A 114,630-nucleotide genomic window follows, 5' to 3' on the forward strand; every position below is an offset into this window, starting at 1 on the left:
GCCGTCGTCTTCGGAGCGCTCGTCTCGCTGACGGGGTGTGCGGACACCGGCGGCCGGCGTTCCGGGGTGGTCGTCACCACGAACATCCTCGGAGACATCACCCGCAACGTCGTCGGCGGCGAGACCGGCGTGACCGTGCTGATGAAAACGGACTCCGACCCCCACTCCTTCGGAATCTCGGCTCGGCAGGCGGCCCAGATCGAGGATGCCGCGCTCATCGTGTACAACGGCCTCGGCCTTGAGGAGGGGGTTCTGCGCAACGTTCAGGCGGCGCGGGACGCCGGGGTTCCCACCCTCGCCGTGGGAGACGGAGTCGATCCGATCCGCTACACCACCGACGACACGGCAGGGCAGCCCGACCCGCACTTCTGGACGGACCCGCGCCGGGTCTCCAGGGCCGTCGACCTGATCGCCGAACGAGTCATCGAAGAAGTCGACGGTGTCGACGCCGCGGCGATCCGGGCGAACGCAGTCGCGTATCGCGGAAAACTCGAAGAGCTCGACGCCTGGATGGGAAAACGGTTCGAGGTCATTCCGCCTGGCCGGCGCAGTCTGGTGACCAACCACCATGTCTTCGGCTACTTCGCGGAGCGGTATGACTTCGAGGTCATCGGTGCCGTGATTCCGAGTGGTACGACACTCGCCTCCCCGAGTGCCGCGGATCTGAAATCGCTCGCGGACGCGATCCGCAGGGCCAAGGTGACGGCGGTTTTCGCCGACTCCGCACAGCCCGATCGCCTCGCACAGGTCCTGGCCTCGGAAGCCGGTCTGGATGTCCGGGTCATCGAGCTCTTCTCGGAGTCCCTGAGCAAGGAGGGGGGCGCTTCCACATATGTGGAGATGATGCGCTCCAACACCGCGGCGATAGTGGACGGCCTCGGCAAAAGGTGAGGCGGGTCCCTTCAGCACGTCGGCGGCAATGGCCGCGACGTCGCTTTCCGGAGCAACTCCATGTCCAGGAGTTAAGTCCTGTTCGTCGAACAATTTCTGTTCACCAAGATAGGAAGGTAAACAACCTGTGAATTCCTGGTCGCGAACCAAAAGAACGGCGGCACTTCCCGCACTGCTCGCCGCGGGACTCGCCCTGAGCGCCTGCGGATCGCAACAGTCCGCGGCGCCCCAGGAGAAGGCGCCCCGGGAGAAGGCGTCGCCGAGTGCTCCGGCGCCGGTTGCGGCTCCTCTCGTCACGACCTACGACGGCGGTCTCTACGTCCTCGACGGGGAGACCCTCACCATCTCCAAGGACATCCCGCTGGCCGGTTTCAACCGGGTCAACCCGGCCGGTGACGACCGTCATGTGCTGGTCTCCACCCCGACCGGGTTCCGTGTGCTCGACGCGTCCTCCTCCCAGCTGAAGGAGGAGGAGTTCAAAGGGGCGAAACCCGGTCACGTGGTACGGCACGCCGGCAAGACGGTGCTCTTCTCCGACGGAACCGGGGAGGTCACCATCTTCGATCCGAAGGAGCTCGGCAACGGCCTGCCCAGGGGCGAGGTCTACAAGACGGCCGTTCCCCATCATGGTGTCGCGATCGAGCTTGAGAACGGTGAGCTCGTCGTCACGCTCGGCACCGAGGAGAAACGGCTGGGAATCGCGGTTCTCGACAAGGACCGCAAGGAGATCGCTCGTAGCGAGAAGTGCCCCGGTGTGCACGGCGAAGCCACCGCGCGGGGCGAGATCGTCGTGATCGGCTGCGAGGACGGGGTCCTGCTCTACAAGGACAGCAAGATCAGCAAGATCGACAGTCCGGATGAATATGGGCGAATCGGAAATCAGGCGGGCTCTGAGCACTCGACGATCGTTCTCGGCGACTACAAGAAGGATCCCGACGCCGAGCTGGAACGTCCCGAGCAGATCTCGCTCATTGACACAGAATCCGGTGAATTGAAGCTGGTGAACCTCGGCACGAGCTACACGTTCCGTTCTCTTGCCCGCGGACCACACGGTGAGGCACTCGTGCTGGGCACCGACGGGCAGATCCACGTTATCGACCCGGAGAAGGGCGAGGTCACGAAAACCATCAAGGTCATCGACCGGTGGGAGGAGCCGATGGAATGGCAGCGGCCCCGCCCGACGATCTTCGTGCGTGACCGGACGGCCTATGTGACCGATCCGGCCAAGAGGGAACTGCACTCGATCGACATCGAGTCGGGAGAGAGGCTGAGGACGGGAACGCTACCGGAATCTCCGAACGAACTCAGCGGGGTCGTGCACTGATCTGGCCGGTCAACGGTGACCCCGGCACCCCGGATGTGCAGTTGAGGTGGAGTCCGGGTGTCATGGCGGCTACCGGGTCGATGGCACTGCGGCTCGGTGCCCCTGGCTCCAGGCGGGAGCCCGGTCACATCCGTGACAGGGCTCCCGGTGGGGACAGGCAGCGCGTCCACGGCGGCCGCGGGGCCGCGGCCGCGTCATGGCTCAGGCGGTCGGCACCACCATGGGGGTGCCGGTGACCGGGTCGGGTACGACGACGCAGGGCAGGTCGAAGACCTCCGAGATGAGCTCGGCGTCGACGATGTCGGCGGGGGCTCCCTCCGCGACGACGCGGCCGGCCTTCATCGCCACCAGGTGGTCGGCGAACCGGCAGGCCTGGTTGATGTCGTGCAGCACCGCGATGACCGTGCGCCCCTCGTCGCGCAGCCGCGCGAACAGCTTGAGCAGCTGGTACTGGTGGGTGATGTCGAGGAACGTGGTGGGCTCGTCGAGCAGCAGGTAGGGCGTCTCCTGGGCCAGCACCATCGCGACCCAGACGCGCTGGCGCTGGCCTCCGGACAGCTCCTCGACGCCCCGCTCGGCCAGTTCCGCGACGCCGGCCGCGGCCATGGCCTCCTGCACGGCCCGCTCGTCCTCGGCCGACCAGGTGGACAGCATCGACTGGTGCGGGTAGCGACCCCGGGCGACGAGCCGCCGCACCACGATGTTCTCCGGGGCGACCAGGCCCTGGGGCAGGAACCCGATCTGCCTGGCGATGGCCTTGGGCCGGTAGCCGTTCACGTCGCGGCCGTCGAAGCCGACCGTACCGGCCGAGGGCTTGAGCAGCCGGACGAAGGAACGCAGCAGCGTCGACTTCCCACAGGCGTTGGCGCCGACGATGGCGGTGAACGCGCCGTCGGGCACGTCGAGGTTCACGTGCGCCGACACCACCCGCTCGCCGTAGCCGAGGGTGATGTCCTGGGCGGTCAGGCGCGCTGCCACGGTCGCCTCACTTCCTTGAGGAGCAGCCAGATGAGATAGCACCCGCCGATCGCGGTCGTCACGACACCGACCGGCAGCGCGACCGGCGCCAGCAGCAGTTGCGCGATGAGATCGGCGGCCAGTAGCAGCACCGCGCCGGTCAGCGCCGCGGGCACCAGGGGCACCCCGGCCTCGCCGGCGAGGCGGCGGCCGATCTGGGGGGCGGCGAGCGCGATGAACACGATCGGCCCGGCGACCGCCGTCACGGTGGCGGTGCAGCCGACGCCGACCAGCACGATCAGCAGCCGGAGGCGGCCCAGGCCCACGCCCGAGGTGACGGCGAGCTCGTCGCCGAGCGCGGCCTGGTGCATCGCCTGCGACAGCGTGACGAGCAGCAGCGCGAGCACGCCGATGACCAGGAACGGCAGGCGTACCTCGTCCCAGTCGACGCCGTTCAGCGAACCCGCGCTCCACCCGGTCGCGGCGATCGCGACATCGAGCTCGGCACGGAGCACGATCCAGGAGTTGACCGCGGTCAGGATGGCGTTCACCGCGATTCCGATGACGACCAGCCGCAGGCCGCTGAGCCCCGCGTCCAGCGACAGCAGGTAGATGGCCGCCGCGGTCAGCAGGCCGCCCGCCACCGAACTCACGGCGAGCTGCGCGGAGGTCCCGCTCAGCAGCGTGAGCGCGGCCAGCGCGCCGGTGTAGGCGCCCGCGTCCAGGCCGATGACGTCCGGGCTGCCGAGCGGGTTGCGGGTGAGGTTCTGGAAGATCGCCCCGGCCAGCCCCAGGGCGGCGCCGAAGACGAGCGCGGCGGCCACCCGGGGCAGCCGCCACTCCCGGATCACCAGGGCCGAGTCCCCATGACCGGCGAGCGCCGCGAACACCTCCGAGGGCGCGGCCCAGGAGGGGCCGTGGCTGAGGCCGAGGAAGGCCAGGGCCAGCGCGACGCCGGTGAGCACGAGCGACATCAGGATCGTCCGGCGTTCGATCCTGACCGAGCGGGAGCCCGCGCGCAGCACGACGGCGTTCACAGCGACGCCGCCCCGTAGCGCCGGACGACCCAGATGAGCACCGGGCCGCCGAGGAAGGCGGTGACGACGGCCACCGGGACCTCGCCCGTCGGCAGCAGCACGCGCGATCCGATGTCGGAGACCAGCAGCAGGATCGGGCCGAGCACCATCGTGTAGGCCATCAGCCACGGAATCGAGCCGGCGGCCAGCCGGCGGGCCAGGTGCGGAATCATGAGCCCCACGAAGGTGATCGGTCCGGCCACGGCCGTGGCGGCGCCGGCGAGCAGGGTGACGAGTACGAGGACGCCGAGCTTGGTCCGTGCGGTGTGACCGCCGAGCGTGTGGGCGACCTGGTCGCCCAGGACCATGGCGTTCAGCGGCCTGGCCATCGCCATGGCACAGACCAGGGCGATGCCGATCGCCAGCAGCGGGATGGTGTGCGACATCTGCTCGCGGCCGGCCAGCGCCCCGACGGACCAGAAGCGGAACCGGTCGAAGACGTCGGGAAGCATCAGGCGCATGCCGAGCGAGAGGCCCGCGAGCACCGAGCTGAGGGCGACGCCGGCCAGCACGAGCCGGAGCGGGGAGGTCCGGCCGACGGAGTAGACCAGGAGCACCGCGAGCACGGAGCCGGCGAACGCGAGCATCAGCTGCGCGGACTGTGACCCCGCGAGGCCGAGCGCGCCGCCCAGGTTGATGGCGAAACCGGCACCGGCGGTCACCCCGAGGATGCCGGGTTCGGCCAGCGGGTTGCGGGTCAGCGTCTGGATCAGCGTGCCCGAGGCGCCGAGGGCGGCGCCGACGAGGATGCCGAGGATCGTGCGCGGCACCCGGACATCGCGGACGATCAGATGATCGTCACTGCCGGCGTAGTCGGCGAAGGCACGCCAGATCTCGGCCGGTGCGATCGCGCGCGTTCCGACACTCACGCCGGCCACCGCCACCACAACGAGCAGCGCGAGGGCCGCGAGGAGGATCGCGGCCCGCGCCGGTAGATCAGTCCTCAAGCCCGGCAACTCCGCGCTTCCAGTATCCGGTGAACAGCGAGTCGAGCCGTCCCGCGCTCCACGAGCGCAGCGGCTTGATGTCGCCCGCCTCCCCGGCCGCGAACAGGAAGGTCCGCCCCTCGGGCAGGGGCAGGGAGCGCACCGTCTCCGCGAGCGAGGAGCGGCTGCCCTCGCGGACCAGCCAGACGACCTGCACCCCTTCGCGCGCCGCGAGCGGGTAGGCGTGCTCGGCGGCGTCGTCGGTCTCGATCACCACCTGGGCCGAGACGTCGGCCGGGGACTCCTCCAGCCAGCGCGCGACTGCGGGCAGCGCGGTGGCGTCGACCGCGAAGACGTAGTGGCCGTAGTTGTGGGGGAACGCCTTGGCCCCCGGCGGACCGGCGATCGTGAGCTCGTCGCCCACCTCGGCGGCGACCGCCCACGCCGACGCGACCCCGCCCTCGTGGAGCACGAAGTCCAGGTCGAGCTCGCCGGCCTCGGCGTCGTACCGCCGCACCGTGTACTTGCGCGTCGTGGGTATCGGCCTCGGCCAGTCGAGCTCCAGATGGTCGTTGGCGACCGGGGCGCGGCGGGTGCCGTCCGGATCCGGGAAGACGATCTTGACGTGGTCGTCGGCCTGGTAGGTGTGGAACCCTTCGAGCCCGGGGCCGCCGACGGTCAGCCGGAGCAGGCGCGGGGTCAGGTACTCACGCGCGAGCACCGAGACGGTGCGGACCCCGATCGGGTAGCCGATACGCGCGGTGCCGGTCCCGGACCGGTGGTGGGAGGCGACCCGGCCCTGCGGGTCGAGGCGGTCGATGCTCATCGGCTGAGCAGCGGCGCGAGCGCCTCGTCGATGGAGTCCAGCGCCTTGAGCGCCGAGCGGTACGTCGCCGCCTCGGTGTAGCGCAGCGGGAAGACGTTGCCGGCCTTGACCGCGGGCAGGTTCTTCCACAGCTTGGAGTCGAGGACGTACCGCACCGGCTCGCTCACCGAACCGTCGCTCTCCAGCGTGTACGTGACGGCGTCGGCCTCGGCGAGGCTCTCTGGCAGTTCCTCGATGGAGGGGTGCTCGCTGACGTCGAGCGCGTTGCCGCCCTTCTCCTTGACCTCGCCGTAGTAGGTCACGCCGATGTCGGAGGCGATGTTGGTGCCCCACGACCCGGCGAACTCGCGATGGAACGTTCCCTTGGCGATGTCGCCGTAGGCGCCGACGTGGCCGAACTTCACGCCGTCCAGAGCGCCCCGGTACTTCTCGGTGAGCTCGGCGGCCTTCTTCTCGTACGCCGCCTTGGCGGCCTCGAAGTCGCCGAGACGGCCCGCGGCGTCGGACTGGCGTCGCGACAGCTCGCGCCAGGCGGAGGGGACGGTCGGGCCGAGGACGACGACCGGGGCGATGGACTCCAGCCGCTTCATGTCGAGATCGGCGAGGGCCGGCTTCGGGACGCCGATGACGATCAGGTCGGGCTTGGCCTTGGCGACGGCCTCGTAGTTGGTCTCGGCGGCCGTCTCTCCGGCGACCTTTTCGAGGCCGTTGTACGTCGCCAGGTCCTCCTCGGTCATCATCGCCAGACCACGTCTCCAGCCGGAGATGCCGACCAGGGGGGTGTTGGCCTCGATGAGCGCCGGCACCGCGTACCCGGTCGCGACGACGCGCTTGGGGTCGGCGGGGATGGTGATCTCGCCGTTGTCGGCGGCGAAGACGCGGGTCTCGGGCGCCGCGGCGGCGGACTCCCCGCCGGAATCGGTGGAACCGCAGCCGGCGACCAGGGCGAGGGCGAGGGCCAGAGCGCCGGCAAGGCGCCGGGGCTGTCGGGAGGACATGGATGTGTTCCTTCGGGGTGTTTCAGAGCGGGAGAGCGGCCCGACCTCATGGTCAGGCGCTACTTAGGTTAGCCTTACCAAAACTTTTCTGATATCGACGGGAGGCCATCCGATGTCGATGGGAAGTCACTCTGCGACCGGTGCCGGCCACTTCGGGACCGATCCGCTCTGGTGCGAGGAGTACGGCTACGGCCTGGGCACGCTCACCGGCATCCTCGTGCTCAAGTACCGTTCGGCGGCCGTGCTCGAATTCGGCCAGAGCAGGCAGGACTTCCTGCACCAGCTCTACTGGTCGCCCGACGGCGTGCTCTCCACCCGGCACGGTGCCGACGCGCAGTTCGTGGGCGCGCGGGAGGCGTTCTGGGCCCACCGCGCGGTGAGCCACGAGGTGCGGGCGGCGGACCGGCAGACCGTGTACCGGGTCTGCCTGCGCCAGGTGCCCGAGGCGCTCGGCGGGCTGCGCGCCGGCGCGGTGTCCATCGACGACGAGGCGGCCCGGCTCGTCCAGGCGATCGCCCGCCCGGGGTACGACGAGCAGGCGGCACTCGTCGCCCGCGAGCGCATCATGGCCGGACTCGGCGCGTCGACCCGTGACTTCGTCGGCCACCACGCCACCGGTACCGGATTCGCGATGACCGTCGCCCGCGCGCTGTCACACGACCCGGGAGACCCTGTCCTCCTTGAGGAGTGGGCCGAGCGGTTGCACGTCAGCGTCAAGACGCTGCAACGCGACTTCGTGCGCGAGTTCGGCATGCCCTACTCGCAGTGGCGCACCAAACTGCGGCTGCGTGCCTCGCGGGTGCTGCTGGAGAGCCGGCCGGTGGCCGAGGTGGCCCGCCGCGTCGGATACGCGACCCCCTCGGCCTTCATCACGGCCTTCGCCAGGGAGTACGGATGCACGCCCGGCCGCTACGCGTTGCGCGAGGCCGACTCGGCCTGATCGAAAGGACCGCACACCGCCCGGGGGCCGGGCGGTGTGCGGGAGTGTCAGCAGAGCAGCTCGAAGAGGGTCAGCCACCGGTCGGGGTGGACGAACGCCACCACCGTGTCGCGGTCCACTCGCGCCTCCGCGAACGCGGTGTCGACCCGGTGGGCCGCGTACCGCATCCGCAGCGAGGCGTGCAGCGAACCGCCAAGACCGGTGAAGCCGTACTCGACGAACTCGCGCCAGGCCGCGTCCCGCTCCGCGGGCAGCAGCCGGACACCGCGCGGCTCGATCCGCAGGATCGCCGAGTCGACGGCGGGCACCGGCCGGAAGCTCATCCGGCCGACGCGGCCGGCCAGCTCCCAGGAGTGACCCGGCCAGGTCAGCACGGTCAGCCTGCTCCAGCGGCCGAAGTCGCCGGACCGCTTGCGCGCGTACTCCAGCTGGGTGAGCAGGGTCGCCGAGGTGAGCGCGGGAGCGCGCAGGCACCAGTCAACGATCCTGGAGGTGATCGAGTACGGGATGTTCCCGGCGACCGCGAACGGTTCGCGCGGGGCCCGTGCGGTCAGGAAATCACCCCTGATCACCTCGATTCTGTCGTCGCCGCGGGTGCGGGCGGCGAGCCTGCCCGCATGTCGCGGGTCGATCTCGTACGCCACGACCCTCGCGCAGCTCTCGGCGAGGGAGAGGGTGAGAGCACCCTCGCCCGCGCCCGGCTCCAGGACCAGCCCGTGCGATCCGGCCGCGGTGGCCATCTGCCGGACGGCGTGCGGATCGACGAGGAAGTTCTGCGAGAGGGTGCGTCTGGCCCGGTCGCGGTCGTTGCGACCGCCGCCGTTCCTTACCTTTCTCTGGGTGTGCGAATGGTTTCCGTGCGCGAAGGAGTGCGCCACAGCCGTCGCCCTTTCGGGTCCGAGGTGAAAAAGGTCTCGGAAAGGCCCTGGGCGCGCATCGGGGACGCGTGCGGAACGGAGTGGAGGTCGACGCGTCCCTAGCGGGCCAGAGCCCGGCTGCCGCGAGGACGGATCACGTAGCCGACCATAAGGTTGGCGAAGTACATGCACATGGCTCTGGACGCTACGGGCCCCTCTCGCCGGCTCGCAACGGATTTTCCGCTCCGTCGGAGGGGATCTGTTCCGGTGTCCGCCGTGGCGGCGTGCTCAGATAACCGGCGTTTGCTGATAATGCGGGGATCTGTGTTCGTGACGGCCACCAGGCTGTTCGCGACCGCTCAAGGGGAGAACCACTGATGATCACTTTGAACAACGGGGTCTCCATGCCCCGGCTCGGCTTCGGCGTGTACCAGGTGCCGCCGTCGGAGACCGCCCAGGCGGTGAGCGCCGCGCTGGAGGCGGGATACCGGAGCATCGACACCGCGAAGCTGTACGACAACGAGCGGGGTGTGGGCGAGGCGCTGGCCGCCTCCGGTCTGCCGCGTGACGAGGTCTTCGTCACCACCAAGCTGTGGAACAGCGACCACGGCTACGACGCCGCCCTCGCCGCCTTCGACGCGAGCATGGAGCGGCTGGGCCTGGAGCAGCTCGACCTCTATCTCATCCACTGGCCCACCCCGGCCAGGGACCTGTACGTCGAGACCTGGAGGGCGCTGGAGAAGCTGTACACCGAGGACCGGGTCCGCGCCATCGGGGTGTCCAACTTCCAGTCCGCCCACCTGCTCCGCCTCATCGAGGAGTGTGACATCGTCCCGGCGGTCAACCAGGTCGAGCTCCACCCGGCACTGCAGCAGGTCGAGTTGCGCGAGTTCCACGCCAGGCACGGCATCGTCACCGAGGCGTGGAGCCCGCTGGCGCAGGGGGCGGTGCTCGTCGATCCGGTGATCGTCGACATCGCCGAGAAGTACGGCAGGACCCCGGCCCAGGTGGTCCTGCGCTGGCACCTCGACCTGGGCAACGTCGTCATCCCCAAGTCGGTGACGCCGTCGCGGATCAGGGAGAATCTCGACGTCTTCGACTTCGCCCTCGCGGACGAGGACATCGCCGAGATCGCCAAGCTGGACGCCGGCACCCGCATCGGCCCCGACCCGGACGCTTTCAACCGCTGAGTGCGATGTCCGTGCCGTGGCGGTGAGCCTCACCACCACGGCACGGACACCGCGTCGGGGGTGCTGTACGCGGGCGTCCGAGCACGCGGCGCCGGGCGAGAAGGACGTGACGTCAGCTCTGTGAGATCCGCCGGCGCAGCCACGCGTAGGAGGCCTTGGGGGTGCGCCTCCCGGTGGGGAAGTCGACGTGGACGAGTCCGAAGCGCTGGCTGTAGCCCTCGGCCCACTCGAAGTTGTCCAGCAGGGACCAGACGTAGTAGCCGCGCACGTCCACCCCCTCCGCCCGCGCCCGCTCGACGGCCCCGATGTGGCCGTCGAGGAAGTCGATCCTGGCCTGGTCGTCGACCGTCCCGTCAGGGGCCGGCTCGTCGGGCTGGGAGCAGCCGTTCTCGGTGATGTAGACCGGCGGGAGGGCGTCGCCGTACCGGGCCCGGAGGCCGACCAGCAGCTCGCGCAGGCCGTCGGGGACGACGGGCCAGCCGAAGGCGGTGGTGGGGTAGCCGGTGACGCCCGCGTCGGAGAAGGGGAGGCCCTCATCGGTGGGCGCGGCGATCCGGGTGGGGTTGTAGTAGTTGATACCGATGCCGTCGAGGGGCGCGCCGATCAGATCCAGGTCGCCGTCCCGGACACAGTCCAGGCTCACCCCGTACGCCGACAGGTCGGGATAGGAACCGAGCAGCACCGGGTCGTTGAACAGGCGGTTGTGCAGGGTGTCGTAGGCGTCGGCGGCGGCCAGGTCGGCGGGGTCGGTGGAGGCGGGCCAGACCGGGGTGCAGTTGTTGGTGATCAGGACCTGCTCCGCGCCGCGCGCCCGCAGCTCCCGCACGGCCAGGCCGTGCCCGAGCAACTGGTGGTGGGCGGCGGGGAGCGCGTCCAGGACCAGGGTCCTGCCGGGGGCGTGGGCGCCCAGCGCGTAGCCGAAGACCATGTGGACGAAGGGCTCGTTCAGGGTGATCCACATCGGGATCCGGTCGGCGAGCCGGTCGGCCACCGCCGCGGCGTACTCGGCGAAGCGGTAGGCGGTGTCGCGATTCAGCCAGCCGCCCTCGTCCTCCAGGGGCTGGGGCAGGTCCCAGTGGAACAGCGTGGCCGCCGGGACGATGTCCCGCTCGCGGAGCGCGTCGGTCAGCCGGTCGTAGAAGTCCAGGCCGGCCTGGTTGATCGCGCCCTTGCCGGCCGGCTGGACGCGCGGCCAGGCGATGGAGAAGCGGTAGGAGTTCACGCCGAGGCCGGACATCAGCTCGACGTCCTCATCCCAGCGGTGGTAATGGTCGCAGGCCACGTCACCGGTGTCGCCGCCGCGGACGCGGCCGGGCTCGTGGGTGAAGGTATCCCAGATCGAGGCGCCCCGCCCGTCCTCGGCGACGGCGCCCTCGATCTGGTAGGACGCGGTCGCCGTACCCCACAGGAACATTCCGGCCTCCAATGTATGAGTCTGGCTCATGTTAACCCCCGGGCCTGCTCGTGGGGGATGATGGGGGGATGACGAACGTCTCCGGGGGAACGCTTCGCCGCCGCCCTGCCCAGCGCCGCAGCCTGGAACGGGTCGAGCGCATGCTGGACGAGTGCGCGCGGCTACTGGACGAGGTCGGCTACGAGGCGCTGACCACCAAGGAGGTCGCGCGCCGCGCGGAGGTGCCGATCGGTACCTTCTACCAGTTCTTCCCCGACAAACAGGGGCTGGTACGGGCGCTGGCGCTGCGCAACCTGGAGGCGTTCCTCGGCCGGATCACGGCCAGGCTCGCGGAGGTGCGGCTCTCCAACTGGACGGAGATGGTCGACCTCGCGATCGACGAGTTCGTCGCGATGAAGCGGGCCACGCCGGGATTCGCCGTCGTCGACTTCGGGGAGGTGCTCGCCGCACCCGGCGGGCCCGTGGTCAAGGGGACCAACCGGATGCTCGACGCCGCACTGGAGAACAACGTCATCGTGGCCGACCGGCTCCGTACGATCACCGTCGAGCTGCTCGGCGCCCCGATCGGCCCCGAGCTGGATCGGGCGCTCTTCGTCGCGGTCGAGGCCGCCGACGCGGTGCTCAAGCTCGCCTTCCGCTCCCTGCCGGACGGGGACCCCGAGCTGATCGCCGAGTGCAAGCATCTGGTCCGCCGCTACCTGTCGGCGCACCTGCCGCAGGAATGACCCCGGGCGCCCGCCCGCGTTGGCGGGCGTTCCCGCCGGGGGAGGCGCCGTACCCGGCCTGCACGGCAGGGTACGGCATGGTCGTTTGTGACCTGGGGCGGGATCCCGATGGTCCTTCAGCGGGCGGCGTCCAGGCGGGCGCGGTGCTCGCCGTCGAGCTTGAGGTCCAGGGCGCCCAGGACCTCCTCCAGCTGGGCCACCGAGCTCACCCCGACGAGCGGGACCGTCGTGACGTCACCACCGGTCAGCCAGGCCAGCACCACCTGGTTGACCGTCGCGCCCAGCTCGTCCGCGATCTCCCGTAGCGCGGCGAGCCCGCGCGTGGTGCCCGGGTGGTCGTAGGCGTCCTGCATCGGCCGGTCCGCGCGGGTGTAGGAGCCGGCCATGAGCGTGTTGTACGCCCACAGGGTCAGACCGGGCTCCGAGCGCAGGTAGTCGAGCATGTCGTCCTCGACCAGGACGTGACCTGAATCGGGCAGCCGCGTCCCGTACCGGGGGTGCAGGTAGGTGTGGCGGAGCTGCACATGGGTGTAGAGCGGCCGGCCGGTGGCCCGAGAGGTGGCGCGGGCGCGCTCCAGACTCCAGGCCCGCACGTTGCTCGCGCCGATCTCACGGACCTTGCCCGCGCCGACCAGCTCGGCGAAGGCGCCCAGGGTCTCCTCCAGGGGTGTGGAGCGGTCCTCGATGTGGGCCCAGTACACGTCGACGTGGTCGGTGCCCAGCCGCCGCAGGCTGCCCTCGGCGGCGGCGGCGATCGTCGCGGCCGACAGGCCCTCGGCGAAGTCCAGGGTCCGGTCGCCGGGGACGGTCGGCCGGGCGCCGCACTTGGTGCTCAGCACCACCCGGTCGCGGTTGCCCCGGGCGGCCAGCCAGCGGCCGAGGGCCAGCTCGCTCTCGTCGCCGGTGGCACCCTCCTTCCAGAACGCGTAGTTGTTCGAGGTGTCCAGCAGGGCGCCGCCGGCCTCGGTGAACCGGTCGAGGATCGCGAAGGCGGTCTTGTCGTCGAGGAGGGTGCCGAAGTACATGGTGCCCAGGGCGAGGGGGATGTGCGTCATGAGGACGACCTTGAACGCTGGAGTGGACTCCAGGTCAAGGGGACTTACCCAGAAATTTTTGGGGTTGACCTGGAGTGGGCTCCAGGTGGCATGCTGCCCGAGTGAGTGTGTACACACCGGGACAGGTGGTGGAGGAGACCGGCTTCAGCCTCGACACGCTCCGCTACTACGAGCGGATCGGGCTGCTTGAGTCGATCGACCGCAACGCGGCCGGACAGCGCAGGTTCACCGAGAAGGACGTCGGCTGGCTCGGCATGATCCGCTGCCTGCGCGACACCGGGATGCCGATCGCGGAGATGCTCCGCTTCGCCGAGATGACCAGGGCGGGCGACCACACGGTGCGCGAGCGGATCGCGCTGCTCGAAGCCCACGACCGGCGGGTGCAGGAGCAGGTCGACAACCTGCGCGAGCGGCAGGTGGCGATCCGGAACAAGATCGCTTTCTACCACTCGGTGGTCGACTAGGCCCTGTCCTGTGGATCTTGCCGTGGCGAGGATCGGTCAGGTGGTGTCTCGCAAGGCGGAGGAGGGAGCCGCAGCGTGCTGCGGTGACCGACGACAACGCGGCGAGGCGCCGCCTGACCGACCGCAGTAGGCAAAAGATCCGCAGGACAGGGCCTAGCCCCGCTTGCCGCATCGTCGCCGGTCGGCGGCCGTCGCCGATCCGACACCACGGGCGATCGGCCCAGGTGGAGGCCACGGCCGTAGACTCTCGCGGCTTATGGTCGGCTAGAACCCGTACGGCGGCTTTGCCGCTGGTCGAGGTGCCCTTTTCGGTCCGGCTGTTAAACCGGTATCGGGGAGGGGTCATGGTCGCACCGCGCGCACGCCGGATCAACATTCCGCTGCGGCACGTCGCCCTGATGTGCGGCGGGATGCTGTTCGCCCTCCTCGCCAACGTGACCTACCTTCAGGGGCTGGACTCCGAGCGGCTCAACGAGGACCCGCGCAACCAGCGGACGATGATCGCTCGCTTTCACAGCCCCAGGGGGCAGATCCTGCTCCACGACGGCACGGTCATCGCGACCAGCCGGAAGGCCAGGAGCACCACCTACCGGTATCAGCGGTTCTATCCCGACGGCCCGCTCTACGCGGCGATCACCGGGCACTTCTCGCTCCACGGCGGCGCGGGCATCGAGCAGGCGGAGGAGGCCCTGCTCTCGGGAGGCGACCCCCGGGTGAGGGTACGCGGGCTGGTCGGGGGCACCCGCGGCGGCGCCACGCTCCGGCTCACCGTCGATCGCGGCGCCCAGCGGGCCGCCTACGAGGGGCTGCGCGCCACCGGAAAGCCCGGCGCCGTTGTCGCGATCAACCCCCGCACCGGCGCGATCCTGGCCATGGTCTCGCTGCCCTCGTACGATCCCAACCTGTACGCGAGCTTCGACGCGGCCAGGCTGGACAGGGTGGACAAGCGGCTGCGGGGTGACCCCGCGAACCCGCTGCTGAACCGGGCGATCCAGCGGAACTACCCGCCGGGATCCACCTTCAAGGTCGTCACCGGCGCGGCGGCGCTGCACTCCGGGCGGTACGGCCTCGGCACCCACGTCAGCGCCCCGGCGTCCCTGCGCCTCCCCGGCACCGGCACCTACCTGCGCAACTTCGGCGGCGATACCTGCGGCAACGGAAACCCGCCGCTGCTCCAGGCGTTCAAGCTCTCGTGCAACACCCCCTTCGCGAAGATCGGGGTCGACCTCGGCCAGGACGCGCTGCGCGAGCAGGCCGAGGCGTTCGGGTTCGACACGGACGATCTGGAGGTCCCCATGCCGGTGGCCAGGAGCGTCTACCCTCCCGTGCTGGACGACGCGCAGACCGCGATGTCGGCGCTTGGCCAGTTCGACGTCCGGGCCACCCCGCTCATGATCGCGATGATCGCGGCGGCGGTGGCCAACGACGGCTCGCTGATGCGCCCCCACCTCGTGAAGGACGTACGTCTCGCCGACGGCACGATGATCGACGAGACCGAGCCGTCGGCGTACCGCCGGGTGCTCGACACGGAGGAGGCCGAACGGCTCACCGTGATGATGGTCGCCGCCACCGGGAAGGGGGGTACCGGTTCCGCCGCGGCCATCCGGGGGGTGAAGGTGGCCGGCAAGACCGGCACCGCGGAGAACGCCGCCAAGGGCAGGGCCCACGCGCTCTTCACCGGCTTCGCACCGGCCGTCTCCCCCCGGATCGCCGTGGGGGTCCTGGTCGAGGGCGGCGGATCCGGAGGAAAGGTGGCGGCTCCCATAGCCAAAGCCGTCATGGCGGCGTTTCTGGGCGGTCAGGCGGAGTAGGTGGTGGGTTCGGGGGACGGGTGGCGGTCTCTGTTGCCGGAACCGTTATCGCCAAAGCCGTCATGGCGGCGTTTGGGGGCGGTCAGGTGGGAGTGGGTCCGGGTGGCGGCTCCCATCGCCAAGGCCGCCACGGAGACTTTTGCGGGTCAGGCGGAGTAGGCCCTGGCCTGGAGGCCGTAGAGGTCGGCGTACAGGCCGTCGAGGCCCATGAGCTCGTCGTGGGTGCCGTGCTCGACGACCTTGCCGTGGTCCAGGACATAGATCCGGTCGGCGTAGCGGACGCTGGCCAGCCGGTGGGTGATCAGCAGGACGGTGCGTCCGTCGGCGTGCTGCCGGATGCGTTCGAACAGGGCGTGCTCGGCACGGGCGTCCAGGGCCGCGGTGGGCTCGTCGCAGATCAGCAGCGGGGCGTCCCTGTGAAAGCCGCGGGCCACCGCGATCCGCTGCCACTGGCCGCCGGACAGCTCCTGGCCGTCCTTGAAACGCCGGTCGAGCAGCGTGCTGTAACCGTGCGGCAGCTCGGCGACCACCTGGTCGGCGCCCGCGACCTCGGCCGCCGCGACGAGCGCGGGTTCCCCCTTGTCGGTGCCCATGCTGATGTTGTAGCGGGCGGTCAGCGGCCAGCGGGTGTGGTCCTGGGCGATGACCGCGATGCGGTGGCGCAGCTCGTCGGGATCGACCCCGGCCAGATCGGTGTCGTCCCAGCTGACCCGGCCGCCGTCCGGTTCGTACAGCCCGGAGAGGAGTTTGGCCAGCGTGGTCTTGCCCGAGCCGTTCTCCCCGACGAGGGCGATCACCTCGCCCCTGTCGATACGTATCGTGACTCCCTGGAGCGCGGGGACGGTGGAACCCGGATAGGTGAAGACGACGTCCTCGGCGATGATCCGCTCGAAGCTCTCCGGCGCCCGTGCCGGCCGCCCGGCGGGCAGCCTGCGCTCCGCCTCCGCGCAGAAGTCGAGGAAGTCGGTGAAGTACAGCCCCTCCTCGTAGAGCCGGTTCGTGGCGAACATCAGGTTGGCCAGGTAGGTCTGGCCCGAGCGGATCGCCAGCACGGCGGTGCCCGCCACCGCCAGGGGGACCGCGCCCATCGCGAGCAGCACGCCCAGGGCCACGTAGACCACGGCGGTGCCGACCCCGCCCAGTGCCTCGCCGACGACCTTCGCGAGCACCTGCCGCCGGGCCAGGCCGAGCATGACCGTCTGCTCGGCGGTGGCCACCGCGTCGTACATCCGCATCAGGAAGCCGCGCATGGTGAACGAGCGCACCTCGGCGGCCGGTTCGCGCTCCGCGAGCAGCTCCGCGATGATCCATTTTCGGCGGCGGGCGGGGATCAGTGCGTACATGGTGGTGTAGCGCATGCGCGCGGAGCGGACCGCCGCCCAGGCGTCGGGCAGCACCGCCAGCACCAGCAGCGGCAGCAGGACCGGGTGGAGCACCCCCAGCACGCCCGCCGCGGCGGCGATGCCGATGATCGCGGTCAGCGCGTTGATGGCCGTGACCACCACCTCGTCCGCCATGGACACCCCGCGAGCCCTGGCCCGCTGGAGCGTGTCGTGGAAGTCGGGGTCGTCGAAGGCCGCCAGGCCGACCTGGCTGGTCAGCCCGTACAGGCGCTCCTCGGCGATCCGGCCGACCTGGGGCTCTAACCGCGACTGAGCCCAGCCCGCGCCCGCCTGGGTGAGGGTACGCAGGGCCGCGGCCACGCCCACCAGGATGAGGCTCGGCAGGGCGGCCCGCACCCGCTCGGGAGTCGGGCCCGCCTCGAACAGCGCCGACAGCACCCCGGTCGTGGCGAGCAGCCCGAACGCGGTGAACACCCCGCCGAACAGGTTCAGAGTGATCGCGACGGCGGTGTCGCGGGGACTGGCCAGCCACGCCAGCCTGACGGCCTGCGACACCAGCGCGGGAAGCCTGCGGGCGATGGTCAGGAAACCGACCTTCGCCATCTTGTCGGTGTGCGCGTACCAGTCGGAGAGGCTGAGCTCGCCAAGCTCGGGGGTCGGATCGGGGGGAGAGTCTGCCATGCGAGCAGTGTGAGCCGCCGCACCGGCGATGGCCATCGGATGGCCGGTTACGGTCGGCTGCGCATCGCGCGCGGACTGTCACGGTCCGCGACGGATCGCCGCTCCGAGACGGTGCGAGCGGTCGCGGCCGGGTGGCGGGGAGGCGGAACATGCCGGGACGGGATGATCTGTGGGCCGGAAATGGTCTAAGACTGGGCATGGTTCGGTAATTGATGTCACACTTTCTGTGACGGTTCTACCCTCGACCTCTTTAAGAGCCGATGACCCAGGAAACCGCACACGCTTCCCTCACCGGAGGCAACCTGCCGCTCGAACCCAACGGCTTCGTGGGGCGTGAAGCCGACGTGGAAGAACTCGCAGACCTACTGGGCGTCGCCCGGGTGGTGACCCTCTGCGGGGCGGGCGGCATCGGCAAGAGCAGGCTGGCGATCCGGGTCGCGACCCAGCTGGCGGAGGAGTTCCCCGGCGGTGTCTGGCTGGTCGAGCTGGCCGACGCGGTGCCGGGCGACCTGATCGAGCCCCGGGTGGCCGCCGTGCTCGGGGTCAAGGCCGAGCCGTCCCGCGCGCTGGCCGACACCCTGATCGACGCGCTCGGCGAACGGCGGCTGCTGCTGGTCATGGACAACTGCGAGTCGCTCATCGAGGAGTCCGCCAGGTTCTGCCGCGCCGTGCTCACCGTCTGCCCGGACGTACGCGTGCTCACGACCAGCCGCGAGCCCCTGCGGGTGGCAGGGGAGACCGTGTGGCGGGTGCCGCCGCTCAGCCTGCCCAGGAGCGAGGGCCACGACGTCGGCGCCAGCGAGGCGGTGCGACTCTTCGTCGACCGTGCCACCGCCGCCTCGCGGGGCTTCGCCATGACCGAGCAGAACGCGGCGGACATCGCCGGGCTCTGCGAGGCGCTCGACGGGATGCCGCTCGCCATCGAACTCGCCGCCGCCCTGTGCAGGGTGCTGACCGTGGAGCAGATCAACGCCAGGATCCGGGACCGGTTCCGGCTGCTGTCGGCGGGCGACAGAACGGCCCCGGCCAGGCAGCGGACGCTCAGGGCGACGGTCGACTGGAGCTACCAGTTGCTCAACGAGCCCGAGCGGATCCTGCTGCGGCGGCTGGCGGTCTTCACCGGCGGCTGGACGCTCGACATGGCCGAGCAGGTCTGCGCGGGCAACGCCCTGTGGGCCGAGGACGTTCTGGGGGTGCTCTGCGACCTGGTCGACAAGTCGCTGGTCCTGGCCGACGCCGAGGTCGCGGGTGAGACGCGCTACCGCATGCTGGAGACGATCCGCGAGTACGCCGCGGAGCAGCTCGAAGCCTCCGGCGAGGAACCCGAGTTCCGGCGGCTGCACCGCGACCACATGATCGAGCTCGCCGCCCGGATCCACCAGACGATAGTCCGGCGGCCCCGGCCCACCTGGGCCGAGATCTGCCCGATGCTGGTCATGCTGGACGAGCTCCAGGCCAACGTCTGGGCGGCGGTGCGCTGGTCGGTCGAGGCCGCGAGCGATCCGGAGAGCGCGCTCCGCCTCCTGGTGCTGCTCCGCTGGCCGATCATCGCCGGGGGGAGGTTCACCCCGACCGACAAGTGGCTGGACCGCCTGCTCGACACCGCCCCCGAGGAGCTGGCGCCGTACGTGCGCGGCGACGCCCTCGCGCTGCGCGGGCAGGTGGCCTTCGGGCAGGGCGACCCGGACACCGCGCAGAGCGCCTGCACCGCGGCGGTCGAGCTGTGCCGCGAGACGGGCCTGCCCGGGCCGCTCAGCGGCGCGCTGGCCATCCTCGCCTGGGTGGCGATCTACCAGCGCCGCCCGGAGCGGGCCAGGTCCCTGCTGGACGAGGCGCTGGAGGCCGTGCACACCGTCGACGACCCGTGGCACGAGACGGTCATCCGCTCCATGGAGGGCACTTTCGCACTGTCGGAGGGCAGGGCGAAGGAGTCGCAGCGCTCCTTCGAGGCCGCGCTGGCCATCGCCCACGAGCTGGACAATCACTGGGCGGCGCCGGTGGCCCTCATCGGCCTGGCCCAGGTCGCCTGGCTCCGCGGCGACCTGGCGGAGGCCCGCGCCCACTACGAGCGCGCCCTCGACATGCTCCAGGACATCACCGCCCACTGGCAGTCCATCACCTGCCTGTCAGGTCTTGGCCGGATCGCCCTGGCCCAGGGAGACCTCGTCACCGCGCGGGCCAGGCTGATCGAGAGCCTGCGGCTCTGCACCGGGACCGGCCAGCGGCTCGGCGTGGCCCGCCGGATCGAGACGCTCGCCCAGCTCGCCCTCGCCGAGGAGGACGACCGCAGGGCGGTCCGCCTGGCCGGCGCCTCCGCCGCGATCAGGAGCGCGATGAGCGGCGCCGTGCTGCCGCCCGGGTTCGGGGCACGGATGGAGGAGCTGCTCCAGCCCGCCCGGGTACGCCTCGGTGACGCGCTGGTCGCCCAGCTGTGGGCGCACGGCCAGGAGATGTCCCAGGAGCAGGCGGTTCGCTACGCGCTCCAGCTCGACGAGCCGTGCGAGACACCGGTGCTGCTCGGCAGGCCTCCGGTCATCGCCCCGCTGACCACGCTCACCTGCAGGGAGGCGGAGATCGCCGAGCTGATCGCCAGGGGAATGAGCAACAGGGCCATCGCCGACGAGCTGGTGATCAGCCCCGCCACCGCGGCCAGGCACGTCGCCAACATCCTGGCCAAGCTCGGCTTCTCCTCCCGCACGCAGGTCGCCACCTGGGTCGTCGAGCAGAATCGATCCTGACACGCGGGCCGGGAGCGGCTCGCGATCTCCGGTCGTGGGCTCGGCCGCGGGGTGGCCGGCCCGGAGCCGGCGAGAATCCGCGGTCACCGGGTCGGCCGCTCGGGCTCTACACACTCCGGGCTACACATGTGCGGGCGTGAAGATACATCTCGGGATACCTAGTCCGGAGTATGTCCCGGGGTCGCCGCCCGCCGTACGTTTTCCTGGTGTTCGACCGATGACGTCCAGCCTTCCGCACCGTGCCGGCCACAGTTCCGGTCCGGAACGGCGGGTCCACACCATCCCGGGCGTCTCGGTCGAGCACGTCGCGGTCGTCGCGTGTCCCGGTAGACGGCGAGGTCCCCTCGGAGGGGTGGGGGCCGGAGCCAAGGGCCGCACGCGGCAGCGGGCTCGAGTCGCGCAGGGCTCGAGCCCGCCTTCCGTTGTGGGGGACTGCGGCTCGGGGGGATCACTGGACATCTGGGGCGGAGGCCCCGTCCTTCGGGGAGGGGGAGGCACTGCTCGTTTTTCGCTTGGTGTGCGGGTGTGGCTCGGTGGGGTCGGGGGTTCCGCGATGACCAGGTGAGGCATGTTCATCCGAACGCGGCGGGGCGCGCCCGTGTTCGCGCGGGGAGGCCTCCGGATTGCCCGGGCCGGCGAATCGCGAACCGGCGGACCCGGCGGGCAGGCCGGGTGCTGGAATCCCCGGCTTTCAAGGCATGGAAGGACGTCACGGGGCCGAATACACAGTCATCTACATACATCTGTCGATGCCCGGGTGGACAGGCGACCCTACCCTCATCGGAATGAGACCCACCTCGCCGTCCACCAGCTGCACACTCACCGAGGCGGTGTTCGGCTACGCGCACGGGCGAGGTGATCGGCCGGCCCTGATCGACCTCGGCGCCGGAATGGTATACGGCTACCGCAGGCTGGCCGCGGAGGTGACCCGAGGAGCCTCGGGCCTGGTGCGGCGGGGGGCACGGCGGCGTCAGGTGGCCGGAATCCACGTGGACAGCGCGGTGGCCCAGACGTTGGCGGTGCACACGGTCATCGCGGCCGGAGGGGTGGCGGCGCCGATCACCTCGGGGTGTGCGGAGATGGCCGATCTGCTGGCCGAGTGGGAGGCACGGCTGCTCATCACCACTCCGCGCCTGGCGGACGCCTCGTTGCGGGCCGTGGAGGACTCGCGGGTCCGGCAGGTGATCGCGTTCGGCCAGGCCCGCGACACCGTCGACTTCGCCGACCTGCTGCTCCTGGAGCCCGTCCCGCTGCCCTTCCTCGACCCCGCGGTGCAGCCCGCCCTGCTGATCGAGGACGGAGGGGTGCTCACCCACCAGGATCTGATCACGAGGATGAGCCTGCTCGACAGGGGCACCGAGCTGGGGAAGTCCGACGTCCTCCTGGTGACCTGGCCACTGCGGTGCAGCCTGGCCCTGACCACCCTGATCGGGCTGGCGTTGATGCGCGGCTCCCTGGTCGTCGTGGCCCCGGGCCTCTCGTCCGAGGACCTGGCGGCGACCATCCATGACTTCGGCGTCACCGTCGTCGCGCTCTCCGACGGTGCGGTCCAGCGCGTCTGAGCCCGCCCACGGATCCTTACGAGCTCCTCTTCCCGCGGCGGCATCGAGCGCCAAGACCGGGTTGCGTTCACGAACATGGCGTACGAGCAGCCGAATCCGGGGGAGCCGGTCCCCTACCCCGGTGCCCAATATGACCGCTTTGTTTCCTCCTTGGGTGCTATTTCGCATTTCTTCACCTATGCGGTGCGCTGTGGTTTCGCGTGGATGTGTGTCCGACCGGTGCACTGTCACCGGAGGGTGTCATCTGGTGCTCATATCCCGGGATATTGAGCTGTTATCCGCGCGACCTTGACGGCGCTTGGTGCGGAGTGGCTTGATTGCCGTACTGACAACGTTGTCATATTCTCGGGGGTTTTGTGCACCCCAAACCCCGAAGGGACGGAGAGCTGTGCGACGACAGTGGATGGCAGCCGTCGCGGTCACCGTGGCGGGCCTGCTCGCCCTGACCGCCTGTGGTGACGGCGGCGGTGACGGTGCCACGCAGAGCCCGCAGGCCGACGCGAAGAAGAAGGTCGAGGTCTTCTCCTGGTGGACGGGACCCGGCGAGGCCGACGGCCTGAAGGCCATGAAGGAGATCTTCGAGAAGCAGAACGCCGGGCTTGAGTTCTTCGACGCGGCCGTGGCGGGCGGGTCCGGGGACAAGGCGCGGGCCCTGCTGACCACCAAGCTGCAGGCCCAGACTCCGCCGGACACCTTCCAGGGGCACGCGGGCGCCGAACTTCAGGGCTACATCAAGGCCGGGCAGCTCGAACCGCTCAACTTCCTCTACGACGAGCTCAAGCTGAAGGAGGTCTTCCCCCAGCAGCTGATCGACCAGATCAGCGTCGAGGGCCAGGTCTACTCGGTGCCGGTCAACATCCACCGCTCCAACGTGATGTGGTTCAACCCGGCGGTGCTGAAGGAGGCGGGCGTCACCGAGGTGCCGAAGACGATCCCCGACTTCGTCGCGGCGCTGGAGAAGGTCAAGCAGAAGGGCAAGATCCCGCTCTCGATCGGCTCGGAGTGGACCATGGTCCACCTGCTGGAGAGCGTGCTGCTCGGCTCGCTCGGCACCGACGCCTACAACCAGCTCTGGACCGCGGGCTCCGACTGGTCGGGCCCGGCGATGACCAAGGCGCTCGACGACTTCAAGACGATCCTGTCCTACGCCGGTGACCCGGCCGACGACTGGCAGCCCGCGGCCAAGCAGGTGGCCGACGGCGAGGCCGCGTTCAACATCATGGGCGACTGGGCGTACGGCTACTTCCACAACCCGCCGGACGGCGGCCTGGGCAAGACCTCCAAGACCGACTTCGACTGGGCGCCCTCGCCGGGCACCGGCGGCACGTTCATGTGGCTCTCCGACAGCTTCACCCTGCCCAAGGGCGCGCCGAACCGCGACGGGGCGGTGGCCTGGCTGAAGGTGGCCGCGAGCAAGGAGGGCCAGGACGCCTTCAACCCGAAGAAGGGCTCCATCCCGGCCCGCAAGGACGCCGACACCGCCCTCTACACCGACTACCTCGCGGACGCGCTGAAGGACTGGGGCGGCGGCAAGCTCGCCGGTTCCATCCAGCACGGCGTGGTCGTGAACGACGCCTGGCGCGTCGCGATCAACGAGGCGGTCGGCCTGTTCCACGGAGACAAGGACGTGGCCGCGCTGCAGAAGGCGCTGGCCGAGGCCGCGAAGAACTCCGGGCAGTGATTTTCGGTACGGCCCGCGAAGGCGCGGGCCGTACCTCGCGGAAGGGGTGTCCGTGACACGGGTACGCAGGTGGCTGCCGGGGCTGCTGCTGGTCACACCGTCGATCATCGCGATCGCGGTCTTCGTCTACGGCATGCTCGGCTGGAACTTCCAGTTGGCGATGACCGACAAGCACGACGAGGTGTCCGAGGGGAGTTTCGTCGGTCTGGAGAACTTCTTCACCCTCTGGGACCAGAAGCGCTGGGGCATCTCGGTCAACCACGCCATCGTCTTCACCGTGGTCTTCGTGTTCGGGGCGCTGCTGCTCGGCTGGCTGCTGGCGTTCCTGATGGAGAAGGGGATCAGGGGCGAGGGGACCTTCCGGGCGGTCTACCTGTTCCCGATGGCGATCTCCTTCGTGGCGACCGGGGTGGTCTGGCGCTGGCTGATGAACTCCGGTCAGGGCGAGCGGGCGGTCGGGCTGAACCGGCTGTTCGACAGTCTCGGGCTGGAGTTCCTGCAGTGGCAGTGGTTCCGCGATCCCGACTGGGGGATGGCCGCCATGGCCATCCCCGCTATATGGCAAATGTCGGGATATGTCATGGCGTTGTTCCTGGCGGGGTTCCGGGGGGTCCCCGAGGACCTCCGGGAGGCGGCCCGGGTCGACGGGTGCGGCGAGTGGCAGGTCTACCGGCACATCGTGCTGCCGATGCTCCGCCCGGTCACCCTCTCCGCCCTGATCATCCTCGGCCACATCTCGCTCAAGGTCTTCGACCTGATCGTCGCGGTCTCCGGCAAGCAGATCATCACCGACGTGCCCGCCGTCTTCATGTGGGTCGCGGTCTTCGACTCCCACGACCCGGCCAAGGGCGCCACCATCGCGTCGTACATCGTGCTCGCGGTCAGCGTCTTCGTCATCCCCTACCTCGTCTGGACCCTCCGCAGGGAGCGGCGCTCATGACCTCCACCGTGACCGACACCCCCGCCGCCCCCGTACGGGACGGGAACCCCGGTGGACGGGCCAGGCGGCGGGCGCGGTTGTCGCGCGGCGTCCGGCTGACGCTGCTGGTCGCCTTCCTCCTCGTCTTCCTGATCCCGATCTACGTGCTGCTGGTCACCAGCTTCAAGCCGCTGACCGAGGCCGATCCCGGCCGGGCCTGGGCGCTGCCCGAGGTGTGGACGGCCGAGCCGTGGCGGGTGGCCTGGGAGAAGCTCGCGCCCGGCATCTGGAACAGCGTGCTGCTGGCCGTACCCGGCTCGCTGATCTCGGCGGTGCTCGGCTCGATGAACGGCTACGTGCTGTCGAAGTGGCGCTTCCCCGGCTCCGACGTGCTGTTCACGCTGTTCCTGTTCGGCATGTTCATCCCGTACCAGGGCGTCATGATCCCGCTGGTGCAGCTGCTGGTGAAGCTCAACGAGGTCACCCTGGCGGTCACCGGCGTGCCGGGTGTCTTCTACGGAGCGATCCCCGGGCTGCTGCTGGCGCACGTGGTCTACGGCATCCCGATCTGCACCCTGATCTTCCGCAACTACTACGTCACCATCCCCGACGAGCTGATCGAGGCGTCCAGGGTGGACGGCGCGGGGATGCTGCGGACCTACTGGTCGGTGGTGCTGCCCGTCTCGGGTCCCGCCTTCGCGGTTGTGATCATCTGGCAGTTCACCTCAATGTGGAACGACTTCCTGTTCGCGGTCTTCCTGACCGGCCCGCAGAGCTGGCCCACCACGGTCATGCTCAACAACATCGCCGGAGCCCAGACCGTCCCCTACAGCCAGCAGATGGCCGCGGCCCTGCTCGCCTCCATCCCCACAATGATCATCTATGTCCTCCTCGGCCGCTTCTTCATGCGCGGCCTCATGGCCGGAGCATTGAAGGGCTGACATCTTGACGATTTTGTGTTAGATATCGTCTCTTTTTCTGGTGTGGAGGCCGTTCGGTCTCTAACGTGCAGGTCATGCTCTCCGCCTCACGGGCTGGTGCGTCGCCTGATGGCAGAGGGACCGCCGTTATCACCGGACTGGTCTGCTATCCCGTCAAGGGATGCGCCGGCGTCTCGATGACCGAGACGCCGCTGACGGTGGCGGGCCTGGCGCACGACCGCAGTTTCATGGTGGTCGGTGACAACGGCGTGTTCCGCAGCCAGCGGCGCGACCCACGGCTCGCCGCCGTCCACCCCGAGATCAACGCGGACGGGGATCGGCTCACGCTCCGGCTGCCGGGTTTCGACGCGCTGACCGTCGATGTGGATCTGCTCTCCACCAGGCGCGATGTGGAGCTGTTCGGCACGCCGTACCAGGGGATCGACCAGGGACGGGCAGCGGCCGAGTGGCTGTCGGAGGTGTTGGGCGCGCCGAGCAGGCTCGTGCGGGTGCCGCCGGAACACCGTCGGGTGACCGACGGCTGGACACCCGGTACGTCCGGCTACGCGGACAGCAGTCCGGTGCATCTCATCTCCGAGGCCACCCTCGCCCTGCTCAACCGGCGACTCACCGAAGGTGGCGGCGCTCCGCTGCCCATGGCCCGGTTCCGCCCCAACATCGTGATCGGCGGGTGGACAGAGCCGCACCGGGAGGACGGGGCCCGGCGGATGCTCGTCGGCGACACCGAGCTCGGTTACGCCAAGCTCGCCATCCGATGCGCCGTCACGATGATCGACCAGGACAGTGGCACCAGAGCGGGGCCGGAGCCCCTGCGCACGCTGGCCACCTACCGCCGCGCACCCGAGGGCGGGGTCGCGTTCGGCGTGAAACTCTCCGTCGTACGGCCCGGCAAGCTCGCCCTGGGCGACGAGGTGAACGTCCAATCCTGGGGCGAGCCGGAACTTCGGTAGTCGTGGCCGCGGCGGCTCATCCCGGTCGCCCGTCCCGAGCCGCCGCGAGCACCGCTTCCAGACCGGGCAGCACCACGGCACGGAACGCCGCGTCCATCTCGGCGGGCGTGGCGACCAGCTCGCCGTCGGCCCACTTCCGCAGCAGCGCCATGAACGCACCGGTGACGCAGGTGACCATCATGTCGAGCGAGGCCGGCGGGGTGGCTTCCCCGGGAAGCGCGGCCAGCAGCTCGTCACGGACGATGGCGGCCATGATCTGTTCTCCACGTGTGCCTACGGCGGTGCCCCCGCGTCGGCCGAGCAGCGCCCGAGCCAGCCGGCGCTGCTCCTGGAGATGTTCGAAAATCGGCAGGCTGAACGCGAACAGGGTCTCCGAGCGTGACTCGGGTGCGAAATGCAGAAGTTCGGAGAGTTCGTCGAGGCTGCTGAACAGCACCTCCTGTTTGTCCGTGAAATGCGCGTAGAAGGTCGAGCGGCCGACATCGGCGCGATTGATGATGTCGGTGACCGTCACCGCCTCATAGCCCTTGCTCAGAATCAGCTCCACCAGTGCCTGCCGGATGAGCCGGCGGGTCCGTCGCACCCGCCGGTCCGAGCTCTCCCGCTCCCGGGTTCCGAACACCTTTCCCACTCCTGTCCGGTTCGGCACGGCCTGGTGAATCTGATTGTTGACCACCCCGCGCTGGTGAACTGACCATTCATAACTAAACAACCTATGCGGAAAAGGGGAAGCGCCATGGGTATCGGAAAATCCCTGCACGACCATTCGAAGCACGGCGACGGAGGCGGCGTGATCAACTACCCGCGCGCCTATGAGCTCCTGGCCGAGATCGGCTTCGCCGGGCGCCGCCGCAGGGTCTTCTCCCGCCTGGCCGCGCTCACCGGCATCCGGCAGGGGGAGCGGATCCTGGACGTCGGCTGCGGCACGGGCTACCTGACCCGGCTACTCGCGCCTCTCGCGGGCCCCACCGGGCAGGTGACCGGTATCGACCCCTCGGCACCGATGCTCGACCACGCCCGCGAGCGCGCCCCGCACAACTGCTCCTACCAGGTGGGCGAAGGGCAGGATCTCCCCTTTCCCGACGCCTCGTTTGACGTCCTGGTCTCAACCGTCGCGGTCCACCACATGCCCTCCTCCGCTCGGAGCCTTGCCGTACAGGAGATGTTCCGGGTCCTGCGGCCTGGCGGCCGGCTGCTGATCGCCGAGTTCCACCCGCCCGCCAACCCCATCGCCGCCCACCTCGTCGGCGTCCTGGTCGGGCCGGCCATGCGGCCCAGCATGCCGGAGCTGCTCGCCGAACTGGTGCCCGGCGCCGGTTTTCAGATCAGGACCACCGGCAGGGTGAAGCCGTTGCTGTACTACGTCGAAGCCGTCCGCCCATCCTGCTGAAGACGCCACCGAACCGATCTTCGCGAGCGCCGGAAGGGCTGAACCGAATGGGTCCGGTCAACGTCTCACGATCATGAGACTGCCGGTCCTGCTGCTTCTTGGCGCGCTGACCGCCTGCGGCGCCCCCGCGACCACGGCTCGAACCCCGGATATCCCGGCAACGGCGTCCGCACCCCCCGCACGGGAGGCACCGGGGGTCCCCAAAGCCTCGGCGATTCCACCGCCGTCCCCGGCCTCGACGGACCCGACACCCGGATCCGCATGCACTCCGGCGCCCGCCGGAAAGCTGAACCTCAGGCTGCTTCGGCAGACGGCCTTCGACTACGACCCGCTCAACTCCCCGGAGGAACTCGCGGCGAAGACCCCACTGGTCGTCGCGGGCACCGTCGAGGACTTCCTGCCGGGGCAGATCGTTGAGGAGGGGATCCCCGGTGACCGCACGCACTACGTGCTGATGCCGGTGCGGGTGACCGAGCGGTTCAAGGGGCCAGCCGCTCGCCTGGTCCACGTGAAGTTCTATCAGGGGGCGCGAAGAAACGAGAGCCCGGCCCTTTCGGTGGCAGATTTCCGCCGGGCGGTGCCCCGGGGCACCCGGGTCCTGCTGTTCGTCTATCCGGACACCCGCGAGGGAACCGTCATCAAGGACCGCGCCGCGCTCCCGGCCGGAACGCCGATCTACTCGGCCCATCCACAGGGCGTGCTTCTCGGCCGGGGCCTGACGGTCATCGGCGGCATGGAGGAGATCGACCCGGCCTCCCGCTGGGCCGACCCCTGCGGCCTGGACGGCATCGCCACCCGCCTACGCGCCGCCGGCCACCAAGGACAATGACCACCTCCACCACAGGTGGAGGCTCTCAACGCCGCCCGACTTGCGATGAACGCTCTCCACACCCGTCAGCCGGGGGTCTTCGGACTTCACCGGGTCCTGCGCCGAGGCGTAGGCCTTGATTTGCCGGATCCGGCTGTAAGTGGATCATGGTCCCGCAGGTGATCCCCACGTAGGAGCCGGCCCGTAGACGCCGAGCCTCACGGCGGGCCACACCGTCTAGCTGCGCGCCCCCTTACCGCTTCAACTGGACAGCGGCCTGGGAGATCTGAGCCACATTTACTACTCACACTAAAATTTTTTAGTATCGTTGAGGTGTTCAACGTATCGGGTGAAGGTGGTTCGCATGTCGCTACGGATGGCCCTGATCACGCTCATCGCCGGGCAGCCGCGTAGTGGCTATGACATCAGCCAAGAGTTCGACGGCGTGTTGAAGTTCGTCTGGCACGCCAAACCCACGCAGGTCTATCCCGAGTTGAGGCGGCTTGCGGCCGACGGCCTCATCAGGGAGCAGGACGGGGGGGCGCGGGGCCGGCGCCCCTACGAGATCACCGAGGAAGGACTGCGGGCGCTGCGGGAGTGGTTGACGACTACCTCCGCGGACCACTCCCAGCGCAACGAGACGGTGCTGCGGTCATTCGCGCTGTGGCTCATCAAGCCGGAGGAGGCCCGGGCTTTCCTCCGGGAGGAGATGGAGTACCACCGGGCGCGATTGCGGGGTATGCGGGCCCTGAGGAAGGGACTCGATCTCAGCCGACCCGCCGACCGGGCGTCCCTGCTCGGCCTCGAAGCCGGCATCCGGCGCCTGGAAGCGATGATCTCCTGGGCGGAATGGGCGATCGATGTCGTGGCGACCTGGCCGGCGGACGCCGACGCCGCGGCCGACGAGAGGGAATCAGGCTGAGGCGCCGCTCCCGGCGCCATCCCGAACACCCCTGACCCCCTTTTCACCATCCTCACGACCGAGAAAACGAGGAGCACCGCCCATGAACGCGAGCACCACCACAGAGCGGAGCATCACCCTTCAGGACGGCCGGCGAATGGGGTATGCCGTCTTCGGTGACCCTGTCGGACGGCCATGCCTGTTCGTCCATGGCTACTCCTCCTCGCGATGGTCAGCGGGATGGACCTTCTCCAACGCGACTCTGCACCGCCAGGGCGTGCGCCTCATCGCCGTTGACCGGCCGGGTTACGGCCTGTCGACAGCGAATCCGGGAGCCGGTTTCCTGGACTGGGCCCGTGATGCCTCGGCGCTCACCGACCAACTCGGCCTCGACCGCGTTGCCGTCATCGGCGTGTCCATGGGCGCGGGTCCTGCCCTGGCACTCACCGCTACCCACCCCGCCCTTGTCACCAGTACGACGATCCTGGGCGGTATGCCGCCGGTCGCCGTGCGGGAACGGTGGGCCCCCGCCAGTCGTGCGGACGCTTTCTACTGGCGGCTGGCCCGGCGTGCTCCCTGGTTGTTGCGAAGGTTGTGCTCCGCCTCTGCCGCGATGATGTCCACCGCCGCTCGCGGTGACACCGGCAAGCTCATCGGCCGGATCGAGCGAGGGCTTCCCGGCGCGGACCTGCGAATCTTCAGTGAGTTGCTCAACGATGCCGACAACAACGCGAAGGCCGCCTTCATTGCCGATGTCCGTGAAAGCTGCCACCAGGGCGGAGCGGCCATGGCCGACGATCTACGGCAGTACCTGCGGCCCTGGGGGTTCGATCCCGTTGACGTCCGCAGGCCTGTCCACCTGTGGCACGGGCTCGAAGACCCGAAGGTCCCGATCATGCTGGCTCGGCGGCTGGCCGACCGGCTCCCCCAGGGAACGTCAAGGTTCGTGCCTGGCGGCCACTTCGCCTCCTTTGCCCACCGCGACGAGATCATCAGCAGGATCGCGGATGAGTAGGCGGCAGGCCTACGGCCACCGCCCAGTGCCGTTGGACAGACCCGTACGGGAGAAAGGCCTCACCGGGAAGCGTCGAGGGCCGGTGAGCGGCTGACCAGGGCGTCGCCCAGGGGGGTGCGGTGGTAGAGGACGGTGCGGCCGGTGCGGTTGCCGGTGATCAGGCCCGCATTGCGCAGGGCGGCGATGTGGCCGCCCACGGTGCCGAGGCTCAGGCCCAGCAGGGTGACGAGCTGGGTGGTGGTGGCCGGGGTCGCGAGCTCCAGCAGCAGGCGGGTCCTGGTCCTGCCGATCAGGTGGACCAGGCCGTCCGCCGCCTCGGCCGGGATACCGACGCCCCTGGCCGGATAGCTGATCGCGTACGGCCAGTCGTCCTCCAGGTAGGAGCCCATCTTGATGGGGAACACGGTCGGCACGAAGAGCAGCCCGCGCCCGTTGAGCCGGTGGGTCTCGTCCGCGCCCCCGGCCAGCACCTCGATGACACCGTCGGGATGCCACCGGATCCGCGGGGTGAGGTCGTCGAGCGCCGCCGCCCAGCCGTAGGTCGCCAGGCGGCCCGCCCGCTGGATCACGTCCCGCTCCAGGATCGCGTGGAAGCGCGGCCACGCGGGGGAGACGATCTCCTCCCAGATCGCCTGGAGCGCCTCGGCGAAGAGCCGTACGACGTCGGGGGAGAACAGCACCTCCCTGACCGGCGCGGAAGGGCGCGGCATCCCCTCCAGGTTCCTCGTGATCTCGTCGTGCGCCTGCGCCACCGGGGTGGCCCGTACCACCGAGAGCTCCGCCTCGAACGGGGTGTCCACTCCGGTCGGCGGCGGTGCGGGGAAGTCGGCGTTGTAGTGCCGCTCGCGGAAGAGCGCCACCAAAGGGGCCAGTCCCGGCTGCGTGAGCAGCAGTCTCTGGTACGGCTCCCGCATCCGGTCCGCCCACGACCGCCACTGGCCGGCCCCCCTGGCCCTGGACAGGACCCAGAGGGCATGCTTGGTCACGATGAGCGGGGAGATGGCGAACCTGCTGGCCATGATGTCGTGCGGGGTGACCTCGATGCGATAGACCACTGAGCAACCTTTCGGATATATCCGAAAGATTAGCCAGCGGTCTGGGTGCCGTTCAGCATCGTCTCCATGACCACACAAGAACGCGGCGCGACCTACACGGAGGTCTTCGCGAGCGGTGAGTTCCGCGTCCTGTTCGGAAGTTTCACCCTGCTGGTGGCCGGTGACCAGGTCAAGATGCTGGCCCTGTCGGCGCTGGTCTACGCGCGGACCGGCTCGCCGGGGTTGTCGGCGGCGGCGTACATGCTGGGCTTCCTGCCCTACGCCGTCGGCGCGACCTTCCTGCTCTCGCTGGCCGACCGGCTCCGGCCGCGCGCGCTGATGATCGCGGGGGAGCTGCTGCGGGTGGTGACCTGCCTGCTGATCGCCTTCGCCGGGCTGTCCGTCTGGGCGATGCTCGCCCTGGTCCTGGTCACCGGACTGTTCTCACCGGTCTTCGGGGCCGCGCGGATGGCCCTGCTGCCCGACCTGCTGCCGGGGGACGCGTTCGTGCTGGGCAGGTCGGTGCTGACCGTGACGTCGGCGGGAGCGCAGATCGGCGGGCTGGCCGTGGGCGGCGGCATCCTCGCCGCCACCGGCCCCTCGGGGGCGCTGGCCGTCACCGCCGCGCTGTCCGTGCTGGCCGCCGTGGTGCTCCGCTTCGGCCTGCCCGACTTTCCGGCCAGGGGCGCGGAGGCCGGTGGCCGGGCGGAGGCCGACGCCCCCACCGGTGCGGAGGGCGACCGTCCTGCCGGTGATGGCGCTGTGTGGGACGGCGGTTCTCCCGCGTCTCCCACCGGGGAGGCGGAACGCGGGGGCGTGCGCACCGAGCAGGCGAGAGGCAGGGGCGCCGTCCGGGAGACCCTGCGGGTCAACCGGGCGCTGCTGGCGGATACGCGGATACGCGGCCTGCTTCTCGCACAGTGGCTGCCGGTGGCGTTCGTGACGGGTGGCGAGGCGATGCTGGTCCCCTATCTGGGGAGCACCGCCGGGTACGCACTCGCCGCGGCCTCCGCGGGCCTGGCGGTGGGAAGCTTCGTCGTCGGCCGGCTGGTCTCGCCCTCGGGCAGGGAGCGGCTGGCGTTTCCCATGGCGGTGGCGTCGGGCCTTCCGCTGCTGGTGTTCGCCTTCCAGCCGGGGCTCGGGGGAGCAGCGCTGCTCGTATTGCTCGCCACGGTGGCGTCGACCGCCTACGAGCTCGGGTTGCAGCGGTGGTTCGTGGAGGCGGTGCCCGAGCCGGTCAGGGGGCAGGCGTTCGGCCTGGCCTCGGCCGGGATGATGTCCGGACAGGCGCTCGGCGCGGCCCTGGTGGGCGTGGCCGCCGAGCTGACCTCCCCGCACACGGCGATCGTCCTGGCGGGGGCCACGGTCGTCTGCTGCTCACTCGCCCTGCACCGCTCCCTGCGGCCGGAGCCCTCCTGACCGGACCTCCTCGTACGGTCGGGGAGAATGGAGAACATCTCACCTAGCGTTAGGAGATCACCTACGTTGTCCCAGAAGCGCGAAGTCCCCTTGGCAGGCGGAGACCGTCCCGGTCTGCGGGCCGACTGTGCGAACTGCTTCGGGCTGTGCTGTGTCGCGTTGCCCTTCGCCGCCTCGGCCGATTTCGCGATCGACAAGGACGCGGGGAAGCCGTGCGTGAACCTGCGGGCGGACTTCCGCTGCGGCATCCACGCGAACCTCCGCGAGCGGGGTTTTCCCGGCTGCACCGTCTTCGACTGCTTCGGCGCGGGGCAGCAGGTCTCCCAGGTCACCTTCGGCGGGCGGGACTGGCGGCAGGCTCCGGGCACCGCCAGGCAGATGTTCGAGGTGTTTCCCGTCATGCGGCAGCTCCACGAGCTGCTCTGGTACCTGACCGAGGCACTGGCGCTGCCGCAGGCCCGCCCCATCCACGATGATCTCCGTCACGCGCTGGACGACACCGAGCGCCTCACCCGTGGCAGTGCCGAAACGCTCGTGGAAACGGACGTGGCGACGGTCCGTCAGGGCGTCAACGCCCTGCTGCTCCGCACCAGCGAGCTGGTACGGGCCGAGGTGCCCGGCCGCAAGAAGAACCACCGGGGAGCCGATCTGATCGGGGCCAGGCTCAAGGGTGCCAACCTGCGCGGGGCCAACCTGCGCGGGGCCTACCTCATCGCGGCCGACCTGCGAAACGCCGACCTGCGTACGGCCGACCTCATCGGGGTGGACTTCCGTGACGCCGACCTGCGCGGTGCCGACCTCACCGGGAGCATCTTCCTCACCCAGGCCCAGGTCAACGCGGCCAGGGGAGACGCCACGACCACGCTGCCCGCCGCGCTCACCCGCCCCGCGCACTGGTAGCGCTCCGGGTTCAACGACCCTGGTGGGCCTCGCGGGCGTCGAGCAGTGCGGGCAGGTGCGCCTCGGCCCATTCGCAGCAGGCGGCCATGGGTTTGAGGAGCGTGGTTCCAAGCGGAGCCAGTTCGTACTCGACTCGTGGGGGGATCTCGGCGTAGGCGGTGCGTGTGATCAATCCGTCGCGCTCCATCGCCCGCAGTGACTCGGTGAGGACCTTTGGCGTGATGCCGCGCAGGGGCACCTGCAGTTCGGAGAACCGTCGAGGGCCCGCCTCCAGGCACCGGATGATCTTCCCTGTCCATTTGTCGCCGATCCGGACCGGGGAGGTGACGTGTGCGCATCCGCGGAACATGTCGGGATCAAGTGGCTCGCTCACGTCGGCAAGCGTACGTAACTATCGTTGCGGAAACCAAGGGGGCGCCCAATAGTGTCCGTGGCATCGGCCACCGATTCAGGTCGGCCTTGTCGAACGGAGCGTCGTCTCATGAGCAGGATCGTTGTCTTCGGTGCCGGTGGGCGTGCGGGTCGACGTGTGGTCGCCGAGGCCGTTACCCGTGGTCACCAGGTCACGGCGGTAGTGCGGGATCCGGCCAGGCACCAGGACCTGGCAGGTGACGGCGTGGTACTGGCCGCCGGTGATGTCACCAGCGCGGACAGCGTCGCGGCGGTGGCAGCGGGGCACGACGCGGCGATCAGCGCCGCCGCCCGGCTCGACATGTCGTCAGCGGAGTTCTTCACGGGCGCGGCCCATGCCCTGCTCGACGGCCTGGCACGGTCCGGGGTGGTCCGGCTTCTGCTGATCGGGATCGGCACCACGCTGGAGATCGCGCCTGGGGTGCCCGTCCATGACGCGCCCGATTTTCCGGCGGAGGGCCGCGCGTTCTCCCTCGGGCATGCGGCGGAACTCGACGTGCTCCGTGCGGCGGACACGGAGATCGACTGGCTGGTCCTCGCCCCGCCGCCGGTCGTCCTCGACAATGACGCGCCGCGCACCGGCCGGTACCGGATCGGTGGTGGCCAGGTTCTGCCGGCCGATGACGACGCCGCCACGTTCTCCTACGCCGACCTGGCGGTCGCGCTTGTGGACGAGGTCGAGACGGCGAAGCACCACCGCATGCTGGCGGCGGTAGCCCACTGATTGCGGCAACGTCGGGGCATCCTGTCATCGGCGGTGGTTCGACGGTCACGCAAGGCCGTCGACGAGGTGCGGCGAGTTCGCCCCCTTCAGGGCCGAGAAGCCGACAGCCAGGTGAGACGCCGAGCCCACCGGCTCTGGTGGCGCCTCATCCGGGGAGCTCTCCCGAGCCCCGGGGAATGAGCCGGGTCGGCAGCTCGACCCGCTCGGGGGTGCCCTGTTCGCCCGACAGACGGCGGAACAGCAGCTCGGCGGCGGTCCTGCCGAGTCGCACCGGGTCCTGGGCCACCACGGTCACGCCGGGGACCAGCAGGTCGGCCAGCTCGAAGTCGTCGAAGCCCACCAGGGCCGGCCGGTGTCCGGTACGCAGCACGGCCACGGTGATCCGGCCGTTGCCGGTGAACACCGCGGTGGGCGGGGCGTCGCCGGAGAGCATCCGGTTCAACGCGGGACCCGCCTGTTCGGCCGGGCCGGTCGCGACCAGTGACGGGTCGAAGGACAGGCCCGCCTCGCGGAGGGCGCGGCGGTAGCCGTGCAGCCGCTCGCCCGAGGTGAAGATGGACGCGCTGTCGCCGATGAAGGCGATGCGGCGATGACCGTGCCGGATCAGGTGGCTCACCCCCGCGTACGCGCCGCCCGCGTTGTCGCAGAGCACGGTGTCGGCGTCCAGCCCTCCCGGCCGGTCGGCGAAGACGGCGGCGATGCCCGCGTCGAGTTCGGGCCGCAGGTAGTCGTGGTCGGTCCCGGCGGGCACGATGACCAGGCCGTCGACCCTGCGCGAGCAGAAGGCGAGGATCAGTTCCCGCTCGCGCCGGGGGTCCTCCCCCGAGGAGCCGCTGAGCACCAGCGAGCCGTGCCGGAGCGCCACGTCCTCGACCGCGCGGCTGAGCCCCGAGTAGAAGGGGTCGGCCACGTCCTCGATCACCAGGCCGATGGTCGCGGTCCTGCCCCGGCGCAGCACCCGGGCGCTCTCGTTGCGCCGGTAGCCGAGCCGCTCGATGGCGGCCGTTACCCGTCCGGCGGTGGCGGGGTTGACCCCCGGCTCCTCGTTGACGACCCGGGAGACGGTCTTCAGCGCCACCCCGGCCGCCTCCGCGACGTCCTTCATGGTGGGACGGCCTCGCACACTCTCTGTCACGACTCGATCATCGCCCATGCACAGCGTACTGACAACGTTGTCAACGGTGATCGGGTGAACTCGCGTCCGAGCCGTCGTCCGTTGCGGGCGGGCCGTGGGGTCCGGCCACGTCCGGACCTTACGTCCGGACCCCACGCCCGGATCAGGAGGCGGCGGCCCGTACCGCGTCGGCCGGCGGTGTGCCGGGCCGGCCGATCAGGCGGCTGAGGTCGTCGCCGGGGGTGTCGAGGCCGCCACGCGCGATGGCCCCGTCCAGGCCGGCGACGAAGTGGGCGGTGCCCTCGTCGAGACCGGCGGACTGGAGGACGCCGGCCAGCTCGGGGACCGTGACGTCGCGGTACACGACCTTCGTCCCGGTCACCTCGGTGATCGTCGTGGCGAGTTCCGTCAGCGTGAACGGCGTGCCGCCCAGCTCGTAGACGGCGTTGTCGTGGCCCTCGCCGGTCAGCGCGGCGGCAGCGGCGGCGGCGTAGTCGGCCCGGGTGGCGGCGGAGATCCGCCCGTCGCCGGCGGCGCCGAGGATCTCGCCGCGCTCAAGGTACCGGCCGAGCTGGCCGGTGTAGTTCTCGGTGTACCAGCTGTTGCGCAGCAGGGTGAACGGGACGCCGGACTCGCGCAGCACGATCTCGGTGGCCTTGTGCTCCGCGGCGAGGGAGAGTTCGGAGCTGTCCGCGCGCAGGATGCTGGTGTAGGCGATGCGTGCGACTCCGGCGGCCCTGGCGGCCTCGATCACGGCCGTGTGCTGGGGCACCCGCCGGCCGACCTCGTTGCCCGAGATGAGCAGCAGGTTGGTGACGTCCCGCAGCGCGGCGGGCAGCGTCTCGGGCCGGGAGTAGTCGCCCTCGCGCACCACGACGCCCCTGGCGGCGAGGTCGGCGGCCTTGGGCGGGGTGCGGGCGATGGCGACGACGTCGGAGGCGGGGACGCCCTTGGCGAGCAGCGCGTCGATGACGAGACGGCCGAGAGGGCCGGTGGCGCCGGTGATGGCATAGGTGGTCATGATCTCTCCTGGGGTCGCTCGTGATTACCGGTCGGCAGTACTAACTTTTATACAGTACTGGTTGTTTTATGAACTCTGTACCCTTGGGGTATGCCGAACGTGTGTGCCCCCGATCCCGACACCGGTGAACCCACCGACGAGCTCGTCAGCGACGTGTTCGCCCGCGACTGCACCTCCCGGGCGGCGCTGGAGGATGTGGCCGGCAAGTGGGGAATCCTCGCGCTGCTCGCCCTCGGCGAGTCCGGTTACCGGTTCAACGCCCTGCGGCGACGGGTGGCGGGCGTGAGCGAGAAGATGCTGGCGCAGACCCTGCAGACCCTTGAGCGAGACGGCATGGTCACCCGAGAGGTGCTGACGGTGATACCCGCCCGGGTGGAGTACTCCCTGACCCCGCTCGGCGCCCGCGTCGCCGAGCGTCTGCGCGGTCTCGCCGATCTACTCGAAGGCTCCGTGGACGAGATCGGTGCGGCGCGCGAGGCGTACGACAGCCGCCAGGCGTGACTGCGGGCGGGAACGGCTCAGGAGGACTCTCTCCAGGAGGCCCGGGTGGTACCTCCCGCGGTCCCGGCCGCGTGCAGGTCGGCCTCGACGCGGGCCGCCGCCGCGAGCAGCGGCGGCAGCAGGTCGCGGCGGGCGGACTCGGGGGTGGTACGGCTCGCGTGGGAGGAGATGTTCATCGCGGCGGCCACCCGGCCGGAGCGATCGCGGATCGGCACGGCGATCGAGCGCAGCCCCTCCTCCAGCTCCTGGTCGACCATCGCCCAGCCCTGGGAGCGGACCAGCTCCAGCTCGGCTCGGAGCGCCTCGGAGGTCGTGACGGTCTTCGGGGTGAACCTGCGCAGTGCGGCACGTTCCAGGTAGGCGGCCAGCTCGTCCGGGGGCAGCCAGGCGAGCAGCACCCGGCCCATCGAGGTGCAGTGGGCCGGGAAGCGGGTGCCGATGTTGATGGTCACCCGCATGATCCGGGTGGTGGCCACCCGGGCCACGTAGACGACGTCCTCGCCGTCGAGCACGGCCACCGACGCCGACTCGTGCACCTCGGCGACCAGCCGTTCGAGGTGCGGCTCGGCCATCTCGGGCAGGGAGAGGCTGGACAGGTAGGCGTACCCGAGGTCCAGGACGCGGGGGGAGAGCGCGAACAGCCGCCCGTCGGTCCTGACGTAGCCGAGGTCGACGAGGGTCAGCAGGAACCGACGGGCCGCCGCCCTGGTCAGGCCGGTCGCGCGGGCGACCTCGCTGAGCGTCAGCTCGGGGCTCGTCGCGCTGAACGCCTTGATCACCGATAGTCCGCGCGCCAGCGACTGTACGTGGTCGGAGCCGCGGTCAACCGGTTCGATCATCGCCGTCCTCCTCGTTCCGATCGAACTCTAGCGCCGCCCGTGCCACCGCGAACGCCCGGTTCGCGGCGGGTACGCCCGCGTAGATCGCGGTCTGCAGCAGCACCTCCTTGATCTCCTCCTCGGTGAGACCGACGCGGAGCGCGGCCCGCACGTGCATGGCCAGCTCGTGCTCCTGCCCGAGCGTGGCCAGCATGGCGAGGGTGATGCAGCTGCGGGTGCGCCGGTCCAGGCCGGGACGGGTCCAGATCTCCCCCCAGGCGTACCTGGTGATGAACTCCTGGAAGTCGGCGGTGAACGGGGTGGCGCTCGCGGTGGCGCGGTCCACGTGCTCGTCACCGAGTACGGCCCGGCGCGTCGCGTCCCCGGCCTCCCACCCGCTCATGTCCCTGCTCTCCTCCGCGCTCATGTCCCTGGTTCCTCTCCTGCTCGTCCGCCGGTCTTCCCCGCGCTCACGTGCCGGGTTCCGCGAGGTTCCGGTGGGCGGCGAGCGCCCGGTCGACGAAGGTGAAGGCGGAGCCCAGGGCACCCGCCGGGTCGAGGGCCGCGTCGACCTCCTCGGTGGTCAGGGGGACACCGGGATCGGCGAGCAGGACCTCCCGCAGCGCCAGGCCCCCGGCGGCGGCGCGGGCGCAGGCGGCGTCCACCAGCCGCCGGTCCTGCGGGGTGCCGCCGAGCCGGACGACCACCTGCTCGGCCATCAGCAACCCCCGGGTCGCGTCGAGGTTGGCGCGCATCCTGGCGGTGTCCACGGTCAGGCCCTCCAGCACCTCGCGCAGCCAGGAGGCTGCGCTGCCGGTGAGCCGGAGCAGCTCGCCCAGCGTCTCCCACTCGGCCTGCCAGGGCCCGGCCGCGCGCTCGTGCTCGGCGACCATGCCGCCGAGGAGGGAGGCGACCAGCCCGGGTACGCGCTGGACGCAGGCGAGTACCGACATCGAACCCACCGGGTTCCGCTTGTGCGGCATCGCGCTGGAGGTGCCCCGCCCGGGTCCGGTGGGCTCGGCGACCTCCGCCACCTCGGTCTGGGCCAGCAGCTTCACATCGTTCGCGATCTTGCCGAGCGTCCCCGTGGCGGTGCCGAGCGCGCAGGCGAGCCGGACGACCGGGGTCCGGTCGGTGTGCCAGGGAATGACCGGTTCGGCCAGCCCGAGCTCGGCCGCGAGCAGCGGCGGCACCTCGTGGCCCCGCTCGCCGAGGACCGACAGGGTGCCCGCCGCCCCGCCGTACTGGGCCGGCAGCGGCACCCGCGCCAGCTCGGTCCGGGAGCGGTCCAGCGCGCTCAGCCAGCCCGCCGCCTTCAGCCCGAACGTGACCGGTACGGCGTGCTGGCCGACCGTACGCCCGGCCATGACGCTGCCGCGGTGCTCGGACGCCAGCCGCGCGCACGCCCCGGCGCAGGCGGACAGGTCGGCCAGGATCGGGGCCAGGGCGCGGCGGGAGAGCAGCATCGCCGCGGTGTCGTTGATGTCCTGGCTGGTGGCGCCGTAGTGCACGAACCGCCGCAGGCCGGGCTCGATCCGCGCCCGCAGGGCGGCGACCAGGCCGATGACGGGGTTGCCGCTCCGGGCCGCCTCGGCGCCCAGTTCGGCGAGGTCGTAGAGCTCGGGACGGCAGGCCGCGGCCACCGCCGGGGGTACCTCGGCGGGGACCAGCCCGATCCCGGCCTGCGCGGTGGCCAGCGCGGACTCGACGTCCAGCATGGCGGCCAGCCACGCGACGTCCGACACCTGCGCGGCGGCCCCGCCCCTGGCGAACATCCCGGAGAACAGCCCGGCGGTGGCGGGAGCGGTCATGGTCACCTCTGGATGGCTCGAACGTTGGTCACGGCGGATCGGGAGCCGGTTTCCCCGGGGACGGCGCCGCCCCGGAGAGGCGACCTACCCGGCGCCGCACCCTTCACGGCTTTTTGCCGGTGAGCACGCGGAGGGCGGCGAGCTCCTCGGGGGTCGGGGGCGCGGTCTCGCGGAGGCCGGGGGCGGCGGCCAGCGCCCAGCCGGTGGCGGCGCGGGCCTCGTCGAGGGTGACGCCGGGGTGCAGGTGGGTGAGGACCAGCTCGCAGGTGTCCGGGTCGGGCTCCAGGATGCCCAGGTCGGTGATGACCGTGCGGGGGCCGCTGCCACGCAGGCCGAGGCGCTCGCGGTCGCCGGGCCCCGAGCCGAAGCCCACGGAGGTCACGAAGTCCACCCGGTCGACGAACGTGCGGCGGCTCTGCCGCACGACCACCGTCACCTCGCGGCAGGAGGCGGCGATCTCGGGGGCCCCGCCCGCGCCGGGCAGCCGGACCTTCGGGTCGTCGTAGGGGCCGATCACCGTCGTGTTGATGTTGGCGAACCGGTCGATCTGGGCGGCGCCCAGGAATCCGACGTCGATCCGGCCCGGCTGGAGCCAGTAGTTGAAGATCTCCGGCACGCTGACGACGGCGTCGGCGGTGTCGGCCAGCACGCCGTCCCCGATCGACAGGGGCGGCCGGTCGGGCTTGGCGCCGATGGTGCCGGACTCGTAGACGAGGACCAGGCCGGGGGCGTGCGTCCGGCGGGCGAGGTTGGCGGCGACGCTGGGCAGGCCGATGCCGACGAAGCACGAGCCGCCGTCCCGCAGCCGCCGGGCCGCGGCCACGGTCATCATCTCGTCGGAGGTGTAGCCGGCGCTGTGGGAGGGGGCGGTCGTCAAAGTACGTGCTCTCTCATCCAGGCCGCGAAGGTCTCCCGGTCGCGGCTGATCTCGTCCCAGGCGAGGTAGAAGTCGTTGTCGCGGCTGGAGTACCCGGCGCTGTAGGAGGGGTGGGAGCCGCCGGGGGCCTCGGAGACGTAGGTGATCGCCCAGCCGGGCAGCACGATCGCGCCGGGGCGCGGCTCCAGCTCGTCGACGACCTCCTCCACGGTGACCAGCGAGCGGCGGGCGGCCAGGACCGCCTCCTTCTGCACGCCGGTGATGCCCCAGAGCTGCACGTTGCCCCGCCGGTCGGCGCGCTGCGCGTGGATCACGGCGACGTCCGGGTTGATCGCGGGGACCGCGGTCAGCTCCTCGCCGGTGAACGGGCAGGTGATCGGCCTGATGTTGGCGGTCCTGCCGGGCAGGTCGGTGCCCCGGTAACCGCGCAGCACCGCGAAGGGCAGCCCGGAGGCCCCGGCGACGTAGGCGTTCGCGATGCCCGCGTGGCTGTGCTCCTCGATCTCCAGGGGGCCTGGCCAGTGGTTCTGCACCGCGTCGCGGAAGCGGTGCAGCGAGCCCACCCCGGGGTTGCCGCCCCAGGAGAAGACCAGCCTGCCGGCACAGCCCATCCCGATCATCTGGTCGTAGATCAGGTCGGGGGTCATCCTGATCAGGGTGAGATCGCGGCGCCCCTGCCTGATGATCTCGTGCCCGGCCGCGTAGGGGATGAGGTGGGTGAAGCCCTCCATCGCCACGCTGTCGCCGTCGTGCACGAGATCGGCCACCGCCTCGGCGAGCGGAACCACCGTGGCCATCGCACCCCCTTAACGCATGTTCGGTATGCGAACGAATGTTCTTTCAGTGAACATACTGACTCACCGTCCGGATGGTCAAACCGGTGGCCATCGTTATCGGTGAGCCACCGCGTTGCCGTGGCGGCTTCGTCGGTGCGTGCCCGGCACGGGTGCCGGGCACTACCCCTCGAAGCGCTTCACCAAGCGGGCTGTGGGAAGGTTGGCCAATGGTCGAGCGGGGGGTCGGTGTGTCGCGGGTGTCGTGGGTGGTGCTCATCGCGGGCTTCGTGCTCGCCTCGCTCAACCTGCGGCCCGCGCTGGCGAGCGTCTCCCCGGTGCTGGACGAGATCATGGGCGACCTCGGGCTGAGCGCCGCCGGGGGAGGAGCGATCACCACGGCCATGGTGGTCTGCCTGGGCGTGCTGGGCCCGCTCGCCCCGCTGCTCGCCCGCCGCTTCGGCCTGGACCGCACGCTCATGGCCGGGCTGCTGATCCTGGCCGCCGGGGTGATGCTGCGCAGCGCGGGAAGCGTCCCCGCGCTCTACGCGGGAGCGGCCGTCGCCGGCATGGCCATCGCCGTCATGAACGTCGCGATGCCCGGCGTGGTCAAGCAGCACTTCCCCGCGCGGGTCGGCCTGTTCACCGGGATCTACGTCTCCGGACTGGTGCTGGGCGCCGCCGCGGCGTCCGGGCTGATGATCCCGCTGGAGCGTGCCACCGGGTACGGCTGGCGCGAGGTGACCGCGATGACCGCGATCCCGGCGCTGGCCGCCGCGGTGTTCTGGCTGCCCCAGGCGCTGCGCCGCCCCGCCCGCTCCGAGGTCGCGCCCAGACCGTTCGCACAGCTGCTCCGCACCCGGATGACCTGGTACGTCACCGTCTACATGGGCCTGCAGTCGCTGACCTTCTACGTCATGCTGGCCTGGCTACCGACGATCTTCAAGGACGCGGGACTCCCCGCCGACCAGGCCGGATACCTGCTCAGCCTCACCAACCTGGCCCAGGTGGCGGCCACGTTCACGGTCCCGATCCTCGCCGGGCGCGCGCGGTCGCAGGTGCCGTACGTCACCGCCGCGACCCTCCTCACGGTGGCCGGATACCTCGGTGTGCTGTTCGCCCCGGCCACCCTCCCGTGGCTCTGGATGATCGTCCTCGGTGTGGGGCAGGGCGCCTCGATCGCGCTGGCCCTGCTCATCATCGCGCTCCGCGCCCCCGACCCGGTCTCGGTGACCGCGCTCTCGGCCGTCGCCCAGTCCGTCGGGTATGTGCTGGCCGCGCTCGGGCCGCTCCTGGTCGGCGCGCTCCACCAGTTCTCCGGTGGCTGGACGCTGCCGCTGCTGGCCGGGCTCGGTGCGTGCGGCCTGCAACTGGCGGCCGGGTTCCTGGCGGGGCGACCGGTCACGCAGGCCGGTACGGGCGCCCCGCCGGGAACCCGGCCGGCCGAGGATTCCCCCTCCCTGGCCTGACCCATCGCCCCTCGGGGTCGGCGGAGCGGCTCAGGACATCGGCTCTCGGCGCAGAATGATCAGTGCGGCCGGGTCAGAGCCAGCCGCGGGACTCGGCCACGCGAGCGGCCTCGACGCGGTTGCGGGCCCCGGTTTTGCCGATGGCGGAGGACAGGTAGTTGCGGACGGTTCCCTCAGTGAGGAACAGCCTGCGGGCGATGTCCGCCACGGTGCTGCCGTCGGCGGCCGCGCGCAGCACCTCGGCTTCTCGCTGGGTAAGCGGGCTGGTGCCCATGGTCAGAGCGCTCACCGCCAGCCTCGGGTCGATCACCCGTTCGCCGGTGATCACCCGGCGAATGGCAGCCGTCAGTTCGGTGACCGGGGCGTCTTTCACCACGAAACCAGCCACACCGGCCTTCAGGGCCCTGCTGAGGTAGCCGGGCCTGCCGAACGTGGTCACGATGATCACCCGGTGGCCGCGGAGGCGCTCGGCGACGTCCAGGCCCGATAGTCCAGGCATCTCGATGTCGAGCAGGACCACGTCGGGGTCGTGCTCCGCCACCGCGGATTCCACCAGGTCTCCGCGCCCGACCTCGGCCACCACCTCGATGCCGTCCTCGAGAGCGAGGAGCGCCGCCAGGCCACCCCTGACCAGGTCCTGGTCGTCGGCGATCAGCACGCGGATCATGACTCCTCCAGCGGGACGCGCACGCACAGCCGGTATCCCCTGCCGGGCAACGACCCTGTCTCCAGCCGTCCACCGGCCTCCGCGACCCGCTCGGCCAGCCCGGTGAGCCCGTGCCCCGCCCGCCCCGCGCCGGACCCGTCGCCCGGCGGAGTGCCGTCGTCACGGACCTCCAGGCTCGCGGCCGTGTCGTCCACGCTCAGGTCGATCCGGCAATGCCCGGCCCGGCTGTGGCGTAGCACGTTGGTCACCGCCTCTCGTACGGCCCAGGCCAGCAGGATCTCGGCGGAGGCGGGAATGGGCCCCTCGGCGGGGGAGACCTCCAGCTCGATCCCGGCGGCCCGCAGACCGCGGGCGGCCTTGTCGAGCTCCTCCGACAAGGCGGGGGTACGGTAGCCGGTGACCGCCTGCCGTACCTCGTCGAGGGCCTGGCGGGTGGCGTGCTCCACGTCGGCCATCTCGCGGGCGGCGCGGTCCGGGTCGGTACGGGCCAGCCGCGCCGCAAGCTGGCTCTTGATGATGATCGACGCGAGTGTGTGGCCGAGAATGTCATGCAGGTCCCGGGCGAACCGCAGCCGCTCGTTCTCGATGGCCATCTGCGCGACTTCGGCGCGGGCCGCCTCCAGCCGCGCCACCAGCACCCCCATCTGTTTCAGGCTCTGCACCACCGCCGCCTGCACCGCGATGACGAGCGGCACCCACCAGATCCCGGCGAACGGCGCTCCCAGGACCCACAGGGCGATCACGTCCACGACCGCTGTCACCACCACCGCCGCAGCGAACACGACCGGCCGCAACGAGGCCGCGAGAGCGGAGACGACCAACACGAAGCAGACGTACGCCCACGGTCGCCCCAAGACGGGGAGCAGGGCCAGTGTCGCGCCGAGCAACCCGGCCAGAGCCCACGGCCGCGGGGTGTCTCCCCGGCTGCTGAACATCCGCCACGTGATCATCAGCCAGCAGCCGGCCAACAGCGCCGCGCCCCCGAACGCCCATGCCACTCTTGGGATCCCCGGTTCCGCGTCGAGTAGCGACCAGAGCGGCCAGCACAGGATCAGCAGCCACGCGGCGGACCAGGCCCGGGCCGTGGTGCGGGCCCGGCCGTGCTCAAGCTCCGGCAGCGTCGTCCTCACCGTCACAAAGCCCGACGGTAACGCCACATGCCCAGCGCGGCGAACAACAGGGTCCAGGCCACCAACACACCCACCCCGGTCCCGGTCGGCCACCGCCCGTCCAGCATCCGCCAGCCGAGTGATCCGGCCTGATAAGCGGGACTGTACTCGGCCAGCGCACGCAGGCCCGCGGGCATGGCTTGCACCGGCAGCCAGAGGCCGCCCAGGACGGACAGCCCGAAGTAGACGCCCATCATGGCCAGGTTCGCCGCCTGCCCTCGGAGTGTGTAGCCGAACGCGATGCCCAGCGCGGCGAAGGGCATGACGCCCAGCCAGATCAACACCACCAGCGTCGGCCAGGTCCACAGGGACAGGCGCACCCCGCCCAGCACCGCGCCGGCGGCCAGCACGACGAAGATGCTCGGCAGCACTCCCGTCATCCCGCTGACCAACTTGGCCACCACGTAGCCGTGCGGCGGCAGCGGCGTCACCGCGAGCTGCCGCGACCAGCCCTTGCCCCGCTCCAGCGCGATGGCGCCCCCGATGAACAACGCGCCCCCCATCGCACCGTACGTGGCCATGGAGACCATGGAGAACGCGGCGAAGTCCGCGCGCTGTTCCTGCGGCACCACGGTGAGCACCTTGGTCCACAGCAGGTATAGCGCCAGCGGGAAGCCGGTCAGCAGGATCATCCCGGCCGGGTTGCGGAAAGCGCGCCGTATCTCGAGTCTCAGATACGACCTCATCGTCCCGCTCCTCCCGTCAGGCTGACGACGGCGTTCTCCAAATCGGTGCTCATGGTGCGTACATTCCTGAAGTCGTCGAACGTCGCGAACAGGGCGCGAAGCGTGGCGTCGGAGTCATCCGTGTGCAGTGTGACGGCACGCCCCTCGATCCGCACCTGGCGCACGCCCGGCAGCGTTTCGAGCCCGCTCGCATCGGCGCCGTCGAAGACGAAACGCACCTCCATGCCGCCGACCAGGGATTTGATGGTGCTCACCGGCCCATCGGCGACGATCTTTCCGCCGGCGAGCAGGACGACCCGGTCGGCGTAGTCGTCGGCCTCGGCGAGGTAGTGGGTGGCGAAGACCACCGTGCGGCCCTCGGCCGTGCGAGCGCGTACCTCCTGCCACAGGGCGCGGCGGCTCTCGATGTCCAGCCCCACGGTGGGCTCGTCGAGCACGAGCAGCTTCGGGTCTCCGACCAGCGCCAGAGCGAACCGCACGCGCTGCTGCTGGCCGCCGGACAGCCGGCCGATGCGCCGGGTGGCGAGTTCGGCCACGTCCACGGCTCGCATCGCCGCCTTGACGGGATGCGGGTGAGGGTACATTCCCGCGACTGCCGCGACCAGCTCCTCCACCCGCACGTCCTCCAGCAGCCCGGAGTCCTGCAGGAGCACGCCGACCTCGCCGGCGTGCAGCGCTTCCACGGGTGTTCGGCCGAAGACCCTGGCAGCTCCGGAACTGGGACCGAGGAGCCCGAGGGCGATCGACAACAACGTGGTCTTGCCTGCGCCGTTCGGCCCGAGAACGGCGACCGTCTCCCCTTCCCCGACACGCAGATCTACGTCGTCGAGCGCGACGGTGTCGCTGTAATGCTTGCTCACGGCCTTGAGTTCCACTGCTGTTCGCATGGCCACCACCCTGACCGACGACACGGAACCGGCTGAAGTGCCATAGGTCAGCGCGAACGATGTGACACATGTCAGCCCACGGCAGGGACCAGGCCGTTGTCTTTGTGACTCGCTGCCCTTGTGGCTGACTTCCTTTGCGAATCGTTGTTCCGGTGGTCATCCGGGCCTCCTACGGTCCTGAACATGATCCGTAGGCTCCAGGTCGCGGTGTCGGCGGCCCTCGTGACCGGTACCGTCGCCTTCGTGTTGCCACAATCCGAACCCGCGATCGCCGAACCCCGTGTCCGCGAACCCATCGTCATCGGCCACCGGGGCGCCAGTGCGCACCGGCCCGAGCACACCCTGCTCTCCTACGAGGCCGCCATCGCGCTCGGCGCCGACTACATCGAGCCCGACCTGGTCGCGACCAAGGACCACGTGCTGGTCGCCAGGCACGAGAACGAGATCGGCGCCACCACGGACGTCGAGAACCATCCCGAGTTCGCGGACCGCCGGACCACCAAGACCGTCAACGGCAGGTCCATCACCGGCTGGTTCACCGAGGACTTCACGCTCGCCGAGCTGAAGACCCTCAGGGCCGAGGAGCGCATCCCCGACCTGCGCCCGGGGAACACCGTCTTCAACGGCCTCGCGGAGATCCCCACCTTCGACGAGGTGGTCGAGCTGGCACGGCGGCACGGGGTCGGGGTCTACCCGGAGACCAAGAGCCCGAGCTACTTCGACTCCATCGGTCTCTCCCTGGAGGAGCCGCTGCTGGAGGTGCTCGGCAGGCACGGCTGGAGCGGGAGCGGCGCCCCGGTCTTCATCCAGTCCTTCGAGACCGCCAACCTGCGCGAACTGAGCAAGATGACGGAGCTGCCGCTGATCCAGCTGATCACCGCCGGCGGCGCCCCGCAGGACTGGATCGCGGCCGGAGACCCGCGCACCTACGACGCCATGGTCACCCCCGCGGGGCTGCGTGAGGTGGCCGGTTACGCGGACGGCGTCGGCGTCGACACCCGGCGGATCGTGCCGGCGGGACCCGACGGCCGCCTGCTGCCGCCCACCACGTTCATCCGGGACGCCCACGAGGCGGGACTGATGGTCCACGCCTGGACCATCAGGAACGAGAACTCACACCTTCCGCTGGACTTCCGGCTGGGCGACCCGGCCAGCCCGGCCTTCCCCCGGGCCACCGGCGACGTGATGGGCTGGCTGGAGAGGCTCTACCGGCTCGGCCTGGACGGCGTCTTCGCCGACGACCCGGGCATGGCCAGGGCGGTGCGGGCGCGGGTGTTCTGACCTGCTGGGTTCGGTGGCCGTCCGGGCTCCGAGAGCCGTCGGACCGCCGCCGTCACACGGGGGTTTCGCGACGGCGAGGCCCCTGTGCTTTTTGCAGTGGGTTGCGTTCACGGAGGTGGTGTACGAGTTTCTCCAGTTAGTGGGCGTGGCGCCAGCAGGATGACATAGAACCAGAGAAGACCTATGCGACCTGCTGCTGGTCGCCCCGCGCCCACACGAAGGAAGCTCCGGCATTCGCGCTACGTGACAATAAGGACGACGGGCTCCTGCCGCGTTCCGACACCGCCGACACGATTCGCCGCCTGTTCGCTCACAGCTCCGACTTGGGCATCGTCAGTTTCCGCATTGCGGATGAGACCGGCTATACGCAGCGCCGCCACGTTCCCCGGCTCCGTACCGGTCAACCGCTGCGCGCCTCGGAGGTCACCACGTTCCTCGGCGGCGGCAACGCCATCCGCATGGCGGTGGTGGACGATATCGGTACCTGGCCGGAGTCGTTCTTCTACGCGCACGAGGAAACCGACGTGGCGTGGCGGGCGCTGGACGCGGGCTGGCGCATCGAATACCGCCCCGAGTTGGTGTTGCAGCACCATCGGACCTCTCCGACACGCCATGCCGTGTACTTCCGTATGGTCGCCCGCAACCGCGTCTGGCTGGCCAGACGCCACCTGCCCGCAGCTCTGATACCGATCTACCTTGCCACTTGGACCGTGATTACCGTCGTCCGCAGACCTCCTTTGGCCGGGCTCCGAGCGTGGGGCAACGGGTTCATCGAAGGGTGCACCACATCGTGTGGAAATCGCCGCCCAATGCGGTGGAGCACGGTCTGGCGCATGGCACGCTTGGGACGTCCGCCACTGATTTGAGGAGTTCCGACCGAGGCGGCAAAGACGGTCGGCCGATACCGGTGTCAACGGCGTATCCGGCAAGCTCTGCGAACGGACCCGTAAGGCCCGCTTATGCCGCTCACGGAGCGTCTCTTCTTTGTCCCCTGTACGAACCGTGAGCTATTGATCCACTCTTATGCGGCTCCCGTACCGAGGTAGCCTCGGGGACCATCTGGGCCGGGATCCTGTGCTCGGGTTCAGGCAAGAGCCAGGACGGCAGGAGGAACGGGTGACTGGTCAGTCGAGCACTCACGGCATCGAAATGCATCCTGACCGGGTGATCAAAACCTTCGAGTCGTGGAGCCGCGGTGAGCACAAGCAGGAGTGGCGTGCGCTGACCTTGCTCGCGGAGTATGCGCCTGACCTGGCTCCACTGCCGCTGGAGGCCCGTCTGGAGGCAGAGCCTCCCGTGGTGGTGATGTCGCGCCTGGACGGTGTCTCGCTCCGCGGACTGGTTGTCACGTCCGAGCAGATCGAAGCGATGGCCGAGGCGATCACGACTCTGCACCGAGCGGTTCCCATGCGGGTGCTGGCTGACTTGGCGCCTTCCGCATGGAATCCGTCCGTGGCCGTCGCCAAGGCCCAGAGACTCCAAGCAGCAGCCCCCGATCTCGGTGATGATCCGGTGGTAGTCGAGGCGTTCGCCGCCGGCTCGAAGTGGCTCGCCGGTTCCCAACTGGATCAGCTGGCAGTGGAGGTGACCCCTGTGTTCGGGCTCTCCGACAGTAATCTGACCAACTACCTGTGGGACGACAAACGTGTCCGGCTGATCGACTGGGAGGACTCCGGACGCAGCGACCGTGCCTTCGAACTGGCGGAGGTCATCGAGCACATCTCGCAGGTTGACGGTACGTTCGACGGTCCCGCGCTGCTGGCACACCTCGATCTGACCGCCGCCGAGGCGGCTCGGGTGCTGGCCTTTCGACGCCTGTTCGCTTTCTCATGGATGTGCATGCTGGGTCCCGGCAGTCTTTTCTCCGCGCGTAACCCGTGCGGCACCCTGGAGCGTCAGGCAAAACGGCTTCTCGGCTTGCTGAGCTGACAGGTCCCCGCAGGTTATTGAGCAGGCCTGACCTCCGAGATCCCTCCGAGGTGTGGACACCCCTGGCAATGGATCTTGTTCCATAGAGGGAGCCTTCGGGGGCACGACCGTCGAAGTTCGGCGAGGAGTTCAAGCAGGACGCGGTGAGGGTCCGTACGACGGGCTGCGCTGATGTGGCACGGGAACTCGGGATGAACCGCGAGACGTTGCGCACCTGGGTGCGCGAGGCCGAGACCCAGGGCAGTGACATGGGCGACGGCCTGGCCAAGGCCGAGCGCGACGAGCTCGCCCGGCTGCGCAAGCGGGTCGCCGAGCTGGAGGTCGAGAAAGAGATCCTCCGCAAGGCAGCGGCCTATTTTGCGAAGGAGATGGATCGTTGACCAGCCGCTTCAGGTTCATCTCCGCACACGTCGGCTACGGCATCGCGCGGCTGTGCAGGATCCTTAATGTCCGCCGAGGCTCCTTCTCCGCCTCGCTCTTGCGTGTCTTCGGCCCGGACGGTTTGGCGGCCAGGGCTTTCAGCGCCCCCGCATCACAAGCCTTGCGCCACTCGATGATGTGCGAGTGGTACAGCCCTTCGCTGCGCAGCAGCGCACCTTTAGCCCCCGGTTCGGTCGCCGCGTCGTAGGCCTCGACCATCGCCAGCTTGTACTCCGGCGTGAACGAGCGCCGCTTCGGCCGATCCGATCGAGGCCTGTCACCCTTGCCCACCTCACCATCATCGGCGAGATCCCCACGAAGGTCGGCCACAGTCAAGGTCACTGTCTGAAAAATCCTGTTCTCGCCCTGCTTGAGTCACAGAAGACTACTTCGTCCCCAGGTCTCACGAGAGTCTGACAGAGAGGGCCCGGCTGCGCGAAGCCGACGCCGACCACGCACAGATCCAAGCCCTGCTCGGACACGCCTCCATCGAAACCACCGCCCGCTACTTCCGCGCCTCGGCCACCGAGGTCGCCGACCTCATCGACCGCGCCCTCGACTACTGACCCACAACCGACGCGAGCGGCTAGGGTGGTCCGCTGATCACGCTGTCGGCCACCAGGGGTAGTGTGCGACGGCGTTCAGTTATGGCTCGCGTCGCCTGCTGGCTGGATCACGTCCTTCTTTCCAGTTGATCAGCGCCTCGGGGGAGACGCGAGCATAGCGGGCGAGGAAGGCCACGGAGGTGTGGCCAGAGTAGGCGAGCAGAGTTGAGGTGTTGACGCCGTCTTCGGCGGCGTGGGTGAGGGCGGCGCGGCGTAGCTGGTAACGCCATGGTCGAGGATGCGCGGTCCGGCACCCCCGTGAAGGTTGAGGGCACTGCGTCGACTCCCATGGCCAGTCCGAAATCGGGTTTGGCATGACCAGGCTGCTGGGCTTTGACCTGCTGCCCCCGCGTCATGCAGCTACCCCCTAGAAAATGAAATTCCTACCTCACATACATTATTTGCGATATCGCAGTATGGCGGAAAGCGCGACCGCCAAGGTGTAGGCCGCCGCATAAGCCAGGGTGATGTGCAGAAAATCCTTCCACTCGAGTCGCACATTCGCAACGATCATAATTATTGCATAAACGACATTCGCCACGAATAGCTGGAAAACTCCCAGCCAAAACATTCGTCTCAAATAACTGGGTATGGACTCGCTGGCCACAACACCTCCGACCGATGTGCAGGAAGAGTTAAATTCCCGCCGTCGGCGTCATGGCTTGCCGACGGCGGGAATGATTTAATCCATCAGGATCGTCGCTTCTTTAGGAGGTTATTTAGTTTTGAACCGCCGCCGACTCTAACCAGTCGAGAGCCGACTGTCACGCCATCTAGGTGTCCGATGTAGACAGCTTTAGGATGAGTCACCTTCCCCCCCTTGGGAGGATCTTGCCACCAGCTGGTCCATGTACCCCCCGCTAGATTTGGAGTCCACCGGACAACTAGTACTTTTCCTTCTTTGTAAGATGCGTTGATGATCCCTGCTATAGCTACCCCTATGCCAGCTGCCACTGCCCCACAGGCGACTTGAACTCTTTTATCCTTGGCCCAACCGCACATGGAGCCAGCAGCGCCCGCTCCCGCGCCGATGGCACCCAACCATCCAACTTCTTTTACATACTTCGCCTCCGCAGGGGAGAAGACGAAAGTGAATGTGCCCGTTTTCCAGTCGTAGTAGACGCCGAACATGCCGTTGATGTCGGAGCAGTTGATTGGATCTGCGTAACAATATTCGTACGCGTTGGCCGACCCTCGCACGACAGGATCGACTTGCAGGAAGCGTGCCGTGATCGGGTTGTACAGCCGAACCCCCATCAGAATCACCCCGGCGAGAGCATCGGCTGATCTCTGATGACTGCCAAGCCAGCCGTACCGCACAGGGTTGACAGTGTTTTCGGTGCGAGGGAGACCATATTCGGTCTGCTCGAAATAGGCACCTATTCCGCTGGTGAGCGTGCCGGCATCAGCGGTGGCAACGACATCGCCATCCAGGTTGGCCAGTTGCAGAGTGACCTGACCGGTGGAGTACTGGATAGCGCCCAGTCCTCCGGCAATGCCTTCGAGGTTGCGGCTCCATGACCCGTCAGCCTCGGCGATCCAGACGGGTTCGTCACTACTGCTGTCGTAGTGGTTGACCAGGGTGCCCGGACGAGTACCGCCGGTCTGTACCGTGCTGCGGATGCGACCTTCAGGATCGAGGGTGAAAGTACGGTTGATACCGGCCTGCTGCATGGAGGCGACCATGTCATTGGCGTGGTAGCCGACACTTAGATCGCCACCGCCGGAAGCGTGCGCCGCGGGCACGGTGGTGGTGCGGCCAAACGCATCATAGGCATAACCGGGGCTGGTGAGCCGATCGGCCTCGTCATAGGTGTAGGACACGGTGGCCGGGGTGCCCGTGGTGGCGCATTCACCGCTCGCGCCGGGGGCGTAGGTGTCGAGACGGCTGCGGTTGGTGTTCGGGGTGAAGGCGTAGGCGCGGGTGGTGCATCGCTGGTTGTAGGTGTCGGCGACCTTGGTCAGGCGCCCAACGGTGTCGTAGGTGTAATCCTGCCGGCTGAGCGGGCTGGTGGCCTGGGCGATGGTATTGCTGGTACCCGGGGTGTTAGTGAACTCCAGCCAGCGCGTCTGATCCTTGGCATAGGTCAGGGCGACGTTCCGCCCGGCGTTGTCATAGCGATACTCGGCGACCAGCGAGTTCGGGTAAGCCTGCTGGACGAGTTGCCCGTCTTCGCCGTAGACACCCTGAAAGGCGCCGACGCCGGGGGTATCAACCTTGGTGAGCAGGCCCCGGCGCTCCTGGCGGCCCCGGTAGTCCGTACCGTCGTAGGTGTAGGTGGTGGTGCCCTTACCGTCGGTGGCGGTGGCGACCTTGTCGTCGAGGGTGTAGGTGGCGGTGGAGGTGTTACCGTCGGCGTCGGTGTAGGACACCGCACGACCGAAAGCGTCGTAGGCGGTAGTGGTCGATACCGCGCCTGTGGTGACGCCGGTGACCAGGCCGGTGGCCGGATCATAGGTGGTGGTGGTCTCCGGCACCGGGGTGCCGCCTTCGGCCTCCGGGGTCACCGTGGTCTTGAGCCCGATGGATCGTCCGGCGGCGTCGTAGCGGGTGGTCACCGTACGGGTGATTGTTCCGGCGGTTTCGGTGCCGATGGTCGGCAGGCCGAAGTGGTTGTAGGCGACGGCATGTGAGATAGGTAGTGGTTTGCCGGAGGAGGGCTGGGCCTTCGGCCCGCTCTGGCAGACCAGGCCTGCCCACTCGGGTTTGCGGCATTCCGCAGGGCCGGAGCCGTCGGCGGTGTAGTAGGTGGTGACCGTGGTGCCCGCGTCCGCGCCGTTGCTCTGTGGCGTGCGCTCTTCGATCACCTGGCCTTTGGCGTTGTAGCGGGTCTTGCGGACCAGATCGGCCTGCCCATTAACGATGGCAGTGGAGCTGGTCGCACCCCGCAAGTCCCAGCCGGATTTGTCGCCGCTGGAAATCGGGTCGTAGCCGACCTTGGCCGTGCGGGTGTCGGCCGCACCCGGGGTGGCGGTGCCGTCCAGGACGACCGGCCCGTTTTGGGCGGTGGTCACCAGGTGGTAGCCGATGTTCGATTGGGGCTTGCCTTCGTCGTAGGTGAGAGTGGTGTGTTCTCGGACGGTCGCGTACGCACCGGAGGCGAGTTTCACCTGATGGGCCGGACCTTCCTTGGTGAGAAGGTCGCTGTCGGTGTTGTAGGTGTTCACCAACGCCAGCAGGTTGGCCCGCTCGGCCGAGTCGCTGCGGCCGCTCACGTACGGGTCGGTGTCGGCTGTCGGCGTCAGTGCCTGAGCACGGTTGCTGGCCGACAGTTCCCAGACGGTATTGCCCTTGTCGTCATAGCGGTTAGATCCGACCTGCCAGGCTCCGGCCCCATAGTTGGCGACGTTGACCGGACGGCCGTTGACATCCATGTAGCTGATCTCGCTGTGCTCCCAGTCGCTCGCTGTCGGCTGATAAGCGCCACTGCTACCTTGTACAGGTAAATGCGAGGCAGGGAACACAGCCGTGCCTATGGTGGGTAGGTCCACAGCCTGACCCCACTTCGCCGTCTGCGTCATGGTCAGGTCGATGGGTGCGCCGGTGCCGCCGATCGGCACATCGTAGGCAACCGCCCATGTGGGGTCGACAGCGCCGCCTTCGCGCTGGACATGGGCCAGGCGACCACTGGTGTCGTACTCCATCCGCCAGGGCGCCAGTCCCGGCGGGGTGATCTGGGAGATACGGCCCTCGGCGTTGTAGTAGTAGGTCGCCGTCAGAGCAGTGCGTGGGTCGGTGACCTGGCGCAGGTGACCGGTGGAGTCGTAGAGGTAAGAGGTGAGTACGGTGGTCTTCATCGCGTTCGACTCGGGATCGAAGGCGGTGAAGGAGACGTTCTTGGCCAGGTCCTTGTAGTCACCCCAGCCGGAACCGGTGCCGGTCGCGGTAGTTGTCGCCGCGTAGGTAATTTCTAGTGCACGGCAGCCGGCCACGAGTGTCGCACCACACGTCACCCCGGTAGGGGCTGGAGCCAGAACGCGAGTCACTCGGCCCTGACCATCACGGTAGTAGGTGACTGCGGACTCCGTAGCGGGTCCCTCAGCGCGGGCGATGACCCATTTGCCGTTCGACTTGGTGTAGGTGGTCTTCGCCCCGCTGGCGTCGTTGACGATTAGTTCCTCGGCGCCTGCTGTGATCTTTGAACCGTCGGCCGCGTCACCGATCCCGGAGAAGATTTCCCCGTTACGGACGTAGGTCAGGGTTTCTCCACTGGATCCCACAAGCTGCATGGAGTCGGCTGTGCTGGTGGGCGCGAATTCCGCGATGCCGGATGGAGCCGCTGGGAATCCAGCACGCCACCCTGGGCCGAAGATCTTGTTCTCCGCCAGTTGCTCGTCCTGCCGGTTGGCCGCGGGATTAAGAGTGGTCAGAGTGCGGCTGACCTCGACACCGAACAGGCTTGCATCAGAGGCCTTCAGGGAGAAGTCGCCGGTCTGCAACGCGACTTCACCGGGACCGATCTTGGCGGTGGCGTAGGAGCCACCGAACGCTGAGCGGTCCAAGGTGACAGTGACCGGCTTTGAACATGCTTCCGCGGCGGACCCACCGGACAGGCATGCCCGTAGCTCTACCGCACCATCGGCGATATTGGCATCACCAAGGGTCTTGGCCAGGTCCCATGACAGTTCGGAGAAGTCCTTGGAGGTGTCGGTACGGGTCTGAGGCCATGAGGCGATCGGCTGCCCCGAGCCGGGGATGGTCACGTCGGCCGGCGGCACAGCCGAGTATGTGGTGGCTCCTGAACCGGCTTTGCGGTACTCATACCGAATCGAGGTGCGAGTGGAAGGTCCGGCACCGATCAGGGAGACCGATCGCTGCGTGCGGGACTTGTCCTTAGGGCTGGTCATCCCGCCCGGGCCGATGCCGAAGCTGGCAACGAATGCCGTTGAGGTGTTGTGCGCCTTGTCTCGTGCTTTGGCGTAGAAGGCGTGTCGGCCGTCTGGGAGGTCAGCGATGTCGACATAGACGGTGGCGAACTTTTTAGAGGTCATATCACTGGCGGTTTGCGCGTTAGGTGTGGACGGGTCGTCCATTCCCCACAGGAACTCGATCGTGTCCATGCTCGGAGTGGAGAGATCGCATCCCACAAGCTGCTCACCTGTGGTGCGGGTGAGCCAGTAGCCACCGTCGAAAGAGCAAATATCGGAGTTTGCGGGGGCTTGCGGTGGTGTGGCGTCCACTTCGAGTACCTGCCATGGTGACCAGGCCGAGTAGTCGGTGCCGTTGTAGGAACGTACCCGCCAGCGGATCTTCGTCCCGTCAGGGATCTTGCTGGCTGGGACGGCGACCTTGGCTTCCGCGCCGGCCTGGATCCCTGAGACGCTGCCCGACCACAGTTGCCCGGTGGTGCCGGACTCCGGGTCGCGCTCGACGACGTAATCAGCCCGAAGCAAGCCGCCTTGCGGGTTGTTCACCCAGGCGCGCAGAGTCGGCGTGGTGGTGTTGGTGTAGATCTTCTGATTCACCACGGCGACCGGAGTGGTCCGCGCCCCTTGGGTGGACGGCGTGGCCCCGTAGGTGACGACCAGCTTGGGGGCGTACTGCGCCCCGTCGGAAGAGCTGTAGAACATGCGGGAGTAGGAGTTGCGCTCGTAGACGGGGTCTTCGGTGACCAGCCGAAGCATCACTCCATGCCTGGGTGCTCCGGAGGCCCACGCTTGAACGATTTCCGTCATCGGCCATGTCCATGTTCCAACGGGTACGCCTTGGGCGCAGGAGGCGGGCTCCTGCCCTAGTTGCTCGCCGCTGGTCGTTGTCGTCGGGCCAGGCCAGTTCGCTCCAGAACCAGTGGAACTGGTGGCACGCTGGACCTTGACGGTCTGCCCGGTGAAACAGCCCCAGCTTTCGTAGCCGCTCTGCAACTCCATCCGCGCATCGGTGATTACCTGACCGACGAGGGACGTGGTGTTGAAGTTCAATACAGCGCGCTCGAACAGGCGCGTGTTGGCCTGGTACCAGTCATTGGTGCCCACCACGAGTCCGCCGTGTCCGCTGTTTGGTGACCGGACGGTCCACTCACCATAGGCCGAGAGCGTCACCGTAGGGTCAACCGTGACCGGGTACTGCGTATCTGGATCGGCCAGGAACTTCGCGTCGGGCTTCAACAGCAGCGTCTGCTGTCCGTCCTGGACTTCGATGCTGGTGTCGATCTCGGCTTGCTCGCGTTCCGTTCCCGCAGGTTGTGCGGTGTTGGCGGCAGGCGAGTCGTACATGAACGGTTCGGGCGCGGAAGCGACGATCTTGCCCTTGGTGTTGGTGAACTTCAGGCCACCCTGCTCGGTCATGGCGAGCTTCAGGCCGTCGGTCTTCACCGGGATCTTGAACTCCACCGGGCCAGGCGGGCGTTCGCGAAGGATCACATCGTGGCGGAATCCCGTAGGTAGTGCGGTGACGACAAGGTCGGCGTTGGGGCCTGCGGCATTGGGGTAGGTGGCGACGTTGCCCTTGATCGTCGGCTTGGGCAGCTCGGTGGGCCATCCCAGGGTGAACGACTGTTTGTCGTCGTAGGTCATCTTCGCCATCGGCCGGTCTTGCCCGCCGGCGGAGAATTCCAGCTCCGCTTTGGCCGCGCGTGGCCGGAGCACGCCGTTGTCCTCGATCAGGGTGGTGTCAACCGGCACCCATTTATCCCCCTGCTGGACCCGGGCGATACCGCTCACGGTTTCAGCGGTGAAGGTGGAGTTCGGGTTGGCGTAGGTGAGAGTCGATTCCGTCGTCTCGTCGGTGATCAGGACACGACTGTTTTGCAATCGCGCTGTCAGCGCCGCTGACACTCGATCCGGGCGCTCGCTTACCTGTTTGGTTGGGGGCGACTTCGGCTGCGGGGTTGGCGAGGTCGCTGATGCTTCGGCCACCTGTGCTGATGAGGTCAGGAGAGCGGTTGTGAGCCCCATGATGAGGACTCGTTCGAGTGATGTACGCCGGCGTACCGGTGTGGAAGAGCGGACCGATAGGGGGGAGTCCACCCAACCTCCATTCAGAAATGAGGAGCAAAACGATCAAACTGTATAAGCAAGATCAGAAGTCAACTAGGGTGATTAACATCACAAAAAGTGCATATCGGGTAGAGGTTTAGCGCGAGAAGAAAACGGTCATCCCGAACTGGGCTGTAATCGAAAATGCCTGACGCAGTGCACCGTGATCAAAAGGTGCTTTCATCGGCAAGAAAGCGGGCAACGCGATTTACGCACGCTCATAAGCCATGCTGCCAAGCGATACGAGAGTGTCAGTGGATGCGTCATGGGAGCGTCAGTGATGCTCAGTTATGCGTGATGTGCTGACCGGGCGGGTCTGCTGGCCGCTAGATGGAGGGCTTGGCCTAGCTCGCGAAGCCGTCCAAGGCGGTGGAAATCGCCTTGGCCATGGTGGTGCTGCCGGTGTGCCCGGAGTCGTCCACCACGACGAGCCGCGCGTTAGGCCAGACCTGAGCCAGTTGCCAGGAGTTCTCCAGCGGCGCGCCCAGGTCGAAGCGGTCGTGGATGAGCACGCCGGGGATGCCGGCCAGCTTGTGCGCGTCGCGCAGCAGGACGCCTTCCTCCAGCCAGGCGGCGTTGGAGAAGTAGTGGGCGCAGATACGGGCGAAGGCGAGCAGAGCGGCGGGCGGGCGGTCGCTGTAGGCGTTCGGCTTGCCGTTGACCTTCAAAGAGATCACCGCGTCATCCCATGCCGTCCAGTCGTGAGCGGCCTTGGCCCGCACGGCCGTGTCGGGGTCGGACATGAGCCGCGCGTAGGCGGCCAGCAGGTCGCCGTCACGCTCGGGTGCGGGGACGCACTCGCGGAAGCGCTGCCACTGCTTGGGGAAGAAGCGGCCGACGCCGCGGTAGAGCCAGTCGATCTCGGAGCGGCGGGTCATGGTGACGGCCACGATGACCATCCCTGACACCCGCGCTGGGTGGGCTTCAGTGTAGGCGAGCATCAGCGTGGAGCCCCAAGACCTGCCGTAGAGCAGCCACCGGCCGACACCGAGATGCTCGCGCAGCCGTTCCATGTCGGCGCAGGTGGTGGGTGGCGTTGGCGGTCAGATCAGCAGCCGGGGCACTGGCGTGGGGCAGGCTTCGGCCGCAGTTGCACTGGTCGAACAAGATGATGCGATGGCGCTCGGGGTCGAAGCTGCAGCGTCGGCTCGGAGTGCAGCCCGCGCCGGGGCTGCCATGGACGACGAGGGCGGGCTTGCCCTCGGGGTTGCCGCACATCTCCCAGTAGACGAGGTGGCCGTTACCGGTGTCGAGGTGACCGTGCTCGTAGGGCTCGATCAGAGGATGCATCGCTCGAAAATATCCGTGTCGCGACCACTGGCGCTCTCGTGACGCCGTCACTGACGTCCGATGTCGCAGCCCGCTGACACTCTCATGCCGCTTGGCACCCGGGACTCCTAGGGCTCCCCGCGGGGCCGCGTGAAATGAGGTGCTCTGCGGTACTCGTCGGGCGTCGATCTCCCTGGCCCTGCCTAGCCGAGAGTTGAGCACCACGACCCGGTCGGCGAGCAGCACCGCCTCCTCGATTTTCGGTGCCGAACTTGATCAAATCTTTTTGATCAAGTTCGGCACCTGTCCAAGGCCGTTCTCCCTGCCGAATCTTCGCCCGAGCCATCCGTTCTCAGGCGACCTCGACCATCTGCTCGACGTCGTCCAGCGGGCGCAGCTCGTCGGCGTAGCTGACCGAGACGCGGCGCATCACGCCGCTGTCGCTGATCGAGTACTGGCCCAGGCGCCAGAGCGGCGGCGAGTAGGCGTGGATCGAGACGCTGCCGTGCACCGCGCCGTTCAGCCGGTGGATGTGGTCGGGGCCGAAGGAGAAGGACTCGCCCTGGGAGATCGCGGTCTCCAGGTGCTCGCCGCCGATCCGGGGGTTGCACTCCAGAAGCGTCCCGGCCACCACCCGGACCGCGCCGGAGGAGGTGTCGTGGTCGTGCCAGCCGGTGTCGTCCTCGGGCCGCCAGCACAGCAGCCAGATGTCGACGTGGGAGTCACGGTAGAGGGAGGCGTAGTGGCGGCCCCCCTCCTCGGGGAACTCGACCTGGTCCTCCCACCGGGAGGGGTCGGCGGCCAGCTCGTTGACCAGGTCGAGCAGCTCGCGCCGGTCGAGGACGCGGGCGGGCAGGGCTTCGTAGCTCATCAGGACTCACCGCCGGACGGCTTGGAGCCGCGGCTGTCCACTCGCCTGGCGATCTCGCCGTACGGGGCCGTCGTCGCCGGGAGCGCACAGCTCTCACGGCCCTGGGACTGGTTCACTAACGCGACTCCTTTCGATCCAGTAGACGGTTGGGATTGGTGACCGCGATGGCGTGCCAGGCGGCGTCGCCGAGTCCCGGGTCCGGGGCGGCGGCATAGGGCTGGTCGGAACCGCTGACCACGACGTCGACGCCGAGCTCGCGGATGATCGCGTCGATGGCGCGCGGGCCGTAGGAGGAGGTCTCCAAGAAGATGCCGGGGTCGACCTGCCCCCGGCCCTCCCCGCCGCGGTTGGCCAGGCGCTCGGAGTGGAGCGGGGCCAGCCCGGCGAGCAGTGAGAAGCAGACCCGCAGGCGGGGGTGGCGGGCCCGGCCGAAGGCGGCGAAGGCGTACCAGGCGGCGTGCATCTGCTGCACGTACGGCACGACGGCGGGCCACCAGCCGGGCACCCCGGCCCCCTCGGGTTCCTCGGCCTCGGGGGCGGGGCCGGGGTGCACGAAGAGCGGCAGGTCGCGCTCGGTGAGCGCGTCGAGCAGCGGGGCGACCCTGGCCAGGCCCGCGGCGTCGCGCACGGCGGTCGCGGGCAGCTGGAGCCCGGCGAACCTCCGCCCCGCATGCCGGGTGTCGAGGCTTCTGGCGAGCCTGTCCGGATCGATCTCGCTGAGGCAGGTCGCCGCCCAGGCGCCGAACGGCGCGGGCAGGGCGAGGGCGTCCTCGTGGTAGGCGTCGATGATCGGCCAGGCGTCCTCGGGCGGTAGCGATTCGATGCCGAGCGGGCTGGACAGTGACACCAGGGCGAGGGCGAGGTCCGAGTTCAACGCGAGGCGCGCGGCGAGGTCGTGGTCCGCGGGGTTGACCTCGTAGGGGGGCTCGCCGTCCGTGTGGAGGGTCCAGCCGTCGAGGCGGGGGGCGGCCGTGCGGCGCCTGAGCGCGTCGACGAAGGCGGGCGTCCACAGATGCTGGTGAACGTCGACGGTCACAGCCGTCCTCCTCCCGGCCTATCGAGGTATTCCCTACCTACAATATAGGTAACCGCTCTCACCATGGTACATCCAACAGTGACACGGTTCAGTGAACCGTTTCAGTGAACCGTTTCACCTACTATTATGTCAATACCTCCGGAAAGATGTGATCCGCCCTGGAGCGCGCTCCCAGAGGCCCTGAGGAATAGGCTGGTCCGATGCCCCAGCCTCGGAAACGAGCGACCATACGTGAGGTGGCGAAGGCCACCGGCCTGTCACCCGCCGCCGTCTCGTACGCGCTGCGCGGCATGCAGGTCTCGGAGGAGACCATCGAACGGGTGCGCCAGGCCGCGGCCGAGCTCGGCTACGAGGCCGATCCCATCGCCCGCGCGCTGGCCAGCGGCAGAACCGGCATGATCGGCCTGCTCTGCGGCTCGCTGGAGGATCTCTGGCAGCAGGCGCTGGCCGTCGGTATCGGCCGCGCGCTCAAGGACAACGACCGCTACGCCCTGATCCTGGACGCCGCGGGCGATCCCGCCAGGGAGCACACGCTCGCCAGGCAGCTCCGCGACCAGCGGGTGGACGCGCTGATCGTGCAGCCGGTCGACCCCGCGGCACCGCTCTGGGCCGAGCTGTGCGAGGGGCTGCCGGTGGTGTCGATCGGTGACGCGCTGGCCGGCGCGCGCGCCGCGGGCGAGGTCGTCTTCGACAACAGGGCCGGGGTGACCCTGGCCCTGGAACACCTGCGCGAGCGGGGGCACCGGCGCCTGGCCGTCCTCACCTCGACCAGGGCCAGCACCCCCGACAGGCCCGCCGACGTGCACGTCATGGCCGAGGCCGGGCGGCTGGATCTGGACATCGAGCTGGTCACCGCCCCGCAGTCGCCGGCATCCGCTACCAGGGTCGCCGGCGAGATGCTCGACGCCGGGCACCGGGCGTTCTTCTGCTTCGCCGACTCGATCGCCTACGGCGTCTACGCGGCCTCGGCCGAACGGGGGCTGGTCATCCCGTCGGAGGTGTCGGTGATGGGCTACGACGACCACCCCATGTCGGGTCTGCTCACCCCCGGCCTGACCACCGTCGACTGGGACATCGACGGCATCGTCCGCGCCGCCGTCCGGATGGTGGTGGCCGCCGCCGACGGCAACCCGCGCCGCCGCCGCATCGTCCAGGCCCCCCAGCTCCACGAGCGCGGCTCGGTCGGCTGACCGGCGGGGAGTCAGCGAACGGCGAGGCCGGGCAGGAGCCCGCGTGCCACGTCGAGGTCGGCGTCCAGCGGGCGGTCGTCCAGCGCGGGATCGAGGGGCAGGTCGCAGGGGATGCCACGCAGGCGCAGGGTCCGTACGGAGGCCACCAGCTCGCAGGCCAGGACGATCTCCAGCGGCTCGACGGCGGCGAGCGCGGAGCGGGCCGCCTGCGGGGTGAAGCTCGCGTGGTCCTCGGTCCCCAGGGAGAGCACGGCGCCGCCCAGGGTGACGGGGGCGGCCAGATGGCGCAGCTCGGCCAGGGCGGAGTGCGCGACGTATTCGAGGATCATCACCCCGGAGCCGCCGGGGCGCTCGGCGAGGAAGGGGAGCAGCCCCGTGTGGGCCGGGTCGTTCAGGGTGGCGAGCCTGGCGGCGCTCACCGTCGCGGTCTGCACGAGCGCGGCCCGCAGGGCGTCGAGGGCGAGCGCGACCCGTGCCGAGTGGAAGTTGCCGTTGTGCCAGGCCCGGCCGTCGGCGATCAACGGGTTCTCCGGGGCCGCGTTCATCTCCTCGGCGACGGTCCGCTCCGCGTGGTGAAGAGCGTCGAGTGCGGCCCCGTGGACCTGTGGGAAGGCGCGGTAGCCGTACGGGTCCTGCACGCGGCGCGGGCTGGTGGCGCCGACCAGGTCGCGCAGCTCGGCCGCGACCGAGGTCTGCTCGGGGCCGCGCTGCACGACGGGGGAGAGCGGTTCCAGCGAGGCCTCGACGGCCAGGAAGGAGCGGGCCGCGACCGCGGTGGCGGCGGACAGCAGGACTTCCAGGCGATGGCAGGCCAGTGCCGCGTCCGCCAGGGTCGCCGCACCCGAGCTGATGAACGGCAGCGCGTCACCGGCGGCGAGCGCGAACCGGGGTACGGGCTCGTCGGCCCGCGTTCCGGCGGGGGGCCCGGTCTGTGTGCCCTCGGTCTGTGCGCTCCTGGAGGGAGGTCTCCAGGCAAGCTCGCCCACCAGGCAGAGCGCGGTGGTGGCCAGGGCGGTGAGGTCGCCGGTGCCGATGGCGCCGTAGGTGCGGATCGGCGGGGTCAGGCCCCGGTTGACGGCGGCGGCGAGTACCGGCAGGAGTGCGGGGTCGACCCCCGAGCCGCCGGCGAGCAGCTGGTTGAGGCGGACGACGAGGGTGGCGCGGGCACGGAACTCCTCGATCCGCGGTCCCGCGCCGCCCGCGTGGCTGCGGAGCAGGTCGAGACCGGCGGCCTCGGTCTCCACGTCCTTGTTGGCGCCCACACCGGTGGTCCGGCCGTACACCGGCCCTTCGAGCAGGGCGGCCGTCCGCCATGCCGCCCGCGCGCGGGCCGTGGAGCCCAGCGCGACCCCGGAGCCGTGAGCCGCCCGATCGACCTGCTCGCAGGTCAGGTGGGCGCCGTCAAGGAGGACGACCATCGGCTCAGTCGCCGACGATCGCGTCGAGGATCAGGTCGAGGATCCAGCTGACCAGGCCGATGACGATCGCGCCCCAGAACGCGGGCCAGAAGCCCTCCACGTGGAAGGGCAGGCTGAGCTCCTTGGCGATCCAGCTGGTCAGCAGGAGCAGTCCGGCGTTGACGACCAGGGCGAACAGGCCCAGCGTGAGGATGTAGAAGGCGCAGCCGAGCGTCTTGATGATGGGCTTGAGAACGGTGTTGACGACCCCGAACACCAGGGCGACGGCGAGGAGCGTGCCGATCTCCTTGACGGGGGTCTGCGCGGACACCGTGATGCCGTCCACGAGCCGGGTCGCCGCCCACAGGGCGGCGGCCACCACCAGTATTTTGATGATTATCTTCACGTTTGGGCATCCTCGCATGGATGGTCGGGCGGGCGGCAGATCTGCAGCCCGAGGTGGATATATAAGGACACTAGACACTTTGCTGGTCGGCTGAGCGCCTGCTGATCCGATCGATACCGAGCGCCACGGGCACGGCGATCATGGCGGCCGGGGTGGCGGACCGCGTCCCGGCATCCGTGCAAAGTTTCGCATCCATGACCAGATGCGGTCACGAAAGTGGCGAGATCTTGTCAGGTGCGTCGCCGCCTCGCGAGGAGGACCGCTACCGGATGGGAAAGTCCCAGATGAGAAGCGCGAATCGCCGAGGGGGGCCTCATCATGTCGGACGACCGACCATCCAGCGGCCGATCAGGAGATCAGTCCACCGGAGGCGGGACGGAACCCGGAAGCCGGCCCGTCCCCAAGCCGGGCCCGAGGCCCGGTCCCGCCCCTAAACCCGGCCCGGCTCCCAAACCCGGCCCCGTCCCCAAGCCGGGCCCCGGGGCCGGCCCAGGTTCGGCTCCCAAGCCTGGCCCTGGCCCCAAGCCGGGCCCCAAGCCCGGTCCCGGATCCGGCCCCGGCCCGGCTCCCAAACCTGGCCCCGTCCCCAAGCCGGGCCCCAAGCCTGGCCCCGGGGCCGGCCCAGGTTCGGCTCCCAAGCCCGGCCCCGTCCCCAAGCCGGGCCCCAGACCCGGCCCCGGAACCGTGCCGGAGACGGGAGCCGGGGGTGGCACCGGCGCCGGGAGGACCGCCGCAGCCGGGACCGCCGCCGTGAACGGGACGTCGGCGCGTGCCGCCGGCCGTACGGTGTCGCGGGAGATCCGGCTGGCGTCGCGGCCCTCGGGCTGGCCGGTCCCGGAGAACTTCGAGCTGGCCGAGGTCGAGTCGCCCCCTCCAGGGGAGGGGGAGATCGGCGTCCGCAACCTCTTCATGAGCGTCGACCCGTACATGCGGGGACGTATGAACGACGCCGAGTCCTACACCCCGCCCTTCCGGATCGGCGCCCCCCTCGACGGCGGGGCCGTCGGCGAGGTCGTCGTGTCGCGCTCGCCGGACCTCGCCCCCGGCGACATCGTCACCCACGGGTACGGCTGGCGCGAGTACGCCGTGCTCGACGCGGGGCAGGCCCGCAAGGTCGAGGAGGTCCCGGGCGTCCCGCTCTCCGCCTACCTCGGAGCACTGGGCATGACCGGCCTCACCGCGTACGTGGGCCTGCTCGACATCGCGCGATTCAAGGAGGGCGAGGCGGTGTTCGTGTCCGGCGCGGCGGGGTCCGTGGGCAGCCTGGCCGGGCAGATCGCCCGGCTGAAGGGCGCCTCGCGCGTGGTGGGCAGCGCCGGGTCGCCGGAGAAGATCGCGTACCTGATCCGCGATCTCGGCTTCGACGCCGCCTTCAACTACCGCGACGGCCGGATCGGTGAGCAGCTCGCCGAGGCGGCCCCCGGCGGGATCGACGTCTACTTCGACAACGTCGGCGGTGACCAACTGCAGGCGGCCATCGACGAGCTGAGGACGTACGGCAGGGTCGCGATGTGCGGCGCGATCTCGGTCTACAACGCCACCGAGCCGGTACCGGGCCCGAACAACCTCTTCCTGGCCGTGGGGAAGCGGCTCACCCTGCGGGGATTCATCGTCTCCGACCACCAGGCGCGGCTGCCCGACATGGTCGCCGAGGTGGGCGCCTGGCTCCGCGAGGGCAGGCTCGTCTCGATGGAGACCGTCGTCGACGGCCTGGAGAACGCCCCGCGGGCGTTCATCGACATGCTCCGCGGCGCCAGCACCGGAAAAATGGTGGTCAGGCTGGTGCGCTGACTGCGCGTACCGTCGATTGCGCATGATGGTCACAATCTCGGGGCAGAAGGGGCGTGAGGGGGTGGGTCTGTTGGAAACGGATGAGCTTGAGTCGCTATCGGCCCAGGAACTGCATGATCGCGCGGTCCACTACGCCGTGCATCACGGAGATCTCGGCTTTCTGTGGGAGTTGCTCTCCTTGATCCCGGCGGCGGAGGCGTCATCGGGGCACGGGGAGGAGACGACCAACGACCTCAGCCGGATCTCGGCCCTGCTCAGTGACGCCATGGTCTCGGGTCACGGGGAGCTGGGTGACGCGCTGCGCCCGTTCTACATCGAATACCTGTCCAAACATCCCGATGCCTGAGGCGGCCGTCCTCCCTCTGTAGGGTGATCCGCAGATCGAGGAAGGCCGAAAAGGAGCGTCATGGCGCAGGTGAGGGTGGAGCGGACCGAGGACGGGTTCGTGGCACGCAACGACCGCGGAGCCGAGGTCGCCATGGGCAGTGGCGACGAGCAGGGGACTTTCACCCCCGTCGAACTGCTGCTCGCGGCGCTCGGCGGCTGCAACATCGTCACGGTGGAGCCGCTGACGGCCCAGCGTGGCCACCGCATGGTCCGCCTGGCGATGACCGTTCAGGCGGAGAAGATCGAGGCGAGCAGGCTGGGGCCGATCACCATCAGCTACGACGTGGAGCTGCCCGAGGGCGACGAGAAGGCCGCCGAGGTGCTCCGCGCGGTGGCCCACCGCGTCGAGGAGAAGTACTGCACGGTGAGCCGGGCACTGCGGGAGGAGACCGAGGTCGGCCTCGAACTCCCCTGACCCAGGCCCGAGGTGGCCGATCGGCTCCCGGTCCGAGTCCGAAGCAGGCCGATCTACCTCCGGGAAGCCGGATTTTCGGGTATCCGGCGGGGGTTGACGGAGGCTTCGGTGATACCGGGTCAAGGTTGGGTGTAGGCGCAAAATCAACCTTTGGATGACGCGCCCGTTACATTTAGCCAGGTAGTGTTGTTGCAGGTCAAGGGGTCTGCGAAGCCCGGGGGGAGCGTTGCAGAGACTTTTCACCGGAAAAAGGACGCGAGGGGGATCGCGTTCCTGAGCGGAGCCGCCGGAGTCTTGGGGGAGACGATGGCAAAGCCCGCGAGGAGATCGGGGTCGGACAGTTGGGGGACTGTCCGGCCCCGAGTCTATTCCGGAGCAGGACGGCCGCCGGAGTCCTGAGGGAGACGATGGCAAAGCCCGCGAGAAGATCGGGGCCGGACGGTTGAGGGACTGTCCGGCCCCGAGTCTGTGTACGGGACCGGACAGCCGAGAACGGCCCGGCCCCGATCTTCTCGCGGGGAGCCGGGCGGCGGTCAACCGAGGTGCGGTCGCGCCGGAGCTGCTGCTAGAGTTACCCCCGTCGCAAGCGCCGCTAGCTCAGTTGGTTAGAGCAGCTGACTCTTAATCAGCGGGTCCGGGGTTCGAGTCCCTGGCGGCGCACTTGCAAGAAGCCCAGGTCGGCATCGTCGGCCTGGGCTTCTTCGTTTGCCGGCCAATCTGACGACGAGCCCTCCGGCCACCTGGAATGTTCGTTGGAGGGCCTCGCTGACCGGGCTCGAACCGGCGTCCACCCGGTCCCGAGCCGGGCGCTCTACCTCTGAGCTACAGCGAGGCCATGTCCATCGTGTACGGCACCGCCGGCCGGGCTCGAACCGGCGCCCACCTGGATGAAGAGCCAGGCGTTCTACCTCTGAACTACAGCGGGCCGCACCCCAGTGTGCTCGATACCGCGTGGCGGACGCCACCGAATAACGGCGGCGTCGCCGACGGGCTCGCACCGGCGTTCATCCGATCCGAAGCCCGGCGGCGCCACCGCTTACCTACGGCAGGGCCGCCGGCCTATTTTCCCGGAAGGTCCGTGGCGGGCAGATCGCCGACCACCACCCCGGAGGCCAGCCCGTGGCGGACGTCGGCGGCCAGTTCGGGCTTCACACTCCTGCCGCTGAACATCCCGGCACGCCGCAGCAGGGCCGCCCACACCGGATCGGCGATGCTCACTCCGTGCACCAGTTCGGGCGTCGGCCGGAACACCGCCACCCCACGTCGAGCCGCGGGCGCGGTCCAGCCCGTCCGCGCCGGGTCCAGCCCGGCCGTACGGCAGGCCGCCTCCACGACGGCACGCGTGCAGGCCGCGGTGCCGTCCAGCACCTCCCAGGGCGGCGGCAGCGCCGCCCACACCGCGGTGTTGGGGTCGACGTCGCCGCCGGTGCCGCGATGCCAGGCGGCCAGGTCGGCGGCCATCAGGCGCATCACCTTGCCCGGACAGGCCACCTCCAGCAACTCCAGCGCGTCCAGCGATGCCAGGCAGGCCAACCAGCCGGCCCGAGCCGCGTTGTAGGCGACCGCCAGGTTGTTCCACGTGGTGGAGTCGTCGCCGGGCCGTACGATCATCGTGGTGCGGTCGGTGCCGGGGTTCCAGCGGGCGCGTAGTACGTCGGCGCTGTGCCGCATGGCGGCCGACCACTGGCCAAGCAGCCGTCCACGCTCCTCGTCGGTCAGGCGTTCCAGGACGTCAGGGGCCGTCCGTGCCTGGGCGATCATCCACCAGTCGCTCCGGTCCGTGCATCGGTCGAGCAGGACCTGGGCGATCTCGTCGAACGGGTTCTCCCGCCCGGACAGGCTGAACTCCCGGCGCACCTTGCGCCGCGCGGTGTAGTACGCCACGAAGCACGCGGCGTCGACGTCGGTGATGAACCGCTCCACTGGGATGTCCGCGCCGAAGCCGGTGACACCCACCATGAGCAGGCGCCGCTTGTCCTGCTCGGTGCTCAGCGTGCCCGCCTTGGCGGCGACCCGGCCCAGCAACCTGAACCGGCGGTTGTACTGCCGCTTGGACAGATCCATGCCCGCCGCCTCCCGGGCGTCCCGGTTGAGCCGGTCGGCCAGGAAGTCACTGCGGTCCGGCGTCCACCGGATCTCGCGCCCCATGTTCGCCGCGAACTCCAGCAGCGATTCGGGATCGTCGGGGTCGACCTCCGCCGACCGTTCGAACAGGCGGCTCACCGCCGCGACCTGCCGGGCACCACCTACCGGCCTCGCGTAATCGGTGGACATCGAGGAGAACCAGCCCTCGCGGCGGGAGGAGTGCTTGGCCGCACGCTCCAGCACCACACGCTCGCGCCGCGACAGCTGCCCGTCCAGTGTTCGCAGCACCAGGTCGGCGACGTCCTCGGGCCGATACCGCCGATCCAGCGAGCCGTGCAACTCGGTGAGGATCTCTCGGCGGGACCGGTCTCTGTCCTTGTCCTTGCGGAACGTCATGGGAGTCATGATCCCGGCTGGTTCGATTCGACTTCGACTGGTTTATCCGGTCGCAGCTATCGGAGGGTCTGAACCGGAAGGCGGGGAGACACATGATCCCTGTGAAGGCCGTGAGTTCCCGGTCTGGTTCTCAGGGGCGGATCGTCGGCTGCGATCACGCCACTCCACCTTGGTTTTCCTGCCATACCCTGGCTCCGGTGGGCCCAGAACGGGGGATCAGCGCGGATGAGTCACGGCTGGACGGACAGGTCCACCACGGCGGAACTCCTGGTCGCGGCCCAGGCCGGTGACGGCGACGCCTTCGGACGTCTGGTCGGACCGCTGCGGGATCAGCTGCACGCGCACTGCTACCTGATGCTGGGATCCGTCCATGACGCCGAGGACGCCGTACAGGAGACCCTGGTCCGGGCTTGGAACAGCCTGGAGCGGTTCGAGGACCGGGGGTCGATCCGGCCGTGGCTGTACCGGATCGCGACCAACAGATGCCTGACCCTGATCGAGCGCAGGGGGCGCCGCGAGCTTCCCGCCGATCTGAGCCCGGAAGGCGCGCCGCCGGTCGAGGCGATGTGGCTCGAACCCTACCCCGACCACCGGCTGAGCCCGGAGACTCGAGTGGTGGCCCTGGAGAGCGTGGAGCTCGCGTTCGTCGCCTCGCTGCAGCACCTGTCGGCCCTGCAGCGAGCTGTCCTGCTGCTGCGCGACGTCCTCGGGTTCGCGGCCCGCGAGGTCGCCGACCTGCTGGACACCACGGTCGCGGCGGTCAACAGCGCGCTGCAACGGGCCAGAAAGGTCCTCGACGGCCTGCTTCCGGCGACCACCCAGCGGGCAACCCTGGACGCGATGGGCGAGACGACGCGGCGGGAAGTGGCCCGGCGGTACGCGGCCGCGTGGGAGGCCGGGGACATCGAGGCCGTCGTGGCGATGCTGACAGACGACGCGAGGTACTCGATGCCACCGTTGACGGCCTGGTACGAGGGCCACGACGGCATCCGGACGTTCCTGGCCGAGGCGATGTCGGGCCGGCGGTGGCGCTTCCTGCCGACGCGGGCGAACGGGCAGCTCGCGTTCGGCACCTACCTGTGGGACGAGGACAGGGGCGTTCACGTCGCGGCGGGCCTGGACCTGCTCGTCCTGAACGGTACGAAGGTCGCCGAGGTGGTCTCCTTCCTGGACGCGGAGCTCCCGGCGTTCGGCCTCCCGGCGGAGCTGCCCGGCTGACCGGTTTCGGCTGACCGGCTGGGACCGATCCGGCGGCGCGCGATGATTTTCCGGTCCGGCGCGGGTTGTAGTCCTGACAGGATCGTCAACCGGGAAAGGACCGGGCCGAAGAATGCCTGCTGACGAGGAACAGATCCGGATTCTGGTCGAGAACTGGGCCGAGGCGGTCCACAGGGGCGACATGAGCGGCGTCCTCGCGGACCACTCGGAGGACATCGTGATGTTCGACGTGCCGCCACCGTACGAGGGTGTACGCGGTATCGACGCCTACCGCGAGTCGTGGCCGCCCTTCTTCGCCTGGCAGAGACAGGGAGCCCTGTTCCAGATCGACTCGCTGGACGTCACCGCCGGTGACGACATCGCCTACGCGCACGCCCTGCTGCGCTGCGGAACGCGGGAGGATCTCGCCGACCGGCCTGAGAACCGCCTGAGGCTCACGCTCGGCCTGCGCAAGGAGCACGGCCGCTGGATCGTCGCCCACGAACATCACTCGTTCCCCGACGTCGGTACGGACACCGGCGAGGCGAGGGCCGACCCGCGCCCGTGACGGGGCCGTCGGCGGCGGCCTGTCGCGGGCGAGGCCACGGCGGCTCTCGCCCGCGACAGGCCGGATTCGAGGCCGCATCAGGTCAGGAGGCGGGCGGCTCCGGGCCATGCGGGCTGCGACGGTCCATCCGGTACGAGTGACCTGTGGGAGTCAGGCGCCGGTTCCGGGGCGAGAGCGGTAGACCCCGCCAAACCATGATCTACGACTGCGGGGAGGAAGATTCTCCGTTTACCGCTTACCGGCCGGCGCTTCTTACCATGCTGGGGTGGAAGTGCTGAGCGAGCGGGAGTGGCGGGGCCGGGCCTCGGCGCATCGGGAACGGGTCGGGGCCTGGGTCGAGCCGCATCTGCGCCGCGGTCGGGAGCGGGTCGCCCACCCGGTCGAGGACTTTCTGTTCACCTACTACAGCTTCCGGCCGGGACGCCTGCTCCAGTGGCATCCGGGCGCCGGTACGGTCCTGGCGGGGGCGAGTTCCTACGGGGCGAACTACCGCGACTGCGAGCAGGGCGCGGTGCTGGACCTTGAGCTGGTGCTGCCGCAGCGCGTGGCCGCGATCAGTTGGACGAGGGAGCTGCTGGCCGCCACCGCGAGCCGTCCGCCCTATCTGGGCTGCTTCGGGATGCACGAGTGGGCGATGGTCTACCGGACGCCGGAGGTGGAGATCCGGCACTCCTCCTTCCCGCTCCGGCTCTCCCCCGAGCGGATCGAGGAGATCGTCGACCAGCGCGGAGTGCGGTGCGGCCACTTCGACGCGTTCCGTTTCTTCACGCCCCCCGCCCGCCCGCTCAACGTGATCCAGCCGACCCGCGAACGCCAGCGGGAGCTGGAGCAGCCGGGCTGCCTGCACGCCAACATGGACCTCTACAAGTGGGCCTACAAGCTGTCGCCAATGATCGGCAGCGAGCTGGTCGCCGACTGCTTCGCGCTCGCCCGCGACATCAGGACCGTGGACATGCGGGCCAGCCCGTACGATCTGAGCGCCCTGGGCTACCGGCCGATCCAGGTGGAGACCGCCGAAGGACGCGCGGAGTACGTGGCCGCCCAGCGCGCCTTCACCGAACGCGCCGCCCCGCTCCGCCAACGCCTGCTACAGGAGTGCGACCGCCTACTGGCCCTGGCCTGAGGGGCCTCCGTGTCGCCGCCGCCCGGCATGGCCGGAGCGGCGGGGTTCTTCTCGGGCCTCTCGGCGATGACGACGACGCCCCGGACCTCCGGGCACGCAACAGGCAGGCCACCCGGGAGGCGATCAGCGCCGGAGACCCAGGCGTCAACGATGCCCGGCGGTTTCAGATCCTGGCGCCTCGTCGGTGTCTTCTCGGCCTGTGGGCGCGGCGGTGGGAGGTTGTGCCGCCTGGGAGTAGCCGGGGCGGCACGCTGTCGCGGGTACCAGGGCCCGGCCGCTGGAGGTCCATTCCGTGATCGAGCCGTCGTACACCCGTACCCCGGTGATGCCGGCTGCGCGCAGCGCGAGCCACACGGCCGGGGCGGAGATCGCCGCGCCGCAGTACGCGATGGCCGGCGTGTCGGCGGCGATCCCGGCCACGGTGGCCACCGCTCTGATCCGGGATGGGGGAAGGTGCAGCCCCAAGGAGTCGACGAGCATACGCATCGGCAGCCTCGTCGCGCCCGGGATGAGCTGAGGCTCCTCCGCCCAACTGGAGTCGCGGCGGCAGTCGAGGATGGGCAGGCCGGCCGCCTGGTGGGCGAGTACATCCTCCAGGCCGGCGATGGCGGAGCCGGTCCGGCTCAGGAGCGGCGGGCGGGTCACGCCGGGCCGCGAGGAGATCGGCCCGGTCTCCACGGGCCCGCGCGACCGCAGCCAGGCGGGCCACCCGCCGTCGAGGCGGAAGGCCCGCTTGAAGCCGTGGGCGCGCATCAGCCATACCAGTCGCGCCGCGGTGAACTGGTGGTTGTCGTCGTAGGCGACCACCATGCTGTCGGCGCCGACGCCGAGATCGGTGAGCGCAGCGGCGAGCGTCGCGGGGTCGGCGGCCCGGCCCGGTGGCTGCGGGCCGGGTGCCTGGGTGGCGTCGAACCCGAGATGGACGGCGCCGGGTACGCGAGAGCGGCGGTACAGGTTCCGTCCAGCCGGACCGTCGCCCACGGGCCAGCGCGTGTCGAGGATCCGGACCGACGGCGCGCCGAGCAGTCCGGCCAGCTCATCGCAGGAGACGAGCAACTTCTCCACACTCCCCCTCCCGGCGGCCCCGGCCTTGGTCGCGCCCCCGTCGTGACCCGGACTGATCCTCAAGGCCAGGACACGCCCTCAAAGTGATCCAGTACTCCGGTGACACATCGCGATTTTCGCGGTTGAGGCCACATGGAGGCGGCCACCGCGCGATCATTCGGAGTTTGTGAAGGCAACTAAAGATCATGTGGTGGCCACAGGGCACAGCGTAGACCTTGACGTCTGGCGCGTCATGTTCGAAGCCGACGACCACGGCATCCCGCTGACCGTGCCGGAGGTCCGCCGGCTGCCGGCCGTACTCGTCTTTGGGCCGGTCCGGGGTATCCAGGAGGTGCTGCGCCGGTCACAGTGGCGACGACGCCATCAAGCCCACCTTCGGCGATGCCACTACCAGCGCAGAGCCCAGCCCTGATCTTTGAATGTCACTGCAGTCCCAGGAGGGCGGTCGCGGCTACCGGGGGTGCCGGGGGAACGCCCCGCAGAGGCGTTCGATGCCGAGGCCGCTGATGAGCAGGCGTTCCTTGGTGTTGCTGAGGAGATCGGCGGTCCAGGTGGTGAATCCGCCGTCGCCGAGGCTGTGCTCTTCCCCGCCGGGGGTGGTGGCGCGGATCTCGAAGCAGGCGCCGTCGTAGTAGCCGCGGCCGTTCACGCGGTCGTCGTCGAAGGCGAACGCGGTGCCGGGGTGCGCCCCTGCCAGCCGGTTCAGGACGTGTTCGCGCAGGGCCTGGCGATGCCGCCCCCCGGTCAGGTCGGTGAGGAGCACGCGAACCGAGGAGATCCGGTGGCCGAGTTCGCCGGCCCCGCGCAGGACGTCGAGATGGACACCGATCTGCTCGGCCAGGGTCGCCGCCTCGAAGCTGAACGAAGCCTCGGCGCGACCGGCGGTGCACAGCGCCAGCAGCGCGAAGTGCGCCGGCATGCCTGACCCGCCGAAGACCTGGGCGCGCACCACCCGGTGGACGGCGGCGAGCCTGACCCGATGGCGCGAACGAGGCTTGGCCCGCAGCGACTCCCGGCGGCGGACCGCGCACTCCAGGGCCAGGACGTTGGTGGCGTCCGCGACGGCCTCGGTGTTACGGACGGTGGTGACCACCTTGTGCTGGTCCACGGTCGCCACCGCGGAGTTGGTACCCAGCGGGCAGAGCGGCGACAGCGCCAACCCGGTGAAACCATGCCGGGCCAGCCGTCCGTGGACAAGGGACTCCAGGCGTGCCAGCTCACCCGCGTCCAGCGCCGACGGCGCGGTGAAACGGTTGCGCTCGTAGGCCCGCAGCAGACCACCCGGCGTCACGGCGGCGGCGCGGCGGCGGTAGACCTCCAGCAGCAGCGTCTGCAGGTCGGTCGGCGAGAGCCGTTCGACCAGGGCGCTCAGCAATCCAGGTGTGGCACCCTCGCGCAGGATCCGGTCGAGCCAGGGGTCGGACACCTCAGGCTGCTCCACCCTCTGTCCGGACAGATCATTCATCACCTCATCGTGCTGGACGGCAGGGCACGGCCGCACCAGGTTTATCCGTCACGTCCACACCGCCAAGTGGCAAGTGCCTCACTGTCGCCGCGGACCTCCTCGGCGGAGTCTCCTGATAGGTCCCTGATCGGCCGGGGCTGTTCCGCTCGCCGGGCTCGGCCGGGCGCCGATCGGGGGCCGGCGGAAGAAGTGCCAGGCGTAGGTGGGCGTGGCTCCCCTCCGCCCCGCGCATCGGAAGGGTGCCGGCACGACGAGCGCACCCTCTGACGTGCGAGTTCCGGGGCCGGTCTGTCTGTCGTGATCGGCCGAACATTCGCCCTGAGCCAGAGTGGTGCCAATCTGAGCCAATATGGCTTGTTGATGGCACCATGGTGTGCCATAGTGATGCCATGAACCTGACCCCGTATGTGGCCTCCCTCGGTCGCGAGCTGCTGACCGCCGTCGAGACCGGTGATGGCGACGCCAGTGCGCTGATCGAGCGGTTGACCGTGTCGATGGAGTCGGCGATCCGGCTCACCCTGCTCGAGGCGTTGTCGGCGGCCGCCGACGAGATCACCCGAGACCTGGCCCCCGGTTCGGTCCAGGTGCACCTGCGTGGACGTGACCCGGACTTCGTCGTGACGGTTCGGCAGGTGGAGCAGCCACTCGCCGACACCCCGGATCCGGGCGCGGTGTCGGCCGATGACGCCGCGGCGAGTTTCGAGGACGGCCCGGTGGCACGGATCAACGTCCGCCTCCCGGAACAGCTCAAGGCCGCGATCGAGGAGGCGGCGGGCAAGGAAGGTCGCTCGCTCAACGCCTGGCTGGTGCGGGCCGCCTCGACCGCGCTGCGTGCCTCGGAGAGCGACCACGGCTCCGACCGGCGCGGCAAGCGCAACGCGCAGCGTTACACCGGCTGGGCCCGCTAGCCCACGCCGGCACCCGGAACCACTTTCTTCGTACATCTCCGACCAGCGGGGATGTTCTTCTGACTCATTCTGAGGGGATAGCCATGCCGGTTTTCGACACGCCTGAACCGATTTCCGCCACGATCGAGCTCTCCGTCGGCGACGTGCAGATCATCGCGAGCGACCGGAGCGACACCGTCGTCGAGGTGCGGCCGAGCGACGAGTCCGACGAGTCCGATGTGGACACCGCGCAGAAGACGCGCGTCGAGTACGCCAACGGCACGTTGACGGTCCGTGGGCCGAAGGCCCGCATGCTCGACTTCTCCAAGAAGACCAGGTCGGTCGACGTACTGATCGAACTTCCCACCGGCTCGCACGTGCACTCGGACCTGTCGGTGGGGGACCTGCGCGGCGTCGGCACGCTGGGGGAGTGCCGGCTCAAGGCGTCGGTCGGGCATTTCCGTCTCGACCGGACCGGACCGCTTCGACTGGACACCACCGGTGGTGACATCACCGTCGAAACAGTCGCGGGTAACGCCGATGTCTCCACCAGCACCGGGCGCGTGCACATCGGCGAGATCGGCGGCACCGCCGTCATCAAGAACTCCAACGGCAACACCGACATCGGCACCGTCACCGGCGAACTGCGGGTGCGCTCGGCCAACGGCGACATCTCCGTCGACCGGGCCGACGCCATGGTGGACGCCAAGACCTCCAACGGAACCATTCGCATCGGCCAGGTCACGCGCGACACCGTCACGCTGCACACCTCGACCGGCCACCTCGAAATCGGTGTCGCCGCCGGCACCGCCGCATGGCTCGACCTGAACACCTCCTACGGGCGGGTGGAGAACTCGCTGGAGGACCTCGGCCAAGCACCGGAGAAGTCCGAGCAGACCGTCGAAGTCCGTGCGCACACGTCGTTCGGCGACATCACCGTCCGCCGTTCCTGACCAGATCTCGAAGGGGTTCTCATGACCATGCCATCCCAATCTGCGATCACGGCGACCGGACTGCGCCGGTCGTACGGCGACCACGTCGTGCTCGACGGCGTCGACCTGAACGTCCCGCGTGGCACCGTTTTCTCGTTGCTCGGCGCCAACGGCGCCGGCAAGACCACCACAGTCAAGATCTTGTCCACCCTGATCCGCGCCGACGGGGGCAGCGCGCGGATCGCGGGTCACGACCTGTCCGCCGAGCCGGACGCGGTGCGTGCCGCGATCGGCGTCACCGGCCAGTTCTCGGCGGTCGACAACCTGCTGACCGGTCAGGAGAACCTGACCCTGATGGCGGATCTGCACCACCTGGGCCGGAAGGCGGGCAGGCGCAGGACCGCCCGGCTGCTCGAACAGTTCGACCTCGTCGATGCGGCCAAGAAGACGGCGGCGACCTACTCCGGCGGGATGCGGCGGCGGCTCGACCTCGCGATGACGCTGGTCGGCTCACCGCAGGTGATCTTCCTCGACGAGCCGACCACCGGGCTGGACCCGCGCAGCCGCCGCGCCATGTGGCAGATCGTGCGGGAGCTCGTGGCGGGTGGCGTCACCATCTTCCTCACCACCCAGTACCTGGAGGAGGCCGACGAGCTCGCCGACCGGATCGCGGTGCTCGACCACGGGAAGATCGTCGCCGAGGGCACCGCGGACGAGCTCAAGCGGCGCATTCCCGGCGGCCACGTCCTGCTGCGGTTCGCCGACGAGCGCGACCTCGAATCCGCCGCGCGCGTTGTGGACCAGGTGTCTCGCGACAGCGACACGCTCGCCCTGCGCGTACCGCACGACGGCAGCCTCAGGTCGCTGAAGGCGCTGCTCGACCGGCTTGACCAGAACGCGGTCGAGGTGGACTCGCTGAGCGTGCACACCCCCGACCTCGACGATGTCTTCCTCGCTCTCACCGGCAACAAGGAGAAGGTGACCGCACGATGAGCACCGTGTCGCACGCCCTGACCGACTCGGCGACGATGCTTCGCCGCAACCTCAAGCGCATGGTGCGCTACCCGTCCATGACACTGCAGCTCATCGGCATGCCGATCGTCTTCCTGCTGCTGTTCGTCTACGTCTTCGGCGGCACGCTCGGCGCCGGGCTCGGCGGCGTCTCCGGCGGACGTGCGGAGTACGTCAACTACGTCACCCCCGCGATCATCCTGATGACGATCACCGCCGCGGTCCAGGGCACCACCATCTCGATCGCCATGGACATGACCGAGGGCATCGTCGACCGGTTCCGCACCATGGCCATCGCCCGGGTGTCCGTCCTGACCGGGCACGTCATCGGCAGCCTCATCCAGACGATGCTCAGCATCGCGGCGGTCGTCGGCGTCGCGCTGCTCATCGGCTTCCGGCCGTCGGCGGGGCCCGGCGACTGGCTCGCCCTCATCGGTGTCCTGGTGATGATGGCCTTCGCCTTCATCTGGCTGTCGGTCGCGTTCGGCCTGGCCAGCAAGACCGTCGAGTCGTCGAGCAACGTCGGTATGCCGCTGCTGCTGCTGCCGTTCCTGGGCAGTGGGTTCGTCCCGACCGACTCGATGCCCACCGTGCTGCGCTGGTTCGCCGAGTACCAGCCGTTCACGCCGCTCATCGAGACCCTGCGCGGCCTGCTGATGGGCACGCCGATCGGGAACAACGCCGTCATCGCGGTCGGCTGGTGCGTCGTCATCGCGCTCGGCGGCTACCTCTGGTCGAAGAAGCTGTTCAACCGCGAGTCCACCCGCTAAGCCGCACTTGAGCCAAGGGGAAACGATGCAGCACCAACAGATTTCGCCGGTCGACTCGCTGCCCATCACCCGCCCCGAGGGGTGTCCGTTCGATCCACCACAGGAACTGGGCCGGATCCGTGAGGCGACCCCGATCACCAGGATGACCTATCCCGACGGGCACGTCGGCCGGCTGGTCACCGGCCATGCCTTGACTCGCGCGGTCCTGGCCGACACCCGGTTCAGTTCCCGGTACGAGCTCATGCACTTCCCACTGCCGATTCCGGGCGTCACCGAGTTTCCGCCCGCGCCGGTCGGCGATCTCACCGGGATCGACGCGCCCGAGCACACCCGCTACCGCAAGCTGCTCACCGGCAGGTTCACCGTTCGCCGGATGCGGGTGCTCACCGAACGCGTCGAGCAGATCACCGCCGAGCACTTGGACGCCATGGAGGACCACGGCCCGTCCGTGGATCTGGTCGAGGCGTTCGCCCACCCTGTCCCGGCGATGATGATCTGCGAACTGCTCGGCGTGCCGTACGAGGACCGCGCGACCTTCAACCGTCACGCGAAGGCGCTGACCTCCGCGTACATCTCCCAGGAGGAGATGTACGCGGCCTGGAACGCGCTGCAGGAGTACGTGCGTGGACTGGTGCAGGCCAAACGCGCGAACCCCACCGACGACGTGCTCAGCGAGCTGACCGCGAGCGACCTGAGCGACGAGGAGGTCGCCGGCCTCGGCGCGTTCCTGCTCGGTGCCGGGCTCGACACCACCGCCAACATGATCGCGCTCGGCACCTTCGCCCTGCTGAACCACCCGGACCAGCTCGCCGCACTGCGCGCCGACCCGAGCGGCGTCGACCGGGCGGTGGAGGAACTGCTGCGCTACCTGACCATCACGCACACCAACGTCCGGGCGGCGTTGGAGGACGTCGAGCTGGACGGACACCTGATCAGGGCGGGCGAGACGGTCACCCTCGCGGTCCAGACCGCCAACCGCGACCCGGAGAAGTTCCCCGACCCGGACACCCTCGACCTGAGCAGGCAGGCCACCGGGCACCTGGCCTTCGGCCACGGCATCCACCAGTGCCTCGGCCAGCAGCTGGCCCGAGTCGAGATGCGGGTCGCGCTGCCCGCGCTGTTCGGCCGGTTCCCGACCCTCCGCCTGGCCGTCCCGGCCGAGGACGTTCCGTTGCGCCACAACATGAACATCTATGGCGTGCACCGGCTCGAGGTCACCTGGGACCAGGAATAGCCGCCCGGAATCGTGCGATGCCGGGGGAGACGATCTAATCCGGAGTCCTGGCGGACGGCGATCTCCCCCACGTGCCGGAGGTGGTCGCGCAGGAACCCTGGCAGCACGGATTACCAGGCGTTTCGTCACTGCCGCCGGCCGAAGATCGCCACTCGGGGCCTGACCTGGTCGTCAGAGTTTGCTGACAGGTCGGCACAGGCCCCAGAATCCCCTACTGGAGGGATCCATGGGGCGGAAAGCGGACTACGCGGTGCGGGTCGTGGCTCTGTCCCTGGGCACGCTCGGCCTCGCGGCGCTGGCCGCGCACGTGGTCATCGAGCTCGCGATCAACCCCCGGCCGCCCGGCGTCGGCGACACCGCCCGCGTCCAGGCACTGCTCAGCACCCCGCTGGGCATGCTGATCGTGCTGCGCCGTCCCGGGCTGATCGTCGGTTGGCTGCTCCTGCTGGTCGGGGCGGCCAACGGCTGGGTGACGCTCGCCATCTCCCTGTACGAGGTGTACGGGCAGGGGGCGGTGCCGCTCCCGCCGCCGCTCTACTGGCTCCTCTGTTTCCGTAGCGCCGTCACCACCTGCACGGCGCTCATGCTGCCGCTCGCGCATCCGGACGCCGGCCTGTTGCGGCCCCGATGGCGCTGGGTCTACCTGGCGCTGATCTCGTGGCAGCTGCTCCTGCTGGTGATCGCCATCCCGCGGCTGCACGAGTCCGCCGGGCCGCTCGCGAGCCTGTACCAGGTGTCCGCCGCGATCTGCGGGCCGCTGCTCTGGGTGAGCCTGCTCGTGCTGCTCATCCGGTTCTGGCGCGCCGACCCGGACGTGCGGCGGCAGATCGCCTGGCTGGCGCCCGTCGTGGCGTTCGACAACCTCGCCTTCAACGAGATCCTCGGCTGGGACTACCTCTGGCTGGACACCATCGGCGAGGCGGCCGTGCCGATCGCGGTGGCCATCGCCGTACTCCGCTACCGGCTCTACTCGATCGACACGCTTGTCAGCCGGGCCCTGGTCGGCGGCGCCCTGGTGGTCTTCGTCGCCACGGCGTACCTGGCCGTCGGCGCGCTCACCGGACTCTTCCTGGCCGACTACGGCGAGCTCTTCGGTGTGGTCGCGGCGATCTTCGCGGGTCTGTCGTTCCTGCCCGTCCAGCGGCGCCTGCAGCGCCTGCTCGACCGGCTCCTGTACGGCAGGAGCGGCGACCCGCAGGTGCACGCCGAAGCCCTGCGGCGGCAGATCCAGCACGCCGGTCCCGCCCAGGCGCTGGACGCGGCGGTGCGGGCGGTGGCCGACGGCCTGGCGGTGACCGGGGCGGCGGTCGAGACCGAGAGGAGCCACGTCGTCGGCGAGCTCGGGGACGACCCTCGCAAGGTCCCCCTGGTGTGGCACGGTGAACCCGCCGGGACGCTGCTCCTCGGCCCGCCCGGGGCGCGGCGCTTCCCCCGGGCGTACGAGCGGCGGATGCTGGCCGTCCTGGTGCCGATCGTCGCCGACGTCGCGCATGCCGTACAGATGGCTCATGACCTGCGGCGCTCATGGGAACGGGCGGCCGGGGCACGGGAGGAGGAACGGCGGCGGCTGCACCGGGACCTGCACGACGGGCTGGGGGGCCGGTTGACCGGGATAACGATCGGGCTGGAGGCGGCGCGGCGATCCCTGAGGCACTCCCCCGACCTGGCCTATCAGCTGCTGGCCGATCTCCGGGTGGGGATGGACGCGGTGAACGGGGAGATGCGGGAGCTGGTGCAGGGCCTCCGGCCCCGCACGCTGGACGAGGTCGGGCTGGAGCAGTCGATCCGGCGGCTGGCGGTGGAGGTGCCGGTCACCGTCGGGGGGAGCCTGGAGGGGCTGCCGGCCGCGGTGGAGGTCGCGGCGTACCGGATCGTGCAGGAGGCGCTGACCAATGCCCGGCGTCATTCCGGTGCGGGGGTCATCACCGTGGCGCTGGAGCGGGCGGGTGACCTGCGGGTGCGGATCACCGACGACGGGGTGGGCGTCGGCGCGCCGGCTCGGGGCTCGGGCTCCGGCCTGTCGACGATGCGCGAACGGGCCGCCGAGGTGGGCGGCACCTGCTCGATCCGTGACGGCGAGCACGGCGGCACCGTGGTCGAGGCTGTTCTCCCCGTCCCGGCATGACCGGTGGGTACAGGTGGCCGGGAACCACACGAGAGGAGTGCGAGCGAATCCTGTGGGGCAGAAGTTCGACGGTGAAAAACGTGGCCCCCTGTCGTCAGTGGACCAGCTGCCTGACAAGCGACTTGGCGGTGACTTCGTGCCGCTCGGGGTGGTCGATGCCGCGAGGCCCCTCCTCGACGAGCATGATCAGATACAGGTAGGCGCGGTAGAGGGCGAGGCGGGCGCGGGTGTCGGGGGTGAGGTCCAGGTGGCCGCCGGCCTCGCGGTAGCCGTCCAGCAGGTCCGTGTCCTGTTCGGCCGTGCCGAACACGTCGACCGAGACGAGGTCGGCCACCGGATCTCCCCAGAACGCCCGTTCGTGGTCGATCAGCGCCGCGATGCGCGGTGGTCTGCGGTCCGGCTCCAGCAGGATGTTTCCCGGCCAGAGGTCGAAGTGGACCAGCGAGGGGGTGACGACATCGTCCAGTAGGTGCGCGCGAGCCCGTACGACGCTCGCGATCTCGTTCACCGGCCACGGCAGGACCGCCCGGAACCGGACCGCGTCGGCGAGGACACCGTCGACCATGGAGAGAAACGCCTCCCGCCAGGTCGGGGCCGTCATCTCGGCCAGTTGCGGGTAGCCGAAAGCAGTTCCCTTGATCCGGTGCAGCGTGGCCAGGTGCCGGCCGAGCTCGAAACGGAGGCTTCTCGTGTCCGCCTCGGCCAGCGGTTCCGCCGGCTCCGACCAGGCCACGCCGTCGATCGCACTCATGATCAGGTACGGCAGCGGCCCGTCGAGGTTCGCCTGCCACAGCCGGGGGATCGGCACCCCGGTGGCGGCGGCGAGCTCGTAGAAGAGGGCCTCGGTCCGGATGATGTCCCGCTCGTAGGTGAGCAGCTCGACGTCGGCGGGAGGGCCGAGCTTGAGGACCAGCTCGCCGCCGTCTTCGAGCCGCGCGCGCCACAGTGCCGCGAACGAGCCCGCGTCAAGCTCCCGCAGGGAGACGGGCCACTTTCCCAGAGCCTGGAAGATCAGGTTCGCGGTCTCCGTGGTGGACAGTTGCCGCTTGGTCTTTATCTCCATGAACGATCATCCATCATCATCTTCGGCGCGGGAAGTGCCGGTTCCACCCGGCGGGGGAATCGCTTTCCCGCCATGGTTCCGGTGTTCGAAACGGTCAGGGCCGGGCCTGCCGGGTCATCTCCAGGCGCGGCGTCGCAGCAGGAGCCCGGTGGTGGCGGTGAGGATGAGCAGGGAGCCGGTCAGCAGGAACATCCGCCCGTCGGGCCCGCGCTCACCGCCGCCCCCGGTCGCGGCGGGCCCCGACGGGGTCTGTTGCACCTTGCCGTTCCCGCCGGTCTCCGGCTCCGTCTCCGTCTCTGTCTCTGTCTCCGTACCCGTATCGGTATCGGTTTCGGTCCCCGTATCGGTTCCGGTCTCGGTCTCCGTCCCCGTCTGGTCGGCCGCGGCGACCGTGAGGGGGTAGGTGGTCAGGGCGTCCTGGTTCTGGACCGCACACTTGATCGACGGTGCGTTGGCGGCGGTCCCGAAGTTCAGGGCGGCCGGCCGCACCGTCGCCGTACCCGCGTTGGACGAGGTCGTACTCAGGCTGACCGGGGTCGTCGGCAGCGGGATGACCTGGTTCGCGCCGACCGTGCCGGGCGTACCCACCCCGGTGGCGGAGGTCAGTCCGGTGAGCCCGCTGATGGACGCGTACGCGTACAGGCTGGTGTCGGCGGTCAGTCCCGTCGCGGGTGCCTTCAGCCCGGTGCCGTCGGCGTAGGTCCCCTGCCAGCCGATGCTCATCTGCTCACCCGTCGTGGCGGTGGCCGGCATCGTCATCTCGACCTTGACCTTGATGTTCTGTTTCTCGGTCGCGCCGGTGGTGGTGCACTGGTACTCCACGACGTCGGTGATGACAGCCGAGCTCTGCCGCACCTCGCTGACGGCGGCGCCGGTCGGCTGGAGGAAGAGAACCAGGCCGCCGGCCAGGACGGTGACGGAGAGAACAGATCGGACGCGCAAGGCGACTCCCATTGCGACAAATGTGGCATCTGGGAAGACGTACTACGAAGTTATCCGGTTGTCACCATGTCCGCATCCGGACAGAAATGTGCCCCCGCTCTTGGGTGAGGCCGGTTGCCCACCTTCCTGGGCGGCCGGCGCGGCCCCTCCGCTCGGCGTCGACCACGGGTGGTACCACCGCGTCGAGCTGTGCCAAAGGTCCCAGCTCACCGGCCACTGGCACGTTGCAAAACCGGCCTCAGGGAGCGTTCTCTCAAATACGCGGGCGGTTACCTGGAAGTGTGAGAGCCGTTTCAACCAGGTTAATCAGCCTCTTGACAAGTTTTGGTAAGCAAGAGCAATCTCGTGGTGGGAGAGCGCTCCCTCACATCCGTCAGCGCCCAGCAGTACAGACCCCGAGACCCTGACCACCGGTCCACCCCCCTCCACAGAGACCTGGAGTCTTCGCCATGGCCTCGCTCCGCCGATGGTTACCGCCCCTGACCGCGCTCCTGACCCTGACCGCGCTCCTGCACCCCCTCCCGGCCACCGCCACCGCCCGGGTCGCGGCCCAGGCCGCCCCGCCCGTCGATCCCGCCAGGTTCCAGCAGGTCACGCTGGCCAAGGGGGTCGCCACGATGGGCGAGCCGATGTCGATGGCCGTGCTGCCGGACCGCTCGGTCCTGCACACCGCCCGCGACGGCACGATCCGGCTCACCGACGCCGCGGGGAACACCAAGGTGTCGGGCAAGATCCCCGTCTACTTCAACGACGAGGAGGGTATGCAGGGCGTCGGCATCGACCCCGGCTTCTCCTCGAACCGGTTCATCTACCTCTACTACGCGCCGCCGCTCTCCACACCCCCGGGGGGCGCCCCGATCACCGGCACCGCGGCCGACTTCGCGCGCTTCGACGGCGTCAACCGGCTCTCGCGCTTCAGGCTGAACACCGACGGCACGCTCGACCTCGCCAGCGAGAAGAACGTCCTGGAGGTGAAGACGAGCCGGGGTTTATGCTGCCACGTCGGCGGTGACATCGACTTCGACGCCGCGGGCAACCTCTACCTCACCACCGGCGACGACACCGAGCCCGGCTACAACGACGGCTACGCGCCGCTCGACGACCGGGCGGGCCGCAACCCCGCGCTCGACGCGCAGCGGGGCGCCGCCAACACCAACGACCTGCGCGGCAAGGTGCTCCGCATCAAGGTCAACGCCGACGGGTCCTACGCGATCCCGGCCGGGAACATGTTCCCGCCGGGAACGGCGAACACCCGGCCGGAGATCTACGCGATGGGCTTCCGCAACCCGTTCCGGATGAGCGTCGACAAGGCCACCGGTGTGGTCTACCTCGGCGACTACGGCCCCGACGCGGGCACCGCCGGCGCCAGGGGGCCGGGCGGCCAGGTCGAGTTCGACCGGATCACCGGGCCGGGCTTCTACGGCTGGCCGTACTGCACGGGTAACAACACCCCCGCCGAGACCTACGCCCGTTACAACTACGCCACCGCGACGGTCGGTGCGAAGTACGACTGCGCGGCCGGTGTCGAGAACACCTCGCGCAACAACACCGGCCAGGTCAAGCTGCCCCCGGCCAAGCCCGCCTGGATCACCTACGACGGCTGTTCGCTGCCGGAGTTCGGCTGCGGTGCCGAGTCGCCGATGGGCGGCGTCGTCTACCGCTACTCCGCCGCGCTGAACTCGCCGATCAAGTTCCCGCAGTCGCTCGACGGGCACTTCCTCGCCGGTGAGTTCCAGCGGCAGTGGATCAAGGACATCGAGGTCAACGCGGACGGCAGCCGAGGCACCATCCAGCCCTTCCCCTGGTCGGGCAAGCAGGTGATGGACATGGCCTTCGGCCCGGACGGCGCCCTCTACGTGCTCGACTACGGGACCGGCTGGTTCAACGGCAACGAGCACTCGGCCCTGTACCGCATCGAGCACATCGGGACCGGCGGGCGGGCGCCCATCGCCAAGGCGTCGGCGGACCGCGTCTCGGGGAAGGCGCCGCTGACCGTGGCGTTCTCCTCGGCGGGCAGCTCCGACCCGGACGGCGACGCGCTCACCTACTCCTGGGCGTTCGGTGACGGCGGCACCTCCACCGCCGCCAACCCCACCCACACCTACATGACCGACGGCACCCGTACGGCCACGCTGACCGTGCGGGACAGCACCGGCCTGACCGCGACGGCCAACGTCGAGATCACCGTCGGCAACACCGCGCCCACGGTGCGGATCGACCTCCCGCTCAACGGGCAGGTGTTCGGCTTCGGCGACGCGGTGCCGTACCGGGTCACCGTCACCGACCCCGAGGACACGACGATCGACTGTGCGAAGGTGAAGATCACCTACATCCTCGGTCACGACACCCACGGCCACCCGCTCGCCACGGGCAACGGCTGCTCGGGCACCGTCCAGACGCCCGGCAACGGCGAGCACGACGGGGCGGCCAACCTGTTCGGAGTCTGGGACGCCGAGTACACCGACTCGGGCGGGCTCACCACCCACACCCAGCACGTCACCCAGCCGAAGAACCGGCAGGCCGAGCACTACACCACCTCCCAGGGCGTCGCCCTGTTCGACAAGGCGACCGCGCACGGCGCGAAGACCGTCGGCAACATCGAGAACGGGGACTGGATCGCCTTCGAGCCCTACGTCCTGGCCGGCGTCTCCACGTTCACCGCCCGGGTCTCCTCGGCCGGAGCCGGCGGGACCATCCAGGTCAGGGCCGGCTCGGCGACCGGGACGCTGCTGGGCACCGCCACCGTGGCGCCGACGGGCGGCTGGGACACGTTCGTCGACGTCTCCGCCAACCTGACGGGCGCTCCGGCCGGCACGACCAAGCTCTTCCTGGTCTTCGTCGGGGGCGCGGGGGCGCTGTTCGACGTGGACGACTTCACCCTGACCACCGGGACGCAGCCGCCCACCGGGACGCTGCTGTCGTCGGGGCGTCCGGTCACCGCCTCCTCGACGGAGGGCGCCGGATTCGCGGCGGGCAACGTGGTGGACGGAAATCTGGGGACGCGGTGGTCGTCGGCGTTCTCCGACCCGCAGTGGATCTCGGTGGACCTGGGTTCTGCCCGGCAGGTCAGCCGGGTGAAGTTGCAGTGGGAGGCCGCGTACGGCAGGGCCTATCGGATCGAGACGTCGACCAACGGTACGACGTGGTCGCAGGTTTACTCCACGACCGCCGGTGACGGTGGGGTGGACGATGTCACCTTCGCGGCGGCGAGCGCCCGGTACGTGCGTGTCTACGGCACGCAGCGGGCCACCGCCTGGGGCTACTCCCTGTGGGAAATGGAGGTCTACGGTGCGTAATATCATCGCGATCATCACAACGCTGCTCGTCGTCACGATCGGGTTGGGGGCACCGGCCATGGCAGCGGACCCGGCCTACAAGGTGCTGGTCTTCTCCAAGACCGCGGGGTTCCGGCACGACGCCATCCCCGCGGGCATCACCGCGCTGCGCGGGCTGGCGGCCGAGAACGGCTTCACCGTCGACGCCACCGAGGACGCCGCCGCCTTCACCACGGCCAACCTGGCCGGATACCGGGCGGTGGTCTTCCTGCTGACCACAGGCGACGTGCTGAACGCCGCGCAGCAGACGGCGTTCGAGTCCTACATCGCCGGCGGCGGCGGGTACGTGGGCGTCCACGCGGCCGCCGACACCGAGTACGACTGGGCCTTCTACGGCGGCCTGGTCGGCGCCTACTTCTCCTCCCATCCGGCCATCCAGCAGGCGACCGTGCGGGTGGAGGACCGCACGCACCCCTCGACGGCCCACCTGCCGGCGACCTGGGTGCGCACCGACGAGCTGTACAACTACCGCACCAACCCCCGCTCCACCGCCCACGTGCTGGCCACGCTGGACGAGTCGACCTACTCCGGCGGGTCGATGGGAGCCGACCATCCGATCGCCTGGTGCAAGCAGTACCAGGGCGGCCGGGCCTGGTACACCGGACTCGGGCACACCATCGCGTCCTACACCGAGCCGAACTTCCGGGCGCACCTGTACGGCGGGCTCCGCTACGCGGCCGGGGTCGCCCCCGCCAACTGCGGCACCGCCCCGAACCCGACTCCCACCCCCACCGTGGATCCGGGCGTCACGCTGCTGTCGGCCGGGCGTCCGGTCACGACCTCCTCGACGGAGAACGGGTCGTTCGCCGGGAGCAACGCGGTGGACGGAAATCTCGGGACGCGGTGGTCGTCGGCGTTCTCCGACCCGCAGTGGATCTCGGTGGACCTGGGTTCTGTCCGGCAGGTCAGCCGGGTGAAGTTGCAGTGGGAGGCGGCGTACGGGAAGTCCTACCGGATCGAGACCTCGACCAATGGCACGACGTGGTCGCAGGTCCACTCCACGACCGCGAGTGACGGCGGTGTGGACGACATCACCTTCACGGCGGCGGGCGCCAGGTACGTGCGGGTCTACGGCACGCAGCGGGCCACCGTCTGGGGCTACTCCCTGTGGGAGATGGAGGTCTACGGCAGCTAGGAGCCGGGATTCCCGCGGATCTCACCGGTTTCACAGGTTCGACAGGTGGGAATCCGTTGACGGCCGGTTGCCCGGCGTTGGACGGCTCATCAGCGTGCCGCTGGGAACCGCAGCGGCAGCCACACGTACCGGGTGACCGCCGGCCCTCGGGCCGGCGGTCACCCGGGTGAGAGACAGGAGGTGGTTCAGGTGTCCTGGATCGGCAGGACGGCGGTGCGGCCGGTGCCCGGCAGGGGCGCGGGAGGCCCGGCGGCACCCGGCACCCACATCGTGGTCCGCGACTCGGTCCGGCCGGTCACCGTCCGATGACCACCGCCGCGGCGTTCGCCATGCAGCCCCGGCTAGTGCCCGAGCTCTTCCCCCCCGACCTGCGGCACCGGCTGTCGCTGGTGACGCGGGTGGACGAGCGAGTGATCGAATCCTTCGACGGGCCGCTCGACGTGGAGATCCTGATCACCGGCTGGGGGTGTCCGAGGATCGACGCGGACGTGCTGGCCGCGGCTCCACGGCTGCGGGCGGTCGTGCACGCCGCCGGCAGCGTCAAGGGGCACCTCACCGCCGAGGTGTTCGACAGGGGCCTCGCGGTCTCCTCGGCGGCCGAGGCCAACGCGCTGCCGGTGGCCGAGTTCACCCTGGCGATGCTCGTACTGGCCGCCAAGCAGGTGATCGTCAAGGCACGCGCGTACTCCACGCGGGGCTGGTCGGGCGACCCGCTGCCCGGAGTGGCGACGCCGAGCGAGGGCGGCGGCCTGATCGGAGCGGTGGTCGGCGTCATCGGCGCCTCCCGGGTCGGGCGGCTGGTGATGGAGCGGCTCCGCGACCACGGCGCGCACATCCTGCTCAGCGACCCGTACATCAGCCCCGCCCAGGCGGCGGCCCTCGGGGCCAGGCCGGTGCCGCTCGACGATCTCTGCCGCGAGGCCGAGCTGGTCACCGTGCACGCTCCCGCGCTGCCGGAGACCCGCGGACTGCTCGACGAGCGCCGCCTCGCGCTGCTGCGCGACGGGGCGGTGCTGGTGAACACCGCCCGGGGCTCCCTGATCGACACCGACGCCCTGGTACGGCACTGCGCCACCGGTCGCATCGGCGCCGTCCTCGACGTGACCGACCCCGAGCCGCTGCCCCTCGGGCATCCGCTGCTCGCCCTGCCGAACGTCCTGGTCACCCCGCACCTCAGCGGAGCCAGGGGCAGGGAGCTGCGCCGCCTGGGCGAGTTCGCGGTCGCCGAGGTCGAGCGGCTGGCGCGGGGCCTTCCGCTCCGCGGCACCGTCCGGCCGGCGGATCTGGATCGAATCGCCTGACGTCCCGGCCGGCCGGGGAGATCTGTTCTGACCAGCGCCTACGACGATGCGGCCGCTCGAACCCCGACCATCACCGTGGCGCCCGGCCTCACGCGCCCCGCTGACGTCGTCCACACAGCCGCGTTCAGCTCCGCGGGTCGTCCCAGTAGTCCTTGAGCATCTCGCCGGGCCGGCCGGGCGCGGTCTTCCGTTCCGACCGCGGTTCCAACTACACCTCGGAGGAGTTCGGCCGTTTCCTGACCGACGAGATGCCCATCTTGTGAGGGAGCTCAGAGCCTTTCGATCAGAGCTGAAAAGGCTTTACAGTCTGGAGTTAGGCAATGTAGTTTCGCCATCAGGTCCAGGTAAGAGCCATATTCATGTCAATACGTTAGGAGCTCACCTGATGGCTTTGGCTCGTGGGAGCACGACCTGCGCGTCGTCCTTATCTCGACCGTACCGGCATGCCCTGGAGCTACCTTCCTGGGCCAAGGTATGTGCCTGCCTCGCCCGATAGCAGTGGTGGCTCAGCGGCCTGCCACACCGATTAGTCCGCACCGCCGAAAGGCGCGAGCTCGAACCGAGTTTTCGCGTGATTGACGCTCAAGCGTCAAGTCCTCGGCCAACGTGCCCGCCACCATCCGGGGCATCGACGCCGCCAAGGAGAATCGCCGGCCGAGAATGCGGCATCGTCACCGGTGCCCTCGGACGCTGTGGGCGGTGCCGGTCACCGCCGCCGGATCGCAAGCGGCTGAGCCGACAGCACTCACCGCACCCCTCACCGAGGCACTGTCGCCGAACACGGCATTGACATCAACGTCGTCCCCCGCGCCTGTGCTGCCAGAGGATTCACCGCTCTGCTTTGGCACTGGATTGCCGAACGGAGCTTCGGAGGACTGATTTTCCACCGTCTCCTGCCCCGCAGCTACGAGACCGTGCCAGTCCGCCGCGAAGCCATGAGCCTGATCGACCTCATGATTCGCCGACTCAGCATGAACTCACCTCGCCCTCGCGAGGAATCCGAAAGAGGCATTCGAGTGTTACGAAGAATTGTCACGATGACGGTCTTGGTCCTCTTTACCGTGGTGCCGATGGCGGTCATATCGCCGGTCGCACCGGCTGCGGCACAATCCCAGGACAGGGTCATCATTTCAGGAGACTGGGATGGTGACGGTGTGGACACGTACGGCATCGTGGACACCTCCACGGACCCGATGACGTGGTATCTGACGAACCGATACGACAACTACTGGATCGACAACCTCGCACCCGACACCGTCTTCACCTACGGCGCCCGTGGCGCGCAACCGATCGTGGGCGACTGGAACAACGACGGCTCCGACACTCCGGGGGTCTTCGTACGCACCGGCGGAACGCCATCGTGGCAACTACGCAACAGCAATTCATCGGGATCCGCCAACGTGACCTTCGGTTATGGCGCGGCCTCGGACACCCAGCCCCTGGTCGGCGACTGGGACGGCAACGGCTCCGACACCATAGGGTTCATCAACACCACCAGCAACCCCTTCACCTGGTACCTGCGCAACAGCAACACCACCGGAACGGCCAATGTGACGTTCACCTACGGCAGCGGCAGCGCGTCATCGGTGTACTTCGCCACGGGCGACTGGGACGGCAACGGCTCCGACACCCCCGCGGTCGCGCTGCCTATTACCAACGGACCCTTCCAGTGGCATCTGCGTAACAGCAACACCAGCGGCGTCGCCACCAGCGGCGTGCGCTTCAACCCCGTCACGCCGCTGAAGCTGATGCAGTTCAACCTGTCTGGGGGCATCCTGAACAACGGCACCTACCCGATCATCGGGCGGATCGTCAGGGAGGTGCAGGCGCGCCGACCCGACGTGATCTCCCTCAACGAGATCTGCGACCGCCAGTACGCGCACCTGGTGGACCAGTTGGCGGCGGCCGGATATGCGATGCAGGGATACTTCCAGGAGTCCCGCACGTTCGTTCCCGACTGCATCGTCTTCCCCGACACCCGCAATGAGGCCGGCAACGCCATCCTGGTACGCGCCGACGTGACCCAGCGGAAGGGGTACATGTTCACCACCGGCCACAAACTGGAGGAGCGCGAGCAGCCCGTGGTCACGGAGGAACGCAGTGTCGCCTGTGTCGTGGCCAATTTCCCGCCGGCCAATCAGCCGGTGAAGGCCTGTTCGACGCACCTGGCCGACGGCGACGCGTCCGGAGCGCAGGCCGAGACCCGGGAGCTGACCCGCGTGTTCGGCCCTGAGGCGAACTCCATGCCGTTCATCTTGATGGGCGACCTCAACCTGACCCCGGACGATGCCGCGGTCGGCACGCTCTACTACCCGGACGGGAGCGGAAACTTCTGGGAGACCGACACCTACTGGAGCAGTTGCGTCGGCGAGGACGGGATGTGCGAACCCGTCCGGGGCGGCCGGGCCACGCGGGTCGGCGGCACCCGCAAGATTGACTACACCTTCGTCAGTCGTGACCACTTCAGCGTGCCGATCGCCGGCGTCGACATCATCGACGCCGGTAACTGTGACACCCATCCCTGCTCCGACCATCTGATCATTCACAGTTCCGTCAACCTGTACCTCCCGAGAAAGGCGCCCTGACCGACAGCCGGGCCGTCCCACCGGTAACCGGATCGTGAGGCCGGGCGTCACCCCCATGGCGCCCGGCCTCCGCAGGTCCCGCTGACGTCGTTCACCCAGCCGTGTTCGGCTCCGCGGGTCGTCCCGGTTGTACGAGGAGACCTACGGCGACTTCCCGCACGATCGCGTTCACCCCACGATGCGCGTCCATCTCGACAACGAGCGCCTGGAGCGTCAGGCGCCGATCAACCGGCCTGGCCGGACACCCGTGTCCAAGTGGACGGACACCTGCTACGACTGTTTCGCGCCCACGGTCGGCTGCTACGTACTGCCCGCCGGCGCCCTGCGGTCGCGCACCGGCGCCGCCGGTGGTCGCCGTGGCCGACGAGCTCGCACTGTGGCAGGCGGTGGCGTCCGCGGTCGCCACCACCGCCGGACGTGCGCCACGCGACCGCGTCGATCCGGCTCTGGACCTGTGGAATGCCCTGGGCCTCGATAGCCTCTCGCTGCTGGAGCCGATTCGAGACCTCGAAAAGCGGTTCCAGGTGACCATCCCGGATGAGGACACCGGCCAGGCCCACACGGTCGGCGACCTCATCAGGATCATTCAGCGTCTCGCAGGCTCCGACCCGCCCGCGGGCCCGACCAGATAGGCACACGATGACGGAACGACTTATCGAACCCCGCGGGCGCGGGTTCCTGCTGTTCGACTCCCACCCCGCCGGATGCGAGAAGATCGTCGGAGACATGTGGGACCGTGTCACCCCCGCGATCCCCGACAAGAAGGCCGAGCGCCGTCCGGTCGCCCTGATCATCGGCTCCAGCGCCGGCTACGGGATGGCGGCCACGATCGCGGGAATCCGTCGTTACGGCCTCGACGGCGTCGGCTTGTGCTTCGAGCGCCCGCCCACCGAGCGTCGCACGGCCACCGCGGGCTGGTACCGCACCATCGCGACCGCCGAACTCGCGGCCAAGGCCGGCCGCGACTGGTCGTTCGTCAACGGCGACGCCTTCGCCGACACCACCAAGGAGCAGGTACTCGACCTGCTCGCCGAACGGTTCGGCGGCATCGACTACCTGATCTACAGCGTCGCCGCACCTCGGCGCACCGACCCCGGCACCGGGCAGACACACCAGTCGGTGATCCAGTCACTCGGGGCGGGGTACGGCACCAAGACCCTGGACGTCAGCGGAGACGAACCGGCGCTGAAGGAGATCTGGGTCGAACCGGGTAGCGACACCGAGCGGGCCGACACCATCAAGGTCATGGGCGGCGAGGACTGGGCCCTGTGGGTCGACGCCCTGACCGGCCGTGGCCTGCTGCGCCCGGGGTTCACCACCGTGGCCCTGTCCTACATCGGCTCGCACCTGACCGCGCCGATCTACCGGGACGGGACCATCGGTGCGGCCAAGGCACACCTGGAGGAGACCGCGCTCACGCTGAACGGCGGCCTGGCCGAGGTCGGCGGGCGGGCCGTGACATCGGTCAACGGCGCCGCCGTCACCCAGGCGTCCACCGCGATCCCCGGCATCGCCCTGTACGTCAGCCTCCTGCGGGGCGTCCTCGGCGAGGCCATGCAGTCCCCGCTTCAGCAGTCCGTCGAGCTGTGGGACCGGCTCACCGGTGCCCAGGCGCTCGACCTCGATGACCAGGGGCGCATCCGCCTGGACCGGTGGGAGTTGCACCCGCTCATCCAGGAGCAGGTGACCGAGCGGTGGGAGGCCGTTGCCCCCGACAGCATCGGCGACCTGGCCGATGTCGACTGGTTCACCTCCGAGGTGCGCCGCCTGTACGGCTTCGACGTGCCCGGTGTGAACTACGGCGCGCCGAGCGAGCCTGACCTGCTCTGGCCCACCCCCACCGAGTAGCGACCGGCCGAAGGAGACGTGACGACCGCAGGCGACCGCATCCGGCAGTGCGAGGAGTACATCCACCGGCCGCGCGGTCGCCGTACGACGGACGGTGGCCCCCTGCGCGCCGGGATCCGGAGCGCATGAGTTGACCTCAATCATGCTTGAGGTTGCAGGCTGGGCGGCGGCGTACACGAGTGGAGGGGAACCCTGTGAAGGCAGCTGCTTTTTTCGAGTTCGGCGGTCCCGAGGTATTGCGGGTGACGGAGCTTCCCACGCCGGAGGCGGGCGAGGGGCAGGTACGGGTGCGGGTCAGGGCCGCGGGCGTGCAGCCGTTCGACCTGGCCATCAGGGAGGGGTGGACTCCGCCGGGAGTGGACGGGGAGCTGCCCCGGGTGCCCGGCAACGAGTTCTCCGGGGTCGTCGACCAGGTGGGAGCGGGGGTGGAGGGGGTCTCGGCCGGGGCCGAGGTGCTGGGCTTCACCCTGCTCAACGCCTATGCCGAGTACGTGGTCGTGCCCGCGGGGAACATCACGCCCAAGCCTGTGAACATGCCCTGGGAGGTGGCGGGCGGTTTCACCGCCGGGACCCAGACGGCCCACATGGCGCTGCGGCAGCTCGGGGTGGGGGAGGGGGACACGCTCCTGGTGCACGCCGCCGCGGGCGCGGTCGGCACCGCCGCGGTCCAGCTCGGCAGGCTCTGGGGGGCCACGGTGATCGGCACCGCGCGCGCGGAGAACCACGACTACCTGCGCGAACTCGGCGCGATCCCGGTCGCGTACGGCGAGGGCCTGCTGGAGCGGATCCGCGACCTGGCGCCCGGCGGGGTGGACATGGTGCTGGACGGCGCGGGCGGTGAGGCGTTCGACATCTCCCTGGAACTGGTGAAGGGGGAGCACCTCCTCACCCTCGTCGAGCACGGCAGGGCCGCCGAGCTGGGGGCGCAGCGGACCAGGGGGGAGCGGCTGGCGTCCCGCCTCGCCGAACTCGCCGCCCTGTACGCCGAGGGCAGGTTCGTCTTCCCGGTGCGCGGTACCTACCCGCTGGAGCGGGCCGCGGACGCGCACCGCGAGCTTGGGACCAGGCACGGCAGGGGCAAGGTCGTGCTGGTCATGGACTGAGGCCGGGGCTTCCGGGGGAGCGGGGGCGCCTCCGGGAGCCGGACCGGGCACGGCAGGGGCGAGGTCGTGCCGGACCGAGGCTCAGGCCTCCGGGGGAGCAGCGGTGCGATCGGGCGGGGGCGCGCCGGTCGCGGACCGAGGCTCACCCGGGGCGGGCTCGTCCTCCCGGTGCGCGGGACCCACCGCAGGGGGCTTGGGATCGTGCTGGTCAGGGATCTGTATCCTCGTTCGACTGGCATTATGGGACGGACTTTTAGTAAGGTTTCTTGTTAATAACGTGCTATCCGTCGGCTCGTTGGACATGTCCTGCCTCCATTCCCCAACCCAGGAGGAGTCCACGTGCATCTACGACACAAGGTGGCCACCGGTGCCGCCGCGGCGCTCAGCGTAGGGTCCCTGCTCGCGCTGCTGCCGTCCACCGCGGCGGTCGCCCACGGTTCCATGTCGAACCCGCCCAGCCGGGCCTACGTCTGCAAGACGGAGGGCCCGGAGACCCCCAAGTCCGACGCGTGCAAGGCGGCCGTCGCGGCCGGAGGCACCCAGGCCTTCTACGACTGGCACGAGGTGTCCCGGCTCGAAGCCGGCGGCAACCATCGCCAGATCATTCCCGACGGCCAGCTCTGCGGCGCCGGGCGCGACAAGTACCGGGGGCTCAACCTCACCAGGGCCGACTGGCCCGCCACCCAGGTCTCCCCGGGGCCGCTGACGGTCACCTACCACGCGACCGCGCCGCATGCGAACAGCAACTTCGAGTTCTACATCACCAAGCAGAGCTGGGACCCGACCCAGCCGCTGCGCTGGTCGGATCTGGAGCACATCAGGACCTTCACCAACCAGAACCCCAGCACGTTCACCAACTGGACGATCAACCTCCCGCAGCGGAGCGGCCGCCAGCTCATCTTCTCGATCTGGCAGCGCATCGTGGGCAGCACCGAGGCCTTCTACACCTGCTCGGACGTGAACTTCGGCGGGGGAGGCAATCCCAGCCCCACGCCGACCCCGACGGTGACCCCCACGCAGACCCCGACCCCGACCCCGACCGTCACCCCGACGAGCCAGCCGGGCGGTACCTGGCAGGCGGGCACCGCCTACGCGGCGGGCGCCACGGTGACCTACGGGGGCGTGACCTACCGGTGCCTGCAGGCGCACACCGCGCTGGCGGGCTGGGAGCCGCCGAACGTGCCGGCTCTCTGGCAGCGCGTCTGACCCGTTGACGTCCGGCCGGGACGAGCCGTCCCGGCCGGGCGTCCTCCCCTGAGGTCCCGCACCGGTCCGCCGGCCCGGCGGCGAGGGCGCCGCGCGTACGGGCCCGGTCCTGGCCGCCACCGAACAGCACACCGAGCACCACGCCGAACCACGCGGCACCGTGCCGCGCTTCCTCCCCCGGGGCCAGAGTCCGGGGTCTCCAGCCTGGAGGTATTCGATGAGACGTGCGGTCCCGGTGGTCGTACTGGGCGTCCTGCTGCTCGCGGGCTGCGGTGCCCACAGCATCCAGGAGCTTCGGGGCGGCACATCCGGTCACGCGGGGCACGGCGCCGCCGCCCAGAGTGCCGACCAGAGTTCTGATCATGACGCGCACGATGGGCACGGCGCGGGTCAGGGGGTGCCCAGCCCGTCGCCCGCCCCGCCGACGGGTACCGCCGAGGGGGTCGCCTTCAACGCCCCCGACGTGATGTTCCTGCAGATGATGGTGCCGCACAACGCGCAGGTGGTGCGGCTGGTGCGGCTGGCACGGGAGCGGCAGGTCAGCCCCGAGGTCTCCGAGCTCGCCGAGGCGATCGGGGTGACCCAGGAGCGCGAGTCCAGCACCATGTCCGGCCTGCTGGCCGCCTGGGGGCAGCCCGCGACGGCGCCGGACGACGAGCACGCCGCGCACGGCGGGATGCCCGGGGTGAGCGATGAGGAGGTGGCGGCGCTCGTCGCGGCGCCCCCGGCCGAGTTCGAGAGAAGGTTCCTCGACATGCTCATCGCCCAGCAGGACGACGCCTCCCAGATGGCCAAGGTGGAGGTCGCGACCGGGCTGCACGCCAAGGTCACCGAGATGGCGAAACGCGTCGATGTCTCGCGTACAGCGCAGATCGCCCAGATGTTGGCTTTGCGTGACAAGTAAGGATTTGTCCCTTTCCCCGTTCCTGTGAGATATTTCCTACCAGCTGTAAGGGGAATTAGGGGAGAATCATGCGCAAGATATTTGGGATCGTGGCCGGACTGATCCTGGCCGGGACCCTGGCCGGATGCGGGGGGGCGTCCACCGACACGGCCCAACCTGCCGACGGCACGCCGAAGGCCGATGCCCCGCTCAAGGTCGGGGTCAACCCCGTACCCCACGGCGAGGTGCTCAAGTACGTCAAGGACAACCTCGCCGCCGGCGCCGGGCTGAACCTGGAGATCGTCGAGTTCACCGACTACGTCCAGCCCAACACCCAGCTCGACGAGGGCAACCTGGACGCGAACTACTTCCAGCACATCCCGTATCTGGAGGAGTTCTCCAAGGGCAAGAACATCCAGCTCAGCTGGGTCGCCCCGGTCCACATCGAGCCGCTCGGCCTGTACTCCAAGAAGATCAAGAACGTCTCCGAACTCGCCGAGGGCGCCCAGGTGGCCGTGCCCAACGACGCGAGCAACCTCGGCCGTTCGCTCAAGCTGCTGGCCGACAACGGCCTGATCACCCTCAAGGAGGGGGTCGGCGTCAAGGCCACCGAGCGCGACGTCGCCGACAACCCCAAGAAGCTGGAGTTCAAGCCCCTTGAGGCCGCCCAGCTGCCCCGCTCCCTGGAGGACGTGGACGCCGCGATCGTCAACGGCAACTACGCCCTGGAGGCCGGGCTGCAGCCCGCGACCGACTCCCTGCTCCTGGAGAAGGGCGAGGGCAACCCGTACGCCAACGGCCTGGTCACCGTCCCGGCCAAGGTGGACGACCCCCGGATCAAGAAGCTCGCCGAGATCCTGGCCGGCGCCGAGGTCAAGAAGTTCATCGAGGACAAGTACAAGGGTGCGGTCCTGCCCGCCGGGTGACCGATTCTTCGCCGAGAACTCACGGGCCCGACGACTTTCCGAAGTCGTCGGGCCCGTGACGTCCATCGGGATGCCATGGTCGGCAGCTGTCTCCGCCGGGTGACGTTTGGGAGCCGTGTGGGGGATAGGGGGGATGCGTTGGCTCGAAGGAGGAGATCCCATGACCATCGCAGGCGGCATCATTCTCATCATGCTCGGCGCCATTCTCACCTGGGCGGTCGAATTCGACATCGCCGGGTTCGACATCAACGTCGTCGGTGTCATCCTGATGATCGGCGGTCTCGCATGGCTCCTGTTCGCCGTGTACCGGCTCAGCATCGCCCGCCGGGCGGTGGCGGACTCGACGGCCACCACCGTGGTCGAGGACCCGGTCGCGCACCGTCGCGTCTACGAGGAGCGGCACTACAACGACCCCCCGGTCGTGTGAGTGTCGGGTGAGTCAGGTACCGGTCCGGAAGGGCAGGCGTGCCTTCCGGCCAATCGAACGGAGGGCGAGACGTTGAGCAGGGTCGTATCCCGCAGTGTGAGCGCCGCGAGTGGAATGCTCGGTGGCGCGATCGCCGGAGCCGTCTTCAAGCAGGTCTGGAAGTTCGCGTCGGGCAAGGACGACGCGCCCCAGGCGACATCGGATGAGTACGGCTGGCGAGAGGTTCTCGTGGCGGCTGCCATCCAGGGAGCGATCTTCGGTGTGGTCAAGGCCGCGATCGACCGTTCCACGGCACGCAGCATCCACAGAGCCACCGGCAAGTGATCACCTGCCGGCCCTCCGGGGCCCGGCACCCGATCCCCGGCCGAAGGTCCCCGGTCCCGTCGACGGGACCGGGGACCTTTCTGGCTTTCCGTCCTGATTCCGGGACCGGAGAGCCGTCAGGCGACGCCCGGGTACGAGCGGGCGCCGTCCTTCCGCCATGCCGGGACGCGGGAGGAGATCACCTCCGCGTACACGGCGGCGGTCCGGTCGGCGATCTTGTTCCAGTCGTAGTCGGCGCGTGCCCGGACGGCGGCGGCGGTGCCGTACGCCGCCGGCAGGCCCGGCGTGGCGAGCAGCCGGCGCAGCGCGTCCCCCAGCGTGCGCGGCTCGCGAGGCGGGACCAGCAGGCCGGTGACCCCGGGGACGACGGTGTCCAGGTGCCCGCCCACCGCGGACACCACCACCGGCACCCCGCAGGCCATGGCCTCCACCGGCACGATGCCGAACGGCTCGTACCAGGGCATGCTGACCACGGCGTCCGCCGAGCGCATCAGGACCGGGACGCGCTCGCGGGCCACCTTGCCGAGAAACCTGACGCGGTCCGCCACGCCGTGCCTGACGGCCACCCGCGAGAGCCTGCCCACCTCGGGGTCGTCCGGGTGGCCGCCGGCGACGAGCAGCCTGGCGCCGGGGACGTGGGCGAGGGCCTGGACCGTGGTGTCCACGCCCTTGCGGGGTACGGGACGGCCGATGGCGAGCAGGACGGGGCCCGGACCGAGATCGGCGCGCGGGCCCACCGGGGTGAAGGAGCGCACGTCGACACCGCAGGGCACGACGCTCGTACGGCGGTACGGCACGCCCATCCGGCGCAGTTCCGCCACCTCGTCGGCGCAGGTCGCGACGACCGCGTCCGCCTGGTGGGCGATCATCGCCTCGATCCCGAGACGCTCGCGCGGGCTGGTGTCCGCCGCGCCCTGGTAGCGGAGCTTGACCGTACCGAGGGCGTGGAAGGTGTGCGCGATGGGGACGTCGACCTCCCTGGCGGCGACCAGGGCCGCCAGGCCGCTCATCCAGAAGTGGCTGTGCACCATGTCGGGCGGTGCGGCGTTCCAGCGCCTGGCCAGCCACAGGCCGAAGTCCGGCATCCAGGGGAGCAGGTCGTCCTTGGACAGGATCATGGCCGGGCCGGCCGGGACGTGGACCACCGTGACCCCGGGGGCCAGGGCGACCCTCTCCCGCTGGAAGGCGCACTCCCTGCGGGTGTAGACCGTCACCTCGTGCCCGCGCGCGGCGAGCGCGACGGAGAGGGCGGCGACGTGGACGTTCTGGCCTCCGGCGTCGGCTCCGCCGACGGTCGCGAGGGGGCTGGCGTGTTCCGAAACCATGGCGATCTTCATGGGCACGTCTCCACCGAGTTATGCGGGGCAGGCGTGCCCGCGTCCTGGGCACAGCGGCCTCCTCTGCCCTCAGTGGGGGTTTTAAACGTGTTTGACCTTGAGTTCCACGGGAAGGCGAGCTTTTTTGGACGGAAAGGAGTTCGACGATGGAGGCTCCGCAGTACGTCGCCGCGCGTGTGCAGCGCGCGCTCGCCGAGGACGAGAGAACCACGGAACTCGGTGTCCGGGTGGATGTCCGAGGTGATCAGCTCTACCTGCGCGGCCAGATCACCAGCGCCGACCGCCGCGAGCTGATCGCCAAGGTGGCCGGGGAGGCGGCTCCCGGGCTGGTCGTCCACAACGAGATCGATGTCGTGAGCGTGGTGGAGCCGGTGAGGGAGGAACAGCTGTGAGCGCGCTGCGGATCGCGGCGGTCGGAGACGTGCACCTGGACGAGAGTCTCAGGGGGGATTACCGCAGGCGGCTCGACGGCATCGAGGATCGAGCCGACGTGCTGCTGCTCGCCGGCGACCTGACCCGGCACGGCACCATGGAGGAGGGGGAGATGGTGGCGGACGAGTTCCGCGACCTGCCGATCCCGGCGGTGGCGGTGCTCGGCAACCACGACTACCACTCCGACCGGCCCGCTGAGATCGCCGCGCTGTTGCGCGGGGGCGGTATCGAGGTCCTGCACGACGACGCGACGGTGATCGACATCGACGGGATACGGCTCGGCGTGGCCGGTGGCAAGGGTTTCGGCGGAGGGTACGCGGGCAAGTGCGCCAGCGACTTCGGTGAGCCGGAGATCAAGGCGTTCGTCGGCCACACCAAGCGGATCGCCGATCGCTGGCGGGTGGCGCTGAAGGAACTGGAGGCCGACTACCGGGTCGTGCTGTCCCACTACTCGCCGGTCAAGGACACCCTCGACGGGGAACCGCTGGAGATCTATCCCTTCCTCGGCAGCTACCTGCTGGCCGAGGCGGTCGACGCCGAGGGCGCCGACCTGATCATCCACGGGCACGCGCACGCCGGTACGGAGAAGGGCGTCACCCCGGGCGGCATCCGGGTGCGCAACGTGGCGCTGCCGGTGCTAGGCCGGGCGTACGGGGTGTACCTCCTGTAGATGGGCGCCGCCCCTCCCCCGCACCGCCGGGCGCACCGCCGTGGGGGCCGTCGGCGGCGGGGGAGGGGCGGACAAGAAGAAGCGGGCCGGGGAGACCCGGCCCGCGAGGCTTCTTGGGAGTTCGGGGCGACTCGTGTTCCTACGAGCGCGAAGCTCGCGTCGAATGGCCTGCCGGCTCAGAACCGACAGTGGGCTGACACTGGACAGGTGCTTTCGCGAGCGCGGAGCTCGCGTCAGACATTGAAGATGCTCACACCCCCGGGGCCGATGAGGAAACCGAGGACGATGAGGACGATCCCCCAGAGGAGGTCGCGACGGGCCAGGATCACATAGATCCCGGAGATGACGAGGATAACTGCGATGATCCAAAGTAAAGTAGCCATAATCGGCCTCTGCCCTCACAATTCATGACTTAACATCCTCTGTTCGGTATAGATCGATTATTGGCTGAACGAACCACAGCCAGGCGCTGGACAGGGCCACGGTCCCGCCGAACACCGCCGCCGGCCAGGCGTTGATGACCGTCTCCGCGACCAGCGCGACCGAGCTCGTCATCGCGATCGCGAGCCCGGCGGCCCCCGCTATGCCGACTCCGTTGGCGCGGTGCAGCATCTTCTCCTTCAGCCCGGTCCGGAACAGCAGGCGATGCTGCGCGGCCGGGGTGATGAAGCAGACGGACGCGATGGCGGCGCTCAGCAGGGCGATGAAGAACAGCCAGTGCCCCAGGACATCGACTTTGTTAAAGCCCGCGGCGAACGGCAGCGTCAGCAGAAAGGCGAAAAGCACCTGCACGCCGGTGACCGCGACGCGCAGGCCCTGTAAGAGCTCACCGAGCTCGCGGTCGACGCGTTCCTTGCGGGTTTCTCCAGGATGGGGATTTTCTCTTTGCGTATGTTCGACCTGAACCATACGCCCCGTTTACCCGAGTCAAAGTCCGGCATGCCTACCGTGGATGTTATGGGGTACGCGTGAGCCATGGGCAGCCACAGTCATGAGGTCACGGACGCAATCCTGGAAACGCTGAAGCGGGCGAGCAGCGGGCTGAAGGAGGCGGATATCAGGTTCGCGCTCGCCGGAGGCTGTGCGGCGTACGCGCGCGGGGCCGCACCCTCGCTGCACGACGTCGACTTCGTCCTCCCCGTCGAGGACGTGCCGCTCGCGCTCGAAGCGCTGGGCAAGCTGGGCTTCGAGACGGTCAAACCGCCGGAGGACTGGCTGGTCAAGGCGTTCGACGAGGGCAGGCTGGTGGATCTGATCTTCTCGATCTGCGATCACCCGATCACCCCGGAGCTGCTGAAGCGGGCCGAGCCGATGAAGACCTCGGCGGTGATCCTGCCCGTCCTGGAGGCCACCGACCTGGTCATCTCGTGGCTGCTGCCGTTCTCCGAGCACACCTGCGACTACGGCTCGCTGCTGCCCCAGGTCCGCGCCCTGCGCGAGCAGGTCGACTGGAACCGTGTCGCCGCCGTCGTGCAGGACTCCCCGTACGCCTCCACCTTCCTCACCCTTCTCGGGCGCCTCGATGTCATCCCCGACTCCCTCGACTCCTCGGGCGACCCGGCCTGGCCCTGAGGTGCCGTCGGGGCGGCACCGGAAACGAGCGGGGCCCCGCCGGGTGGCGGGGCCCCGCTCGTCGTTCGGCGTGCCGGATCAGACGGTGCCCGGTCCGCTCCCGAACGGGAAACGGCCGTAGTACTCGCCGAGGCGGTCCCGGTAGGCGGGCTCCTTGAAGTTGGCCTCGTCGAACTCGGGCGCGCCCTTGATCTCGTGCTTGGTGCGCGCGACGTAGACCTTCTTCTCCTGCGGGTCGATCTGGGTCACGGTGCTCGCGGGCAGGAGGACCTTCTTGCCGAAGATCCACGGGCCCGTGTCGATGACGAGGTAGCTCTCGCCGACCTCGTACGTCGCCTCGTCGACGGAGCCGATCTTCCCGTCGGTGGCCTCCACGTGGTACCCGGCGACATCGAGCGTCCTGTCCTGGCCGTACACGTCGGCGCGGTAGTTCCAGAGCTCGGGCTGCATGGTTGAACATCTCCCTTGAGTTGGGTTCTCCGGGCTCCGGTCAAGTACCCGAGCGAGGGGCCCTAAACGGGGGCCGTCCAGGTCAGCCGGTACGGAACACCGCCCTGTCCTCCTCGAACCGCAGGTCGCCATGTGATTCCGCGCTCCCGCCCCGTCCGGCGAAATCGCAGCCGGCCCATGTTCGTTGATGCTCATATGTCGGCGTATGTACGGACTACAGCGCCGAGTCCGGTACCCTTGTGGAGGTCGGGCGCCGCTAGCTCAGTTGGTTAGAGCAGCTGACTCTTAATCAGCGGGTCCGGGGTTCGAGTCCCTGGCGGCGCACATCGCATGTGATCGGCGCGTTTCCCTTCCATCGGGAGACGCGCCGGTCGCGTTTACGCCCTGATGCGCGGTCTGTGTTCGCTCCAGCGCCATCCACCCGGCAGAACGACCCCTCGACGGTCCGGACGCCCGTGGCACACCCGGCGAGACCGGAGAGGATGCCGCGGGAGGTGCTTCTCCGAGGCCGGGATGCCGTAGACCGGCAGGTCAGAGGCCGCAAGGTTAACATGGTGAGGGCTTCGGAAACATTTCGGAAACATATTGACCCCACTGTGTGGTACAGCCAACATGATGGCCATGGTGAACCGGTTTCCTGAAGCTCGACGCACGACGATCAACGATGTCGCGTCGCTCGCCGGAGTTTCCAAGGCGACCGTGTCGAAGTTCCTGAGCGCGACCGACTACTACATGTCGCAGGAGACCCGGGCCAAGATCGAGCGCGCCATCGAGGAGCTCAACTACCATCCGAACGCGCTGGCCCAGGGGCTTTCGAGCAGACGTTCCTACGCGATCGGCGTCGTCGTGGCGAGCATCACCAATCCCTTCTACCCGGAACTGGTGGCCGGTGTGGAAGAGGTCATCGACCCGGCCGGTTACACCCTGTTGCTGGGGGCGATCGCGGAGAGCAAGGCGAAGGAGGCCGCGGTCGTCCGCACGATGATCCAGCGACGGGTCGACGGAGCGATCATCGCCTCGGCCACCATGCGGGACGGCGGGGTGCAGCAACTGGTCAAGGCCGGGATCAACGTGGTGGTCGCCAGCCGGGAGCTCGCCAAGCCGGTGGCCGACACCGTTGTGATCGACAACCGGATGGGTGGGCGGCTGGCCGCCGAGCACCTCCGGCAACACGGCTTTGAGCAGGCTGTCTACCTGACCGGGCCGCTCGACGTCCTGGCCTTCCGGCACCGGCTAGAAGGGTTCCGCAGCGTCTACGGCGAAGCCGATGGACCGCTGCACACCGCGCGCAGCAGCGAGCTCTCGGACGCCACCGAGGCGGCGGCGAGCCTGCTCGCCGGGCTGCGCCGGCCGGCGGCGGTCTTCGCCGCCAGCGACACCCTGGCCGTCGGGCTGATGACGGCGGCGCACTCACTCGGAGTGAGAGTCCCCGAGGACATCGCACTGATCGGATTCGACAACGTCTGGGTCGGCCAGGTGCCGGGCGTCTCGCTCACCACCGTGGACAGCAAGGCGCGGCAGGTCGGCGCGGTGGCGGCGGGCATCCTCGCCGAGCGCATCGGCAGGCACCCGAGCGGCAGTCCCGGTGGGCGTACCCCGCCGGAGCGGCGCGTCCTGGCGCCGGAACTCGTCGTCCGCGGATCCTGCGGATGCCGGCGGACGGCGACAACGTGAGAGTCCAGCACGGTCCCCGATCAGCACGGGCTTTTGGGAAACCGGTTTCTATCCATCCATCCCCCTCAGAAGGAAAGCAGCAATGAGGAAGACAGCAGCTATCGCGTTGGCGTCGGTCCTGGCGCTCGGTGTCTCGGCATGCAGCTCGGCGACGTCCGCCGAGGAGTCCGGTGCCGGAGGGTCGTACACCTACACCAGCGACCAGGCAGGCGTGAAGTCGCTCGACGGCGTCGCCCTGGCCTCGACCATCGGTGAGCTCAAGCCCGCCAAGAAGTATCGGGTCGCAGTGATCCTCAAGGCCCTCACGAACCAGTACTGGCAGGGCATCCAGAAGGGCGCGAAGGCCGCCGCCGACAAGTACGGGGTCGAGGTGACCATTCAGGCCGCGAGCAGCGAGAAGGCCCAGACCGAGCAGCTCACGATCGCCCAGACGCTCGTCGGGCAGAAGTTCGACGCCTACGTGGTGGCTCCCGAGAGCACCTCCAACCTGAACCCGGCGCTCAACCAGATGCGCTCGCAGCAGGCGCCCGTCGTCAACGTCGACGACGCCCGTGTCCCCGCGACCGTCTTCATCGGCCCGAACCACGAGGAGAACGGCATCCAGGCGGCGGACGAGCTGGCGAAGCTGTTCCCCGACGGCGGCGAGGTCGCGCAGGTCGAGGGGCAGTCGGGCTCCAGCGCCGCGATCCTGCGGATCAAGGGTTTCAAGGAGGGCATCGCCAAGCACCCGAACCTCAAGCTGGTCGCCAGCGTCCCCGGCAACTGGGACGCGAACGCCTCCTATGCCGCGGCACAGCAGATCATCCGGCAGAACCCGAACCTCAAGGGCATCTACGCCAACAACGACACGATGGCGATCGGCGTCGCCAAGGCCGTCCAGGAGTCGGGCAAGAAGGTCGCGGTGATCGGCACGGACGGTGTTCCGGAGGCGATCTCCGGCGTCCGGAACGAATCGATGGCCGCGACCGTCAGCCCGCTGCCCTACTACGAGGGCTTCTGGGCGGTCGAGTCGGCCATCGGCCTGCTGGAGGGCAAGGAGATCGCCCCCTGGGTCGTCGCGCCCGCCCAGCTGATCACCAAGGAGAACGTGGACCAGTTCTACGACACCGAGGGTCAGGTCATCACGGACCTCTACAAGTGACCGTCGGGTGAGCCCCTCCCTTCGAACCACGTACCGATCGAGATGATGAGATGACGACCGACCGGCCCATGCTGGAGATCAAGAAACTCAGCAAATCCTTCCCCGGCGTCAGAGCCCTGCACGAGGTCGACCTGACCGCCTACCCCGGTGAGATCCACGCCCTGCTGGGCGAGAACGGCGCAGGAAAGTCGACGTTGCTGAAGACGCTGTTCGGCGTCCAGCAGCCCGACAGCGGCGAGGTCTGGTTCGAGGGGGAGCGGCGCTCGTTCTCCCAGCCCAGTGACGCCCTGCACGCCGGACTCGCCATGGTTCACCAGGAACTGAGCCTGGTGCCGCAGTTCACGGCGGTCCAGAACGTCGTGCTGGGACGGGAGAAGGCCCGTGCCGGGTTCATCGACTGGCGTGAGGCCCGCGAACGGGCGGAGAAGTCCCTCGGACGGCTCGGTTTCGACGCCCGGATGGACATCCCCGTGCGGCGGCTCAGCGTCGCCCAGCAGCAACTCGTCGAGATCGCCCGGGCGCTGGCCGTCGGCGCGCGCCTGATCATTCTGGACGAGCCGACCGCCTCGCTGACCACGCAGGAGAGCGAGCAGCTCTTCGCCCTGCTCGAACGGCTCCGCGCCGAGGGCCGCGGCATCATCTACGTCTCGCATCGGCTCGCCGAGGTCATGGCGCTGTCGGACCGGGTCACCGTGCTGCGCGACGGCACGCTTGTCGGCACCCGCACCCGGGCGGAGATCAAGGACGAGACCGACCTGGTCAAGCTGATGGTCGGCCGGAACGTCGACGCGATCAGCAGGATGGAACGTTCCGAAGGCCCCGGCGAGGAGATTCTGCGGATCGAGGGCCTGTCCAGCGCCGAGGGCGTCGCCGACTGCTCGCTGTCGGTCCGGCGCGGTGAGATCGTCGGCCTGGCGGGAATGGTCGGTGCGGGACGGACCGAGCTGGTCCGCGCGCTGATCGGCGCGGACCGGGTGACGGGCGGCGCGGTGTGGATCAGAGGGGAACGCGTCCACATCGGCTCCCCTGCGGACGCCGTCAAGGCGGGTATCGCGTTCCTGCCCGAGGACCGCAAGCACCAGGGCCTCGTGCTCCACATGAGCGCGGCGTCCAACGCGACACTGATCAAGCCGCCGCGCCGGCGCGGCCTGCTGGACCGGCGCGCGCAGCGCGAGCAGACCCGCGCGCTGCTGGCGCAGCTCAACGCCGACATCGACCCCGGGTATCCGGTCGGCAAGCTGAGCGGTGGCACCCAGCAGAAGGTGGTCCTCGCCCGCTGGCTGAAGACCGCCAGCGACATCTTCATCTTCGACGAGCCCACCCGCGGCGTCGACGTGGGTGCCAAGGGGGAGATCCACGCACTCATGCGAGAGCTCGCCGAGGAGGGCAAGGCCATCGTGATGGTCTCGTCGGACCTTCCCGAAGTACTCGGGATGAGCGACCGGGTGGCGGTGATGCGCCGCGGACGCATCGTCGCCGAACTCAGCCGGTCGCAGATCTCGGAAGAAGCCATCGTCCACCACGCCGCGGCGAGCTGACGGTCCAAGGAGAACCATGAGCAACCACACCACCCTCGAGCGGAAATCGGCGACCGAGACGCCGCTGTCCGCCGTGCGGGGACGCCTCGACGTCGCCGCGACCGCACGTCAGGCCGGGCTGGTCGGCGTCATCCTCGTCCTCGTCCTCGGTTTCGGGCTCGCCAGGCCGCTGTTCCTCGACGGCGGCAACCTGATGAACATCCTGCTGCAGGCATCGGTGGTCGGTGTCCTGGCGCTGGGGCAGACGTTCGTCCTGATCACCGGCGGCATCGACCTGTCCATCGGCTCGACCGTCGCGATGTGCGCGGTGGTCAGCGGGTTGCTGTCGCACTCGCTGCCGGTGCCGCTCGCCATCATCGGCGGCATCGCGGTCGGCGCCCTGGCCGGTCTGGTCAACGGGCTCCTCATCACGATGACGAACATCACGCCGTTCATCGTGACGCTCGGCAGCATGAGCATCTACGCCGGGATCGCCCTGATCATCGCGGGCGGCCAGGCCGTGTACGACATCCCGACCGGCTTCCAGGACGCCCTGGCCGGCCGGATCGCCGGGGTCCCGATCCCGGTGCTGCTGTTCGTCCTGCTCACGATCGTCGCGGCCGTGTGCCTGAAGCGGACCGTGTTCGGCGAGCACCTGACCGCCGTCGGCGGGAACGCCGAGGTCGCGCGGCTGGCCGGCATCAACGTCAAGCGCTACACCGCGGCGGCCTACGTCCTCTCCGGCGCGGCGGCCGGGCTGGCCGGGACCATCCTGGTCGCCCGTCTCGGCGCGGCCGACCCGACGCTCGGCGCGGACCTGCTGCTGACGGCCATCGCCGCCACCGTCATGGGCGGTACGAAGCTCGCCGGCGGCGAGGGCAGCATGTACGGTGCGGCGTTCGGCGCGATCATCATCGCGACGCTGACCGCCGGTCTGACCACGTTGAACGTCCAGGCGTTCTACCAGCAGGTCGCCGTCGGCTCCGCGATCATCATCGCCCTGCTGATCGACCAGGTAGCCCGGGGGCGGCGCTGATGCCAGTACTTCTCGACGTCGACGAGCGGGGTCTGGCGACCCTGACCCTGGACCGCTACGCCAAGCGCAACTCGCTCGATGAGGCCATGCTCGAATCGTTCGGCGAGGCACTCGGCGCGATCGAGGCCGACCCGCGGATCCGGGTGGTGGTACTGCGCGGGAGCAACGGCTTCTTCTGCGCGGGCGCCGACATCGCCGACTGGGCGGACCCGGGCCCGGTCACCGCCGATCGGCTGTCACGCCTCGGCACGGCCACCTTCGCGCGGCTCGCCGCGTTGAGCGTGCCCACCGTCGCGCTGATCGAGCGCAGCGCGCTCGGCGGCGGCCTGGAGCTGGCGCTCGCCTGCGACCTGCGCGTCACCACCGAGGACGCCGGCCTCGGCTACCCGGAGACGAGGCTGGGGAACCTGACGGCGTGGGGCGGCATCGCCCGGCTGGTGGACACGGTCGGGCCGGCCCAGGCGCGCCGGCTGTTCCTCACCGCGACAACGATCTCCGGGGCCGAGGCGGCGCGTATCGGCCTCGTCACGCACGCCGTACCGGCCGACCGGCTCGAAGAGACCGTCGAGGAACTCGTCACGGCCGTCATCGCCTGCGAACCGCTCGCGCTGCGGGTCGTCAAGGACATTCTGGCCGGATACGAGACCCGGGTGACGGCCGAGCCGACTCTCGCCGCGTTCTTCAGCTTCTCGGACGCCTCGCGCCGGCGGAAAGAGGCGTTCGTCAAGCGCAGGCCCACGACAACGAAGTGAGAGCATCGTGAACACCACTGGATTCCCCCTCGACGTCGCCGGACGCGACCTCGGTGACCTGTTGGACCGTGCCAAAGTGCCCGCCGGGGACGGCCCGCCGCTCCTCGGCTCGCTGGTCGGCGGCAGCGCCGTCGCCCCGCAGGGCGAGGGCACGGTCCGGATCAGCCCGGCCACCGGACAGCCCCTGTTCCGGGCGGGCGACGAGTCGACCTCCGTGGTCGAGGCCGCGGTCGCCCGCGCCCGGAGCAGTTTCGACACCGGGCGGTGGGGACGGGCCTCCGGCCGCGACCGCGCCCGTGTCCTGGCCCGGACGGCGCAGCTGATCGAGGCCCGCGCGGACGACCTGGCCGAACTGGTCGTGCTGGAGACGGGCAAACCGATCCGCGAGGCCCGCGGCGAGGTCGCCGCGGCCGTCAACGCGTTCGAGTACTTCTCCGGGCTGGCCAGGGACGTCAACGGACGGACGGTCCGTGACATCGACGCGTCGGTGTTCGCGTTCACCGTGCGGGAGCCCGCCGGGGTCGCGGGACTGATCGTCCCGTGGAACTTCCCGCTCGGCATCCTCGGGCAGAAGCTGCCGCCCGCACTGGCCGCCGGCTGCACCGTCGTGGTCAAGCCGAGCCCGCTGACCCCGCTCACCGCACTCGCCGTCGTCTCGCTGCTGTACGAGGCCGGCCTGGAGCCCGACGCGGTCTCGGTGGTCCTCGGTGAGGGCCCCGCGGGCGCGGCGCTCGTCGCCCACCGCGAGGTGGACGTCGTCAGCTTCACCGGCTCGACCGCGACCGGCCGGCACATCGCCGCGCACGCGGGCTCGCAGCGGCTCAAGCGCGTCGCCCTGGAAGCGGGCGGCAAGACCCCGGTCCTGGTGACGGCGAACGCCGACCTGGACGAGGTCGTCGCGGGGCTGACGTTCGCCGCGTTCTTCAACCAGGGACAGGTGTGCGTCGCCGGGTCGCGGATCCTCGCCGACGCGTCCGTCGCGGACGAGCTGGGCGAGCGTCTCGCCGCGCGGGCGGCGGGTCTCGTCCTCGGCGACCCGTGGTCGGAGGCCACCCAGATGGGCCCGCTGATCTCCCAGCAGCACTTCGACGGGGTGAGCGCGGCGATCGAGACGTCCAGGCGGGAAGGTGCGCGGGTGCTGGCCGGCGGGGACCCCTCCGCGCCGGAGGCCACCGGAGCGCGCCCGTTCCTCGCGCCGACGGTGCTGGCGACCGACGACGACGGCTCGACCGCGGCCCGCGAGGAACTGTTCGGGCCGGTCACCGTCGTGCAGTCCTTCACCTCGCTCGACGAGGCGGTCACGCGCGCCAACGCCTCGGCGTACGGCCTGGCCGCCTCGGTGTGGAGCAATGATCTGCGCGAGGCGCTGGACCTGACGCTCCGGCTGCGCACCGGCACCGTGTGGATCAACGGCTCCACCGACGCCTTCCCCGAGCTCCCGCTCGGCGGTCGCCGTGACAGCGGCTACCAGGCCGAGTTCGGCCGCGAGGGCATGGAGTTCTTCACCGAGAACAAGACCGTCCAGGTCGGCCGTACGCGCAGAAAGGACTGGTACACCGCGTGAACGCGCAGGCAACCACGACCACCGCCTACCCGTCGCTGCGCGGCAGGACCGTGCTGGTGACCGGGGCGCTCGGCGGTCTCGGCACCGCGATCGTGGACGCGTTCGCGGCGTCCGGGGCGCGGGTCGCCGTTCACCATCTCGGCCAGGCCGGCAAGGCCGCCGAGCGGGTGCGCCGGCTCACCGAGGCGGGGACGGCCGCGATGGCCGTCGAGGCCGACATCACCGACTGGGACGCCGTCGAGGGGATGGTCGCCCGGGTGAGCTCCGAGCTGGGGCCGATCGACGTCCTGGTGAACAACGCCGGGTACATGGCTCCCGGACGGCTCGCCGAGATCTCCCTCGAAGAGTGGCGGAAGACGTTGACCGTCGACCTCGACGGTGTCTTCCTGTGCAGCCGTCACGTGCTCGGATCGATGCTCGAACGGGGGGCGGGCGTCATCGTCAACGTCTCGTCGCAGCTGGCCTTCAAGGGCGCCCGCGACTACGTCAGCTACTGCGCCGCCAAGGCCGGCGTCGCCGGGCTCACCCGGGCGCTGGCCCGCGAGGTCGGGCCGGCGGTCCGCGTCAACGCGATCGCTCCGGGGCCGGTGGACACTCCGTTCATCACCCCCTGGGCGACCGAGGAGTGGAAGCGGGAACGCACCGGTGACCTCGTCATCGGCAGGCTCGCGACGCCCGAGGAGATCGCGCCCACCGTGGCGTTCCTCGCCTCCGACGACGCCGCGCTCTACCACGGCCAGGTGCTGCACCTCAACGGCGGAGGGGTGATGGCCTGATGTCGTCGTCGGACAGGAGCCGCCGCGGGCGGCCGGAATTCCGCACCGCGGCGGAGGCGGTCGCGATGATCGATGCCGGGGCCACCGTCGCGATCGGCGGCTCCGGCGGAGGACTGCTCGAACCGGACACGCTGCTCCGGGCATTGGGAAACCGGTTTCGTGAGACCGGCTCCCCGGCCGGCCTCACGCTCGTGCACACCACGGGCATCGGGGACCGCGAAGGCGGCGGCATGGACCATCTCGCGCTGCCCGGCCTCGCCCGCCGGATCATCGCCGGCAACTGGGGCATGGCCCCGAAGATGAGCGCGATGGCCGCGGCAGGGGAGTTCGAGGCGTACAACTTCCCGCAGGGCGTCATGAGCCAGCTCTTCCGCGACATCGCGGCGGGCCGTCCCGGGGTGCTCACGCACGTCGGCATCGGCACGTTCTGCGACCCGCGCCTGGAGGGTGGCAGGCTCAACGACCGCACCACCGAGGAACTCGTCGAGGTGGTGAGCCTGCGCGGGCAGGAGTGGCTGCTCTACCCGTCGCTGCCGATCGACGTCTGCTTCATCCGCGGCACCACCGCGGACGAGGACGGAAACATCACCTCCGAGCAGGAGGCCGCCCGGCTGGAGATGCTCGCCATCGCCCAGGCCACGCGGAACAGCGGCGGCCTCGTCATCGCCCAGGTGAAGTACGTCGCCGAAGGGGGCTCGCTCGATCCGCGCGACGTCGTCGTGCCGGGCATGTGCGTCGACGTCGTCGTCGTCAACCCCGAGCAGCGGCAGGTGGTGACGCACGAGTACAACCCCGCGTTCGCCGGGGCCACCAAGGCCGCGCTCTCGTCGCTGCCGCCGTTCCCGCTCGACCAGCGCAAGGTCGTCGCGCGGCGGGCGCTGCGCGAGATCGCCGACGGGGACGTCGTCAACCTCGGCGTCGGGATCGCCGACGGGGTCGCGGCCGTCGCCGCCGAGGAGGGCTGGGTCGAGGACTTCACACTCACGATCGAGCAGGGGCTCGTCGGCGGTGTGCCGGCCCGGGGGGTCATCTTCGGCGTCGCCACGAATCCGGTCGCGATCCTGGACCAGCCCGCGCAGTTCGACTTCTACGACGGCGGCGGCCTGGACATCTGCTTCCTGGGCTTCGCCCAGATCGACCGGGCGGGCAACGTCAACGTGTCCAAGTTCGGCGGCAGGATCGTTGGCACCGGCGGGTTCGTCAACATCTCGCAGAACGCCTCGACCGTGGTCTTCTGCGGCACGTTCAACGCGGGCGGGCTCCAGGCCGTGCCCGCCGCCGGAAGCCTGGACATCCGCGTCGAGGGCAGGCACCGGAAGTTCGTCGACACGGTCGACCAGGTGACGTTCAGCGCGGCCGAGGCGCGCCGACGCGGCCAGCGGGTCCTGTACGTCACCGAACGGGCGGTCTTCGAGCTCGGCCCGGACGGGCTGGTGCTCATCGAGGTCGCACCCGGCGTCGACCCCCAGACCCAGGTCCTCGACCCGCTCGGCAACGGGGTGAAGGTCGCGGACCCTCTCACCGTGATGGACAAGGAGATCTTCGTGGACCGGCCTCTCGGGAGCGCCTGGCGGACGACGGGGAGGGCGGGTTCGTGATGAGCGATGTCAGGATCATGCTGCCGGCACCGGACGGCGGGAAGCGCACCCACGTCCTGGCCGACCGGTCCCCGGTACACGACTTCACCGGCGGCCCGCCGACCTCCCGCACGGTGTACGCCGCCGCGCACGTCGTGGCCGATCCGCTGCACGACCCGCCGGGGCTGGACTGGGAGTCCACGCTGGCGTTCCGCCGGCACCTGTGGTCCCTGGGCCTGGGCGTCGCCGACGCCATGGACACCGCGCAGCGCGGTGGTGGCCTGGACTGGGCGGACGCCCGCGAGCTGATCGCCCGGTCGGGGGCCGAGGCGCGCGCCGTCGGCGGGGCGCTGGTCTGCGGAGCGATGACCGACCAGCTCGCCCCGACGGGCCGCTGGAGTCTCGGCGACATCGCCGAGGCGTACCTGGAGCAGGCCGGCTGGATCAGCCGGTCCGGCGGCACTCCGGTGATCATGGCGAGCCGTCACCTCGCCGCCGTCGCGCGGGGGGCCGACGACTATCACGAGGTGTACGGCAAGGTCCTCGACCAGGTCGACGGACCGGTCATGCTGCACTGGCTGGGCGAGGCGTTCGACCCCGCCATGGCCGGGTACTGGGGTGATGCCGACCTCGACCGGGCCACCGAGACGGTCCTGGCGATCCTCACCGAGCACCCCGGACGCGTCCGGGGGATCAAGATCTCCCTGCTCGACGCGGGACGCGAGGTCGATCTGCGGCGGCGGTTGCCCGAAGGCGTCGCCATGTTCACCGGGGATGACTTCAACTACGCCGAACTGATCCGGGGCGACGAGCACGGTCACAGCGAGGCGCTCCTCGGCGTGTTCGACGCGATCGCCGCGCCCGCGCGGGCCGCGCTCGCCCGGCTCGACGCCGGCGACCTCGACGGGTACGCCGCGCTGCTCGAACCGACGGTTCCCCTGGCCCGGCACCTGTTCGCGAGCCCGACCTCGGCCTACAAGACGGGCGTGGTCTTCCTGGCCTGGCTGAACGGCCACCAGGATCACTTCCACCTCGTCGGCGGCGCGCAGGCCCTCCGCTCGGTACCCCATCTGGTGAGGCTGTTCGTCCTCGCCGACCGGGCGGGCGCGTTCGCCGACCCCGCGTCGGCGGCGCGGCGGATGCGCTCGTTCCTCGCGGTCGCCGGGTTCGAGGCGTAGTCATGGACCCGCGACGACCCGGCCTCGACCAGGCGGGAACCCGGACGAGGACGCAGCGGGGAAGGGCCGAAAGGTGCCTGCCATGACCGGGCCCGCACGGGTGCTGCTCGCACCCGACTCGTTCAAGGGCACGATGGACGCCGCCACCGTGGCCGACGCGCTCGCGGCGGGGGTCGCGGACGCCGGCGGCAGGGCGCTGCCCTGCCCGCTGGCCGACGGCGGCGAGGGCACCCGCGACGTGCTGCGCCGCGCCCTGGGCGGCGAGCTCGTCCGAGCCGCGGCACGCGGTCCCCTCGGTGACCGGATCGAGGGCGAGTTCCTGCTGACGAACGGGGGACGCACCGCCGTCGTCGAGACGGCGACGGCGAGCGGGCTCACCCTG

103 protein-coding genes, 4 tRNA genes and 2 pseudogenes (2 of these 109 only partly in view) are annotated in these 114,630 nt (G+C 69.6%); 68 read left to right on the forward strand and 41 right to left on the reverse strand.

Features of this window, described 5'->3' with window-relative positions; translation table 11 throughout:
* Positions 1–891, forward strand: the 3' portion of a protein-coding gene (aztC, locus tag ABT061_RS03125; RefSeq protein ID WP_502991333.1) for a zinc ABC transporter substrate-binding protein AztC. Its footprint begins 60 nt before the window's first position; 891 of the gene's 951 nt are visible here — the last part of the coding sequence; its start codon lies off the left edge, out of view; its stop codon occupies positions 889–891.
* A gap of 127 nt (positions 892–1,018) precedes the next feature.
* On the forward strand, positions 1,019–2,215 hold the full coding sequence (gene aztD / locus ABT061_RS03130; protein WP_350912072.1) for a zinc metallochaperone AztD: 1,197 nt from the start codon (positions 1,019–1,021) through the stop codon (positions 2,213–2,215).
* Between the two features lie 201 nt (positions 2,216–2,416).
* Here aztD and ABT061_RS03135 read toward each other — a convergent pair whose 3' ends face one another.
* From ABT061_RS03135 to ABT061_RS03155, 5 genes are read right to left on the reverse strand one after another with little or no spacing between them, the layout of a single operon-like run.
* The gene (locus ABT061_RS03135) at positions 2,417–3,193 is read right to left on the reverse strand and encodes an ABC transporter ATP-binding protein (RefSeq protein WP_350912074.1); all 777 of its coding nucleotides are present in this window, start codon (positions 3,191–3,193) and stop codon (positions 2,417–2,419) included.
* Positions 3,178–4,209 (reverse strand): FecCD family ABC transporter permease, encoded by a 1,032-nt coding sequence (locus ABT061_RS03140; RefSeq protein WP_350912076.1) that lies wholly within the window; start codon positions 4,207–4,209, stop codon positions 3,178–3,180. Before ABT061_RS03140 ends, ABT061_RS03135 begins: the two co-directional genes overlap by 16 nt.
* Positions 4,206–5,195: a FecCD family ABC transporter permease gene (locus ABT061_RS03145; protein ID WP_350912078.1), complete on the reverse strand. Its 990-nt coding sequence runs from the start codon at positions 5,193–5,195 to the stop codon at positions 4,206–4,208. The genes ABT061_RS03140 and ABT061_RS03145 overlap by 4 nt, the downstream gene beginning before the upstream one ends.
* A complete protein-coding gene (locus ABT061_RS03150) occupies positions 5,185–6,000 on the reverse strand; it encodes a siderophore-interacting protein (protein ID WP_350912080.1) in 816 nt (271 codons plus the stop codon). Before ABT061_RS03150 ends, ABT061_RS03145 begins: the two co-directional genes overlap by 11 nt.
* Entirely contained in the window at positions 5,997–6,998 is a 1,002-nt protein-coding gene (locus tag ABT061_RS03155; RefSeq protein ID WP_350912082.1) for an ABC transporter substrate-binding protein, read from the reverse strand. Before ABT061_RS03155 ends, ABT061_RS03150 begins: the two co-directional genes overlap by 4 nt.
* Positions 6,999–7,116: 118 nt before the next feature.
* Between ABT061_RS03155 and ABT061_RS03160 the strand changes: the two genes are divergently transcribed.
* On the forward strand, positions 7,117–7,938 hold the full coding sequence (locus ABT061_RS03160; RefSeq protein WP_350912084.1) for a helix-turn-helix transcriptional regulator: 822 nt from the start codon (positions 7,117–7,119) through the stop codon (positions 7,936–7,938).
* Between the two features lie 47 nt (positions 7,939–7,985).
* Here ABT061_RS03160 and erm read toward each other — a convergent pair whose 3' ends face one another.
* Complete coding sequence (gene erm / locus ABT061_RS03165) at positions 7,986–8,816, reverse strand: ErmE/ErmH/ErmO/ErmR family 23S rRNA (adenine(2058)-N(6))-methyltransferase (protein WP_350912086.1); 831 nt, start codon at positions 8,814–8,816, stop codon at positions 7,986–7,988.
* 356 nt (positions 8,817–9,172) lie between these two features.
* Here erm and ABT061_RS03170 point away from each other — a divergent pair, with 356 nt between their 5' ends.
* Complete coding sequence (locus ABT061_RS03170; RefSeq protein ID WP_350912088.1) at positions 9,173–9,985, forward strand: aldo/keto reductase; 813 nt, start codon at positions 9,173–9,175, stop codon at positions 9,983–9,985.
* A gap of 112 nt (positions 9,986–10,097) precedes the next feature.
* On the opposite strand, the gene ABT061_RS03175 is transcribed toward ABT061_RS03170, so the two are convergent.
* Positions 10,098–11,399 (reverse strand): GH1 family beta-glucosidase, encoded by a 1,302-nt coding sequence (locus ABT061_RS03175; RefSeq protein ID WP_350912717.1) that lies wholly within the window; start codon positions 11,397–11,399, stop codon positions 10,098–10,100.
* 68 nt (positions 11,400–11,467) lie between these two features.
* Between ABT061_RS03175 and ABT061_RS03180 the strand changes: the two genes are divergently transcribed.
* Positions 11,468–12,124 (forward strand): TetR/AcrR family transcriptional regulator, encoded by a 657-nt coding sequence (locus tag ABT061_RS03180; RefSeq protein WP_350912090.1) that lies wholly within the window; start codon positions 11,468–11,470, stop codon positions 12,122–12,124.
* A 116-nt stretch (positions 12,125–12,240) separates the two neighbouring features.
* On the opposite strand, the gene ABT061_RS03185 is transcribed toward ABT061_RS03180, so the two are convergent.
* Positions 12,241–13,179 (reverse strand): aldo/keto reductase, encoded by a 939-nt coding sequence (locus ABT061_RS03185; RefSeq protein WP_350912092.1) that lies wholly within the window; start codon positions 13,177–13,179, stop codon positions 12,241–12,243.
* Between the two features lie 101 nt (positions 13,180–13,280).
* On the opposite strand from ABT061_RS03185, the gene ABT061_RS03190 reads away from it, so the two are divergent.
* Positions 13,281–13,643 (forward strand): MerR family transcriptional regulator, encoded by a 363-nt coding sequence (locus ABT061_RS03190; RefSeq protein WP_350912094.1) that lies wholly within the window; start codon positions 13,281–13,283, stop codon positions 13,641–13,643.
* A gap of 344 nt (positions 13,644–13,987) precedes the next feature.
* Positions 13,988–15,454, forward strand: coding sequence for a peptidoglycan D,D-transpeptidase FtsI family protein (locus ABT061_RS03195; RefSeq protein WP_350912096.1), 1,467 nt, complete (start codon positions 13,988–13,990; stop codon positions 15,452–15,454).
* A gap of 146 nt (positions 15,455–15,600) precedes the next feature.
* Here the strand turns inward: ABT061_RS03195 and ABT061_RS03200 are convergent, their stop codons facing one another.
* Positions 15,601–17,478, reverse strand: coding sequence for an ABC transporter ATP-binding protein (locus tag ABT061_RS03200; RefSeq protein WP_350912098.1), 1,878 nt, complete (start codon positions 17,476–17,478; stop codon positions 15,601–15,603).
* Between the two features lie 260 nt (positions 17,479–17,738).
* Here ABT061_RS03200 and ABT061_RS03205 point away from each other — a divergent pair, with 260 nt between their 5' ends.
* The 6 genes from ABT061_RS03205 (at position 17,739) to ABT061_RS03230 (ending at position 26,269) form a co-directional block, all read left to right on the forward strand.
* The gene (locus ABT061_RS03205; protein WP_350912100.1) at positions 17,739–20,216 is read left to right on the forward strand and encodes an ATP-binding protein; all 2,478 of its coding nucleotides are present in this window, start codon (positions 17,739–17,741) and stop codon (positions 20,214–20,216) included.
* Between the two features lie 785 nt (positions 20,217–21,001).
* Positions 21,002–21,778, forward strand: a complete 777-nt coding sequence (locus tag ABT061_RS03210) for an AMP-binding protein (RefSeq protein WP_350912102.1) — start codon at positions 21,002–21,004, stop codon at positions 21,776–21,778.
* A 388-nt stretch (positions 21,779–22,166) separates the two neighbouring features.
* On the forward strand, positions 22,167–23,459 hold the full coding sequence (locus ABT061_RS03215; RefSeq protein WP_350912104.1) for an ABC transporter substrate-binding protein: 1,293 nt from the start codon (positions 22,167–22,169) through the stop codon (positions 23,457–23,459).
* A gap of 52 nt (positions 23,460–23,511) precedes the next feature.
* Entirely contained in the window at positions 23,512–24,399 is an 888-nt protein-coding gene (locus ABT061_RS03220; protein ID WP_350912106.1) for a carbohydrate ABC transporter permease, read from the forward strand.
* A complete protein-coding gene (locus ABT061_RS03225; protein WP_350912108.1) occupies positions 24,396–25,319 on the forward strand; it encodes a carbohydrate ABC transporter permease in 924 nt (307 codons plus the stop codon). The genes ABT061_RS03220 and ABT061_RS03225 overlap by 4 nt, the downstream gene beginning before the upstream one ends.
* A gap of 74 nt (positions 25,320–25,393) precedes the next feature.
* Positions 25,394–26,269, forward strand: coding sequence for an MOSC domain-containing protein (locus tag ABT061_RS03230; RefSeq protein WP_350912110.1), 876 nt, complete (start codon positions 25,394–25,396; stop codon positions 26,267–26,269).
* 16 nt (positions 26,270–26,285) lie between these two features.
* On the opposite strand, the gene ABT061_RS03235 is transcribed toward ABT061_RS03230, so the two are convergent.
* Positions 26,286–26,816, reverse strand: coding sequence for a TetR/AcrR family transcriptional regulator (locus ABT061_RS03235; RefSeq protein ID WP_350912112.1), 531 nt, complete (start codon positions 26,814–26,816; stop codon positions 26,286–26,288).
* Positions 26,817–27,005: 189 nt separating this feature from the next.
* On the opposite strand from ABT061_RS03235, the gene ABT061_RS03240 reads away from it, so the two are divergent.
* From ABT061_RS03240 to ABT061_RS03255, 4 genes are all read left to right on the forward strand, one after another.
* Positions 27,006–27,659: a class I SAM-dependent methyltransferase gene (locus ABT061_RS03240; protein ID WP_350912114.1), complete on the forward strand. Its 654-nt coding sequence runs from the start codon at positions 27,006–27,008 to the stop codon at positions 27,657–27,659.
* A 73-nt stretch (positions 27,660–27,732) separates the two neighbouring features.
* A complete protein-coding gene (locus tag ABT061_RS03245; protein ID WP_350912116.1) occupies positions 27,733–28,488 on the forward strand; it encodes a hypothetical protein in 756 nt (251 codons plus the stop codon).
* A gap of 343 nt (positions 28,489–28,831) precedes the next feature.
* Positions 28,832–29,389, forward strand: coding sequence for a PadR family transcriptional regulator (locus ABT061_RS03250; RefSeq protein ID WP_350912118.1), 558 nt, complete (start codon positions 28,832–28,834; stop codon positions 29,387–29,389).
* Positions 29,390–29,471: 82 nt separating this feature from the next.
* On the forward strand, positions 29,472–30,383 hold the full coding sequence (locus tag ABT061_RS03255; RefSeq protein ID WP_350912120.1) for an alpha/beta fold hydrolase: 912 nt from the start codon (positions 29,472–29,474) through the stop codon (positions 30,381–30,383).
* Positions 30,384–30,442: 59 nt separating this feature from the next.
* On the opposite strand, the gene ABT061_RS03260 is transcribed toward ABT061_RS03255, so the two are convergent.
* Positions 30,443–31,438 (reverse strand): ArsR/SmtB family transcription factor, encoded by a 996-nt coding sequence (locus tag ABT061_RS03260; protein WP_350912122.1) that lies wholly within the window; start codon positions 31,436–31,438, stop codon positions 30,443–30,445.
* 66 nt (positions 31,439–31,504) lie between these two features.
* On the opposite strand from ABT061_RS03260, the gene ABT061_RS03265 reads away from it, so the two are divergent.
* Positions 31,505–32,836 (forward strand): MFS transporter, encoded by a 1,332-nt coding sequence (locus tag ABT061_RS03265; RefSeq protein WP_350912124.1) that lies wholly within the window; start codon positions 31,505–31,507, stop codon positions 32,834–32,836.
* Positions 32,837–32,902: 66 nt separating this feature from the next.
* Positions 32,903–33,736, forward strand: coding sequence for a pentapeptide repeat-containing protein (locus ABT061_RS03270; protein WP_350912126.1), 834 nt, complete (start codon positions 32,903–32,905; stop codon positions 33,734–33,736).
* A 10-nt stretch (positions 33,737–33,746) separates the two neighbouring features.
* On the opposite strand, the gene ABT061_RS03275 is transcribed toward ABT061_RS03270, so the two are convergent.
* Positions 33,747–34,109, reverse strand: coding sequence for a winged helix-turn-helix transcriptional regulator (locus ABT061_RS03275; protein ID WP_350912128.1), 363 nt, complete (start codon positions 34,107–34,109; stop codon positions 33,747–33,749).
* 108 nt (positions 34,110–34,217) lie between these two features.
* Between ABT061_RS03275 and ABT061_RS03280 the strand changes: the two genes are divergently transcribed.
* Entirely contained in the window at positions 34,218–34,871 is a 654-nt protein-coding gene (locus tag ABT061_RS03280) for an NAD(P)-dependent oxidoreductase (RefSeq protein ID WP_350912130.1), read from the forward strand.
* A 145-nt stretch (positions 34,872–35,016) separates the two neighbouring features.
* Here the strand turns inward: ABT061_RS03280 and ABT061_RS03285 are convergent, their stop codons facing one another.
* Together ABT061_RS03285 and ABT061_RS03290 are read right to left on the reverse strand one after the other, a co-directional pair.
* Complete coding sequence (locus ABT061_RS03285) at positions 35,017–36,006, reverse strand: LacI family DNA-binding transcriptional regulator (protein ID WP_502991335.1); 990 nt, start codon at positions 36,004–36,006, stop codon at positions 35,017–35,019.
* A 142-nt stretch (positions 36,007–36,148) separates the two neighbouring features.
* A complete protein-coding gene (locus ABT061_RS03290) occupies positions 36,149–37,006 on the reverse strand; it encodes an SDR family oxidoreductase (protein ID WP_350912134.1) in 858 nt (285 codons plus the stop codon).
* 90 nt (positions 37,007–37,096) lie between these two features.
* Between ABT061_RS03290 and ABT061_RS03295 the strand changes: the two genes are divergently transcribed.
* On the forward strand, positions 37,097–37,507 hold the full coding sequence (locus ABT061_RS03295) for a winged helix-turn-helix transcriptional regulator (RefSeq protein ID WP_350912136.1): 411 nt from the start codon (positions 37,097–37,099) through the stop codon (positions 37,505–37,507).
* Positions 37,508–37,524: 17 nt separating this feature from the next.
* Here ABT061_RS03295 and ABT061_RS03300 read toward each other — a convergent pair whose 3' ends face one another.
* From ABT061_RS03300 to ABT061_RS03320, 5 genes are all read right to left on the reverse strand, one after another.
* Positions 37,525–38,346 (reverse strand): IclR family transcriptional regulator domain-containing protein, encoded by an 822-nt coding sequence (locus ABT061_RS03300; protein ID WP_350912138.1) that lies wholly within the window; start codon positions 38,344–38,346, stop codon positions 37,525–37,527.
* On the reverse strand, positions 38,330–38,752 hold the full coding sequence (pcaC, locus tag ABT061_RS03305) for a 4-carboxymuconolactone decarboxylase (protein WP_350912140.1): 423 nt from the start codon (positions 38,750–38,752) through the stop codon (positions 38,330–38,332). Before pcaC ends, ABT061_RS03300 begins: the two co-directional genes overlap by 17 nt.
* A gap of 43 nt (positions 38,753–38,795) precedes the next feature.
* Positions 38,796–40,136 (reverse strand): 3-carboxy-cis,cis-muconate cycloisomerase, encoded by a 1,341-nt coding sequence (pcaB, locus tag ABT061_RS03310; protein WP_350912142.1) that lies wholly within the window; start codon positions 40,134–40,136, stop codon positions 38,796–38,798.
* Between the two features lie 103 nt (positions 40,137–40,239).
* A complete protein-coding gene (locus ABT061_RS03315) occupies positions 40,240–40,968 on the reverse strand; it encodes a CoA-transferase subunit beta (RefSeq protein WP_350912719.1) in 729 nt (242 codons plus the stop codon).
* A gap of 41 nt (positions 40,969–41,009) precedes the next feature.
* On the reverse strand, positions 41,010–41,810 hold the full coding sequence (locus tag ABT061_RS03320) for a CoA transferase subunit A (protein ID WP_350912144.1): 801 nt from the start codon (positions 41,808–41,810) through the stop codon (positions 41,010–41,012).
* A gap of 206 nt (positions 41,811–42,016) precedes the next feature.
* On the opposite strand from ABT061_RS03320, the gene ABT061_RS03325 reads away from it, so the two are divergent.
* On the forward strand, positions 42,017–43,255 hold the full coding sequence (locus ABT061_RS03325; protein WP_350912146.1) for a CynX/NimT family MFS transporter: 1,239 nt from the start codon (positions 42,017–42,019) through the stop codon (positions 43,253–43,255).
* Positions 43,256–43,328: 73 nt separating this feature from the next.
* Here ABT061_RS03325 and ABT061_RS03330 read toward each other — a convergent pair whose 3' ends face one another.
* Genes ABT061_RS03330 through ABT061_RS03345 form a run of 4 tightly spaced genes read right to left on the reverse strand, consistent with a single transcriptional unit; the run spans position 43,329 to position 46,664 of the window.
* Positions 43,329–43,922: a response regulator gene (locus tag ABT061_RS03330; RefSeq protein WP_350912148.1), complete on the reverse strand. Its 594-nt coding sequence runs from the start codon at positions 43,920–43,922 to the stop codon at positions 43,329–43,331.
* Complete coding sequence (locus ABT061_RS03335) at positions 43,919–45,058, reverse strand: sensor histidine kinase (protein WP_350912150.1); 1,140 nt, start codon at positions 45,056–45,058, stop codon at positions 43,919–43,921. The genes ABT061_RS03330 and ABT061_RS03335 overlap by 4 nt, the downstream gene beginning before the upstream one ends.
* Positions 45,055–45,777: an ABC transporter permease gene (locus tag ABT061_RS03340; protein WP_350912152.1), complete on the reverse strand. Its 723-nt coding sequence runs from the start codon at positions 45,775–45,777 to the stop codon at positions 45,055–45,057. Before ABT061_RS03340 ends, ABT061_RS03335 begins: the two co-directional genes overlap by 4 nt.
* Positions 45,774–46,664, reverse strand: a complete 891-nt coding sequence (locus ABT061_RS03345) for an ABC transporter ATP-binding protein (RefSeq protein WP_350912154.1) — start codon at positions 46,662–46,664, stop codon at positions 45,774–45,776. The genes ABT061_RS03340 and ABT061_RS03345 overlap by 4 nt, the downstream gene beginning before the upstream one ends.
* Positions 46,665–46,847: 183 nt before the next feature.
* On the opposite strand from ABT061_RS03345, the gene ABT061_RS03350 reads away from it, so the two are divergent.
* The 4 genes and pseudogenes from ABT061_RS03350 to ABT061_RS03365 all read left to right on the forward strand — a co-directional run.
* Complete coding sequence (locus ABT061_RS03350; RefSeq protein ID WP_350912156.1) at positions 46,848–47,945, forward strand: glycerophosphodiester phosphodiesterase; 1,098 nt, start codon at positions 46,848–46,850, stop codon at positions 47,943–47,945.
* Positions 47,946–48,268: 323 nt separating this feature from the next.
* Positions 48,269–48,811: a glycosyltransferase family 2 protein gene (locus tag ABT061_RS03355; protein ID WP_350912158.1), complete on the forward strand. Its 543-nt coding sequence runs from the start codon at positions 48,269–48,271 to the stop codon at positions 48,809–48,811.
* A 250-nt stretch (positions 48,812–49,061) separates the two neighbouring features.
* Positions 49,062–49,874, forward strand: coding sequence for a phosphotransferase family protein (locus tag ABT061_RS03360; RefSeq protein WP_350912160.1), 813 nt, complete (start codon positions 49,062–49,064; stop codon positions 49,872–49,874).
* A 116-nt stretch (positions 49,875–49,990) separates the two neighbouring features.
* A pseudogene (locus ABT061_RS03365) lies at positions 49,991–50,254 on the forward strand (transposase); the annotation flags it as partial.
* A gap of 34 nt (positions 50,255–50,288) precedes the next feature.
* Here the strand turns inward: ABT061_RS03365 and ABT061_RS03370 are convergent.
* A complete protein-coding gene (locus ABT061_RS03370) occupies positions 50,289–50,636 on the reverse strand; it encodes a hypothetical protein (RefSeq protein ID WP_350912162.1) in 348 nt (115 codons plus the stop codon).
* Positions 50,637–51,121: 485 nt separating this feature from the next.
* Between ABT061_RS03370 and ABT061_RS48330 the strand changes: the two are divergent.
* Positions 51,122–51,246 (forward strand): annotated as a pseudogene (locus tag ABT061_RS48330) (Tn3 family transposase); the annotation flags it as partial.
* Between the two features lie 343 nt (positions 51,247–51,589).
* On the opposite strand, the gene ABT061_RS03380 reads toward ABT061_RS48330, so the two are convergent.
* The 4 genes from ABT061_RS03380 to ABT061_RS03395 all read right to left on the reverse strand — a co-directional run bounded on the left by ABT061_RS03380 (position 51,590) and on the right by ABT061_RS03395 (position 61,050).
* Positions 51,590–57,793: an RHS repeat-associated core domain-containing protein gene (locus ABT061_RS03380; protein WP_350912164.1), complete on the reverse strand. Its 6,204-nt coding sequence runs from the start codon at positions 57,791–57,793 to the stop codon at positions 51,590–51,592.
* A 425-nt stretch (positions 57,794–58,218) separates the two neighbouring features.
* A complete protein-coding gene (locus ABT061_RS03385; RefSeq protein WP_350912166.1) occupies positions 58,219–58,887 on the reverse strand; it encodes an alpha/beta fold hydrolase in 669 nt (222 codons plus the stop codon).
* Between the two features lie 608 nt (positions 58,888–59,495).
* Complete coding sequence (locus ABT061_RS03390) at positions 59,496–60,014, reverse strand: cysteine dioxygenase (RefSeq protein WP_350912168.1); 519 nt, start codon at positions 60,012–60,014, stop codon at positions 59,496–59,498.
* Between the two features lie 115 nt (positions 60,015–60,129).
* On the reverse strand, positions 60,130–61,050 hold the full coding sequence (locus tag ABT061_RS03395; protein WP_350912170.1) for an amidohydrolase family protein: 921 nt from the start codon (positions 61,048–61,050) through the stop codon (positions 60,130–60,132).
* A 236-nt stretch (positions 61,051–61,286) separates the two neighbouring features.
* Between ABT061_RS03395 and ABT061_RS03400 the strand changes: the two genes are divergently transcribed.
* Positions 61,287–62,240 carry a LacI family DNA-binding transcriptional regulator gene (locus tag ABT061_RS03400; protein ID WP_350912172.1) on the forward strand — a complete coding sequence of 318 codons (954 nt, stop codon included), beginning with the start codon at positions 61,287–61,289 and terminating at the stop codon, positions 62,238–62,240.
* A gap of 11 nt (positions 62,241–62,251) precedes the next feature.
* On the opposite strand, the gene ABT061_RS03405 is transcribed toward ABT061_RS03400, so the two are convergent.
* Positions 62,252–63,658: an aromatic amino acid lyase gene (locus ABT061_RS03405; RefSeq protein WP_350912174.1), complete on the reverse strand. Its 1,407-nt coding sequence runs from the start codon at positions 63,656–63,658 to the stop codon at positions 62,252–62,254.
* Between the two features lie 4 nt (positions 63,659–63,662).
* Entirely contained in the window at positions 63,663–64,043 is a 381-nt protein-coding gene (locus ABT061_RS03410; RefSeq protein WP_350912176.1) for a phage holin family protein, read from the reverse strand.
* Between the two features lie 750 nt (positions 64,044–64,793).
* Between ABT061_RS03410 and ABT061_RS03415 the strand changes: the two genes are divergently transcribed.
* The 4 genes from ABT061_RS03415 to ABT061_RS03430 all read left to right on the forward strand — a co-directional run bounded on the left by ABT061_RS03415 (position 64,794) and on the right by ABT061_RS03430 (position 67,296).
* Positions 64,794–65,834: an NADP-dependent oxidoreductase gene (locus ABT061_RS03415; protein WP_350912178.1), complete on the forward strand. Its 1,041-nt coding sequence runs from the start codon at positions 64,794–64,796 to the stop codon at positions 65,832–65,834.
* Positions 65,835–65,895: 61 nt separating this feature from the next.
* The gene (locus ABT061_RS03420) at positions 65,896–66,180 is read left to right on the forward strand and encodes a hypothetical protein (RefSeq protein ID WP_350912180.1); all 285 of its coding nucleotides are present in this window, start codon (positions 65,896–65,898) and stop codon (positions 66,178–66,180) included.
* A gap of 60 nt (positions 66,181–66,240) precedes the next feature.
* On the forward strand, positions 66,241–66,636 hold the full coding sequence (locus tag ABT061_RS03425; RefSeq protein ID WP_350912182.1) for an OsmC family protein: 396 nt from the start codon (positions 66,241–66,243) through the stop codon (positions 66,634–66,636).
* A 586-nt stretch (positions 66,637–67,222) separates the two neighbouring features.
* A tRNA-Lys gene (locus tag ABT061_RS03430) sits at positions 67,223–67,296 on the forward strand.
* 100 nt (positions 67,297–67,396) lie between these two features.
* On the opposite strand, the gene ABT061_RS03435 is transcribed toward ABT061_RS03430, so the two are convergent.
* The 3 genes from ABT061_RS03435 to ABT061_RS03445 form a co-directional block, all read right to left on the reverse strand.
* Positions 67,397–67,468, reverse strand: a tRNA-Pro gene (locus tag ABT061_RS03435).
* A gap of 20 nt (positions 67,469–67,488) precedes the next feature.
* Positions 67,489–67,561 (reverse strand) — tRNA-Lys (locus ABT061_RS03440).
* A gap of 134 nt (positions 67,562–67,695) precedes the next feature.
* Complete coding sequence (locus ABT061_RS03445) at positions 67,696–69,117, reverse strand: hypothetical protein (protein ID WP_350912184.1); 1,422 nt, start codon at positions 69,115–69,117, stop codon at positions 67,696–67,698.
* A gap of 225 nt (positions 69,118–69,342) precedes the next feature.
* On the opposite strand from ABT061_RS03445, the gene ABT061_RS03450 reads away from it, so the two are divergent.
* The 3 genes from ABT061_RS03450 (at position 69,343) to ABT061_RS03460 (ending at position 72,005) form a co-directional block, all read left to right on the forward strand.
* Entirely contained in the window at positions 69,343–70,335 is a 993-nt protein-coding gene (locus tag ABT061_RS03450; RefSeq protein ID WP_350912186.1) for a sigma-70 family RNA polymerase sigma factor, read from the forward strand.
* A gap of 112 nt (positions 70,336–70,447) precedes the next feature.
* On the forward strand, positions 70,448–70,882 hold the full coding sequence (locus ABT061_RS03455; protein WP_350912188.1) for a YybH family protein: 435 nt from the start codon (positions 70,448–70,450) through the stop codon (positions 70,880–70,882).
* Between the two features lie 265 nt (positions 70,883–71,147).
* Positions 71,148–72,005, forward strand: coding sequence for a 3-methyladenine DNA glycosylase (locus ABT061_RS03460; protein WP_350912190.1), 858 nt, complete (start codon positions 71,148–71,150; stop codon positions 72,003–72,005).
* Between the two features lie 144 nt (positions 72,006–72,149).
* Here the strand turns inward: ABT061_RS03460 and ABT061_RS03465 are convergent, their stop codons facing one another.
* A complete protein-coding gene (locus ABT061_RS03465; RefSeq protein WP_350912192.1) occupies positions 72,150–73,070 on the reverse strand; it encodes a sulfurtransferase in 921 nt (306 codons plus the stop codon).
* Positions 73,071–73,260: 190 nt separating this feature from the next.
* Between ABT061_RS03465 and ABT061_RS03470 the strand changes: the two genes are divergently transcribed.
* Positions 73,261–73,482 carry a hypothetical protein gene (locus ABT061_RS03470; RefSeq protein ID WP_350912194.1) on the forward strand — a complete coding sequence of 74 codons (222 nt, stop codon included), beginning with the start codon at positions 73,261–73,263 and terminating at the stop codon, positions 73,480–73,482.
* 39 nt (positions 73,483–73,521) lie between these two features.
* On the opposite strand, the gene ABT061_RS03475 is transcribed toward ABT061_RS03470, so the two are convergent.
* Positions 73,522–74,535, reverse strand: coding sequence for a hypothetical protein (locus tag ABT061_RS03475; protein WP_350912196.1), 1,014 nt, complete (start codon positions 74,533–74,535; stop codon positions 73,522–73,524).
* A gap of 389 nt (positions 74,536–74,924) precedes the next feature.
* Between ABT061_RS03475 and ABT061_RS03480 the strand changes: the two genes are divergently transcribed.
* The 6 genes from ABT061_RS03480 (at position 74,925) to ABT061_RS03505 (ending at position 81,494) form a co-directional block, all read left to right on the forward strand.
* Entirely contained in the window at positions 74,925–75,443 is a 519-nt protein-coding gene (locus ABT061_RS03480) for a toxin-antitoxin system HicB family antitoxin (RefSeq protein WP_350912198.1), read from the forward strand.
* Positions 75,444–75,526: 83 nt separating this feature from the next.
* Entirely contained in the window at positions 75,527–76,375 is an 849-nt protein-coding gene (locus ABT061_RS03485; protein WP_350912200.1) for a DUF4097 family beta strand repeat-containing protein, read from the forward strand.
* A 21-nt stretch (positions 76,376–76,396) separates the two neighbouring features.
* Positions 76,397–77,347, forward strand: coding sequence for an ATP-binding cassette domain-containing protein (locus ABT061_RS03490; RefSeq protein WP_350912202.1), 951 nt, complete (start codon positions 76,397–76,399; stop codon positions 77,345–77,347).
* Positions 77,344–78,135 carry an ABC transporter permease gene (locus tag ABT061_RS03495; RefSeq protein ID WP_350912204.1) on the forward strand — a complete coding sequence of 264 codons (792 nt, stop codon included), beginning with the start codon at positions 77,344–77,346 and terminating at the stop codon, positions 78,133–78,135. Before ABT061_RS03490 ends, ABT061_RS03495 begins: the two co-directional genes overlap by 4 nt.
* A 25-nt stretch (positions 78,136–78,160) precedes the next feature.
* Positions 78,161–79,369 carry a cytochrome P450 gene (locus ABT061_RS03500; protein ID WP_350912206.1) on the forward strand — a complete coding sequence of 403 codons (1,209 nt, stop codon included), beginning with the start codon at positions 78,161–78,163 and terminating at the stop codon, positions 79,367–79,369.
* A 226-nt stretch (positions 79,370–79,595) separates the two neighbouring features.
* On the forward strand, positions 79,596–81,494 hold the full coding sequence (locus tag ABT061_RS03505) for a sensor histidine kinase (RefSeq protein ID WP_350912207.1): 1,899 nt from the start codon (positions 79,596–79,598) through the stop codon (positions 81,492–81,494).
* 94 nt (positions 81,495–81,588) lie between these two features.
* Here the strand turns inward: ABT061_RS03505 and ABT061_RS03510 are convergent, their stop codons facing one another.
* The gene (locus tag ABT061_RS03510) at positions 81,589–82,557 is read right to left on the reverse strand and encodes a phosphotransferase family protein (protein WP_350912209.1); all 969 of its coding nucleotides are present in this window, start codon (positions 82,555–82,557) and stop codon (positions 81,589–81,591) included.
* A gap of 114 nt (positions 82,558–82,671) precedes the next feature.
* Complete coding sequence (locus tag ABT061_RS03515) at positions 82,672–83,499, reverse strand: hypothetical protein (protein ID WP_350912211.1); 828 nt, start codon at positions 83,497–83,499, stop codon at positions 82,672–82,674.
* A gap of 449 nt (positions 83,500–83,948) precedes the next feature.
* Here ABT061_RS03515 and ABT061_RS03520 point away from each other — a divergent pair, with 449 nt between their 5' ends.
* The 12 genes from ABT061_RS03520 (at position 83,949) to ABT061_RS03575 (ending at position 98,572) form a co-directional block, all read left to right on the forward strand.
* Complete coding sequence (locus ABT061_RS03520; protein WP_350912213.1) at positions 83,949–86,795, forward strand: PQQ-dependent sugar dehydrogenase; 2,847 nt, start codon at positions 83,949–83,951, stop codon at positions 86,793–86,795.
* Positions 86,788–87,969, forward strand: coding sequence for a ThuA domain-containing protein (locus ABT061_RS03525; protein WP_350912215.1), 1,182 nt, complete (start codon positions 86,788–86,790; stop codon positions 87,967–87,969). The genes ABT061_RS03520 and ABT061_RS03525 overlap by 8 nt, the downstream gene beginning before the upstream one ends.
* 305 nt (positions 87,970–88,274) lie before the next feature.
* Positions 88,275–89,270, forward strand: coding sequence for a hydroxyacid dehydrogenase (locus ABT061_RS03530; RefSeq protein ID WP_350912217.1), 996 nt, complete (start codon positions 88,275–88,277; stop codon positions 89,268–89,270).
* A gap of 935 nt (positions 89,271–90,205) precedes the next feature.
* The gene (locus ABT061_RS03535; RefSeq protein ID WP_350912219.1) at positions 90,206–91,855 is read left to right on the forward strand and encodes an endonuclease/exonuclease/phosphatase family protein; all 1,650 of its coding nucleotides are present in this window, start codon (positions 90,206–90,208) and stop codon (positions 91,853–91,855) included.
* A gap of 356 nt (positions 91,856–92,211) precedes the next feature.
* The gene (locus ABT061_RS03540; protein ID WP_350912221.1) at positions 92,212–92,487 is read left to right on the forward strand and encodes an acyl carrier protein; all 276 of its coding nucleotides are present in this window, start codon (positions 92,212–92,214) and stop codon (positions 92,485–92,487) included.
* Positions 92,488–92,494: 7 nt separating this feature from the next.
* Positions 92,495–93,703 carry an enoyl-[acyl-carrier-protein] reductase FabV gene (gene fabV / locus ABT061_RS03545; RefSeq protein ID WP_350912223.1) on the forward strand — a complete coding sequence of 403 codons (1,209 nt, stop codon included), beginning with the start codon at positions 92,495–92,497 and terminating at the stop codon, positions 93,701–93,703.
* Between the two features lie 242 nt (positions 93,704–93,945).
* On the forward strand, positions 93,946–94,806 hold the full coding sequence (locus ABT061_RS03550; RefSeq protein WP_350912225.1) for an NADP-dependent oxidoreductase: 861 nt from the start codon (positions 93,946–93,948) through the stop codon (positions 94,804–94,806).
* Positions 94,807–95,145: 339 nt separating this feature from the next.
* Entirely contained in the window at positions 95,146–96,012 is an 867-nt protein-coding gene (locus tag ABT061_RS03555) for a lytic polysaccharide monooxygenase (protein ID WP_350912227.1), read from the forward strand.
* A 217-nt stretch (positions 96,013–96,229) separates the two neighbouring features.
* Complete coding sequence (locus ABT061_RS03560; RefSeq protein ID WP_350912229.1) at positions 96,230–96,916, forward strand: DUF305 domain-containing protein; 687 nt, start codon at positions 96,230–96,232, stop codon at positions 96,914–96,916.
* 68 nt (positions 96,917–96,984) lie between these two features.
* A complete protein-coding gene (locus ABT061_RS03565) occupies positions 96,985–97,821 on the forward strand; it encodes a MetQ/NlpA family ABC transporter substrate-binding protein (protein ID WP_350912231.1) in 837 nt (278 codons plus the stop codon).
* A 160-nt stretch (positions 97,822–97,981) separates the two neighbouring features.
* Entirely contained in the window at positions 97,982–98,248 is a 267-nt protein-coding gene (locus tag ABT061_RS03570) for a DUF6458 family protein (protein ID WP_030913064.1), read from the forward strand.
* Positions 98,249–98,320: 72 nt separating this feature from the next.
* Positions 98,321–98,572, forward strand: coding sequence for a DUF4235 domain-containing protein (locus tag ABT061_RS03575; RefSeq protein WP_350912234.1), 252 nt, complete (start codon positions 98,321–98,323; stop codon positions 98,570–98,572).
* Between the two features lie 116 nt (positions 98,573–98,688).
* Here ABT061_RS03575 and ABT061_RS03580 read toward each other — a convergent pair whose 3' ends face one another.
* Positions 98,689–99,909 carry a glycosyltransferase gene (locus ABT061_RS03580; RefSeq protein WP_350912236.1) on the reverse strand — a complete coding sequence of 407 codons (1,221 nt, stop codon included), beginning with the start codon at positions 99,907–99,909 and terminating at the stop codon, positions 98,689–98,691.
* A 146-nt stretch (positions 99,910–100,055) separates the two neighbouring features.
* On the opposite strand from ABT061_RS03580, the gene ABT061_RS03585 reads away from it, so the two are divergent.
* Complete coding sequence (locus tag ABT061_RS03585) at positions 100,056–100,301, forward strand: BON domain-containing protein (RefSeq protein WP_350912238.1); 246 nt, start codon at positions 100,056–100,058, stop codon at positions 100,299–100,301.
* Positions 100,298–101,011, forward strand: coding sequence for a metallophosphoesterase family protein (locus ABT061_RS03590; protein WP_350912240.1), 714 nt, complete (start codon positions 100,298–100,300; stop codon positions 101,009–101,011). Before ABT061_RS03585 ends, ABT061_RS03590 begins: the two co-directional genes overlap by 4 nt.
* A 233-nt stretch (positions 101,012–101,244) precedes the next feature.
* Here ABT061_RS03590 and ABT061_RS03595 read toward each other — a convergent pair whose 3' ends face one another.
* Together ABT061_RS03595 and ABT061_RS03600 are read right to left on the reverse strand one after the other, a co-directional pair.
* Complete coding sequence (locus tag ABT061_RS03595) at positions 101,245–101,394, reverse strand: GPGG-motif small membrane protein (protein WP_350912242.1); 150 nt, start codon at positions 101,392–101,394, stop codon at positions 101,245–101,247.
* A 22-nt stretch (positions 101,395–101,416) separates the two neighbouring features.
* Positions 101,417–101,920 (reverse strand): DUF6328 family protein, encoded by a 504-nt coding sequence (locus ABT061_RS03600; protein ID WP_350912244.1) that lies wholly within the window; start codon positions 101,918–101,920, stop codon positions 101,417–101,419.
* 66 nt (positions 101,921–101,986) lie between these two features.
* On the opposite strand from ABT061_RS03600, the gene ABT061_RS03605 reads away from it, so the two are divergent.
* Positions 101,987–102,583, forward strand: a complete 597-nt coding sequence (locus ABT061_RS03605) for a nucleotidyltransferase family protein (RefSeq protein ID WP_350912246.1) — start codon at positions 101,987–101,989, stop codon at positions 102,581–102,583.
* 78 nt (positions 102,584–102,661) lie between these two features.
* Here the strand turns inward: ABT061_RS03605 and ABT061_RS03610 are convergent, their stop codons facing one another.
* A complete protein-coding gene (locus ABT061_RS03610; protein WP_350912248.1) occupies positions 102,662–103,033 on the reverse strand; it encodes a PRC-barrel domain containing protein in 372 nt (123 codons plus the stop codon).
* Between the two features lie 250 nt (positions 103,034–103,283).
* On the opposite strand from ABT061_RS03610, the gene ABT061_RS03615 reads away from it, so the two are divergent.
* The 11 genes from ABT061_RS03615 to ABT061_RS03665 all read left to right on the forward strand — a co-directional run.
* Positions 103,284–103,357: transfer RNA gene (locus ABT061_RS03615), tRNA-Lys, on the forward strand.
* Positions 103,358–103,654: 297 nt separating this feature from the next.
* Positions 103,655–104,707 (forward strand): LacI family DNA-binding transcriptional regulator, encoded by a 1,053-nt coding sequence (locus ABT061_RS03620; RefSeq protein WP_350912249.1) that lies wholly within the window; start codon positions 103,655–103,657, stop codon positions 104,705–104,707.
* A gap of 82 nt (positions 104,708–104,789) precedes the next feature.
* A complete protein-coding gene (locus ABT061_RS03625) occupies positions 104,790–105,848 on the forward strand; it encodes a sugar ABC transporter substrate-binding protein (RefSeq protein WP_350912251.1) in 1,059 nt (352 codons plus the stop codon).
* Positions 105,849–105,898: 50 nt separating this feature from the next.
* Positions 105,899–107,386: a sugar ABC transporter ATP-binding protein gene (locus tag ABT061_RS03630; RefSeq protein WP_350912253.1), complete on the forward strand. Its 1,488-nt coding sequence runs from the start codon at positions 105,899–105,901 to the stop codon at positions 107,384–107,386.
* Positions 107,387–107,402: 16 nt separating this feature from the next.
* Positions 107,403–108,401 carry an ABC transporter permease gene (locus tag ABT061_RS03635; RefSeq protein ID WP_051752308.1) on the forward strand — a complete coding sequence of 333 codons (999 nt, stop codon included), beginning with the start codon at positions 107,403–107,405 and terminating at the stop codon, positions 108,399–108,401.
* Entirely contained in the window at positions 108,401–109,153 is a 753-nt protein-coding gene (locus ABT061_RS03640; protein WP_350912255.1) for an enoyl-CoA hydratase/isomerase family protein, read from the forward strand. Before ABT061_RS03635 ends, ABT061_RS03640 begins: the two co-directional genes overlap by 1 nt.
* Positions 109,154–109,160: 7 nt before the next feature.
* Positions 109,161–110,717, forward strand: a complete 1,557-nt coding sequence (locus tag ABT061_RS03645) for an aldehyde dehydrogenase family protein (protein WP_350912257.1) — start codon at positions 109,161–109,163, stop codon at positions 110,715–110,717.
* Positions 110,714–111,493 carry an SDR family NAD(P)-dependent oxidoreductase gene (locus ABT061_RS03650; protein ID WP_350912259.1) on the forward strand — a complete coding sequence of 260 codons (780 nt, stop codon included), beginning with the start codon at positions 110,714–110,716 and terminating at the stop codon, positions 111,491–111,493. The genes ABT061_RS03645 and ABT061_RS03650 overlap by 4 nt, the downstream gene beginning before the upstream one ends.
* Positions 111,493–113,091, forward strand: coding sequence for an acyl CoA:acetate/3-ketoacid CoA transferase (locus ABT061_RS03655; RefSeq protein WP_350912260.1), 1,599 nt, complete (start codon positions 111,493–111,495; stop codon positions 113,089–113,091). The genes ABT061_RS03650 and ABT061_RS03655 overlap by 1 nt, the downstream gene beginning before the upstream one ends.
* Entirely contained in the window at positions 113,091–114,248 is a 1,158-nt protein-coding gene (locus ABT061_RS03660; protein ID WP_350912262.1) for a dihydrodipicolinate synthase family protein, read from the forward strand. Before ABT061_RS03655 ends, ABT061_RS03660 begins: the two co-directional genes overlap by 1 nt.
* 82 nt (positions 114,249–114,330) lie before the next feature.
* On the forward strand, positions 114,331–114,630 hold the start of the coding sequence (locus ABT061_RS03665; protein WP_350912263.1) for a glycerate kinase. 711 nt of this gene lie beyond the right edge of the window; the window shows 300 of its 1,011 coding nt (coding positions 1–300); it begins with the start codon at positions 114,331–114,333; its stop codon lies beyond the right edge, outside the window.

It is taken from the genome of Streptosporangium sp. NPDC002544 (genome assembly GCF_040295965.1).
Lineage (GTDB): Bacteria > Actinomycetota > Actinomycetes > Streptosporangiales > Streptosporangiaceae > Streptosporangium.

Coding starts and splice junctions, on each gene's coding strand:
- ABT061_RS03505 (WP_350912207.1), top strand. CDS start 79,596: ATGGGGCGGAAAGCGGACTACGCGGTGCGGGTCGTGGCTCTGTCCCTG.
- ABT061_RS03315 (WP_350912719.1), bottom strand. CDS start 40,968: ATGATGACCGTGGCCGCGGCCCGGCGGCTGCGGGACGGCGGCTCGTGC.
- ABT061_RS03390 (WP_350912168.1), bottom strand. CDS start 60,014: ATGAGCTACGAAGCCCTGCCCGCCCGCGTCCTCGACCGGCGCGAGCTG.
- ABT061_RS03195 (WP_350912096.1), top strand. CDS start 13,988: ATGGTCGCACCGCGCGCACGCCGGATCAACATTCCGCTGCGGCACGTC.
- ABT061_RS03380 (WP_350912164.1), bottom strand. CDS start 57,793: ATGGGGCTCACAACCGCTCTCCTGACCTCATCAGCACAGGTGGCCGAA.
- ABT061_RS03605 (WP_350912246.1), top strand. CDS start 101,987: ATGGGCAGCCACAGTCATGAGGTCACGGACGCAATCCTGGAAACGCTG.
- ABT061_RS03405 (WP_350912174.1), bottom strand. CDS start 63,658: ATGGTCGTCCTCCTTGACGGCGCCCACCTGACCTGCGAGCAGGTCGAT.
- ABT061_RS03630 (WP_350912253.1), top strand. CDS start 105,899: ATGACGACCGACCGGCCCATGCTGGAGATCAAGAAACTCAGCAAATCC.
- ABT061_RS03185 (WP_350912092.1), bottom strand. CDS start 13,179: ATGACGCACATCCCCCTCGCCCTGGGCACCATGTACTTCGGCACCCTC.
- ABT061_RS03170 (WP_350912088.1), top strand. CDS start 9,173: ATGATCACTTTGAACAACGGGGTCTCCATGCCCCGGCTCGGCTTCGGC.
- ABT061_RS03450 (WP_350912186.1), top strand. CDS start 69,343: ATGAGTCACGGCTGGACGGACAGGTCCACCACGGCGGAACTCCTGGTC.
- ABT061_RS03210 (WP_350912102.1), top strand. CDS start 21,002: ATGAGACCCACCTCGCCGTCCACCAGCTGCACACTCACCGAGGCGGTG.
- ABT061_RS03280 (WP_350912130.1), top strand. CDS start 34,218: ATGAGCAGGATCGTTGTCTTCGGTGCCGGTGGGCGTGCGGGTCGACGT.
- ABT061_RS03480 (WP_350912198.1), top strand. CDS start 74,925: ATGAACCTGACCCCGTATGTGGCCTCCCTCGGTCGCGAGCTGCTGACC.
- ABT061_RS03655 (WP_350912260.1), top strand. CDS start 111,493: ATGTCGTCGTCGGACAGGAGCCGCCGCGGGCGGCCGGAATTCCGCACC.
- ABT061_RS03240 (WP_350912114.1), top strand. CDS start 27,006: ATGGGTATCGGAAAATCCCTGCACGACCATTCGAAGCACGGCGACGGA.
- ABT061_RS03660 (WP_350912262.1), top strand. CDS start 113,091: ATGAGCGATGTCAGGATCATGCTGCCGGCACCGGACGGCGGGAAGCGC.
- ABT061_RS03205 (WP_350912100.1), top strand. CDS start 17,739: ATGACCCAGGAAACCGCACACGCTTCCCTCACCGGAGGCAACCTGCCG.
- ABT061_RS03530 (WP_350912217.1), top strand. CDS start 88,275: ATGACCACCGCCGCGGCGTTCGCCATGCAGCCCCGGCTAGTGCCCGAG.
- ABT061_RS03620 (WP_350912249.1), top strand. CDS start 103,655: ATGGTGAACCGGTTTCCTGAAGCTCGACGCACGACGATCAACGATGTC.
- pcaB (WP_350912142.1), bottom strand. CDS start 40,136: ATGACCGCTCCCGCCACCGCCGGGCTGTTCTCCGGGATGTTCGCCAGG.
- ABT061_RS03535 (WP_350912219.1), top strand. CDS start 90,206: ATGAGCCTGATCGACCTCATGATTCGCCGACTCAGCATGAACTCACCT.
- ABT061_RS03290 (WP_350912134.1), bottom strand. CDS start 37,006: ATGACCACCTATGCCATCACCGGCGCCACCGGCCCTCTCGGCCGTCTC.
- ABT061_RS03340 (WP_350912152.1), bottom strand. CDS start 45,777: ATGAGGTCGTATCTGAGACTCGAGATACGGCGCGCTTTCCGCAACCCG.
- ABT061_RS03300 (WP_350912138.1), bottom strand. CDS start 38,346: ATGATCGAACCGGTTGACCGCGGCTCCGACCACGTACAGTCGCTGGCG.
- ABT061_RS03490 (WP_350912202.1), top strand. CDS start 76,397: ATGACCATGCCATCCCAATCTGCGATCACGGCGACCGGACTGCGCCGG.
- ABT061_RS03455 (WP_350912188.1), top strand. CDS start 70,448: ATGCCTGCTGACGAGGAACAGATCCGGATTCTGGTCGAGAACTGGGCC.
- ABT061_RS03625 (WP_350912251.1), top strand. CDS start 104,790: ATGAGGAAGACAGCAGCTATCGCGTTGGCGTCGGTCCTGGCGCTCGGT.
- ABT061_RS03385 (WP_350912166.1), bottom strand. CDS start 58,887: ATGGAACGGCTGCGCGAGCATCTCGGTGTCGGCCGGTGGCTGCTCTAC.
- ABT061_RS03495 (WP_350912204.1), top strand. CDS start 77,344: ATGAGCACCGTGTCGCACGCCCTGACCGACTCGGCGACGATGCTTCGC.
- ABT061_RS03155 (WP_350912082.1), bottom strand. CDS start 6,998: ATGTCCTCCCGACAGCCCCGGCGCCTTGCCGGCGCTCTGGCCCTCGCC.
- ABT061_RS03585 (WP_350912238.1), top strand. CDS start 100,056: ATGGAGGCTCCGCAGTACGTCGCCGCGCGTGTGCAGCGCGCGCTCGCC.
- ABT061_RS03350 (WP_350912156.1), top strand. CDS start 46,848: ATGATCCGTAGGCTCCAGGTCGCGGTGTCGGCGGCCCTCGTGACCGGT.
- ABT061_RS03485 (WP_350912200.1), top strand. CDS start 75,527: ATGCCGGTTTTCGACACGCCTGAACCGATTTCCGCCACGATCGAGCTC.
- ABT061_RS03500 (WP_350912206.1), top strand. CDS start 78,161: ATGCAGCACCAACAGATTTCGCCGGTCGACTCGCTGCCCATCACCCGC.
- ABT061_RS03475 (WP_350912196.1), bottom strand. CDS start 74,535: ATGAATGATCTGTCCGGACAGAGGGTGGAGCAGCCTGAGGTGTCCGAC.
- ABT061_RS03580 (WP_350912236.1), bottom strand. CDS start 99,909: ATGAAGATCGCCATGGTTTCGGAACACGCCAGCCCCCTCGCGACCGTC.
- ABT061_RS03150 (WP_350912080.1), bottom strand. CDS start 6,000: ATGAGCATCGACCGCCTCGACCCGCAGGGCCGGGTCGCCTCCCACCAC.
- ABT061_RS03180 (WP_350912090.1), top strand. CDS start 11,468: ATGACGAACGTCTCCGGGGGAACGCTTCGCCGCCGCCCTGCCCAGCGC.
- ABT061_RS03160 (WP_350912084.1), top strand. CDS start 7,117: ATGGGAAGTCACTCTGCGACCGGTGCCGGCCACTTCGGGACCGATCCG.
- ABT061_RS03520 (WP_350912213.1), top strand. CDS start 83,949: ATGGCCTCGCTCCGCCGATGGTTACCGCCCCTGACCGCGCTCCTGACC.
- ABT061_RS03345 (WP_350912154.1), bottom strand. CDS start 46,664: ATGCGAACAGCAGTGGAACTCAAGGCCGTGAGCAAGCATTACAGCGAC.
- ABT061_RS03175 (WP_350912717.1), bottom strand. CDS start 11,399: ATGTTCCTGTGGGGTACGGCGACCGCGTCCTACCAGATCGAGGGCGCC.
- ABT061_RS03640 (WP_350912255.1), top strand. CDS start 108,401: ATGCCAGTACTTCTCGACGTCGACGAGCGGGGTCTGGCGACCCTGACC.
- ABT061_RS03265 (WP_350912124.1), top strand. CDS start 31,505: ATGACCACACAAGAACGCGGCGCGACCTACACGGAGGTCTTCGCGAGC.
- ABT061_RS03445 (WP_350912184.1), bottom strand. CDS start 69,117: ATGACGTTCCGCAAGGACAAGGACAGAGACCGGTCCCGCCGAGAGATC.
- ABT061_RS03250 (WP_350912118.1), top strand. CDS start 28,832: ATGTCGCTACGGATGGCCCTGATCACGCTCATCGCCGGGCAGCCGCGT.
- ABT061_RS03225 (WP_350912108.1), top strand. CDS start 24,396: ATGACCTCCACCGTGACCGACACCCCCGCCGCCCCCGTACGGGACGGG.
- ABT061_RS03230 (WP_350912110.1), top strand. CDS start 25,394: ATGCTCTCCGCCTCACGGGCTGGTGCGTCGCCTGATGGCAGAGGGACC.
- ABT061_RS03560 (WP_350912229.1), top strand. CDS start 96,230: ATGAGACGTGCGGTCCCGGTGGTCGTACTGGGCGTCCTGCTGCTCGCG.
- ABT061_RS03255 (WP_350912120.1), top strand. CDS start 29,472: ATGAACGCGAGCACCACCACAGAGCGGAGCATCACCCTTCAGGACGGC.
- pcaC (WP_350912140.1), bottom strand. CDS start 38,752: ATGAGCGCGGAGGAGAGCAGGGACATGAGCGGGTGGGAGGCCGGGGAC.
- ABT061_RS03610 (WP_350912248.1), bottom strand. CDS start 103,033: ATGCAGCCCGAGCTCTGGAACTACCGCGCCGACGTGTACGGCCAGGAC.
- fabV (WP_350912223.1), top strand. CDS start 92,495: ATGACGGAACGACTTATCGAACCCCGCGGGCGCGGGTTCCTGCTGTTC.
- ABT061_RS03565 (WP_350912231.1), top strand. CDS start 96,985: ATGCGCAAGATATTTGGGATCGTGGCCGGACTGATCCTGGCCGGGACC.
- ABT061_RS03510 (WP_350912209.1), bottom strand. CDS start 82,557: ATGGAGATAAAGACCAAGCGGCAACTGTCCACCACGGAGACCGCGAAC.
- ABT061_RS03295 (WP_350912136.1), top strand. CDS start 37,097: ATGCCGAACGTGTGTGCCCCCGATCCCGACACCGGTGAACCCACCGAC.
- ABT061_RS03330 (WP_350912148.1), bottom strand. CDS start 43,922: ATGATCCGCGTGCTGATCGCCGACGACCAGGACCTGGTCAGGGGTGGC.
- ABT061_RS03320 (WP_350912144.1), bottom strand. CDS start 41,810: ATGGCCACGGTGGTTCCGCTCGCCGAGGCGGTGGCCGATCTCGTGCAC.
- ABT061_RS03595 (WP_350912242.1), bottom strand. CDS start 101,394: ATGGCTACTTTACTTTGGATCATCGCAGTTATCCTCGTCATCTCCGGG.
- ABT061_RS03200 (WP_350912098.1), bottom strand. CDS start 17,478: ATGGCAGACTCTCCCCCCGATCCGACCCCCGAGCTTGGCGAGCTCAGC.
- ABT061_RS03425 (WP_350912182.1), top strand. CDS start 66,241: ATGGCGCAGGTGAGGGTGGAGCGGACCGAGGACGGGTTCGTGGCACGC.
- ABT061_RS03570 (WP_030913064.1), top strand. CDS start 97,982: ATGACCATCGCAGGCGGCATCATTCTCATCATGCTCGGCGCCATTCTC.
- ABT061_RS03325 (WP_350912146.1), top strand. CDS start 42,017: ATGGTCGAGCGGGGGGTCGGTGTGTCGCGGGTGTCGTGGGTGGTGCTC.
- ABT061_RS03600 (WP_350912244.1), bottom strand. CDS start 101,920: ATGGTTCAGGTCGAACATACGCAAAGAGAAAATCCCCATCCTGGAGAA.
- ABT061_RS03245 (WP_350912116.1), top strand. CDS start 27,733: ATGAGACTGCCGGTCCTGCTGCTTCTTGGCGCGCTGACCGCCTGCGGC.
- ABT061_RS03635 (WP_051752308.1), top strand. CDS start 107,403: ATGAGCAACCACACCACCCTCGAGCGGAAATCGGCGACCGAGACGCCG.